At 59.0% G+C, this 114,929-nt stretch carries 101 protein-coding genes (1 of these 101 running past the window's edge); 75 read left to right on the top strand and 26 right to left on the bottom strand.

Going from position 1 to position 114,929, the window contains the following annotated elements:
- Both AC1Q9F_RS25930 and AC1Q9F_RS25925 read left to right on the top strand, forming a co-directional pair.
- A protein-coding gene (locus AC1Q9F_RS25930; protein ID WP_085683520.1) for a purine-cytosine permease family protein crosses the window boundary here: on the top strand, positions 1-792 show its 3' portion. It extends 675 nt beyond the left edge of the window; only the last 792 of its 1,467 coding nucleotides appear in the window; its start codon lies off the left edge, out of view; the stop codon is at positions 790-792.
- A complete protein-coding gene (locus tag AC1Q9F_RS25925; protein ID WP_492621234.1) occupies positions 785-1,714 on the top strand; it encodes a PfkB family carbohydrate kinase in 930 nt (309 codons plus the stop codon). Before AC1Q9F_RS25930 ends, AC1Q9F_RS25925 begins: the two co-directional genes overlap by 8 nt.
- On the opposite strand, the gene AC1Q9F_RS25920 is transcribed toward AC1Q9F_RS25925, so the two are convergent.
- From AC1Q9F_RS25920 to AC1Q9F_RS25910, 3 genes are all read right to left on the bottom strand, one after another.
- Positions 1,708-2,037: a hypothetical protein gene (locus tag AC1Q9F_RS25920; protein ID WP_492621233.1), complete on the bottom strand. Its 330-nt coding sequence runs from the start codon at positions 2,035-2,037 to the stop codon at positions 1,708-1,710. The two genes, AC1Q9F_RS25925 and AC1Q9F_RS25920, sit on opposite strands and share 7 nt — an antisense overlap.
- Before the next feature lie 82 nt (positions 2,038-2,119).
- Positions 2,120-3,316: an MFS transporter gene (locus AC1Q9F_RS25915; protein ID WP_492621232.1), complete on the bottom strand. Its 1,197-nt coding sequence runs from the start codon at positions 3,314-3,316 to the stop codon at positions 2,120-2,122.
- Positions 3,317-3,427: 111 nt separating this feature from the next.
- Positions 3,428-4,081 (bottom strand): HD domain-containing protein, encoded by a 654-nt coding sequence (locus AC1Q9F_RS25910; protein WP_492621231.1) that lies wholly within the window; start codon positions 4,079-4,081, stop codon positions 3,428-3,430.
- Between the two features lie 111 nt (positions 4,082-4,192).
- On the opposite strand from AC1Q9F_RS25910, the gene AC1Q9F_RS25905 reads away from it, so the two are divergent.
- The 10 genes from AC1Q9F_RS25905 to AC1Q9F_RS25860 all read left to right on the top strand — a co-directional run bounded on the left by AC1Q9F_RS25905 (position 4,193) and on the right by AC1Q9F_RS25860 (position 12,463).
- Entirely contained in the window at positions 4,193-4,672 is a 480-nt protein-coding gene (locus tag AC1Q9F_RS25905; protein WP_492621230.1) for a GNAT family N-acetyltransferase, read from the top strand.
- Positions 4,673-4,831: 159 nt separating this feature from the next.
- Complete coding sequence (locus AC1Q9F_RS25900; RefSeq protein ID WP_492621229.1) at positions 4,832-5,494, top strand: hypothetical protein; 663 nt, start codon at positions 4,832-4,834, stop codon at positions 5,492-5,494.
- Positions 5,491-5,985 carry a PAAR domain-containing protein gene (locus tag AC1Q9F_RS25895; RefSeq protein WP_289203581.1) on the top strand — a complete coding sequence of 165 codons (495 nt, stop codon included), beginning with the start codon at positions 5,491-5,493 and terminating at the stop codon, positions 5,983-5,985. The genes AC1Q9F_RS25900 and AC1Q9F_RS25895 overlap by 4 nt, the downstream gene beginning before the upstream one ends.
- Before the next feature lie 5 nt (positions 5,986-5,990).
- Positions 5,991-6,725, top strand: coding sequence for an alpha/beta hydrolase family protein (locus AC1Q9F_RS25890; protein WP_492621228.1), 735 nt, complete (start codon positions 5,991-5,993; stop codon positions 6,723-6,725).
- Positions 6,722-7,237 carry a hypothetical protein gene (locus tag AC1Q9F_RS25885; protein WP_492621227.1) on the top strand — a complete coding sequence of 172 codons (516 nt, stop codon included), beginning with the start codon at positions 6,722-6,724 and terminating at the stop codon, positions 7,235-7,237. Before AC1Q9F_RS25890 ends, AC1Q9F_RS25885 begins: the two co-directional genes overlap by 4 nt.
- Positions 7,238-7,365: 128 nt before the next feature.
- Positions 7,366-8,355 carry a 2-dehydro-3-deoxygalactonokinase gene (locus AC1Q9F_RS25880; RefSeq protein ID WP_492621226.1) on the top strand — a complete coding sequence of 330 codons (990 nt, stop codon included), beginning with the start codon at positions 7,366-7,368 and terminating at the stop codon, positions 8,353-8,355.
- Between the two features lie 19 nt (positions 8,356-8,374).
- Entirely contained in the window at positions 8,375-8,995 is a 621-nt protein-coding gene (locus AC1Q9F_RS25875) for a 2-dehydro-3-deoxy-6-phosphogalactonate aldolase (RefSeq protein WP_492621225.1), read from the top strand.
- Between the two features lie 48 nt (positions 8,996-9,043).
- Complete coding sequence (gene dgoD, locus AC1Q9F_RS25870) at positions 9,044-10,192, top strand: galactonate dehydratase (protein WP_007950849.1); 1,149 nt, start codon at positions 9,044-9,046, stop codon at positions 10,190-10,192.
- A gap of 96 nt (positions 10,193-10,288) precedes the next feature.
- Positions 10,289-11,599: an MFS transporter gene (locus AC1Q9F_RS25865; RefSeq protein ID WP_492621224.1), complete on the top strand. Its 1,311-nt coding sequence runs from the start codon at positions 10,289-10,291 to the stop codon at positions 11,597-11,599.
- A 60-nt stretch (positions 11,600-11,659) separates the two neighbouring features.
- A complete protein-coding gene (locus tag AC1Q9F_RS25860) occupies positions 11,660-12,463 on the top strand; it encodes an IclR family transcriptional regulator (RefSeq protein WP_007950852.1) in 804 nt (267 codons plus the stop codon).
- Positions 12,464-12,467: 4 nt separating this feature from the next.
- Here the strand turns inward: AC1Q9F_RS25860 and AC1Q9F_RS25855 are convergent, their stop codons facing one another.
- Complete coding sequence (locus AC1Q9F_RS25855; protein WP_249482810.1) at positions 12,468-13,520, bottom strand: NAD(P)-dependent alcohol dehydrogenase; 1,053 nt, start codon at positions 13,518-13,520, stop codon at positions 12,468-12,470.
- Between the two features lie 191 nt (positions 13,521-13,711).
- Between AC1Q9F_RS25855 and AC1Q9F_RS25850 the strand changes: the two genes are divergently transcribed.
- Positions 13,712-14,602, top strand: coding sequence for an AraC family transcriptional regulator (locus tag AC1Q9F_RS25850; protein ID WP_007950856.1), 891 nt, complete (start codon positions 13,712-13,714; stop codon positions 14,600-14,602).
- A gap of 66 nt (positions 14,603-14,668) precedes the next feature.
- On the opposite strand, the gene AC1Q9F_RS25845 is transcribed toward AC1Q9F_RS25850, so the two are convergent.
- On the bottom strand, positions 14,669-16,333 hold the full coding sequence (locus AC1Q9F_RS25845; RefSeq protein ID WP_007950858.1) for an electron transfer flavoprotein-ubiquinone oxidoreductase: 1,665 nt from the start codon (positions 16,331-16,333) through the stop codon (positions 14,669-14,671).
- Positions 16,334-16,858: 525 nt separating this feature from the next.
- Here AC1Q9F_RS25845 and AC1Q9F_RS25840 point away from each other — a divergent pair.
- The 10 genes from AC1Q9F_RS25840 to AC1Q9F_RS25795 all read left to right on the top strand — a co-directional run bounded on the left by AC1Q9F_RS25840 (position 16,859) and on the right by AC1Q9F_RS25795 (position 26,302).
- Positions 16,859-17,608, top strand: a complete 750-nt coding sequence (locus tag AC1Q9F_RS25840) for an electron transfer flavoprotein subunit beta/FixA family protein (protein ID WP_007950859.1) — start codon at positions 16,859-16,861, stop codon at positions 17,606-17,608.
- Between the two features lie 2 nt (positions 17,609-17,610).
- A complete protein-coding gene (locus AC1Q9F_RS25835; protein ID WP_007950863.1) occupies positions 17,611-18,540 on the top strand; it encodes an electron transfer flavoprotein subunit alpha/FixB family protein in 930 nt (309 codons plus the stop codon).
- 80 nt (positions 18,541-18,620) lie between these two features.
- A complete protein-coding gene (locus AC1Q9F_RS25830; RefSeq protein WP_492621223.1) occupies positions 18,621-19,457 on the top strand; it encodes a substrate-binding periplasmic protein in 837 nt (278 codons plus the stop codon).
- A gap of 9 nt (positions 19,458-19,466) precedes the next feature.
- Positions 19,467-19,823 carry a DUF4398 domain-containing protein gene (locus AC1Q9F_RS25825; RefSeq protein WP_170929392.1) on the top strand — a complete coding sequence of 119 codons (357 nt, stop codon included), beginning with the start codon at positions 19,467-19,469 and terminating at the stop codon, positions 19,821-19,823.
- Positions 19,820-20,632, top strand: coding sequence for an OmpA family protein (locus AC1Q9F_RS25820; protein ID WP_492621222.1), 813 nt, complete (start codon positions 19,820-19,822; stop codon positions 20,630-20,632). Before AC1Q9F_RS25825 ends, AC1Q9F_RS25820 begins: the two co-directional genes overlap by 4 nt.
- Before the next feature lie 201 nt (positions 20,633-20,833).
- A complete protein-coding gene (locus tag AC1Q9F_RS25815) occupies positions 20,834-22,273 on the top strand; it encodes an aminotransferase-like domain-containing protein (protein ID WP_207983615.1) in 1,440 nt (479 codons plus the stop codon).
- 74 nt (positions 22,274-22,347) lie between these two features.
- A complete protein-coding gene (locus tag AC1Q9F_RS25810) occupies positions 22,348-22,827 on the top strand; it encodes a translation initiation factor 2 (protein ID WP_207986248.1) in 480 nt (159 codons plus the stop codon).
- A gap of 167 nt (positions 22,828-22,994) precedes the next feature.
- Positions 22,995-23,249: a YkgJ family cysteine cluster protein gene (locus tag AC1Q9F_RS25805; protein WP_007950870.1), complete on the top strand. Its 255-nt coding sequence runs from the start codon at positions 22,995-22,997 to the stop codon at positions 23,247-23,249.
- Between the two features lie 41 nt (positions 23,250-23,290).
- Positions 23,291-23,896, top strand: coding sequence for an START domain-containing protein (locus tag AC1Q9F_RS25800; RefSeq protein WP_007950871.1), 606 nt, complete (start codon positions 23,291-23,293; stop codon positions 23,894-23,896).
- 312 nt (positions 23,897-24,208) lie between these two features.
- The gene (locus AC1Q9F_RS25795) at positions 24,209-26,302 is read left to right on the top strand and encodes an LTA synthase family protein (protein WP_179694131.1); all 2,094 of its coding nucleotides are present in this window, start codon (positions 24,209-24,211) and stop codon (positions 26,300-26,302) included.
- Between the two features lie 60 nt (positions 26,303-26,362).
- Here AC1Q9F_RS25795 and AC1Q9F_RS25790 read toward each other — a convergent pair whose 3' ends face one another.
- Positions 26,363-26,521: a DUF3309 family protein gene (locus AC1Q9F_RS25790; RefSeq protein ID WP_169432680.1), complete on the bottom strand. Its 159-nt coding sequence runs from the start codon at positions 26,519-26,521 to the stop codon at positions 26,363-26,365.
- 256 nt (positions 26,522-26,777) lie between these two features.
- Between AC1Q9F_RS25790 and AC1Q9F_RS25785 the strand changes: the two genes are divergently transcribed.
- The 3 genes from AC1Q9F_RS25785 (at position 26,778) to csrA (ending at position 28,314) form a co-directional block, all read left to right on the top strand.
- Entirely contained in the window at positions 26,778-27,593 is an 816-nt protein-coding gene (locus AC1Q9F_RS25785) for an SDR family oxidoreductase (RefSeq protein ID WP_273898529.1), read from the top strand.
- Between the two features lie 64 nt (positions 27,594-27,657).
- Positions 27,658-27,990, top strand: coding sequence for a YnfA family protein (locus AC1Q9F_RS25780; protein ID WP_007950874.1), 333 nt, complete (start codon positions 27,658-27,660; stop codon positions 27,988-27,990).
- Positions 27,991-28,128: 138 nt separating this feature from the next.
- On the top strand, positions 28,129-28,314 hold the full coding sequence (gene csrA / locus AC1Q9F_RS25775; RefSeq protein WP_007950875.1) for a carbon storage regulator CsrA: 186 nt from the start codon (positions 28,129-28,131) through the stop codon (positions 28,312-28,314).
- Between the two features lie 6 nt (positions 28,315-28,320).
- Here csrA and AC1Q9F_RS25770 read toward each other — a convergent pair whose 3' ends face one another.
- From AC1Q9F_RS25770 to AC1Q9F_RS25755, 4 genes are all read right to left on the bottom strand, one after another.
- Positions 28,321-28,548, bottom strand: a complete 228-nt coding sequence (locus AC1Q9F_RS25770) for a YheU family protein (protein WP_003172962.1) — start codon at positions 28,546-28,548, stop codon at positions 28,321-28,323.
- Between the two features lie 59 nt (positions 28,549-28,607).
- The gene (locus AC1Q9F_RS25765) at positions 28,608-29,798 is read right to left on the bottom strand and encodes an osmoprotectant NAGGN system M42 family peptidase (protein WP_007950879.1); all 1,191 of its coding nucleotides are present in this window, start codon (positions 29,796-29,798) and stop codon (positions 28,608-28,610) included.
- Between the two features lie 61 nt (positions 29,799-29,859).
- The gene (ngg, locus tag AC1Q9F_RS25760) at positions 29,860-31,605 is read right to left on the bottom strand and encodes an N-acetylglutaminylglutamine synthetase (RefSeq protein WP_179694135.1); all 1,746 of its coding nucleotides are present in this window, start codon (positions 31,603-31,605) and stop codon (positions 29,860-29,862) included.
- Positions 31,606-31,608: 3 nt separating this feature from the next.
- A complete protein-coding gene (locus AC1Q9F_RS25755; protein ID WP_492621221.1) occupies positions 31,609-33,381 on the bottom strand; it encodes an N-acetylglutaminylglutamine amidotransferase in 1,773 nt (590 codons plus the stop codon).
- Positions 33,382-33,676: 295 nt separating this feature from the next.
- Here AC1Q9F_RS25755 and AC1Q9F_RS25750 point away from each other — a divergent pair, with 295 nt between their 5' ends.
- Positions 33,677-38,509 (top strand): NEL-type E3 ubiquitin ligase domain-containing protein, encoded by a 4,833-nt coding sequence (locus AC1Q9F_RS25750; RefSeq protein ID WP_492621220.1) that lies wholly within the window; start codon positions 33,677-33,679, stop codon positions 38,507-38,509.
- Positions 38,510-38,521: 12 nt separating this feature from the next.
- On the opposite strand, the gene mnmC is transcribed toward AC1Q9F_RS25750, so the two are convergent.
- The gene (gene mnmC / locus AC1Q9F_RS25745; RefSeq protein ID WP_492621219.1) at positions 38,522-40,501 is read right to left on the bottom strand and encodes a bifunctional tRNA (5-methylaminomethyl-2-thiouridine)(34)-methyltransferase MnmC2/FAD-dependent 5-carboxymethylaminomethyl-2-thiouridine(34) oxidoreductase MnmC1; all 1,980 of its coding nucleotides are present in this window, start codon (positions 40,499-40,501) and stop codon (positions 38,522-38,524) included.
- A gap of 173 nt (positions 40,502-40,674) precedes the next feature.
- Here mnmC and pap point away from each other — a divergent pair, with 173 nt between their 5' ends.
- Positions 40,675-42,189, top strand: a complete 1,515-nt coding sequence (pap, locus tag AC1Q9F_RS25740; RefSeq protein ID WP_492621218.1) for a polyphosphate:AMP phosphotransferase — start codon at positions 40,675-40,677, stop codon at positions 42,187-42,189.
- Between the two features lie 102 nt (positions 42,190-42,291).
- On the top strand, positions 42,292-43,476 hold the full coding sequence (locus AC1Q9F_RS25735; RefSeq protein WP_064383416.1) for a thiolase family protein: 1,185 nt from the start codon (positions 42,292-42,294) through the stop codon (positions 43,474-43,476).
- Here AC1Q9F_RS25735 and AC1Q9F_RS25730 read toward each other — a convergent pair.
- Entirely contained in the window at positions 43,473-43,673 is a 201-nt protein-coding gene (locus AC1Q9F_RS25730) for a DUF6316 family protein (protein WP_492621217.1), read from the bottom strand. The two genes, AC1Q9F_RS25735 and AC1Q9F_RS25730, sit on opposite strands and share 4 nt — an antisense overlap.
- A 214-nt stretch (positions 43,674-43,887) precedes the next feature.
- Here AC1Q9F_RS25730 and AC1Q9F_RS25725 point away from each other — a divergent pair, with 214 nt between their 5' ends.
- The gene (locus AC1Q9F_RS25725) at positions 43,888-44,847 is read left to right on the top strand and encodes a DMT family transporter (protein WP_492621216.1); all 960 of its coding nucleotides are present in this window, start codon (positions 43,888-43,890) and stop codon (positions 44,845-44,847) included.
- Between the two features lie 122 nt (positions 44,848-44,969).
- Here the strand turns inward: AC1Q9F_RS25725 and AC1Q9F_RS25720 are convergent, their stop codons facing one another.
- Positions 44,970-46,364: a class II fumarate hydratase gene (locus AC1Q9F_RS25720; protein WP_074688044.1), complete on the bottom strand. Its 1,395-nt coding sequence runs from the start codon at positions 46,362-46,364 to the stop codon at positions 44,970-44,972.
- Positions 46,365-46,557: 193 nt separating this feature from the next.
- On the opposite strand from AC1Q9F_RS25720, the gene AC1Q9F_RS25715 reads away from it, so the two are divergent.
- The 5 genes from AC1Q9F_RS25715 to AC1Q9F_RS25695 all read left to right on the top strand — a co-directional run bounded on the left by AC1Q9F_RS25715 (position 46,558) and on the right by AC1Q9F_RS25695 (position 50,895).
- On the top strand, positions 46,558-47,076 hold the full coding sequence (locus AC1Q9F_RS25715) for a DUF2059 domain-containing protein (RefSeq protein ID WP_085607251.1): 519 nt from the start codon (positions 46,558-46,560) through the stop codon (positions 47,074-47,076).
- 12 nt (positions 47,077-47,088) lie between these two features.
- Entirely contained in the window at positions 47,089-47,388 is a 300-nt protein-coding gene (locus AC1Q9F_RS25710; RefSeq protein ID WP_007950896.1) for a BolA family protein, read from the top strand.
- 117 nt (positions 47,389-47,505) lie between these two features.
- Positions 47,506-48,447 carry an oxygen-dependent tRNA uridine(34) hydroxylase TrhO gene (trhO, locus tag AC1Q9F_RS25705; RefSeq protein WP_207983603.1) on the top strand — a complete coding sequence of 314 codons (942 nt, stop codon included), beginning with the start codon at positions 47,506-47,508 and terminating at the stop codon, positions 48,445-48,447.
- Between the two features lie 35 nt (positions 48,448-48,482).
- Positions 48,483-49,085 carry a DsbA family protein gene (locus tag AC1Q9F_RS25700; protein ID WP_170929396.1) on the top strand — a complete coding sequence of 201 codons (603 nt, stop codon included), beginning with the start codon at positions 48,483-48,485 and terminating at the stop codon, positions 49,083-49,085.
- Positions 49,078-50,895, top strand: a complete 1,818-nt coding sequence (locus tag AC1Q9F_RS25695) for an ABC transporter ATP-binding protein (RefSeq protein WP_273898513.1) — start codon at positions 49,078-49,080, stop codon at positions 50,893-50,895. Before AC1Q9F_RS25700 ends, AC1Q9F_RS25695 begins: the two co-directional genes overlap by 8 nt.
- Before the next feature lies 1 nt (position 50,896).
- Here AC1Q9F_RS25695 and AC1Q9F_RS25690 read toward each other — a convergent pair whose 3' ends face one another.
- A complete protein-coding gene (locus AC1Q9F_RS25690; protein ID WP_492621215.1) occupies positions 50,897-55,357 on the bottom strand; it encodes a hypothetical protein in 4,461 nt (1,486 codons plus the stop codon).
- Positions 55,358-55,590: 233 nt separating this feature from the next.
- Between AC1Q9F_RS25690 and AC1Q9F_RS25685 the strand changes: the two genes are divergently transcribed.
- Complete coding sequence (locus tag AC1Q9F_RS25685; RefSeq protein ID WP_492621214.1) at positions 55,591-58,053, top strand: EAL domain-containing protein; 2,463 nt, start codon at positions 55,591-55,593, stop codon at positions 58,051-58,053.
- 46 nt (positions 58,054-58,099) lie between these two features.
- A complete protein-coding gene (locus AC1Q9F_RS25680; protein ID WP_007950902.1) occupies positions 58,100-58,894 on the top strand; it encodes an iron-containing redox enzyme family protein in 795 nt (264 codons plus the stop codon).
- Between the two features lie 61 nt (positions 58,895-58,955).
- On the opposite strand, the gene AC1Q9F_RS25675 is transcribed toward AC1Q9F_RS25680, so the two are convergent.
- The 5 genes from AC1Q9F_RS25675 to AC1Q9F_RS25655 all read right to left on the bottom strand — a co-directional run bounded on the left by AC1Q9F_RS25675 (position 58,956) and on the right by AC1Q9F_RS25655 (position 63,832).
- Positions 58,956-59,882: a GGDEF domain-containing protein gene (locus AC1Q9F_RS25675; protein ID WP_007950903.1), complete on the bottom strand. Its 927-nt coding sequence runs from the start codon at positions 59,880-59,882 to the stop codon at positions 58,956-58,958.
- A 362-nt stretch (positions 59,883-60,244) separates the two neighbouring features.
- Entirely contained in the window at positions 60,245-60,985 is a 741-nt protein-coding gene (locus tag AC1Q9F_RS25670) for a YciK family oxidoreductase (protein ID WP_007950904.1), read from the bottom strand.
- An 80-nt stretch (positions 60,986-61,065) separates the two neighbouring features.
- On the bottom strand, positions 61,066-61,737 hold the full coding sequence (mupP, locus tag AC1Q9F_RS25665; protein WP_207983599.1) for an N-acetylmuramic acid 6-phosphate phosphatase MupP: 672 nt from the start codon (positions 61,735-61,737) through the stop codon (positions 61,066-61,068).
- 4 nt (positions 61,738-61,741) lie between these two features.
- Positions 61,742-62,440 carry a bifunctional 2-polyprenyl-6-hydroxyphenol methylase/3-demethylubiquinol 3-O-methyltransferase UbiG gene (ubiG, locus tag AC1Q9F_RS25660; protein ID WP_007950906.1) on the bottom strand — a complete coding sequence of 233 codons (699 nt, stop codon included), beginning with the start codon at positions 62,438-62,440 and terminating at the stop codon, positions 61,742-61,744.
- Between the two features lie 57 nt (positions 62,441-62,497).
- Positions 62,498-63,832, bottom strand: a complete 1,335-nt coding sequence (locus AC1Q9F_RS25655; RefSeq protein WP_207983598.1) for a TRZ/ATZ family hydrolase — start codon at positions 63,830-63,832, stop codon at positions 62,498-62,500.
- 108 nt (positions 63,833-63,940) lie between these two features.
- Here AC1Q9F_RS25655 and mtnA point away from each other — a divergent pair, with 108 nt between their 5' ends.
- The 26 genes from mtnA to fabF all read left to right on the top strand — a co-directional run bounded on the left by mtnA (position 63,941) and on the right by fabF (position 94,981).
- Entirely contained in the window at positions 63,941-65,017 is a 1,077-nt protein-coding gene (mtnA, locus tag AC1Q9F_RS25650; protein WP_007950910.1) for an S-methyl-5-thioribose-1-phosphate isomerase, read from the top strand.
- A gap of 424 nt (positions 65,018-65,441) precedes the next feature.
- The gene (gyrA, locus tag AC1Q9F_RS25645; protein WP_127799246.1) at positions 65,442-68,105 is read left to right on the top strand and encodes a DNA gyrase subunit A; all 2,664 of its coding nucleotides are present in this window, start codon (positions 65,442-65,444) and stop codon (positions 68,103-68,105) included.
- Positions 68,106-68,169: 64 nt separating this feature from the next.
- The gene (gene serC, locus AC1Q9F_RS25640; RefSeq protein ID WP_492621213.1) at positions 68,170-69,255 is read left to right on the top strand and encodes a 3-phosphoserine/phosphohydroxythreonine transaminase; all 1,086 of its coding nucleotides are present in this window, start codon (positions 68,170-68,172) and stop codon (positions 69,253-69,255) included.
- Complete coding sequence (gene pheA, locus AC1Q9F_RS25635) at positions 69,255-70,349, top strand: prephenate dehydratase (protein ID WP_007950913.1); 1,095 nt, start codon at positions 69,255-69,257, stop codon at positions 70,347-70,349. The genes serC and pheA overlap by 1 nt, the downstream gene beginning before the upstream one ends.
- A gap of 12 nt (positions 70,350-70,361) precedes the next feature.
- Positions 70,362-71,474, top strand: a complete 1,113-nt coding sequence (hisC, locus tag AC1Q9F_RS25630; protein WP_085730519.1) for a histidinol-phosphate transaminase — start codon at positions 70,362-70,364, stop codon at positions 71,472-71,474.
- Positions 71,475-71,502: 28 nt separating this feature from the next.
- Positions 71,503-73,710: a bifunctional prephenate dehydrogenase/3-phosphoshikimate 1-carboxyvinyltransferase gene (locus AC1Q9F_RS25625; RefSeq protein WP_492621259.1), complete on the top strand. Its 2,208-nt coding sequence runs from the start codon at positions 71,503-71,505 to the stop codon at positions 73,708-73,710.
- Positions 73,707-74,396: a (d)CMP kinase gene (cmk, locus tag AC1Q9F_RS25620; protein WP_085647507.1), complete on the top strand. Its 690-nt coding sequence runs from the start codon at positions 73,707-73,709 to the stop codon at positions 74,394-74,396. The genes AC1Q9F_RS25625 and cmk overlap by 4 nt, the downstream gene beginning before the upstream one ends.
- Positions 74,397-74,516: 120 nt before the next feature.
- A complete protein-coding gene (gene rpsA, locus AC1Q9F_RS25615; protein ID WP_007950918.1) occupies positions 74,517-76,202 on the top strand; it encodes a 30S ribosomal protein S1 in 1,686 nt (561 codons plus the stop codon).
- Positions 76,203-76,407: 205 nt separating this feature from the next.
- Positions 76,408-76,686 carry a hypothetical protein gene (locus AC1Q9F_RS25610; protein ID WP_492621212.1) on the top strand — a complete coding sequence of 93 codons (279 nt, stop codon included), beginning with the start codon at positions 76,408-76,410 and terminating at the stop codon, positions 76,684-76,686.
- 151 nt (positions 76,687-76,837) lie between these two features.
- On the top strand, positions 76,838-77,125 hold the full coding sequence (gene ihfB, locus AC1Q9F_RS25605; RefSeq protein ID WP_207983592.1) for an integration host factor subunit beta: 288 nt from the start codon (positions 76,838-76,840) through the stop codon (positions 77,123-77,125).
- 27 nt (positions 77,126-77,152) lie between these two features.
- Positions 77,153-77,386 (top strand): lipopolysaccharide assembly protein LapA domain-containing protein, encoded by a 234-nt coding sequence (locus tag AC1Q9F_RS25600; RefSeq protein WP_492621211.1) that lies wholly within the window; start codon positions 77,153-77,155, stop codon positions 77,384-77,386.
- Positions 77,387-77,603: 217 nt separating this feature from the next.
- Positions 77,604-78,680, top strand: coding sequence for a dTDP-glucose 4,6-dehydratase (gene rfbB, locus AC1Q9F_RS25595; protein ID WP_492621210.1), 1,077 nt, complete (start codon positions 77,604-77,606; stop codon positions 78,678-78,680).
- 303 nt (positions 78,681-78,983) lie between these two features.
- Positions 78,984-80,060 (top strand): LPS O-antigen chain length determinant protein WzzB, encoded by a 1,077-nt coding sequence (locus tag AC1Q9F_RS25590; RefSeq protein ID WP_492621209.1) that lies wholly within the window; start codon positions 78,984-78,986, stop codon positions 80,058-80,060.
- Between the two features lie 241 nt (positions 80,061-80,301).
- Positions 80,302-81,177 (top strand): glucose-1-phosphate thymidylyltransferase RfbA, encoded by an 876-nt coding sequence (gene rfbA / locus AC1Q9F_RS25585; protein WP_243459106.1) that lies wholly within the window; start codon positions 80,302-80,304, stop codon positions 81,175-81,177.
- 206 nt (positions 81,178-81,383) lie between these two features.
- Positions 81,384-82,529, top strand: coding sequence for a dTDP-4-amino-4,6-dideoxygalactose transaminase (rffA, locus tag AC1Q9F_RS25580; protein ID WP_207983588.1), 1,146 nt, complete (start codon positions 81,384-81,386; stop codon positions 82,527-82,529).
- Entirely contained in the window at positions 82,513-83,808 is a 1,296-nt protein-coding gene (locus AC1Q9F_RS25575; RefSeq protein WP_492621208.1) for an O-antigen translocase, read from the top strand. Before rffA ends, AC1Q9F_RS25575 begins: the two co-directional genes overlap by 17 nt.
- Positions 83,808-84,716 carry a glycosyltransferase gene (locus AC1Q9F_RS25570; protein WP_492621207.1) on the top strand — a complete coding sequence of 303 codons (909 nt, stop codon included), beginning with the start codon at positions 83,808-83,810 and terminating at the stop codon, positions 84,714-84,716. The genes AC1Q9F_RS25575 and AC1Q9F_RS25570 overlap by 1 nt, the downstream gene beginning before the upstream one ends.
- A gap of 39 nt (positions 84,717-84,755) precedes the next feature.
- Complete coding sequence (locus AC1Q9F_RS25565) at positions 84,756-85,832, top strand: EpsG family protein (protein ID WP_492621206.1); 1,077 nt, start codon at positions 84,756-84,758, stop codon at positions 85,830-85,832.
- A 10-nt stretch (positions 85,833-85,842) separates the two neighbouring features.
- On the top strand, positions 85,843-86,805 hold the full coding sequence (locus AC1Q9F_RS25560) for an NAD-dependent epimerase/dehydratase family protein (protein WP_492621205.1): 963 nt from the start codon (positions 85,843-85,845) through the stop codon (positions 86,803-86,805).
- Between the two features lie 145 nt (positions 86,806-86,950).
- The gene (locus tag AC1Q9F_RS25555; RefSeq protein ID WP_207983583.1) at positions 86,951-88,111 is read left to right on the top strand and encodes a glycosyltransferase family 4 protein; all 1,161 of its coding nucleotides are present in this window, start codon (positions 86,951-86,953) and stop codon (positions 88,109-88,111) included.
- Positions 88,108-89,094, top strand: coding sequence for a UDP-glucose 4-epimerase family protein (locus tag AC1Q9F_RS25550; RefSeq protein WP_492621204.1), 987 nt, complete (start codon positions 88,108-88,110; stop codon positions 89,092-89,094). Before AC1Q9F_RS25555 ends, AC1Q9F_RS25550 begins: the two co-directional genes overlap by 4 nt.
- On the top strand, positions 89,091-90,107 hold the full coding sequence (locus AC1Q9F_RS25545; protein ID WP_492621203.1) for an MraY family glycosyltransferase: 1,017 nt from the start codon (positions 89,091-89,093) through the stop codon (positions 90,105-90,107). Before AC1Q9F_RS25550 ends, AC1Q9F_RS25545 begins: the two co-directional genes overlap by 4 nt.
- Before the next feature lie 117 nt (positions 90,108-90,224).
- Positions 90,225-92,213 (top strand): polysaccharide biosynthesis protein, encoded by a 1,989-nt coding sequence (locus tag AC1Q9F_RS25540; protein ID WP_492621202.1) that lies wholly within the window; start codon positions 90,225-90,227, stop codon positions 92,211-92,213.
- Between the two features lie 113 nt (positions 92,214-92,326).
- Entirely contained in the window at positions 92,327-92,662 is a 336-nt protein-coding gene (locus AC1Q9F_RS25535; protein ID WP_492621201.1) for a ComEA family DNA-binding protein, read from the top strand.
- A gap of 217 nt (positions 92,663-92,879) precedes the next feature.
- Positions 92,880-93,674 (top strand): SDR family NAD(P)-dependent oxidoreductase, encoded by a 795-nt coding sequence (locus AC1Q9F_RS25530; protein ID WP_492621200.1) that lies wholly within the window; start codon positions 92,880-92,882, stop codon positions 93,672-93,674.
- Positions 93,675-93,706: 32 nt separating this feature from the next.
- A complete protein-coding gene (gene fabF / locus AC1Q9F_RS25525) occupies positions 93,707-94,981 on the top strand; it encodes a beta-ketoacyl-ACP synthase II (protein WP_492621199.1) in 1,275 nt (424 codons plus the stop codon).
- Here the strand turns inward: fabF and AC1Q9F_RS25520 are convergent.
- Complete coding sequence (locus AC1Q9F_RS25520) at positions 94,978-95,535, bottom strand: TetR/AcrR family transcriptional regulator (protein ID WP_492621198.1); 558 nt, start codon at positions 95,533-95,535, stop codon at positions 94,978-94,980. The two genes, fabF and AC1Q9F_RS25520, sit on opposite strands and share 4 nt — an antisense overlap.
- A 175-nt stretch (positions 95,536-95,710) precedes the next feature.
- On the opposite strand from AC1Q9F_RS25520, the gene AC1Q9F_RS25515 reads away from it, so the two are divergent.
- The gene (locus AC1Q9F_RS25515) at positions 95,711-96,562 is read left to right on the top strand and encodes an urea carboxylase-associated family protein (RefSeq protein WP_085607190.1); all 852 of its coding nucleotides are present in this window, start codon (positions 95,711-95,713) and stop codon (positions 96,560-96,562) included.
- Positions 96,563-96,607: 45 nt separating this feature from the next.
- Here the strand turns inward: AC1Q9F_RS25515 and AC1Q9F_RS25510 are convergent, their stop codons facing one another.
- Positions 96,608-96,775, bottom strand: coding sequence for a DUF2897 family protein (locus AC1Q9F_RS25510; RefSeq protein ID WP_007950938.1), 168 nt, complete (start codon positions 96,773-96,775; stop codon positions 96,608-96,610).
- Positions 96,776-96,894: 119 nt separating this feature from the next.
- The gene (eat, locus tag AC1Q9F_RS25505; RefSeq protein WP_492621197.1) at positions 96,895-98,259 is read right to left on the bottom strand and encodes an ethanolamine permease; all 1,365 of its coding nucleotides are present in this window, start codon (positions 98,257-98,259) and stop codon (positions 96,895-96,897) included.
- A 302-nt stretch (positions 98,260-98,561) separates the two neighbouring features.
- Here eat and kdpF point away from each other — a divergent pair, with 302 nt between their 5' ends.
- The 6 genes from kdpF to AC1Q9F_RS25475 are packed head-to-tail and all read left to right on the top strand — an operon-like array spanning position 98,562 to position 106,467.
- Entirely contained in the window at positions 98,562-98,651 is a 90-nt protein-coding gene (gene kdpF, locus AC1Q9F_RS25500; protein ID WP_007950940.1) for a K(+)-transporting ATPase subunit F, read from the top strand.
- Between the two features lie 8 nt (positions 98,652-98,659).
- On the top strand, positions 98,660-100,354 hold the full coding sequence (kdpA, locus tag AC1Q9F_RS25495; protein ID WP_039770510.1) for a potassium-transporting ATPase subunit KdpA: 1,695 nt from the start codon (positions 98,660-98,662) through the stop codon (positions 100,352-100,354).
- Between the two features lie 10 nt (positions 100,355-100,364).
- Positions 100,365-102,431 carry a potassium-transporting ATPase subunit KdpB gene (gene kdpB, locus AC1Q9F_RS25490; protein WP_007950942.1) on the top strand — a complete coding sequence of 689 codons (2,067 nt, stop codon included), beginning with the start codon at positions 100,365-100,367 and terminating at the stop codon, positions 102,429-102,431.
- 57 nt (positions 102,432-102,488) lie between these two features.
- Positions 102,489-103,034, top strand: coding sequence for a potassium-transporting ATPase subunit KdpC (kdpC, locus tag AC1Q9F_RS25485; RefSeq protein WP_134021228.1), 546 nt, complete (start codon positions 102,489-102,491; stop codon positions 103,032-103,034).
- Positions 103,035-103,068: 34 nt separating this feature from the next.
- On the top strand, positions 103,069-105,720 hold the full coding sequence (locus AC1Q9F_RS25480; protein ID WP_007950944.1) for a DUF4118 domain-containing protein: 2,652 nt from the start codon (positions 103,069-103,071) through the stop codon (positions 105,718-105,720).
- 48 nt (positions 105,721-105,768) lie between these two features.
- Entirely contained in the window at positions 105,769-106,467 is a 699-nt protein-coding gene (locus tag AC1Q9F_RS25475) for a response regulator (RefSeq protein WP_039770498.1), read from the top strand.
- Here the strand turns inward: AC1Q9F_RS25475 and AC1Q9F_RS25470 are convergent.
- Positions 106,464-107,501 carry a patatin-like phospholipase family protein gene (locus AC1Q9F_RS25470; RefSeq protein ID WP_085607182.1) on the bottom strand — a complete coding sequence of 346 codons (1,038 nt, stop codon included), beginning with the start codon at positions 107,499-107,501 and terminating at the stop codon, positions 106,464-106,466. The genes AC1Q9F_RS25475 and AC1Q9F_RS25470 overlap by 4 nt on opposite strands.
- Positions 107,502-107,718: 217 nt before the next feature.
- Here AC1Q9F_RS25470 and AC1Q9F_RS25465 point away from each other — a divergent pair, with 217 nt between their 5' ends.
- The 3 genes from AC1Q9F_RS25465 (at position 107,719) to AC1Q9F_RS25455 (ending at position 109,758) form a co-directional block, all read left to right on the top strand.
- A complete protein-coding gene (locus tag AC1Q9F_RS25465; RefSeq protein ID WP_007950948.1) occupies positions 107,719-107,997 on the top strand; it encodes a hypothetical protein in 279 nt (92 codons plus the stop codon).
- A 77-nt stretch (positions 107,998-108,074) separates the two neighbouring features.
- Complete coding sequence (locus tag AC1Q9F_RS25460) at positions 108,075-108,842, top strand: CHAD domain-containing protein (protein ID WP_492621196.1); 768 nt, start codon at positions 108,075-108,077, stop codon at positions 108,840-108,842.
- Between the two features lie 121 nt (positions 108,843-108,963).
- Positions 108,964-109,758, top strand: coding sequence for an acyl-CoA thioesterase (locus AC1Q9F_RS25455; protein ID WP_474731688.1), 795 nt, complete (start codon positions 108,964-108,966; stop codon positions 109,756-109,758).
- Position 109,759: 1 nt separating this feature from the next.
- Here AC1Q9F_RS25455 and AC1Q9F_RS25450 read toward each other — a convergent pair whose 3' ends face one another.
- From AC1Q9F_RS25450 to AC1Q9F_RS25440, 3 genes are all read right to left on the bottom strand, one after another.
- A complete protein-coding gene (locus tag AC1Q9F_RS25450) occupies positions 109,760-110,125 on the bottom strand; it encodes an Mpo1-like protein (protein ID WP_007950951.1) in 366 nt (121 codons plus the stop codon).
- Between the two features lie 120 nt (positions 110,126-110,245).
- Positions 110,246-111,727 carry a methyl-accepting chemotaxis protein gene (locus AC1Q9F_RS25445; RefSeq protein ID WP_346628510.1) on the bottom strand — a complete coding sequence of 494 codons (1,482 nt, stop codon included), beginning with the start codon at positions 111,725-111,727 and terminating at the stop codon, positions 110,246-110,248.
- A 108-nt stretch (positions 111,728-111,835) separates the two neighbouring features.
- Positions 111,836-112,642 carry a TatD family hydrolase gene (locus AC1Q9F_RS25440; RefSeq protein ID WP_492621195.1) on the bottom strand — a complete coding sequence of 269 codons (807 nt, stop codon included), beginning with the start codon at positions 112,640-112,642 and terminating at the stop codon, positions 111,836-111,838.
- A gap of 236 nt (positions 112,643-112,878) precedes the next feature.
- Here AC1Q9F_RS25440 and AC1Q9F_RS25435 point away from each other — a divergent pair, with 236 nt between their 5' ends.
- Together AC1Q9F_RS25435 and AC1Q9F_RS25430 are read left to right on the top strand one after the other, a co-directional pair.
- Positions 112,879-114,300, top strand: a complete 1,422-nt coding sequence (locus tag AC1Q9F_RS25435) for an MltF family protein (RefSeq protein ID WP_085607172.1) — start codon at positions 112,879-112,881, stop codon at positions 114,298-114,300.
- Positions 114,301-114,407: 107 nt separating this feature from the next.
- Entirely contained in the window at positions 114,408-114,842 is a 435-nt protein-coding gene (locus AC1Q9F_RS25430) for a DoxX family protein (RefSeq protein ID WP_007950955.1), read from the top strand.
- Positions 114,843-114,929: the final 87 nt, after the last annotated feature.

Below are 114,929 nucleotides of genomic sequence, written 5' to 3'. Positions count from 1 at the left end.
GCCGGCACCGGGATCGGCTGGGCGAATGCTGGCGCCGACATGTCGCGCTATCAGCATCGCAGCGTCAAAGCCGTGCGCCTGGTCGCTTCGGCAGCATTCGGCGCGGGGATTCCGCTGGTGCTACTGATCACCCTCGGCGGCCTTTTGTCGGTGGGCAACAACGACCTCGCTTCGGCGACTGACCCGATCGTGGCGATCCGCGACATGCTGCCGACCTGGATGGCCGTGCCGTACCTGATCACCGCGTTCGGCGGCCTGCTGCTGTCGAACAACCTGTCGGTGTACTCCGCCGGTCTGACCACGCTGACTCTCGGCCTGAAGGTCAAACGCGTTTACGCGGTAGTGGTCGATATCGTGGCGATCTTCGCCGGTTCGATCTACTTCATGCTGATTGCCGACAGTTTCTACGGCCCGTTCATCACCTTCATTTCCCTGCTGGCGGTGCCGATCACCGCGTGGGTCGGGATCTTCGTGGTCGACCTGATTCACCGTCACTACTACAGCCCCAAAGACCTGCTCGACGTCAGCCCGAGCAGCGCCTACTGGTACAGCGGTGGCATCGAGTGGCGCGCGTTCGGCGCGTGGGCGATCGCGATCGTGCTGGGCTTCAGTTTCACCACCATCGGCACCACAGCCGAGAACGTCTGGTTCAAGGGCTTCCTGTCCGATTCGTGGCTGGGCCACAACGGCCTCGGCTGGATCGTGACGTTCGTGGTCGCCGGCGGCATTTACTTCGTACTCGGCGGAGCGAGAGATCGCCGCGCTGCGCAATCCGAGAATGCTCATGCCTAAGATGTTGCACACCGGCCAGGTCATCATCGACCTGGTCATGGCCGTGGATGCACTGCCGCAGATCGGCGGCGACGTGCTGGCGCAATCCGCCAGTTTTGAAGCCGGCGGTGGCTTCAATGTGATGGCTGCCGCCGCGCGAAACGGCTTGCCGGTGGTCTATCTAGGCCGCCACGGTAACGGGCGTTTCGGCGATCTGGCGCGCCAGGCGATGAGCGCCGAAGGCATCCGCATCGGCATCGAACAGCCTGCAGAACGCGACACCGGCATCTGCGTGGCGCTGACCGATGCGTCGGCCGAGCGCAGCTTCATTTCCTACATCGGCGCCGAAGGTGAAGTTACGGCAGCGGAGTTGAGCAGCGTCGCCGCCGAGTCGGGGGACTACGTCTATGTCAGTGGCTACAGCCTGCTGCACAGTGGCAAGGCCCAGGCATTACTGGACTGGACGCTGGCGCTGCCGAAGGCGATCAACGTAGTGTTCGATCCGGGCCCGCTGGTGGAATCGCCGGACTCACCGATGATGCAGGCGTTGCTGCCGCGCATCGATATGTGGACCAGCAACAGTGTCGAGGCGCTGCGTTTCACTGACGCGACGGACATCGAAACCGCGCTGGACCGGTTGGCTATGCACCTTCCACAGGATGTGCTGATGGTCGTGCGCGACGGCCCGCAGGGTTGCTGGATTCATCAGCGCGGCGAGCGCCAACATGTGCCGGGTTTCAAGGTGCAGGCGGTGGACAGCAACGGTGCGGGCGATGCGCACGCCGGGGTGTTCGTCGCCGGGCTGGCGCTAGGACTGGTCGCTCACGAAGCCGCAAGGCGCGCCAACGCTGCCGCTGCATTGGCCGTCACCCGCTGGGGCCCGGCGACTTCACCGGGCACGGCCGAAGTCGATGCGCTGATCCGCGAATCTGCCACCTACTGACCGGCACCCTCGGAGCCCGAACCACCGGTAGTGGTTTTCGAGCCATTGCCGGAGCCGGAGTTATCCGGCGGAACCGGATTGCCGGAAGTGCCGCCCTGGCGTCCCGGATCGTTGCCCTGGGTGCGCGGGTCGGTGCCGGTGGCGGGCGGCAGGGCGTTCTCGACGCCCGAGCCGTCGGTGTTCATGCCGGGGGCACTCTGGATGGCCGGAGCTTTCGGGCGTTCGACCGGATCGGTGGGGCCGGTTCCGGTGGCCGTCGCAGCGAAGGCCACGGGAGAGAGCAGGGCGGCGAAAACGAGAGCAGTCAACCTTGACGAGATCATGGGGTTTCTCCAGTGATTGAAATCCTTACCTGATCTTGGGCCGCCCTCGCGTCGCATAGGTGCCGGATGAGCGACGAACGGTTCAGTTCGTCAGTGCGTTTTCTACCGTGATTCGCCGCCACAACAAGCGGCCGACGGTGATCGTCCAGTTCAACGCCGCCACCACCAGCACGGTCAGCAACAGCGTCGGCATGCCGTGCTCGACGATGATTTTCCCGGCCAGCAGCGGGAAGCCGAACACGCCGATGAAGTACGCCAGACTGAACAACAGCAACGCCTGCGATGTTGTGCCAGCCGGCGCTTCGTTGGCCGCCAATCCATTGATCACCGAGTAGGTGAGGCCGTAACCGACACCGAGCATCACCGCCGCCAGCAGATAGCTGAAACCGCTCTGCACGCCGAACGCGAACAGCAAGATCGAGCCGAGCATCAACCCCGACAACAGACACGACGCACGCAGCGGATCACGCTTGACCACATAGCCTGCGATCAACATCCGGCTGCTGATCGCAGCGCTCATGAAGCCCAGGAAGAACAGCGAATAGTCCAGCGCACGGGCGGCGGCATAGCTGGTCTGGAAACTCGACAGCCCGCCGAACACGCAGCCGCCGAGGCCGACCATGATGATCGGAAAAACCGCTCGGGAACTGAGCACCTGAGCAGTCGCCTGCCATGAGATTCGTGCGGCTGACGTTGCTTGTGTACTTTTCAGACGGGCGCCGAGACGCCAGAACAGCAGCACGCCTATCAGGCTCGCCGCAGCCGCCAGATAGAACGCCGACGTCACCGGCAACCCCAGCGCACTCGCCGCACGCCCGAGCAACGGGCCGCTGCCGATCCCTGTCATCATGCTGCCTGACAGCAGCGCAAAGTATTTCGCCCGCTGTGCCGGGCTCACCAGACTGGCGACAATGATCGGCCCCAGCGTGTAGAACACGCCCCAGCCCAGACCGAGCAGCAATCCGAAAAACAGCAGCCAGTGGCCGAAGCCCGGCGTCATCGCAAACCCCAGACTCGCCGCCACCAGCAACAGCCCGAACAGCGCAATCGAACGCGCCGCGCCCAGCCAGTCGGACAGGTGCCCGGACACCAGCACCGCAACGAAGGTGCTGAGCATCGCCGCACTGATCACGCTGCCGGCGTCGTGCTCGTTGCCGCCGCGAGAACCGATCAGCAGCGAAAGCAAAAACGTCGCGCCATAGGACAGCGACAACAGATAACTGGCGAGGCAGAACAGGCCGAACAGTTTGCCCGAGACCTGGGGTGTTGCTTGAGGCATGACGCGGTTCCTTGACCGGAAAAATTGAGCGTCACCTATCTAACACGTCATGCCTGCGCCTTAGGTCTGAGCTTGGTGATCTCAGGATCGTGAATGACCGGAGTAACGCCTTCAGACCACGCCGATCTCTTCCTTGAATTGCTCCATGAAACCCTTCAGGCGTTGATGACGGATTTGCGCCAGACGTTGGCCGGCAACGGTCTGGAAACCGTCAGCGAGGTGCAGCAGTTTGGTCTGGAAATGATCGAGGCAGAATCGCTTGTCGTCGTAGTCCCTTTCCCGAGCCTCGGGATCGTGCGGGTCGTACAGCGCGCTGCCCATGCGCCCGGCGATATAAAAGGTGCGGGCGACGCCGAGCATGCCGAGGGAGTCGAGGCGGTCGGCGTCCTGCATCAGTCGGGCTTCGAGGGTTAGCGGGGTTATGTTGGCGGAAAAACTGTGGGCTTCGATGGCGTGGATGACGGCGTCGATTCTGGCTTCGGGCCAGTTCAGGTTTGCCAGCACCTTTGAGGCTTTTTCCGCTGCCAGGCGTGATGCCTGTGAACGCAGCGGCGAGTTCTTTTCCACCGCGACGCAATCGTGCAGTAGCACTGCCGCGAGCAGCAGCTCAAGGTCGCCTCCTTCCTCGGCCTGTAAGGTGCGCGCGTTGTGCCACACCCGTTGCAGGTGCGACAGGTCATGGGCGCCGTCTTCCGACGGTTCCAGCGCATGGGGCAGCAGTTCGGCGGCGAGTTCCGCGAGGGGCGAGAAAGCGAAGTTGTTCATGGGCGTCCTTTCGAATGTTCGGCCGCGCTAGCCTAATCTGTGGATTGCCATGTGACGAGCGCCGCGCGCCGCCTTAGTATGGCGTTTTCCTTTTTCCGACAAGGCCCGTCCATGACGATCGACATCCGCCCGGCGACCCCCAGCGATGCTCCGCAAATCCTCGCGTTCATCACCGAATTGGCAGACTTCGAAAAGGCCCGTCACGAAGTCATCGCCAGCGTCGCCGACATCGAGCGCAGCCTGTTCAGCGAAGGCGCCACGGCCCACGGTCTGATCTGCCTGCGCGATGGCGTACCGATCGGTTTCGCGGTGTTCTTCTTCAGCTATTCGACCTGGCTGGGTAGCAACTGCCTGTACCTCGAAGATCTCTATATCACCCCGGAACAACGGGGCGGCGGCGCCGGCAAAACCCTGCTGCGCCACCTCGCGAAAATCGCCTGCGCCAACGATTGCGGCCGCTTCGAATGGAGCGTGCTGGACTGGAACACCCCGGCCATCGAATTCTACAAATCCCTCGGCGCCCAGCCGCAGGAAGAATGGGTGCGCTACCGCATGGATGGCAAGGTGTTGCGCGAGTTTGCCGAGGGCTGAACAAATAGTGGCAATCTGACTGCTGATTTGATTGTTCAAACCGCTCTAGTCCGGCATTCTACGCGCCATTTTTGCGCGCTCACGGACGACACCTGCAATGCCTCTGGCACTCTTTCTCCACGCCCGTGGAGCCATCGCTGCGTCAACGAGTGACCGGCGATGAGCGGACTACGGGCGTCGATCCGCCTGTACGGTCTGGTCAAAAAACTCGGTTCAAGCGATAACCCGAACCGTCAACCGGTGGACATCCTCTGCACCGTCAACCGCCTCGGTGGCACAGCCATCCGTGCGTTTGTCTCGCGCCTCGATGCCGAGCTGATGACGCGCAGTGCGGGCTTCGACGACTACCGGGTGATACCGCTGCGCACGTTCGATCCGAACGGATTCATCGATGCCCATCAAGGCTGGCTGACCCTGCACGTGTGCTGCGGTTTTGTCGCGCCCGCCGGGCAATCGATTTTCCACCAAGGCGTGCTGTCGCCGATGGGCTGGTATGTCTACTCGCAAACCGGCCGCTGGACAGCCGAGCGCTATCTTGAACTCGGCCCGCAAATGGCCGAGCTGCTGCAAACCACCTACGACCAGCATCGACTGACCGGCTACAACACCTGGCTCAACCAACTCGACGACGCCACAACTGCCGAGCTGAACTGGTTTGCCGACGAAGCCTGGCAACAACTGCAAACCCTCACACCCCCGAACAGCCGCGAGCATTGTCACGCGCTGTTTGATTCCGTCGACAACCGCTGGCGTTTCGCTGCGACCGACGTCGATCTCTATCAGCCTCACCCGGAACATCTGAAGCAAGGAGCTTTGAATTGAGTGGTAAACCCGCTGCACGCGTCACCGACCCAACCGCCTGCCCACTGCCTGGCCACGGCAACAACCCGATCGTCTCCGGTTCGCCGGACGTGTTCTTCGACGGACTCCCCGCTGCGCGCATGACCGATAAATCGGCATGCGGCAGCCCGATTACCGGCGGTGTTTCCGCCACGGTATTCATCAACGGCCTGAATGCCGCGATGCTCGACAGCACCGGCGGGCACGGCAATGTCGTGGTCGGTGGATCGGGGACGGTGATTATTGGACAGAGCGGGGGAGGGGCGGCGTTTAGTGGGTTGTTGCCGATGCCGGTGCACTTCAATGATCGGATGCAGGTGATCAATGAAGCCACGGGAGAGCCTATCCCCGATCATCCTTATGCGATTCAGCGAGGGGATGGACGCATTGAGCATGGCATCACCGACGAGCGAGGCTTCACCCATATGGTCAGCTCCCATTTACCCGAAAAAATCAAACTGTTTGTAGAGTGACCGAAATGGAAGTGGAAAATCCTGCGCTGAAAGATTGCAAAACCGAAGTTGCTGGTCATGATTTGACCTGCAAGACGGATCAAACTGTCAAACAAGCTGCGGTTAAAGTAAGAAAAGTAGCGGTGTTTTTTATCGGTGGTGCTGGGGATAAGGAGGAGTACTATCAAAATGAGCCTCCTCATCATAATGTGGTTAATGCACTGAATCTTCTACTGGATAGTCTTAGTCCTGAGCAGAAGCTGGAGGTTAATCTTCCTTATGTAAGCTATAAGGATGTTCGTGGTGAGAAAGATATTCAGAAATATGTAATTCGTCCGTTAAAGGGTGATAAGTCGGTTTATATTGTCATCGTTGGTCATAGTCTGGGTGGGTGGAATGGAGCCCATTTGACTTCGATTCTTAAAGAGCGCGGTTATACTGTGAAAATATTGGTGACGCTTGATCCTGTGGGCGGCGGTACAGGTGTCTGGATGGTGTCAGATATATACTTCACGACACCGAAGCCTGCAGCAGATTATTGGATAAATATATTGGCATCCCCCAAGTCCACGGATGATTCGGATACCGTTGCCAGCATTGGGGAACGTTGGATTATGACCTCTGGTCCGGACATTAATGAAGCGATCGATGCCAACCACTACAAGGCGAGAACGATGTTCGGCACAAAACTTCAAGGTGGCAAATCGGCGTGTGACATTGTTTATGAACGGTTGACCAAATATCTGGAGGCTACGAAGTGAAGCAATGTATTGTCGTGTTGATGTTCTTGTTGTGCTGTTCTTGCGCTAAGAGGCCGGTTCTCCCCGTCATTGATTTGGATTACATTTCCGTCAGTGGCAGGGATGATCGCTCAACTCTGAATATAAAGTTTGCTTCGAAAACGGATGTGTTGAATTTTTTTCAGAATGCGACGGGTGAAAGCCAGTTGGGTGAAGCTTTATATTGTTCTCTGGACAGGCGTGTTGAGTTTGAGGATTTTGATCGGTTGACTCAGTATCTGGTTGGTAATCTCGTCGAGGTCGAAAGTTCTGAACACGGTATGGATCATGTTTACGTATCTAAGTTGTCCGCTTTGAAAAAAGAGGATGAAGGAGTGTCAAACGTTTTTATGTTACCAGGTGAGTTACTGACGGCACTGAATGAACGAGATACCGTCTCTTGCAGAGTATTCACTTCGGCTTACTCATCCGGAGGGCATTATTCGAAGCCAATGCTGATTCCGGCAAACGACCTTGTGCGTGCCATTCAATAGGTACGTGATCAGTACAAAGCTGATTGGCAAGTCCCAAAATATGGGATGCAAAATTACATATTGAGATTTAACGCCTGAGAGGTCTATAGTCCAGCTCACTCACTGCCAATAACAAAACAGGTGAAGCGATGCTGGCGCAATTGATCGCGCTCGATTGGGGGACGACCTCACTACGTGCTTACAAACTCGGGGCGGGCGGGCAGGTGCTGGCGCAGCGGTCGCTGTCGTTCGGGATTATGCAGTTGCCGAAGACGCCGCGGGTCATCAACGGTCGTGAATGCGCCGACGGTTTTGAGCTGGCGTTCGACGAGGCGTGCGGCGACTGGCTCGACGCGCAACCCGGCTTGCCGGTGATAGCCTGTGGCATGGTCGGCAGCGCCCAGGGCTGGCGCGAAGCGTCCTACCGCGATACGCCGGCCAACGTGGCCGATCTCGGAAAATCCCTGCAAACCGTTCGCAGTCTTCGCGGTGTCGATGTGCACATCGTGCCGGGTGTGATTCAGCGCTCGACGCTGCCGAACGTGATGCGCGGCGAGGAAACCCAGGTCCTCGGCGTCCTGCAGAATCTGCCGGTCGAGGCGGGCAATGATCTGCTGATCGGCCTGCCGGGCAGTCATTCGAAATGGGTGGAAGTGGCCGACGGCTGCATCACCCGTTTCGACACCTTCATGACCGGCGAAGTGTTCGCCGTGCTCAGCGAACACAGCATTCTCGGCCGTACCCAACAGCACAGCGCGACGTTCGACGCCGAGGCATTCGATCGCGGTGTGCAGGTGGCGTTGTCGGCAGAGGGCGAGATCGGCGTGCTGTCGACCCTGTTCAGCGCCCGCAGCCTGGGCCTGACCGGTGAACTCGGCGCTACCGCGCAACCGGACTATCTGTCCGGCCTGCTGATCGGCCACGAGCTGACAGCATTGGCCGCCGTGCAACGACGCCGGCGCAACAGCACACATCTTCCTTCGATCATCCTCATCGGCAACGCGCAATTGTGCGCCCGCTACAGCCGGGCCCTCGACGCCTGCGGTTTTGTCCGGGTGACGCTGGCCGAGCAAGCCACCGAGCGTGGTCTGTGGCAACTGGCGCTCGCCGCCGGACTGATCGATTCCTCATCCCGTTAACCCTGACTGGAGGCCTGACATGCTCAAGCAAGCACTGGCGCAAAACGGTCTGATCGCGATCCTGCGCGGCCTGCATCCGCAGGAAGCCGCCGCTGTCGGAGAAGTCCTGTATGCGGCCGGATTTCGCGTCATCGAAGTACCGCTCAATTCCCCTGCACCGTACGAAAGCATTCGCATCCTGCGTAAGACTCTGCCCGCCGATTGCCTGATCGGTGCCGGCACGGTGCTGACGCCGGAACAGGTGGAGTTGGTGAAGGAAGCCGGCGGCCAGGTCATCGTCATGCCCCACAGCGATGCCAAGGTGTTGCGGGCAGCGAAAGCGGCCGGGCTGTATCTGTCGCCGGGCGTTGCCACACCGACCGAAGCCTTTGCGGCACTGGAGGAGGGCGCGGATATTCTCAAGCTGTTCCCTGCCGAGCAGATGGGCCCTGCGGTGGTGAAAGCCTGGCTGGCGGTGTTGCCGGTCGGGACGATTCTGGCGCCGGTCGGCGGCATCACGCCGGACAACATGCAGGCGTTCATCGACGCTGGCGTCAAAGGCTTCGGCCTCGGGTCCGGGCTGTTCAAGCCGGGCATGACGACTGAGCAAGTGGCGGCCAATGCCAGGGCCTACGTGGCGGCCTGGAAAGCCCTTCGCTAAGACTTTTCCGGCGCTGCGTGCGCTGCATCTAACAAGAGAGACAAGCAGATGAAAATCACCAAACTCACCACCTTCATCGTCCCGCCGCGCTGGTGCTTCCTCAAGGTCGAAACCGACGAGGGCGTGACCGGTTGGGGCGAGCCCGTGGTCGAGGGCCGTGCCCACACGGTTGCTGCAGCGGTTGAGGAATTGTCCGACTACCTGATCGGCAAAGACCCACGCAATATCGAAGACATCTGGACTGTGCTGTATCGCGGCGGCTTCTACCGGGGCGGCGCGATCCACATGAGCGCACTGGCCGGCATCGACCAGGCGTTGTGGGACATCAAGGGCAAGGCGCTGGGCGTGTCGGTCAGCGATCTGCTCGGCGGTCAGGTGCGGGACAAGATCCGTGTGTATTCGTGGATCGGCGGCGACCGTCCGGCAGACACCGCGCGTGCTGCGAAAGAGGCGGTAGGCCGTGGTTTCACTGCGGTGAAAATGAATGGCACCGAAGAGCTGCAATTTCTCGATACCTTCGAAAAGGTTGATCTGGCACTGGCCAACGTTGCCGCCGTGCGTGATGCGGTGGGGCCGAACGTCGGCATCGGTGTCGACTTCCATGGCCGGGTGCACAAACCCATGGCCAAGGTGCTGATGAAGGAACTCGACCCGTACAAACTGATGTTCATCGAAGAGCCGGTGCTCAGTGAAAACTACGAAGCGCTGAAAGAACTGGCGCCGCTGACCAGCACCCCGATCGCTCTCGGCGAGCGGCTGTTTTCGCGCTGGGACTTTAAACGGGTATTGAGCGAAGGTTACGTCGACATCATCCAGCCGGACGCCTCCCACGCCGGCGGCATCACCGAAACCCGCAAAATCGCCAACATGGCTGAAGCCTACGACGTGGCGCTGGCGCTGCATTGCCCGCTGGGGCCGATTGCGCTGGCGGCGTGTCTGCAACTGGACGCCGCTTGTTACAACGCGTTTATCCAGGAGCAGAGCCTGGGCATCCATTACAACGAGAGCAATGACCTGCTCGATTATGTGAAGGATCCGCGGGTGTTCGACTACGACAAAGGCTTCGTGAAAATCCCCAACGGCCCGGGCCTGGGCATCGAGATCAACGAGGAATACGTGATCGAACGCGCGGCGGTCGGCCACCGCTGGCGCAACCCGATCTGGCGTCATGCCGATGGCAGTTTTGCCGAGTGGTGAGTCGCTGACTTTCTGCCGCATCCAGTAAGTCAGATCTCCAGGGAGCGGAGATCTGCATACCCTCGACCTCAATAAACATAAGAAGAGGCGCTCTCCATGCAACCGCAAACCCTCACCGGGCAAGCGACATTAGTCACGCCCAGCCGCAAGCGATTTTTCATCATGGTGTTGCTGTTCATCACCGTGGTCATCAACTACCTCGACCGCAGCAACCTGTCGATTGCCGCCCCGGCACTGACAACGGATCTGGGCATCGACCCGGTGCACGTCGGGCTGATCTTTTCCGCCTTCGGCTGGACCTACGCCGCCATGCAGATCCCCGGCGGCTGGCTGGTGGATCGGGTGCCGCCGCGCATCCTTTATAGCGTCGCGCTGCTGTTGTGGTCACTGGCCACGGTGATGCTCGGTTTCGCCGCCAGTTTCATCGCACTGTTCGTGCTGCGTATGGCGGTCGGTGCGCTGGAAGCGCCGGCGTATCCGATCAACAGCCGTGTAGTGACGACCTGGTTCCCCGAGCGTGAACGGGCCACGGCCATCGGCTTCTATACCTCCGGGCAGTTTGTCGGGCTGGCGTTCCTGACCCCGGTGCTGGCGTGGCTGCAACATGAATTTGGCTGGCACATGGTGTTTGTCGCGACTGGCGCGGTGGGCATCGTGTGGGCGGCGATCTGGTACGCGGTGTATCGCGAGCCGCGTGATTTCAAAGGCGCCAACGAAGCGGAAATCAATCTGATCCGTGAGGGCGGCGGGCTGGTGGATATCGCGGCCGAAACCGCCAAGGTGAAGGCGAAATTCAGCTGGACCGATCTCGGCATCGTCCTGAGCAAACGCAAGTTGTGGGGGATCTACCTCGGCCAGTTCTGCCTCAATTCGACGCTGTGGTTTTTCCTGACGTGGTTCCCGACCTACCTGGTGAAATACCGCGGCATGGATTTCATCAAGTCCGGTCTGCTGGCATCGCTGCCTTTTCTCGCCGCGTTCATCGGCGTGTTGTGCTCCGGGTTCTTTTCCGACTTCCTGATCCGTCGTGGCTGCACCGTCGGGTTTGCGCGCAAGTTGCCGATCATTGGCGGGCTGCTGATTTCCACCTCGATCATCGGCGCCAACTTCGTCGAGTCGACGCCGTTGGTGATTGCCTTCCTGGCGCTGGCGTTTTTCGGCAACGGGCTGGCGTCGATCACCTGGTCGCTGGTCTCGACACTGGCGCCGGCGCGGTTACTGGGCTTGACCGGCGGGGTGTTCAACTTCATCGGCAACCTGTCGGCGATTGCCACGCCGATTGTCATCGGCTTCCTGGCCAGTGGCGATTCGTTCGCTCCGGCGATCACCTACATCGCGGTTCTGGCATTGATCGGTGCTTTGTCCTACGTGCTGCTGGTGGGCAAGGTCGAGCGCATCGAGTTGTAGTCGTCCCTGTCGGGCGACCATAATGCCGCCCGTTCCCTCGCTCAACGCTAAAGGCTGGATATGCAGGAAGACGCCCCAAAAACCGCCAAGGACGCCGCGCCGACCGGCACCCAGACCCTGCTTCGCGGGTTGGGTGTGGTGCAAGCCGTCGCCAGTGGCGCCCGCGATCTCAAAGAGATTGCCCGCCTGATCGGCACCACGCGCAGCACCACCCATCGTCTGGCCAGTTGTCTGGTGGACGAGCGCTATCTGCGCGTCGTGCCGCAAGTCGGTTATCTGCTGGGGCCGAAGCTGATCGAACTGGGTTTTCAGGCGCGCGAAGAGTTGCCGCTGGTGACCTTGGCGGGGCCGTATCTGGACGAGTTGTCGGCGCTGACCGGCGACACCGTTCACCTGGGAATTCGTGAAGGCGACGAGGTGCTGTACCTGTTGAAGAATCCGGGGCGCAACGGCCCGGAAATGCGCTCGCGGGTCGGCCATCGCATGCCGCTGGCGCGGACAGGGATCGGCAAGGCCTTGATGCTGGATGACGCGCCGCAGGATTGGCAGCGTCTGTACGACATCAGCCTGCCGGCGGGTGGGAAAAGTCAGTTCTGGCCACAGCATCCGCAGCAGTCATGGGAGCAGCTGGAGCAGCGGATGACCGAGTACGTGGCCGGCGGCTACGCGTTCGACCTGGAAGACAACGAACCGTCGATCCGCTGCGTGGCGGCGCCGATCCGCGACGCGAGCAAGCGCATCGTCGCGGCCATCAGCATCGCCAGCACCGTGCCGTACATGCCGCTGGAAAAAATGGCCGAGCTGATTCCCCTGATCAAAGGGGTCACGGCCCGGCTCTCGGCGGAGCTTGGCTTGAAGGTCTGAGGTATCAGAGCTTCAGAGTCGCCATGTCGATCACGAAGCGATACTTCACATCCCCGGCGATCATGCGGGCATAGGCTTCATTGATCTGGCGGATGTCGAGCATTTCGATGTCGCAGCTGATGTTGTGCTCGGCGCAGAAATCCAGCACTTCCTGGGTTTCGGCGACGCCACCGATCAGCGAGCCGGCCAGTACGCGACGACCCAGCACCAGTTTCGCGGCGTGGACCGGCGGATCGATCGGTTCGATCAGACCCACCAGAATGTGCACGCCGTCGAAGCGCAGGGTGTCGAGGTACGGGTTGAGATCGTGCTGCACCGGAATGGTATCCAGTAGGAAGTCGAAACGACCGGCTGCGGCTTTCATCTGTTCTTCGTCGGTGGAGACGATCACGTGATCGGCGCCCTGACGACGACCTTCCTCGGCCTTGCTCGCCGAACGAGTAAACAGCGTCACCTCAGCGCCCATGGCCTTGGCGAATTTGATGCCCATGTGACCGAGGCCGCCCATGCCGAGAATCCCGACCTTGTCGCCAGCCTTCACGCCGTAATGCTTGAGCGGCGAGTAGGTGGTGATGCCGGCGCAGAGAATCGGTGCGGCGGCCGCCAGATCCAGCTTCTCGGGGATGCGCACCACGAAGTGCTCGCTGACCACGATGCTGTCCGAGTAACCGCCCATGGTGTTGCTGCCGTCGACCCGGTCGGGTGTGGCATAGGTCATGGTCGGGCCTTCGAGGCAGTATTGCTCAAGGTTCGACTGGCAGGCTTCGCAGGTGCGGCAGGAATCGACCATGCAGCCGACACCGACCAGATCGCCTACTTTGTGTTTGGTGACGTTCGCACCGATAGCGGTGACTTTTCCGACGATCTCGTGGCCGGGCATCAACGGGTAAACGGCAATGCCCCATTCGTTGCGCGCCTGGTGGATGTCGGAGTGGCAGACGCCGCAGTAAAGGATGTCGATGGCGACGTCGTCGGCGCGAGGGCTGCGGCGTTCGAATTTCATCGGGGCGAGGGGCGTGGTGGCCGTTTGAGCGGCATAGCCGATGGCGGTGTACATGTGAAACCTCGCAAAAGCAGTGACAAGTGAGGCGGCGCATTCTGGGCGCCGTCCGGTCGTCCGGCCATGGCGATTCCTCCGGGTGTCATGCCTAATCCTCCGGCATGCGGGGTTGATCGGTCGCATTGGCAAAAGGATCTGCGATGATGCTTTCATCCCTTTTTCCGTGATTTTTTCTGAAGAGCCACCCGATGCAATTGACCCGTCACCTTGATGCCAACGCCACCCTGGTTTCGCTGATCGAACCGCTGGCGCTGCGCGATGGTTACAGCCAGACCGGGCTGCCGGGCGTGCAGGTGTTGCGCGCCAGTTGCGACGTCGCCCGTGGCCCGCACATTTATGAACCGAGCCTGATGATCATCGCTCAGGGCAGCAAACTGGCGTATCTGGGGCCGCGCACCATGGAGTACGGCGCCGGGCACTACCTGATCCAGGCGTTGCCGGTGCCGTTCGAGTGCGAGACCTATGCGTTGCCGGACGCGCCGTTGCTCGGCGTGTCGGTGGCGATCGACCGGGTGCTGCTCGGTGAACTGGTGCTGGCCATGGGGCTGGCGCCGGGGCGGCATATCCCGGCGCAGACACCGGAGTCGATGACTTCGGTGGTGCTCGACGATGACATGCGCGGTTGTGTCGAACGCCTGCTGCGCTGTCTGCACGATCCGCTGGAATGCCAGATTCTCGGACCGGCGCGGGTGCGCGAGTTATTGTTCGTGGCGTTGCGCGGACCTCAGGCTGATGTGTTGCGAGCATTGGTAGAGCAGCAGGGGCAGTTCGCGCGGGTGGCGGCTTCGATCAGTCATTTGCACTCGCACTACACCGAACCGTTGAACGTCGAGACATTGGCCAGTTGCGCGAACATGAGCGTGTCGACCTTTCATGAGCATTTCAAACGCAGCACGTTGCTGTCGCCGGTGCAGTATCTGAAGCGTTTACGTTTGTTGAAGGCGCAGACGTTGTTGATCGCCGAGGGGCTGGGAGTGGCGCAGGTGGCGCATCGGGTGGGGTATCAGAGCACGTCGCAGTTCAGTCGCGAGTACAAACGTTATTTCGAGCGCAGTCCGGGGGATGAGCGCGCGGCTTGATTCCCGACAAATCGCGGGCAACAAAAAGGCCCCCGTTTCGGGAGCCTTGATGTTCAGCGGGTGGACTTACATGTTCGGGTAGGTTGGGCCGCCGGCGCCTTCCGGCGTCACCCAGGTGATGTTCTGCGAAGGGTCCTTGATGTCACAGGTCTTGCAGTGCACGCAGTTCTGGGCGTTGATCTGGAAACGCTTCTCGCCGTCTTCCTTGGTGATCACTTCATACACGCCGGCCGGGCAGTAGCGCTGTGCCGGCTCGTCGTACAGCGGCAGGTTCTTGCTCAGCGGGATGGTCGGGTCGGTCAGTTTCAGGTGGCACGGCTGTTCTTCTTCATGGTTGGTACCGGAGATGAACACCGAGCTCAGCTTGTCGAAGCTGATCTTGCCGTCGGGTTTCGGGTAGTCGATCTTCTTGCAGTCGGCCGCGAGTTTGAGGCAGGCGTAGTCCGGCTTGGTGTCGTGCAGGGTGAACGGCAGTTTGCCGCCGAAGATGTTCTGGTCCAGCCAGTTGAAACCGCCGCCGACGATGGCGCCGAACTTGTGGATCGCCGGGCCGAAGTTGCGGCTGGCGAACAGTTCTTCGTAGAGCCAGCTCTTCTTGAACGCGTCGACGTAGGTGGTCAGCTCTTCGGTGCCGTCCTTTTCAGCGAACAGCGCGTCGGCCACGGATTCAGCGGCGAGCATGCCGGACTTCATCGCGGTGTGGCTGCCTTTGATCTTGGCGAAGTTCAGGGTGCCGAGATCGCAACCGATCAGCGCGCCGCCCTTGAAGACCATTTTCGGCAGCGAGTTCAGGCCGCCTTTGCAGATTGCACGTGCGCCGTAGCTGATGCGCTTGCCGCCTTCCAGATACTGCTTCAGTACCGGGTGATGCTTGAGGCGCTGGAATTCGTCGAACGGCGACAGGTAGGTGTTGCTGTAGGACAGATCGACGATCAGGCCGACTACAACCTGGTTATTTTCCAGGTGATAAAGGAAAGAACCGCCGGTGTTCTCGGTGCCCATGATGTCCATCGGCCAACCGGCGGTGTGCACCACCAGGCCTGGCTGGTGTTTGGCCGGGTCGATTTCCCAGATTTCTTTCAGGCCGATACCGTAGTGCTGGGCGTCGGCGTCGCTGTCGAGGTTGTAGCGCTTGATCAGTTGCTTGCCGATGTGGCCACGGCAGCCTTCGGCGAACAGCGTGTATTTGCCACGCAATTCCATGCCCGGGGTGTACAGGCCTTCTTTCGGATGACCTTCGCGGTCGACGCCGAGGTCGCCGGTGATGATCCCGCGCACCACGCCGTTTTCGTCGATCAGCGCTTCCTGAGCGGCGAAGCCCGGGTAGATTTCCACGCCCAGGTTTTCGGCCTGCTGAGCGAGCCAGCGGCACAGGTTGCCGAGGGAGATAATGTAGTTGCCTTCGTTGTGCATGGTCTTGGGCACAAAGAAGTCAGGAATTTTTTGCGCGCTTTCGGCGTTTTTCAGCACGAAAATGTCATCGCGGGTGACAGGCGTGTTCAGCGGAGCGCCGAGTTCTTTCCAGTCCGGGAACAGTTCGTTCAGGGCCCGTGGTTCGAATACGGCACCGGACAGGATGTGTGCGCCGACTTCGGAGCCTTTTTCGACCACGCAGACGCTGATTTCCTTACCGGCTTCGGCGGCCTTCTGCTTCAGACGGCAGGCGGCGGACAGGCCAGCGGGGCCGGCACCGACGATGACCACGTCGAATTCCATGTATTCGCGTTCCACAGGCTATCTCCTACTCAAGGCTCAACAGTTTTTTTTCTAATTTGGAGGTTCGGTGTCGTATCCGTTATTGCCTTTACGTTAACGTCAAGGCTAATAATGGGCAAACCACCTTTCTCTCTAGGCGGCGCATTATATCTACACCACTCTTAGCGTCCAATACAAACGTTTGTTTGAATCGGCTCCAGCCCAGAGAAATCAAAGAAGCGCGGCTTATGTCAGGGCATTTTGGCGTATTGACCAGAATGGGCGTTCCGGTCAAGATACGGGCGGTTTTGCGTTCGCCGTAGGCTGAATGGTGGTTTCAAGAGCACCTCTAAAGACAGGGCGTAGGCGGTAACCGGTGATGCGCAGCGCAGGTTCGGCGCGCAGTTTACACACCGCGAAGCGGCATGACTCGTCGGTCACGACTGACGAACGGTCATCGCGCTCAGCCGGCGTTTTTAGAGGTGCCCTTGTGCCCGATGAGCATCAACCGCCAGGTTCGCCTAGGCGACTTTCTTTTCACCGGAGAGTAACGAGGAATCCATGAAGGTTCTTGTAGCTGTCAAACGCGTTGTGGATTACAACGTCAAGGTTCGCGTCAAGGCGGACAATTCCGGCGTAGACCTCGCCAACGTCAAGATGTCGATGAACCCGTTCTGCGAAATCGCAGTGGAAGAAGCCGTACGCCTGAAAGAAAAAGGCGTTGCGACTGAAATCGTCGTCGTCTCCATCGGCCCGTCCACCGCTCAGGAACAGCTGCGTACCGCACTGGCTCTGGGTGCCGACCGCGCCATCCTCGTCGAATCCGCTGAAGACCTGACTTCCCTGGCCGTGGCCAAGCTGCTCAAGGCCGTGGTCGACAAGGAACAGCCTCAGCTGGTGATCCTGGGCAAACAGGCCATCGACAGCGACAACAACCAGACCGGCCAGATGCTTGCTGCACTGAGCGGCTACGGTCAGGGCACTTTCGCCTCGAAAGTCGAAGTCTCCGGCGACAGCGTTGCCGTGACCCGCGAAATCGACGGCGGCGCGCAGACCGTTTCCCTGAAACTGCCAGCGATCGTCACCACCGACCTGCGTTTGAACGAGCCGCGCTACGCGTCCCTGCCAAACATCATGAAAGCCAAGAAGAAGCCTCTCGAGACGCTGACTCCGGACGCTTTGGGCGTTTCCACCGCCTCCACCAACAAGACCCTGAAAGTCGAAGCGCCGGCTGCACGCAGCGCGGGCATCAAGGTCAAGTCGGTGGCTGAACTGGTCGAGAAACTGAAAAACGAAGCGAAGGTAATCTGATCATGACTATCTTGGTAATCGCCGAACACGACAACAAGGTGCTGGCTCCGGCCACCCTGAACACCGTGGCTGCCGCTGCCAAAATCGGCGGCGACATCCACGTTCTGGTTGCAGGCCAGGGCGCTGGCGCCGTGGCTGAAGCCGCCGCGAAGATCGCTGGCGTGAGCAAAGTCCTGAACGCTGACAATGCTGCCTACGCGCATCAGCTGCCGGAAAACGTTGCTCCTCTGGTAGCAGAACTGGGCGCTGGTTACAGCCACATCCTGGCTGCCGCCACTTCCAACGGTAAAAACATCCTGCCACGCGTTGCCGCCCAGCTGGACGTTGACCAGATCTCCGAGATCATCTCGGTAGAAAGCGCTGACACCTTCAAGCGTCCGATCTACGCCGGTAACGCCATCGCTACCGTGCAATCGACCGCTGCGATCAAAGTGATCACCGTGCGTGCCACCGGTTTCGACCCGGTTGCCGCTGAAGGCGGTTCGGCTGCCGTTGAATCGGTTGCCGCTGCTCACAACGCCGGCACTTCCAGCTTCGTCAGCGAAGAACTGGCCAAGTCCGATCGTCCTGAGCTGACCGCTGCCAAGATCGTCGTTTCCGGCGGCCGCGGCATGCAGAACGGCGACAACTTCAAACACCTGTACGCCCTGGCCGACAAGCTGGGCGCTGCTGTTGGTGCTTCCCGCGCCGCGGTCGACGCAGGTTTCGTACCGAACGACATGCAGGTCGGTCAGACCGGCAAAATCGTTGCACCTCAGCTGTACATCGCCGTCGGTATCTCCGGCGCGATCCAGCACCTGGCCGGCATGAAAGACTCCAAAGTGATCGTTGCGATCAACAAGGACGAAGAAGCGCCGATCTTCCAGGTGGCCGATTACGGCCTGGTGGCGGATCTGTTCGAAGCCGTACCTGAGCTGGAGAAGCTGGTCTAATCCGGCAGCTTCACTTATAAAGAGCCCGACCTTTTGGTCGGGCTTTTTTTTGTCTCGGATTTGAGTGGGAGCGTTTCGCCATGGATCTGCATCGTCGGTTGGACTGCTCGTGGTTGCTGGGGCTGGCATTGTTGCCGGGCCTGTCGGTGGCGGCGGGCAAGTGCGAACGGCTGGTCGTCACCGGCAGCCCGGATGCACCGCCGTACCTCTGGCAGGATCCGCAGAACCCCAAACAACTGATCGGTGCCAGCGCCGACCTGTTGCAACAGGTGGCGAAAGAACTGGGGATCAAAGTCGATCTGTTGTACGCCGGCAAGCGTTCCCAGGCCCTCGACGAAGTGCGCAGCGGGCGAATGGACATGCTGGCCGACGCGCCGCTGACCTTCAACGAGCTGGAAAACCTCGACTACATTCACCCGCCGTTGCTGGAAAACGATTACCTGGTGTGGATGCGCAAGGGCTCGACCCTGGTCTACACCGAAGCCAAGGACCTGCACGGGCATACCGGCGGCTTGTCGGAAAAGTCTCGAATGACCCCGGCATTCGGTACTTTCGCCGAGCAGCAATTGACCCTGACCCGTACGGCAAACCTGACCCAGGCGTTTCAGAAACTTCTGCTGGGCGAGGTGGAATATGTACTCGCCGGTCGCTACTCGGGCATGGCGGCCGCGCAGGCACTGGGCATGGCCAATGATCTGCTGGCTTTTGAACAACCCATCGACCGGCCCGGTCTGTTCCTCGCGGTTTCGCACAACTCGGCCTGCAACGATCCGTGGTTGCGCGGACAGCTGGCCAAAAAGATGACAGAATTGCCCGCGTCCGGCCTGACGGAAGCCGCGCTGCAACGCAACATCGAGCGCTGGAAGGCGCAGCAGCAACAGCCGCCGCAACAACCTGTCAGCGCCCCAAAACAGTAGGGATTCTTAGTGAGTAATCGACTTCTTTTCGCGGCCATGGCCGTTCTGGCCCTGGCCGGTTGCGCCAGCGATCCGGCACCCAACGAACAAATGCGCCTGACAGAGCAGGCCCTGGAGCAAGCCAAAGCCGTGGGCGCCACCGCTGAAGACGTGCCGGAAATGAAACTGGCAGAAGACAAGTTCAACCGGGCCAAAGGCAGCATGGCGGGTGAGTCCTACAAGAATGCGCGGATGCGATTCGAACAGGCTGAACTCGACGCACGTCTGGCGGAAGCCAAAGTGCTGACCCAGAAGAGCGAAGAGCAAGTGAACGTGCTCAATACCCGCATCGTCCGACTGCGCAAGCAACTGGGGGATGCCCAATGAGCCTGAAGTCCAACGCCCTCGGCGCTCTGATCCTCGCCAGTTGCGCCAGCCTCTACGGCTGCGCCGGTCAGCACAGCGAATCCGCATTGCAGCAGGCCAGCACCGACTTCCAGAAGGTCAAGGAAGATTCCAACGTGCTGCGTATCGCGCCGAAAGACGTGATCCGCGCCGGTGAGTCCCTGGCTCGTGCCGATCGTCTGTCGACGTACTGGGGCAGTGGCTCGGACGTGGTGCATTACGCCTACCTGAGTCAGCGCTACAGCGAAATCGCCCGTGAGCACACTAACCAGGTACTCAACGAAGAGCGTGCAGCGAAGCTGGAACTTGAGCGCCAGCGCCTGCAGCTGGCCCTGCGCGAGTCCAAACTGCTGAGCGTGCAACAGCAGGGCAAATGGCTGGAAGAACAGATCGTTGCGCTGGCCACCACCCAGACCGATCGTGGTCTGGTGATGACCTTGGGTGACGTACTGTTCGATACCGGTGAAGCCGAACTGAAAAATTCGGCCAACCGCGTGGTGCTGAAGATCGTGCAGTTCCTGCAACTCAACCCGAAACGCATCGTGCGCATCGAGGGGTACACCGACAGCACCGGCGGCAAGCAGGAAAACCTCAAGCTGTCCCGCGATCGCGCGCAGTCGGTAGCGGACGTGCTGACGGACCTGGGCATCGACGAAAAACGCATTCAGGTCGAAGGCTACGGCGACGAATACCCGGTGGACGCCAACGCTTCCGAGCGCGGGCGTGCGCAGAACCGTCGGGTGGAAATCGTGTTCTCCGACGAAAAAGGCCAGCTCGGCGCCGCCCGCTGAGGGTGGCGTTACTGGAAAGCCCGGGCTGTCATGCAGCACCGGGCTTTTTTACGTCTGTCGATTACCTCACAAAGCAGTACAGATTTAACCGACACAGCACTGTATGGTTGACTAATATGGCAACTGTCCCAGTACACTTCCAAACTGTTCCGGTATTGTTTCACACAAGAATAAAACGCCCGTGAAATCGAGTGCTGCGTCATGACCAATCTCTTGCTCTACCAACGTATTGCTCAACAGCTGGCCGAAGATATCCGCCGTGGCGTCTATCAACCGGGCGAGCGCGTGCCTTCGGTGCGCAAGATGAGTTCGCAGCTCAACGTCAGCCATGCCACCGTGTTGCAGGCTTACGCAAACCTCGAGGATCAGGGCCTGATCCGCGCGCGGCCGCAGTCCGGTTACTACGTACACCAGACTCCCGCACTGACGGCGCCCACGCCGGACATTGCCCGGGTCGAGCGGCCCGGCCTGGTCACCCGCAGCAGCATTATTCAGCAAGTATTGGTCGAATCCCGTCGTGAAGGCGTGTTCCCACTGGGTGCGGCGGTGCCGAGCGTCGATTACCTGCCGGTGCGCGCCCTGCATCAGCAGCTGGCCAAGGTCACCCGCTTTCACAGCCCACGGGCATTCAGTTACATGTTCAGCCCCGGTTTCGAGCCGTTGCGCCGGCAGGTGGCGATTCGTATGCGCGATGCAGGCGTGGTGGTCGACCCTTCGGAAGTGGTGATCACCCACGGCTGTGTCGATGCGTTGCAGATGTCCTTGCGAGTGCTGACCCGCCCCGGCGACCTGATCGCCGCCGAATCACCCACCTATTACGGTTTGCTGCAACTGGCGGATCTGCTGGGCCTGAAAGTCATCGAGATCCCCAGCGATCCCGCCACCGGCATGAGCCTCGAAGCCCTGCAACTGGCGGCCAACCAATGGTCGATCAAGGCGCTGGTACTGACCACTCGCCTGAGTAATCCACTCGGCGGCACCATGCCCGAAGAGCGGCAGAAACAACTGCTGAGACTGGCCTCGGACTTCGACATCCAGATCGTCGAAGACGACATCTATGGCGAGTTGATGTTCGAACAGGGTCGCACCAAGTCGCTCAAGGCCTACGACCGGCTCGACCGGGTGATCTACTGCTCGAGTTTTTCCAAGACGTTATCGCCCGGTGTGCGCATCGGCTGGATGATCGCCGGCAAGTACCAGCAGGAAATCCAGCGCTTGCAGACCTTCAGCACTCATTCGGCGTGCAGCGTCACGCAAATGGCCATCGCGGCGTACCTGGAAAATGGTGGCTATGACCGGCATTTACGGTACATCCGCCAGGAATACCGAAAAAATCTCAGCGCGTTTCAGCTAGCGGTTCAGCAGTACTTTCCCGAAGGCACACAGATGACCCGGCCCACCGGCGGATTCATTCTGTGGGTCAGTCTGCCGGGGCGGGTCAACACCCAGGAATTGCACGTGCGGGCGCTGCAACAGGGCATCAGCATTGCGCCGGGCCTGATCTTCAGCAATACCGAACAGTTCAACCACTGTATCCGGTTGAACTGCGGCATCCCTTGGAATCGCGAGGCGGAACGGGCGCTGATGACCCTCGGAATGCTGGCAACACAGCTCTGCCAGGAGATGACCGGCGGATTTTGAAACAATGGCGGAGCTTGTCATGTGACGTCCAACAGGCGAGCATATGGCCCTCTGCCGTTAGCTTCGTTGGGTTCATGAAAGCGAAATTTTCTGCCGTCTGGGTTGTGCTCTGCCTGCTGATGATGGGTCATGTGCCTGGCGCCATGGCGGCCGCGGCTCAGGAAAAGACGCCGGCTACTGCCACCGCGAAAAAAACGGCCACGGCCAAGAAAACCGTTCCAGCGAAAAAAACACCGCAGAAAAAGGCTGCTCCCGCCAAGAAGCGTGCGCCGGTTGCCTCCAAGTCGAAGTCGGCAAAAGAAGTGGTGAAGACGCCGTTGCCGTCCGCGAAGCTCGATTTGAGCCTGCCCAAAGATATGGTTCAGGAACTGAAGCCACCCGGCTCCGTGACGCTGCCCAAGCGCGAACCAATCCTGCCGCAGATGTTCGGCGACAAAAACACCGGATTTCAGCTCAACGGCCGTTTGCTCAGCAACGAAATGCAGTTGCAGCTGCGTAACGAAGAACGGCGTGACGTTGAGGGCGCAGCGCTGGATTTCGAGTTCAAGCAATAAATTTCATCTCATGGGTGACCCGCTAACCAGACGCTTTGTCGGAGACTGGTCAGTCACTTTCGTTTCTGCGTAAAAACCCCGGTTCAGGGAATTTAAAACAGCCGTTTAAGCGGTTACCCTGTTCCGCGTCCCTTTAACACATTGCCCGCTGCGAGGAACGCGTCGTCATGAAATGCCGTGAAGGCTGTGGCGCCTGCTGCATTGCCCCTTCCATCAGTTCGCCGATTCCAGGCATGCCCGATGGCAAACCTGCCGGTGAACGCTGCGTTCAGTTGTCGGTCGATAACCTGTGCAACATTTTCGGTCGACCGGAACGTCCGGCGGTCTGTTCAGGATTCAAGGCCGATCCCGAAGTCTGCGGCAGCAGCCAGGAAGACGCGATCAGACTGCTCGGCTGGTGGGAGCAGATGACGGCGGCGTGATGTGTCAAACGAACGGAACTTCAACAATAAGGAATAAGACTATGGGTTCGCTGCATCGTATCGCTGTGTTGTGTGGTTTGACCGCCGTGCTGGCCACCTCGGCCGCCCAGGCTGAAGACTGGAAAGTCGCCAAGAACGAGGACGGCATCAAGGTCTCCCTGAGCGAAGTGCCGGGTTCGGACTACAAGTCTTATCAGGGCGTGACCGTGATGAAGACCACCATCGCCAAACTGCGCGCCTTGCAGGAAGACGTCTCCGGTGCCTGCGCGTGGATTCACGAGTGCAAGACCCAGAAACTGCTCAAGCACGAAGGCGATCAGAGCTGGACCTACACCCAATTCAACACGCCATGGCCGGTGACTCCGCGCGATTCGATCCTGCACGTCACCACTGTTGAAGGCGCCGATGGCAGCCTGACCCGTAATCTCGAAGGCGTGCCGAAGTACCTGCCTGAAGAAAAAGGCTTTGTGCGGGTCGCGCAGGTCAAAGGCTTCTGGAAGTTCGTACCAAAGGGTGATCAGGTTGAAGTGACCTATCAGGTTCACACCGAGCCAGGCGGCAGCGTGCCGTCGATGATTGCCAACAAGTTTGTGGTCGACGCACCGTTCAACACCCTGAAAGCCTTGAAAGAACGCGCCGAGAAGTAACTGTCGCGTTCATCTATAAACGCCCCGAAGAACTCGGGGCGTTTTGTTTTCAGGTTTATTGTGTTTCCAGATATGCGTTGGACGAAATTTTCACAAAGTCTCCAAGACAATTCGCCCGCGCTGTTTACACCTGTCACGGTGCGCTGTGCCTTGAATGAAAGCGTCCGGCAACGGGCACTAATCAATGGCAATGCCGCCGGTGATCGTGCAACATTTGCGCTCCGCGCAAGCCCCGGGGCCTGGAATGGCCAACAGAGGGCAGGGCGCAGCTGAATTTTTGCAACTTCAACTTCCAATGGGTCCTAAAACGACATGGCAAACCCGGACGCCCTGAGTCAGCAGCGATCATCCAGTCGCCTGCTGCAACCGACCGTCAAATCGCATCTGGCCTACACGCTCCTGTGCGCGCTGGTCATGATGGTGATGTTTTCCGTGCTGCGCCTCGCGCTGCTGGTCTACAACCGCGAGATGATCCTCGACACCCCGGCCTCGACCTTCCTCGAAGCCTTCGCCAACGGCCTGCGCTTCGATATTCGCCTGGTGGTGTATCTGTGCATTCCGCTGGTGCTGGCGCTGTTCAGTGCCCGGGCCATGGCGGCGCGCGGGTTCTTCCGTCTGTGGCTGACCGTCGCGTCGAGCATCGCGCTGTTCCTCGGCCTGATGGAGATGGACTTCTATCGCGAGTTCCACCAGCGCCTCAACGGCCTGGTGTTCCAGTACGTGAAGGAAGACCCGAAAACTGTGATGAGCATGCTCTGGTACGGTTTCCCGGTGGTGCGCTATCTGCTGGCGTGGGCCGTGGGCACGCTGATCCTGACCTTGGCGTTCAAGGGCGCCGACCGTCTGACCCGTCCGCGTGGCCCGTTCAGCGGTGGCAACGTCGGCACCCGTCAAGTGGCGCCATGGTATGCGCGTCTGGCGGTGTTCGTGGTTTGCCTGCTGATCTGCGTGGTCGCCGCTCGCGGCACCCTGCGCCAAGGCCCGCCGCTGCGCTGGGGTGACGTGTACACCACCGATTCCAACTTCGCCAACCAGCTCGGCCTCAACGGCACGCTGTCGCTGATCGCGGCGGCCAAGGACCGGATGGGCGAGGATCGCGACAACATCTGGAAAGCCACGCTGCCGCAGGATCAGGCGCAGAAAGTGGTTCGCGAGATGCTGGTGATGCCGGACGACAAACTGGTGGATGCCGATATTGCCGCCGTGCGTCGTGAATACACGCCGCCTGCCGACAAGACCCTGCCGATCAAGAACGTCGTCGTGATCCTGATGGAAAGCATGGCCGGTCACTCGGTTGGTGCTCTGGGCGCGCCGGGCAACATCACGCCGTACCTCGACAAGCTGTCGAAGGAAGGCCTGCTGTTCGACCGTTTCTTCTCCAACGGCACCCACACCCACCAGGGCATGTTCGCCACCATGGCGTGCTTCCCGAACCTGCCGGGTTTCGAATACCTGATGCAGACTCCGGAAGGCAGCCACAAACTGTCCGGCCTGCCGCAGTTGCTCAGCGCTCGTGACTATGACGACGTGTACGTCTACAACGGCGACTTTGCCTGGGATAACCAGTCTGGTTTCTTCAGTAACCAGGGCATGACCAACTTCGTCGGCCGTAACGACTTCGTGAACCCGGTGTTCTCCGATCCGACCTGGGGCGTGTCCGACCAGGACATGTTCGACCGTGGTCTGGTGGAGCTCAAGGCGCGGGAAAACGGCAAACCGTTCTACGCGCTGCTGCAGACCCTGTCCAACCACACGCCGTACGCCTTGCCGACGCCGTTGCCGGTCGAGCGTGTCACTGACCGTGGCACGCTCAACGAGCACCTGACCGCGATGCGTTATGCGGACTGGGCGCTGGGCCAGTTCTTCGAGAAGGCCCGCAAGGAGCCGTACTTCAAGGAAACCCTGTTCGTCATCGTCGGCGACCACGGTTTCGGCAACGAGCGTCAGATCACCGAAATGGACCTGGGCCGCTTCAACGTACCAATGCTGATGATCGCACCGGGCATCCAGGAAAAATTCGGTACCCGTGACCACACCGTGGGCACCCAGATCGACATCGTGCCGACCATCATGGGTCGCCTCGGTGGCGAAGTGCGCCATCAGTGCTGGGGCCGCGATCTGCTGAACCTGCCGCAGGGTGACACCGGTTTCGGTGTGATCAAGCCGTCGGGCAGCGAGCAGACCACCGCCATCGTCACCGCCGACCAGATCCTGGTGCTGCCGAAAGAGAAGGAAATGGCGCCGAAGATCTACCAGTACCAACTGGGCGCGAATCCTTCTGCTGAAATCATCCCGGACGCGCCGCGCACTGCCGAGCTGAAACTCAAGCTCGAAGCGTTCCTGCAAACCGCCACCAAGAGCCTGATGGATAACACCGCCGGTGTGATTAACGGCAAGCCGGACTGATCATTCGGTGCAATAAAAAAGAGGCCCTTGAAGGGCCTCTTTTTTTTGTCGGTCAAACAGTCATATCCGACCGAGTAACAACAGCACCAACAGTACTACCAGCACCACACCGATAATGCCCGAAGGGCCATAACCCCAACTTCTGGAGTGCGGGAAGACCGGCAGACCACCGATCAGCAACAGGATCAGGATAATGATTAGAATTGTGCCCATGTCTATTTCCTTGTTGATAGTGTCTGTGAAGTCTTGGTGTTCAAGGGCGGCTGGAAGTTGAACTAAATCCAGACGGCTTACAAATTCCGACTGGTGCGCATGAAAGAAAATTCAATGTTTTTTTAAGGTATTTGGCTCGCGTGCTTATTTCGTTTGCTGTCGCGGTTTGCCCTCGCCATTCAGCAATCTGATGGAGCGTGGGTCGCTGCGGATCCTTCGCTACACTCCGCGCATCTTCCCCGGAACAACAAGGCTGTCTGCTATGCAAAATCGCATGATGATCACTGGCGCGGGCTCAGGCCTGGGTCGCGAAATCGCGCTGCGCTGGGCGCGTGAAGGCTGGCAACTGGCCTTGTCCGACGTCAGCGAGCCCGGCTTGCAAGAGACCTTGAAACTGGTTCGCGAGGCCGGCGGCGACGGCTTCATCCAGCGCTGCGACGTACGCGATTACAGCCAGCTCACCGCATTTGCCCAGGCCTGCGAAGTGAAACTTGGCGGCATCGACATTATCGTCAACAACGCCGGTGTGGCCTCGGGTGGTTTCTTCAGCGAGCTGTCGCTGGAGGACTGGGACTGGCAGATCGCGATCAACCTGATGGGTGTGGTCAAGGGCTGCAAGGCGTTCCTGCCGCTGCTGGAACAGAGCAAGGGTAAGATCATCAACATCGCCTCTATGGCCGCGCTGATGCAGGGCCCTGCGATGAGCAACTACAACGTTGCCAAGGCTGGAGTGGTGGCGCTTTCAGAAAGCCTGCTGATCGAACTGGCCCAACAGGAAGTCGGGGTTCATGTGGTGTGCCCGTCGTTCTTCCAGACCAATCTGCTGGATTCTTTCCGTGGCCCGACGCCGGCGATGAAAGCCCAGGTCGGCAAGTTGCTGGAAAGTTCGCCCATCACCGCCAGCGATATTGCCGACTACATCTACCAGCAAGTCGCAGCCGGCGAGTTCATGATCCTGCCCCACGAACAAGGGCGCATGGCCTGGGCGCTCAAACAGAAGAATCCGCAATTGCTGTACAACGAAATGACCGCGATGGCTGAAAAGATGCGCGCCAAGGCCAAGCAGAACAACGGCTGAACTTGCCCGGGGTTCGTCGCATCGTTAGGGTGGCCGCAACAGTCACCCTGACGAGATGTCTTGCATGCTCAATTACCTGTGGTTTTTCCTCGCCGCGCTGTTCGAAATCGCCGGCTGTTTCGCGTTCTGGATGTGGCTGCGCCAGGGCAAGAGTGCCTTGTGGGTGATCCCGGCGTTGATCAGCCTGACCCTGTTTGCGCTGTTGTTGACGCGCGTCGAAGCGACCTACGCCGGTCGCGCCTACGCCGCTTACGGTGGCATCTACATCATTGCTTCGATTGGCTGGCTGGCGGTGGTTGAGCGCATCCGCCCGCTGGGTTCGGACTGGATCGGGGTTGCGCTGTGTGTGATCGGGGCGAGTGTGATCCTGTTCGGACCACGGTTTTCCGCAAGCTGAATCTTGCAGCCCTGAAGGAAACGTCTGAAGGCTTGCGCGCCATGACGCGTAGGGAATGACTGAATTGCCCGGCGTGCATTGTAGGGCGGTCGAAACCCGCGCATCTTCAAGGCTCGCAAACCTTGAAGGACACCCCCCATGCTTGTACTCAGCCGTGTTGTCGGTGAACTGATTTCCATCGGCGACAACATCACTCTGCGCGTTCTGGCGGTCAACGGCTCCAGCGTGCGGTTCGGCGTCGAAGCGCCGGAGCAGGTCGGCGTGCATCGCGCCGAGGTCTACGAACGGATCCAGCGCAAACAGGCCAGCGGCAAGGGCCGCTGACCGTTTTCAGTCGAACAGGTGCTTGGGCACGTCGTGCTTGAGCATCAACTGGCATTGCTCGCTTTCCGGATCGAAGACAATCAGCGCCTGGCCTTTGGTCAGCGCCTGGCGAACCCGCAGCACGCGGGTTTCCAGCGGCGTGTCGTCACCGTTGTCGGTACCGTCGCGGGTGACGAAATCCTCGATCAGGCGGGTGAGGGTGTCGACTTCAAGCGCGTCGTGGGGAATCAGCATGGGCACCTCGGCTAAATCAATGTCGGGATGCTACGGCGAATGATCGCCGAGGGCCAGACTCAACTGTCCGAGCGTTGCCCCACCAGGCTGTCCACCGACGGCACACGGGTGTCGCTCTCCATCTGCGTTTCGTGTTCGATCTGATGACTGAAGCGGTCCAGTGATCCTGTGGCCGGTTGCGCGTCGCTGGCGAACACCGGCGGACTCAGAATGTACGCCCCGAGCAAGCGACTGAGCGCGGCCAGACTGTCGATGTGGGTGCGTTCGTAGCCGTGGGTTGCGTCGCAGCCGAAGGCGAGCAGGGCGGTGCGGATGTCGTGACCGGCGGTGACCGCCGAGTGGGCGTCGCTGAAGTAATAGCGGAACAGGTCGCGGCGCACCGGCAGTTCGTGCTCGCCGGCCAGACGCAACAGGTGCCGCGACAGGTGATAGTCGTACGGCCCGCCGGAATCCTGCATCGCCACGCTCACCGCGTGTTCGCTGGAGTGCTGGCCCGGCGCGACCGGGGCGATGTCGATGCCGACGAATTCGCTGACGTCCCACGGCAGTGCCGCCGCCGCGCCGCTGCCGGTTTCCTCGGTGATGGTGAACAGCGGATGGCAGTCGATCATCAACTCCTGGCCGCTGTCGACGATTGCTTTCAGAGCGGCCAGCAGCGCGGCGACGCCGGCCTTGTCATCCAAGTGGCGGGCGCTGATATGGCCGCTTTCGGTGAACTCCGGCAGCGGATCGAACGCCACCACATCGCCGACGCTGATGCCCAGCGAATCGCAATCGGCACGGGTCGCGCAGTAGGCGTCCAGACGCAGCTCGACGTGATCCCAGCTGATCGGCATCTCGTCCACGGCCGTATTGAAGGCATGCCCGGACGCCATCAGCGGCAACACACTGCCGCGAATTACACCGTTGTCGGTGAACAGGCTGACGCGGCTGCCCTCGGCAAATCGGCTCGACCAGCAGCCCACCGGCGCCAGGGTCAGACGCCCGTTATCTTTCACCGCGCGTACGGCGGCGCCGATGGTGTCCAGGTGCGCCGACACTGCGCGGTCGGGGCTGTTTTTCTTGCCCTTGAGGGTGGCGCGGATCGTGCCGCGACGGGTCATTTCGAAGGGAATGCCAAGTTCCTCCAGACGCTCGGCGACGTAGCGCACGATGGTGTCGGTGAACCCGGTAGGGCTGGGAATGGCGAGCATTTCCAGCAGGACTTTCTGCAGGTAGTTCAGATCCGGTTCGGGAATTTGGGTGGTCATGGAAACTCCTGTTGCGGGGCGTCATTCGCGCGTTGAACGCGGGAATGACGCTGAAGAGAGATCAAACGGCCGGCTGACTGTGCGGAAACAACAGATCGACAAACCGCTCGGCCGTCGGTTGCGGCTCATGGTTGGCAAGACCCGCCCGCTCGTTGGCTTCGATGAACACGTACGCCGGTTGATCCGCCGCCGGCACCATCAGGTCAAGGCCGACCATCGGGATCTCCAGCGCCCGGGCCGCGCGCACGGCGGCCTCGGCCAGGGTCGGGTGCAGAATCGCCGTAACGTCTTCCAGTGTGCCGCCGGTGTGCAGGTTCGCCGTGCGCCGCACGAACAGATGCTCGCCGGCCGGCAGGATGCTGCTGTAGTCGTAACCGGCCGCGTGCAAGGTGCGTTGGGTTTCGTGGTCCAGCGGGATTTTGCTTTCGCCACTGGTAGCCGCTTGCCGGCGCCGGCTCTGGGCTTCGATCAGCGCGCCGATGGAATGATGACCGTCGCCGACCACTTCCGCCGGCCGGCGGATTGCAGCGGCCACCACCTCGAAACCGATCACCAGAATCCGCAGGTCGAAGCCTTCATGGAAGCTTTCGAGCAGCACGCGAGTGTCGAATTGCCTGGCCGCTTCGATGGCCTGCTGCACGTCCTCGATGGTTTGCAGATCCACCGCCACGCCCTGGCCCTGTTCGCCATCCAGCGGTTTGACGACTACTCGCTGGTACTCGTCGAGGAAGGCCAAATTGTCGTCCGCATTCCCCGCCAACTGTTGTGACGGCACATTCAACCCGGCAGCTTTCAGCACGTTGTGGGTCAGGCTCTTGTCCTGGCACAGGTTCATACTGATGGCGCTGGTCAGGTCGCTCAGGGATTCGCGGCAACGCACCCGGCGCCCGCCATGACTGAGGGTGAACAGCCCGGCATCGGCGTCATCCACCTGCACGTCGATGCCGCGCCGATGAGCTTCCTCGACGATGATCCGCGCATAAGGGTTGAACTGCGCCTCCGGCCCCGGGCCGAGAAACAGCGGCTGATTGATGCCGTTCTTGCGCTTGATGGCGAACGTCGGCAGGTTGCGAAAGCCGAGTTTGGCGTAGAGGTTTTTCGCCAGGCGGTTATCGTGCAACACCGACAGATCGAGGTAGCTCAGACCCCGGCTCATGAAGTGCTCGATCAGATGGCGCACCAGCACTTCGCCGACACCGGGACGCGAGCACTGTGGATCGACCGCCAGGCACCACAGGCTGCTGCCGTTTTCCGGGTCGTTGTAAGCCTTCTGGTGATTGAGGCCCATGACGCTGCCGATCACCGCGCCACTGTCGTCGTCTTCCGCCAGCCAGTACACCGGGCCGCCTTGATGGTGCGGGGTGAGCAGGGTGGCATCGATCGGCAACATGCCGCGCGCTTGATACAGCTGATTGATCGCCTGCCAGTCCGCGTCACTTTGCGCACGGCGGATTCGGAAGCCACGAAACACACGGGTCGCCTGACGATAATCGCTGAACCACAAGCGCAGAGTGTCGGACGGATCGAGAAACAGTTGAGTCGGTTCCAGCCCGAGAATCTGCTGCGGCGCGGCGACGTACAAGGCAATGTCACGCTCGCCCGTCTGCTCGTTGAGCAGCTCCCGCGCAAGGCTGGCCGGATCGGGAAAAGTGTGGCCGATCAGTAACCGGCCCCAGCCGCAATGCACCGCAATCGGCTCGGCGGCCGGCTCGCTGCCGTCCTCGGCCAGACGCGCCTGCAAGCGCTCGTAAGACGGTGTCTGACCGCGCAGCAGCCGTTGGCTGTAAGCCGTGGCGTGAGGTTTCATCGATCAGATTCCTTGTTCGCTGAGCCACAGGTTCAGGGCCGCCAGTTGCCACAGCTTGGAGCCGCGCAGCGGGGTCAACTGGCCTTGTGGATCGGTCAGCAGTTTGTCGAGCATGGCGGGGTTGAACAGGCCGCGATCCTGACTCGGATCGAGCAGCAGTTCGCGCACCCAGTTCAGGGTATCGCCCTGCAAATGCTTGAGACCCGGCACCGGGAAGTAACCTTTCTTGCGGTCGATCACTTCGCTCGGGATGACCAGTCGCGCGGCTTCTTTCAACACCTGTTTGCCGCCGTCCGGCAGTTTGAATTTGCCGGGAACACGGGCCGACAATTCCACCAGTCGATAGTCGAGAAACGGCGTGCGCGCTTCCAGGCCCCAGGCCATGGTCATGTTGTCGACGCGTTTGACCGGGTCGTCTACCAGCATCACCGTGCTGTCCAGGCGCAGGGCCTTGTCGACCGCCGCATCGGCGCCGGGCTGTGCGAAATGTTCCTTCACGAAGTCGCCGGCGGCGTCATTCGCTGTCAGCCATTTCGGCTGCACCGTGGCGGCGTAATCGTCGTAGCTGCGGTCGAAAAACGCTTCGCGATAGGCCGCATACGGATCGGCCGCGCCGTCGACTTGCGGATACCAGTGATAACCGGCGAACAGCTCGTCGGCGCCCTGACCGCTCTGCACCACCTTGCAATGCTTGGCCACTTCGCGGGACAGCAGATAGAAGGCGATGCAGTCATGGCTGACCATCGGCTCGCTCATGGCGCGGAACGCGGCGGGCAGTTGTTCGATGATCTCTTTTTCGTCGATGCGCAGTTGATGGTGCTGGGTGCCGTAGTGCTTGGCGATCAGGTCGGAATACTGAAACTCGTCACCACGTTCGCCGCCGGCGTCCTGAAAGCCGATGGAAAAGGTCGACAGGTTTTCCACACCGACTTCGCGCAGCAGACCGACCAGCATGCTCGAATCGACGCCGCCGGAAAGCAGCACGCCGACATCCACCGCCGCCCGTTGGCGGATCGCCACGGCTTCGCGGGTGCTGTCGAGCACGCGGTCGCGCCAGTCTTCGAGAGTCAGGTTTTTCTCGTCGTCGTGTGGGCCGTAGGGCAGGGTCCACCAGGTTTTCTGCTCGGTGGTGCCGTCCGCTTCAATGCGCATCCAGCTCGCTGGCGGCAGTTTTTCGATGCCCGCCAGCAAGGTGCGCGGCGCAGGCACCACGGCGTGGAAATTCAGGTAATGGTTGAGCGCCACCGGATCGAGGATCGAGTTGATGTCACCGCCCTTGAGCAGCGCCGGCAGGGCCGAGGCAAAACGCAGGCGCTGGCCGGTGCGCGACAGATACAGCGGCTTCACACCGAGACGGTCGCGGGCAATGAACAGACGCTGGGCATCGCGCTCCCAGATCGCGAAGGCGAACATGCCGTTGAGTTTCGGCAGCAGCGCTTCGCCCCAGGCGTGATAACCCTTGAGCAGCACTTCGGTGTCGCCGCCGGAGTAGAACGCGTAACCGAGCGCTTCAAGTTCGGTACGCAGTTCCGGGAAGTTGTAGATCGCGCCGTTGAAGGCCAGGGACAAGCCCAATTGACTGTCGATCATCGGCTGCGCCGAGCCGTCCGACAGGTCCATGATTTTCAGGCGACGATGGCCCAGGGCAATCGGCCCTTGGGCATGGAAACCCCACGCATCAGGGCCGCGAGGGGCCAGGTGATGGGTGATTCGCTCGATGGCTGCAAGGTCTGCAGGTTGTTGATCAAAACGTAACTCGCCAGCTAATCCGCACATAAAGTCCTTACCGGTTTTCCGTTGGGGAGGGTGTCGCTGCACCGCGCCGAAATGGCCGGTACTCAGAAACTGACCCGGCTCGGATGTGGGAGTTTTAGAACGATCAGTTATAAGCATGTTGGTCTGACCGGTGGCCCATTAACAGCCTGGGTGAAGGGGGAGGTAGTAGATAAGTATTCGAAACATACGGATTGCTGGTTGTTTCCCTGCCGGAACGGGCAGTTATTCGTGTTTTTTATTCGGCGGCGGGATCGATAGGGTGAAGGGACTCAACAGCAATAAAGGAATATTGCCCATGTCCACTACCCCCACGTCGATCACACCGGTCGCCCTTACGGAAAAACAGAAACTGAGCTTTTTACTGGAAGCCACTGGCGATCTGGACACCGCCACGGCGTTGCAGAAAAACTTCCCCTCCGTGCTGCTCAAAACCAGTGCCGACACATTGGCGGCACTGGACAAGACCGCCCGTGACCTGCACGTCACCCAGGCCCGGGTCGAGAAAGATCTGAGCCAGTTGCAATCACTCAAGAGCTTTTGCATCGCCCAGCTGAATTGCGCCCTGACCAAGCGCTGGACGGCGGTGTTCGATGTCGAGAAAGACCATCTGGAGTTGCCGGGAAGCTATTGCGGTTGCGAGGCGGTGACCCCGCCAGGAGGCTCAGAGAAGGTCATTCCGCCCGCTACCCCGACGCTGCTGGAAGCGGCGATGCAGAATTTCACCGAAGACGAGGCGCAAGCCGATCATTTTCCCGAAGGCAGTGCAGTGCGTATTGCCAGCCAACCTGATGGTGTTCCCGGCCTTACCCCGGCGGCGTTCGCCGCGCTCTGTCGGGAGCTGGATCTGGGGCAGCAGTACCAGACGCATTTTCAACAGGTGTTTGGAGTCAAGGAGGTTGATGGCAGCAAGGTCGCCACCGGTCCGATGGTTCGCAATATCACCGTGATGAAAAAGCAGATGCTGCAACTTGATCTGCACCTTGCGCGGATGAAGGAACATGTTTCCGAGGAGGGTTTTCAGACCGTTCAGCGTTTGATTGATGCCGGTGGCGTCGTCGATGCCCAAAGCCTTCAGTTCAAAGGGCGGCCGCTGATCATGCAGGGCATTGAAGCGCTCGACAGTTGCCTGTGGGGTGTCGTGGTGTTCTCCGAAAAATCGGTAGAGCTGGACCCCGATCAATGGTGCCTGGTCTACATGCCCGGCGAACCCGACCAGCCGTTGTACGAATACACCAGCTTCACGGCATTCGTCGCGTACCTGGAATTCAAACTGGGGATGGGCAGTTACAAGAGTTATTTCACCCAGTGCATTGGCGAGGTCGACAAGGTCGACTTTTTCAAGACGTTTGCCGACACCGACAGCCTGGGGCACCTCAAACAACTGGAAGTGACCGGTGCGTTGTTCGACTTCATGCTCAAGAGCCATGTCGGCAAGTTGCAACTCGATGCCCGTGCGCTTGCCGTACCGACGGCCGATGTCGATGAGGAGGCGCGCAAGAAACGGTTGATCGAATATCTGGAGCTCGGCATGACGATCGCCAACGTGGCGGGGTTCGTCGTCCCGGTCCTGGGGCAATTGATGATGGGCGTCGCCATTGGACAAATGCTCGCGGAGGTATACGAAGGAGTCGAGGACTGGAATCGGGGGGATCGTCAGGAAGCCTTTTCACACTTGCTCAGTGTCGCGGAAAACCTCGCGCTGATGGCCGCTGTGGGCGCCGGGATCAAGGTCCTGAAGTCACTGGCGATCAAGACCGTTCAAAAACACCCGGATTTCTTTCAGCCGTTCACCGCCATTCTCGATCGCAGTGGCCAGACCCGATTGTGGAAGCCGCAACTGAAAGCCTACGAACAACCGTTACCGGCAAGGGAGGGAGTCGAACCCGACGCAACAGGCTTGTATCAGGTCGATGGCAAGCGCTTCGCTCGCATCGACGATAGAACCTACGCCGTGGCGCTGGATCCGGTTTCGAAGACCTGGCGCATTCAACACCCTGTCCGTGCACAGGCTTATGCGCCAATCCTCAAGGCCAGTCGGCACGGAGGCTGGCGTCATGCCTCGGAGTCGAGTGCACAGTGGTCCGGGGCCTATACCCTTAAACGCATCGATCCTCGGCTGGCGCGCTTCGAAGACAGTCGCCTGGAGATGATGCGGCGCCTGACCGACACTCGATTTGATGAGCTGCTACGCCTGAGCGATGACAGCTTGCCAATAACGCCTCGCTTGCGGGACATGATCGACCGGTTCGGTCTGGAACGCAGAATGGGTGACTTCGTTGCCGCCATGGAGCGCGGCGAAGCGGCCGATGCGCGACACGTCCAGGAGCAGTTGCAGACGCTGCCAAGGCTTTCCGGCTGGCCGCAGGATCGCTATATCGAGGTGGTGGATGAAAACGGAAAAATCACCGAGACCTTTCCTCCCGGCTCGATTGAAGATGACACCCTGAGCGTCATTGTCAGCAAGGCCCAACTGGAAAAGGGCGAGTTGCTGCAGACCGTCATCGACGGCTTGTATTCCAGGGAGGTGGAGGCTCTGGTCGGTTCGAACGTTGCGCCGACCGACCAAGGGGTGAAGCTGGCAAAGGTCATCGGCGCGGCCGTCAAGGCGGATCGTCGTTCAACCTTCGACCATCTCTATCGGCGCTACGACCAGACGCTGGACAGCGAGGTGCTCAAGACCAGAACGGCCTATCCCGAGGTGCCGACGCGTTACGCACAGGAACTGATCCGTCAGGCTTCGAGTGTCGAACGCGCGCTTTTGCGCACCACCGGACGAGTGCCCATGGGCATTGCGCAACGGTTGGGCGAGGCCACGAGCCATGTTCGCCTGGATCGGGCGCTGACAGGGTTCTACCTGGTTGAAGTCGCCAATGCCGATACCGAAAAACTGGCCATCGGCCTGTTGCCGCAACTCGACGGTTGGGATCCGCAGCTTTACCTGGAGTTGCGGGCCCGGTCCCTCAAGGGAGACCTGCTTCAGACCCTTGGCAAGAAGCCGCTCACTGGCGCAAATTCGCTGACGCTGGTCAGGCTCGACGGCAGCTATGAGGCGTTCGACAGCCAGGCTCGATCAATCGGCAAAACGCAGGGACCGGACAGCCTCTATCAGGCGATTCTCAAAGGTCTCTCTCCTCGCCAGGCCAAGGCGATCGGGCTGGCAGCGGCCAAGCCCGAAGACGGCTGGCGCTTGCGTAGTCGCTTACTCGATAGTGCTCTGGATGAACGCGAGGGCTGTAACCGCTTGTTGAACGGCGAGCAATTTGCGCCACCGGTGCCCGAATCCTCTTGCGTGCTTGCCGACCCACCCGCCGGGACCTCGAATCATCCACAACGTCTGTTGCGCAAGGTGAAAAAACTCTACCCGCTGTTTTCCGACACACAGGCCCGGGAGTTTCTTGATCAGTTGGGCAGCGATCACCTGACGCGTGCACTTCGGGTCAGGCAATTGCAGGATGACCTGGAGCGCCTGCGCGCGGCACTCGATACCTGGATGGACGATGCCGTGGCCATCAGGGCGCAGGGCGGCGTGCTGAGCGAGGTGCGTGAGTGCCGGCATCTTGTCGCATACGAAATCGAAGACAGTTTCCGCCGGCTGGTTTTTCTGCCCGACGAGCTCTACCGCCCGGTGTATGGGTTGAAACTCGATGGCATGCGGTTCGGCAAGCTGCCGATCCTGCCACCGGGGCTCAGCTTCGACCACGTCCGGCACCTGTCTTTGCAAAACATGCACCTGGACAACGATGTCGCTTATTTCCTCAAGGCTTTCAAGAATCTCGAGACCCTCGAGATCGGGCGCAACCGACTAACACAGTTGCCCGAGATGGTCTCCCTGATGCCGAACCTCAGACGTTTGGGGCTGGGGCAAAACCGGATTCAGTTGACCGAACAGGCCCTGGTGAAACTTTCGCGGATGCGCGGTTTGCAGAGTCTGGATCTCAGTGAAAACCCTCTGGGGGCCACGGTTGATGTCAGCGGGATGTTTGAGCTGACTGATCTCAGCGTACGCAATACCCGAACCACTGAGTTGCCCAAGGGCTTGCAGCGTCTGCCGTCTCTGGACCGGGTAGACCTGCGCGACAACGAGATTCGTGACCTGCCGCAGTGGCTGTTTGAAACACCGCGGCGCTTCAGCGAAACGATCAATCTGCGCAACAACCCGATTTCCGCTCTCAGCGGTACTCATCTGGAGAACTACCGCAAGAAAGTCGGTGTCGGCATGGGGTATCTGGAAAACGATATCGCGCGACTCGACGAGCATCAGGCGCGTTCGATCTGGCTGACCGAAACCGGGGGAACCGTCGGTTCCAGACGCCAGCAGACATGGAACGCCATCAACGACGATCCGATGGCTGAAGGCCTGTTCCATTTGCTGGCGGAGCTGGGCAACACCGCTGACTCCGAATACGTGCGCGAGGATATGTCCAGACGCGTCTGGTCGGTTCTGGAGGCAACGCGGGCAGATGCCGAACTGCGCGAGCAGATCTTCGATCTGGCAGCCAACCCGATCAACTGCACCGATAACGCCGCGCTGAACTTCAGCCATCTGGAGGTCGCAGTCCACGTGCGCAGGGTGTTGCGGGTATCCGGAGGGCGACAGGTTCCAGCACCAGTCCTGATGAAGCTGGCCCGAAGCTTGTTCCGGCTTGAACAAATCGATTTGATCGCGACGGAGCACGCCCGGGACCAGGGATCATCCGATCCTCTGGAAGTGAACCTCGCCTATCGCACGGGGCTGGCGCGAGCGTTCGACTTGCCCGGGCAGCCTTCGCACATGCGTTACGGTGAGCTCGCGGAGGTCACCGGCGATGATTTGGTAGCGGCTATTCGTCGAGTCCAGACGGCTGAACTGTCTTCCACCTGGGTGGATTTTCTGGTTCGTCAGCCGTTCTGGAGCGATTACGTGAAAAACAGCTTTGCGCAACAGTTCGACAAGGCCCGGGAGCCTCATCAAACGGAGATTGAGGCGTTGTTCGACAAGGCTGAGGAGCTCAGCTCTGCCGACTACCTGAGTGAAATGAACCTCTGTGCCAGCCGGTTGAAGCAGACCGAAGATGCCTTGTTGCATCGGTTGACCTTGCAGGTGACAGAACTGATCGAGCGGGGGACTTGCATTTCGCCCGGTGACTGATTGTGTTCAGGTTCACTTGCCGCGAATCAACTGGCGCAGGGCAAAGCGGTTGGGATGGCAGGCCTCGGCCACGGCTCTGGGCAGCGGCAGCGGTTCGTTGTCCAGCCACGCGGCCAGCAACTCGCCAGACAATGGCGCAGTGATCAACCCGCGCGAACCGTGACCACTGTTGACGTACAGGCCGTCCAGCCATGGGCAGGGAATGTCCGGCACTTGCCGGGCATCCTTGCTCAAGGCGCGATACGCCTCGGTAAAGGCTTCGCGATCGGCGAGCGGGCCGACAATCGGCAGGTAATCGGGGCTGGTGCAACGGAAGGCGGCGCGACCTTCAAGGCTGTCGGCGTCGAGTTCGCTGATGTGCAGGCGCGCGACCAGATCCGTGGAGATCTCTTCGAGCATCGCCAGATTGCCCAGGTGTTCGGCGGCGGTCGGGGTCAGGTCGTCGCTGTTGAAATCGAAACTGGCGCCGAGGGTGTGCTCGCCCGAGCGTGCCGGTGCGACGTAACCTTCGGCGCATACGACGGTGGCCAGCGCCTGGCTTTGTGCTGTTTGCGTCAGTCGGGTGATCTGCCCGCGAATGCGCTTGAGGGGCAGGTCGGCGCTCTGGGCAAAACGCTTGATTTCGGCTGCACCGGCCAGCACCACGACGGGCGCAGTTGCGATCAATCGTTCACCGTCGAAGGCCTGCCACTGACCGTCGATTTTGCGCAGCTCAACGGCTTCCTGATGGGTGAGCAGCGTGACGCCCGCTTGTGCGGATTGCGCCTGACACAACGCCGGCGGATGCACCCAGCCGCACTCGGGATAATACAAACCGCCGTGGGCCAGACCGATCCCGGCACGGGCCTGCGCTTCGGGTTGATCGAGCCAATGCAAAAGGTCTTCGGGAAACGCGGCCGCCAGTTGCGCCTGACGCTCGCGTTCCTTTTCATTGAACGCCAGTTGCAGCACGCCGCAGTCGTCCCAGTCGGTGCCGCGTTGCAGGGTTTCCAGCAGACGTCGGGTGTAGCCGAAACCGCTGACGATCAACTGCGACAGTGCGGTGCCGTGGGCGGACAGTTTCAGGTACAGCACGCCTTGGGGATTGCCCGACGCTTCTTGGGCCACCGAGCCATGTCGCTCCAGCAGACTGACCTGCCAGCCCCGCGCCGCGAGGCTGGCAGCGGTGGCGCAACCGGCCAGACCGGCACCTATCACCAGGGCGCGACGCTCACCGCTAAGCGGAGTCGGGCGGGCAAACCACGGTTTGTCCGCTGCGGGCAACGGAACATCTTGCGGCCAGCCGAGAAATTCGCCGCGCAGGATCTCCCACTTGTGACCGATGCCCGGCGTGCGCTTCATCTTGAAGCCGGCGGCATTCAGCAGGCGCCGAACCCAACCGGTGCTGGTGAACGTGCTGATAGTCGAGCCGGGCGCCGCCAATCTCGCCAGTTCGGCGAACAGTTCGGCAGTCCACATCTCCGGATTTTTCGCCGGGGCGAAACCGTCGAGAAACCACGCGTCGATCTGGCCGTCCAGTTGCGGCAACTGCTCCAGCGCGTCGCCAATCAACAGCGTCAGGGTCACGCGACCGTTGTCCAGAACAATACGCTGGAATCCTTGATGAATTGCCACGTAATGCTTGAGCAACTGATCCGAGAATTGCTTCAGATCGGGCCACAACGCCAGCGCCCGTTGCAGGTCGGCAGGGCTCAACGGAAACTTTTCGACGCTGACAAAATGCAGCCGCGCACCGGCCACCGCATGCTGTTCGAACAACTGCCAGGCGCAAAGAAAATTCAGCCCGGTGCCGAAGCCGGTTTCACCGATCACCAGTCGCCCACCCGCCGGCAGCGCGGCGAAGCGCTCGGCCAGACGGTTCTGTTCGAGGAACACGTAGCGGGTTTCATCCAGCCCCGACTGGTCGGAAAAATACACATCGTCGAACACTCGCGAACGCGGGCGTCCCTGGTCATCCCAGTCGAGTTGGGCGTGGGGCATTACAGGTTTCATGGCAGGCTCGGCAACGACAAGGCGGCCATTCTAGCCGATCACGCAGGCGGCGCTTGATCCATGGCAAGCCTTGCCGACGATCACTCAAGGACAATCCGCCGCCGACTGGAATTTCTGTGCCGCGTCAGAGCCCAATCCGCTAGTCTTGCTGAATCCTGGAAGGAGCCGTCCCTATGTTCGAATCCGCTGAAATCGGTCACGCCATCGACAAAGACACCTACGAAGCCGCCGTGCCCGCCCTGCGTGAAGCGTTGCTTGAAGCCCAGTTCGAGTTGCAGCAGCAGAAGCGTTTCCCGGTGATCATCTTGATCAACGGCATCGAAGGCGCCGGCAAGGGCGAGACGGTGAAGTTGCTCAACGAATGGATGGATCCGCGCCTGATTGAGGTGCGCACCTTCGATCAGCAGACCGATGAAGAGTTGGCGCGACCACCGGCCTGGCGCTACTGGCGGATGCTGCCAGCCAAGGGGCGGATGGGGATTTTCTTCGGCAACTGGTACAGCCAGATGCTGCAGGGCCGGGTGCACGGCCTGTTCAAGGATCCGCGACTGGATCAGGCGATTGCCGGCGCTGAGCGCATGGAAAAGATGTTTTGTGATGAAGGCGCGCTGATCTTCAAGTTCTGGTTCCACTTGTCCAAGAAACAGATGAAAGCGCGGCTCAAGGCCCTGGCCGATGACCCGCTGCACAGTTGGCGCATCAGTCCGCTGGACTGGCAGCAATCGCAGACTTACGACAAGTTCGTCAAATACGGCGAGCGCGTGTTGCGCCGTACCAGCCGCGATTACGCGCCATGGCATGTCATCGAGGGTGTCGACCCGCACTACCGCAGCCTGACGGTCGGCAAGATTCTGCTTGAAGGCCTGCAAAACGCGCTGAAGCGTCCCGATGTGCATCCGCAGGCTGTCAGTGCCCAGCCACTGGGGACGTCGGTGGATCAGTTGAACCTGCTCGACAGCCTCAACCTGAATCAGCGTCTGGAAAAGAAAGACTACGAAGAACAACTAATCACCGAACAGGCGCGGCTGTCCGGCCTGATGCGCGACAAGCGCATGCGCCGGCATGCGCTGGTGGCGGTGTTCGAAGGTAACGATGCGGCGGGCAAGGGCGGTTCTATTCGCCGGGTGGCGGCGGCGCTCGATCCGCGCCAATACAGCATCGTGCCGATTGCCGCGCCGACCGAAGAGGAGCGCGCGCAGCCGTATCTGTGGCGGTTCTGGCGGCACATTCCGGCGCGAGGAAAATTCACCGTGTTCGACCGCTCCTGGTACGGCCGAGTGCTGGTGGAGCGGGTCGAAGGCTTCTGCAGCACCGCCGACTGGATGCGCGCCTACGGCGAAATCAACGACTTCGAAGAGCAACTCGCCGACGCTGGCGTGATCGTGGTCAAGTTCTGGCTGGCCATCGACAAGGACACGCAGATGGAGCGCTTTCAGGAGCGCGAAGAAATCCCGTTCAAGCGTTTCAAGATCACCGAAGACGACTGGCGCAACCGTGACAAGTGGGACGCCTACCGCGCCGCCGTGGGCGACATGGTCGACCGCACCAGCACCGAAATCGCGCCGTGGACCCTGGTCGAGGCCAATGACAAGCGCTGGGCCCGGGTCAAGGTGCTGCGCACGATCAACCGGGCACTGGAAGAGGCTTTCGAGAAGTCCGACAAGCGAGCCAAAAAGCACAAAGACTGAACCGATGGGCCCGCATACGCGAGGTGAATGATTGTCGCCGTCGGCGATTGGGTGGACTTATGCTCGGTCCACTCTCAACCGACTGCAACAATGAGGTATGCCATGCGTGAAGTGGTGATCGTCGACAGCGTACGGACCGGCCTGGCCAAGTCCTTTCGCGGCAAGTTCAACCAGACCCGTCCCGATGACATGGCGGCCCATTGCGTCAATGCGTTGCTCTCGCGCAACGACATCGACCCGGCCAGCGTCGAGGACTGCATCGTCGGCGCCGGTTCCAACGAAGGCGCCCAGGGCTACAACATCGGCCGCAACGTGGCGGTGCTTTCGCAATTGGGCACCGGCACGGCGGGCATGACCCTCAACCGTTTCTGTTCGTCAGGCTTGCAAGCGATTGCGATTGCCGCCAACCAGATCGCGTCGGGTTGCAGCGACATCATTGTCGCCGGCGGCGTCGAGTCGATCAGCCTGACCCTGAAAAGCGTCAACACCGATCACCTGATCAACCCGTTGCTCAAGCAGCAGACCCCCGGCATCTACTACACGATGGGCCAGACCGCCGAAGTGGTGGCGCGCCGTTATGGCGTCAGCCGCGAGGCGCAGGATCGCTACTCGCTGCAAAGTCAGATCCGTACCGCTCAGGCGCAGGCTGCCGGTCTGTTCAACGATGAAATCGTGCCGATGGCGGTGAAGTATCGCGTTGAAGACAAGAACAGTGGTGAAGTGCAGATCCTCGACGGCATCGTCGATCGCGACGACTGCAACCGCCCGGACACCACCTATGAAAGCCTCGCCGGATTGAAACCGGTGTTCGCCGAGGACGGTTCGGTGACCGCCGGCAACTCGTCGCAGTTGTCCGATGGCGCCTCGATGACGCTGGTGATGAGCCTGGAAAAAGCCCTGCAACTGGGGCTGAAACCGAAGGCGTTTTTCCGTGGGTTCACCGTGGCCGGTTGCGAGCCGGACGAAATGGGCATCGGCCCGGTGTTCTCGGTGCCGAAACTGCTCAAGGCCAAAGGCCTGCAGGTGGCGGATATCGATCTGTGGGAATTGAACGAAGCGTTCGCCTCGCAGTGCCTGTACGCCCGTGATCGTCTGGAAATCGACAACGAGAAGTACAACGTCAACGGCGGCTCGATTTCCATCGGTCACCCGTTCGGCATGACCGGGTCACGGCAGGTCGGGCATCTGGTGCGCGAGTTGCAGCGGCGCAATCTGCGTTACGGGATCGTGACCATGTGCGTGGGCGGCGGGATGGGCGCGACCGGGTTGTTCGAGGCGGTGCGCTAGACCGGCCTGCCAGAATCCATCAATTGCATCCGCGCGATGTACGCGCGGATTTCCTGCTCGGCTTTCTCGGGGCTTTCGAACGGCCCTTCGAGGGTGTTTTCCCGGGTGCTGAAATACAGTTCGCCGTTGACCCGGCACACGCGGTCGCTGCGAAAGTGCGTGGCGGGGGCGGTGTCCTGGGCGCGCATGGCTAACATGACGGGTCTCCTTGGTGAGTGATGTCCCGGGCTGGATCCAATCAGCTTATGCCTGAACCACTTACCTTGCCCGGGCAGCCGATCAACGGCCCATCGTCAATTTTCTGCTGCGACCTGCACAGTTTCATTTGCGGCTGGAGCGTAACTGTCCCTGTGTCGGGCAGGGTCTGTGCGCCTAGAATGAGCGCTCCTGTCTCTGGCGCTTGGGGTTCACATGCACGTTTCATCGGGTCGTTGGGTGTACGGCATGTTCCTGGCGTTGTTGACGGCGTTTCTGTGGGGAATTCTGCCGATCAAGCTCAAGCAGGTGCTGGTGGTGATGGACCCGGTCACGGTGACCTGGTTTCGCCTGCTGGTGTCCGGTGGCTGTCTGTTCATTTATCTGGCGGCGACCAAGCGGTTGCCGAGTCGCAAGGTGCTCGGGCCGAAGGGCGGCTGGCTGGTGCTGATGGCGGTGCTCGGGCTGGTGGGCAACTACGTGCTGTACCTGATGGGCCTGAACCTGCTCAGCCCCGGCACCGCGCAACTGGTGGTGCAGATGGGGCCGATCATGTTGCTGATCGCCAGTCTGTTCGTGTTCAAGGAACGCTTCAGTATCGGTCAGGGCATTGGTCTGGCGGTGCTGTTGATCGGGTTCGCGCTGTTCTTCAATCAGCGTCTGGCGGAATTGCTCACGTCTTTGTCTGATTACACCGCTGGCGTGTTGTTGGTGCTGCTGGCGTCGACGGTCTGGACGTTCTATGCGTTGGGGCAGAAGCAACTGCTGACAGTGTGGAATTCGTTGCAGGTGATGATGGTGATCTATCTGTTCTGCGCCATGTTGCTGACGCCTTGGGTGCATCCGCTCGAAGCACTGTCGCTGAGCCCGTTGCAGGGCTGGCTGCTGCTGGCGTGCTGCATGAACACCCTGATCGCCTACGGCGCATTTGCCGAGGCGCTGGCGCATTGGGAGGCTTCGCGGGTCAGCGCGACACTGGCAATCACGCCGTTGGTGACGTTCGGTGCGGTGGCGGTGGCTGCGGGGGTGTGGCCGGAATATGTGCATGCCGAGCAAATCAATCTGCTGGGGTATGGCGGGGCGGTGCTGGTGGTGCTGGGGTCGGCGCTGGTGGCGCTGGGGCCTTCGCTGATTGCCGGGCTCAAGGCCCGGCGGATGCGCATAGCAGCAGGTTAACCGAGTCATCGTTCTTCGCGAGCAAGCCCGCTCCCACTTTTAACCGCATTCCTCATATGGGATTGCGGTCAAATGTTGGAGCGGGCTTGCTCGCGAAGACTGACTTACAGATGCTGATGATCTCAGCCCTTGGCCCCTGCCTCGATCATGTTCTCCGGCCGCACCCAGGCATCGAACTCTTCATCGGTCAGATAGCCCAGCTCCAGCGCCGCTTCGCGCAAGGTCTTGCCTTCGCTGTAGGCCTTCTTGGCGATTTCCGCCGACTTGTCGTAGCCGATGTGCGGGTTCAGCGCCGTCACCAGCATCAGGCCGCGTTCCAGATGTTTCGCCATAACTTCGGCATCCGGTTCCAGCCCGGCGATGCAGTGCTGCTGGAAGTTGCTGCAGCCATCGGCCAGCAGGCGGATCGATTGCAGCAGGTTGTGGATGATCACCGGTTTGAACACGTTCAGTTGCAGGTGGCCCTGGCTGGCGGCAAAACCGATCGCCACGTCGTTGCCCAGCACTTGGCAAGCGAGCATCGACAGCGCCTCGCACTGGGTCGGGTTGACCTTGCCGGGCATGATCGAACTGCCTGGCTCGTTGGCCGGCAGGCGCACTTCGGCAAAACCGGCACGCGGACCGGAACCCAGCAGACGCAGATCGTTGGCGATTTTCATCAGCGCCACAGCGAGGGTTTTCAGGGCGCCGGACAGCGTGGTCAGCGGCTCATGGCCGGCGAGGGCGGCGAATTTGTTCGGTGCGGTGACGAACGGCAGACCGGACAACGCCGCCAGTTCAGCGGCAATCGCTTCGCCAAAGCCATGGGGCGAGTTGAGCCCGGTGCCGACAGCGGTGCCGCCCTGTGCCAGCTCGCAGACCGCCGGCAACGCTGCGCGGATCGCCCGTTCGGCGTAATCCAGCTGCGCTATGAAACCGGAGATCTCCTGGCCGAAGGTGATCGGCGTGGCGTCCATCATGTGGGTGCGGCCGGTCTTCACCAGTTTCATGTGCCGCGCCGACAGTTCAGCCAGACCGCCCGACAGCTCGGCGATGGCCGGCAGCAGTTGGCCTTGCACCGCTTGCGCGGTGGCGATGCTCATCGCAGTGGGGAAGCAGTCGTTGGAGCTCTGCGAGCGGTTGACGTGATCGTTGGGGTGCACCGGCGTCTTGCCGCCGCGCGGGTTGCCGGCCAGTTCGTTGGCGCGGCCGGCAATCACTTCGTTGGCGTTCATGTTGCTTTGGGTGCCGCTGCCGGTCTGCCAGACCACCAGCGGGAATTGGTCGTCATGCTGGCCGTCGAGCACTTCGTCGGCGGCCTGTTCGATCAGGCGGGCGATGTCGGCGGGCAGGTCGCCGTTGCGGTCGTTGACCCGGGCCGCGGCTTTCTTGATCAGGGCCAGGGCGTGCAGTACCGGCAAGGGCATGCGTTCCTGGCCGATGGCGAAGTTGATCAGCGAGCGTTGCGTCTGAGCGCCCCAGTAAGCGTCGTCCGGGACCTCGATCTGGCCCAGGCTGTCGGTTTCGATACGGCTCATCGTGCACACTCCTGTTGGTCTGTTTGCGCAGTTTAGGCCGGTGCCGGCCCGGGTGGTTCCCTTCGGCCGATTGTTGACCGGCAAATCCCCGCCAATCAAGCGCGGCAAGGCCCGGGGGTTGAGCCGCAGCGTTATTCAGGCGCAGAATGGTCGCCCTTGGGGTTTTACCTCGCCTAGCTGAAAAGGAAACTCGATGACTCGTCTTCGTGCCATCTGCACCGCGGTTGCCCTGGTTTGCGCCAGCGGCCAGGTGCTTGCCGATACCGCCAGCCACAACGCCAGTGCCGAAGCTTTCCTGACCCTGGCACACGCTGACAAGCTGGGCACTCCGGTGTACATGCAGGTTCAGCAGATGTTCGCCCAGCGTTTTGAACAGACCAAGGCGCCGGAATCCAAGAAAGCCGTTCTGGATACCTACCAGGCCAAGGCCAACGCCGCTCTGGACCAAGCCATTGGCTGGAACAAGCTGAAACCGGACATGGTCAAGCTCTACACCACCAATTTCAGCGAATCCGAGCTCAAAGACCTGGTCGCGTTCTACCAGTCGCCACTGGGCAAGAAAGTCCTGGAAAAAATGCCGCAGCTGACCCAGCAATCGGCCCAGATGACCCAGGCCAAACTGGAAAGCGCCGTACCGGTGGTCAACAAGCTGCTGGACGACATGACCAACGAGCTGGCTCCGAAAGGCGCGGCTCCGGCCAAGAAGAAGTAAGCGGAGTTCGTGATGACCATGCAACAACGCATCGAATCGACGCTGGCGCTGCTTCAGCCTGAGCATCTGCAAGTGCTGGACGAAAGCCACATGCACAGTCGCGGGTTGCAGACCCACTTCAAGGCAGTGGTGGTCAGTGCGCAGTTCGAAGGCCTGAACCGGGTCAAGCGCCACCAGAAAGTCTACGGCACGCTCGGCGAGCTGATGGGCGAGTTCCATGCGTTGGCGCTGCACACCTACACCCCGCAGGAATGGGCAGAGACAGGCGTCGCTCCGGCGTCGCCGACCTGTGCCGGCGGCAGCAAGCATTGAGCCTTGCAGCAATGAACTGAGGTTTTTTGCTAGAATCCGCAACGCGCCGCTCACCCGGCGCGTTTTTTTTCGCATCCGGTTCACCCTTTACGAGGGTAGCCACCTGGAGAAATACCCATGACACAACCGATTGTCGTGGCGGCACTGTACAAGTTCGTCACCCTCGAAGATTACGTCAACCTGCGCGAGCCTCTGCTGCAAGCGATGGTCGACAACGGCATCAAAGGCACCCTGCTGATCGCCGAAGAAGGCATCAACGGCACGGTTTCCGGCAGCCGTGAAGGCATCGACGGCCTGCTGGCCTGGCTGCGCAACGATCCGCGCATGGTCGATATCGACCACAAGGAATCGTACTGCGACGAGCAGCCGTTCTACCGCACCAAGGTCAAGCTCAAGAAAGAGATCGTGACCCTGGGCGTCGAAGGCGTCGACCCGAACAAGAAGGTCGGCACCTACGTCGAACCGCAGGACTGGAACGCGCTGATCAGCGACCCGGAAGTGCTGCTGATCGACACCCGCAACGATTACGAAGTCTCGATCGGCACCTTCGAAGGCGCCATCGATCCGAAAACCACCAGTTTTCGCGAATTCCCCGACTACATCAAAGAACACTTCGACCCGGCCGTGCACAAGAAGGTCGCGATGTTCTGCACCGGCGGCATTCGCTGCGAAAAAGCCTCGAGCTACATGCTCGGCGAAGGCTTCGAAGAGGTTTACCACCTCAAGGGCGGCATCCTGAAGTACCTCGAAGAGGTGCCGCAGGAAGAGACCAAATGGCAGGGCGACTGCTTCGTCTTCGACAACCGCGTCACCGTGCGTCATGACCTGAGCGAAGGCGACTACGATCAGTGCCATGCCTGCCGCACCCCGGTCAGCGTTGAAGATCGCGCTTCCGAGCATTACGTGGCCGGCATCAGTTGCCCGCACTGCTGGAACTCCCTGAGCGAGAAGACCCGCCGCAGTGCGATCGACCGCCAGAAGCAGATCGAACTGGCAAAAGCGCGCAACATGCCGCACCCGATCGGCTACAACTATAAGCAAGCATCCACCGAGGCTTAATCATGTCTGCACGCCTGCTCTATGTGATGGATCCGATGTGTTCGTGGTGCTGGGGATTTGCCCCGGTGGCCAAGGCATTGGTGGAGCAGGCGCAGGCAGCCGGGGTGGAACTGCACCTGGTGGTCGGCGGGTTGCGCACCGGGAGCGGTGCGGCGCTGGAACCGACTACCCGGCGCTACATTCTCGAACACTGGCAGGCGGTCACCGAGGCGACCGGCCAGCCGTTCAAGCTGGAAGGCGCGTTGCCGGACGGTTTTGTCTACGACACCGAGCCTGCCTGCCGGGCCATCGTCACCGCGCGCAGCCTGGCGCCGGATTGCGCGTGGAAACTGGTCGGGTTGATCCAGCACGCGTTCTACGCTGAAGGTCGCGATGTCACTCAGGCCAGCGTTCTGGTGGAACTGGCAGAGCAGGCCGGCGTCCCGCGCATCGAATTTGCTGCCCTGTTCGATCATGCCGATCAACACAAGGCGACCCAGGCCGATTTCAGTTGGGTGCAGGATCTGGGCATCGCCGGATTCCCGACCCTGCTCGCCGAGCGCAACGGCCAACTGGCGTTGCTGACCAACGGTTACCAGCCGCTCAGTGAACTGTCGCCGCTGCTCGGGCGATGGCTGGAGCGCGCGGCCTGTGTCTGACCCTGCCGATGACACGCCAGCCGTCAAGCGTGTCGACCGGCTGAGCTGGGCTGAAGTCCGGCGACTGGCACTTCATCACAAAAAATCCCTGTGGATCGCCAACGGCGTGGCCGTACTGGCGACGCTGTGCAGCGTGCCGATTCCGCTGCTGTTGCCGTTGCTGGTGGACGAAGTCCTGCTCGGCCACGGCGATGCCGCGCTGAAAGTCATGAACCATGTGCTGCCCTCGATGTGGCAGCAAGCGGCGGGCTACATCGGCCTGATGCTGGTGGTGACGCTGACCCTGCGTTGCAGTGCCCTGTGTTTTGGCGTGTTGCAGGCACGGTTGTTTGCGCGACTGGCCAAGGACATCGTTTATCGCATTCGCGTGCGTTTGATTGAACGACTCAAACGGATCTCCCTCGGCGAATACGAAAGCCTGGGCAGCGGCACCGTTACCACGCACCTGGTCACCGACCTCGACACCCTCGACAAGTTTGTCGGCGAAACCCTCAGCCGTTTTCTGGTGGCGATGCTGACGCTGGTCGGCACCGCCAGCATCCTGATGTGGATGCACTGGAAACTGGCGCTGCTGATCCTGCTATTCAACCCGCTGGTGATCTACGCCACCGTGCAGTTGGGCAAGCGGGTCAAGCACCTGAAGAAACTGGAGAACGACAGCACCTCGCGCTTCACCCAGGCGCTGAGCGAAACCCTCGATGCGATCCAGGAAGTGCGTGCCGGCAACCGGCAGGGTTTCTTCCTCGGAAGACTCGGTCTGCGGGCTCAGGAAGTGCGCAACTACGCGGTCAACTCGCAGTGGAAGACCGATGCGTCCAACCGCGCCAGTGGTTTGCTGTTCCAGTTCGGTATCGACATTTTCCGCGCAGCGGCGATGCTCACGGTGCTGTTCTCCGACCTGTCGATCGGCCAGATGCTCGCGGTGTTCAGCTACCTGTGGTTCATGATCGGCCCGGTGGAACAACTGCTGAATCTGCAATACGCCTATTACGCCGCGGGCGGTGCGCTGTCGCGGATCAACGAACTGCTGGCCCGTGCCGACGAGCCGCAATATCCCGGCGGCGTCGACCCGTTCAAGGGCCGCGATACGGTCGGGATTCAGGTGCAGGGTCTGAGCTTCGGTTACGGCGACGAACTGGTGCTGGATCAGTTGAACCTGTCCATCGCGCCGGGCGAGAAAGTGGCGATTGTCGGCGCCAGTGGCGGCGGAAAAAGCACACTCGTGCAATTGCTGCTGGGCCTATACACGCCGCTGGCCGGCACGATCCGTTTTGGCGGATCGACCCAGCAGGAAATCGGCCTGGAAACGGTTCGGGAAAACGTCGCGGTGGTGCTGCAACATCCGGCGCTGTTCAACGACACCGTGCGTGCCAACCTGACCATGGGCCGTACCCGCAGTGACGAAGCCTGCTGGCAGGCACTGGAAATCGCCCAGCTCGAACCGACCATCCGCGCCTTGCCGGACGGCCTGGACAGCATCGTCGGCCGCTCCGGCGTGCGCCTGTCCGGCGGCCAGCGCCAACGGCTGGCCATCGCCCGGATGATCCTCGCCGAACCCAAAGTGGTGATCCTCGACGAGGCGACCTCAGCCCTCGACGCCGCCACCGAATACAACCTGCACCAGGCCATGGCGCGCTTCCTCAATGGTCGCACCACGCTGATCATTGCTCACCGCTTGTCGGCGGTGAAGCAGGCAGACCGGGTGCTGGTGTTCGACGGCGGGCAAGTGGCCGAGGATGGCGACCACCAGCAACTGATTGCCGATGGTGGGTTGTACGCCAAGCTGTATGGGCATTTGCAGCGGTTGTAGGTCATGACCACAGGACGTTGAGATCTTGCGTCCCGTCGTGACCGAATGCCTTCATGATGACTGCGCAGGACTCACACGGACGCATGGTGGTGGCAATATTGACCGATACGATCGACTGCCTGTCGGGGTAGATCCGATTGATGGTACTGATCAATTTGCTTTCGCTGTCAAGCGATGTGGGCATGCCAGGCAGTGTCAGTGGCGTTCTGGGTATGGCCAACAGATTGTCCTGGTCATCCAGCAGTAATGATGTGGTCGGGCGTGAAACTCGCCAATCGACATTGATGTAGGTGGTGTCGCCCCTGCGAACCCGATCCGTACCGGAGTTATTCCTGAATAGTGGTAGCTTTTTAGTCACTTTCTGTCCACCCGAAACGCTGACATAGACCTCCCGCGCCCCATCGGTTTTTTTGACTTCTGCATAAGCGATATTTCGGGGATTGGCTCTGCGCAATGATCGGTCTAACGACGTATTGAGCTTTTGCATGGTGGTGTTGATACGGAAAACGCTGTTCACGCTCTGATCGATCACTGTTCTTTCGAACAGCGTATCGAAAATTTCGGCAGTCCTTTGTTTCAATGTATCCGATGCCTCGCGGCTACGAGACCAGGTCGTTGAGCCTTCTGGTAGGCGAGTCACAATCATTCGGGTCGCGTTATCAAACATCAGAGCCTCTCCCGGGCTGGTATCGACCTTCAGCCATTTCATGTTGGCAGGCGGATTGGCGGTGGTGCCGAGAGGGATGGCGATCCGCTCCATGGTTTTCATCGCGCGCTCTACTGCTTCTTTACCGTGAATGGCCACCATGTTGTTGGCAGTCATGGATCCCTCAAAAACGCGTATCAGCTCGCTGCCCAAGGTGCCGTCGGCTTGCTCGAGCGGCTTGAGCTGTTTCATGAAATAGGTCTGGTGTGGGGTCAGTTGTTCTCCCACCGCTATCGTTGCGTGATAACCCTTGTTGGAATTGGGGCGGGCGAAAAGGTGGATTGTTTTCTCATCGATACCTGGAACCAGGATGGCCCCGACCCGGTGGAGTTCGTTGCATCCTTCATAGGCCCCTTGAATCTCGATGCGGGTATAGATGCCCTTGCGAAATTGCAGGTTGGCGAGGATCTGTTTGGGGATGGGGGTTCTGGTGGGGAAGCCCAGTTGAGTCATTGACCCTTTCCAGGGTTTGGCGGCGCCGCCAAGGACGCGATATAGCTGGCCGTCGCGTACAAAGAACTCACCTGATTGACCGGCCTGAGCCTTGGGAACGCATATCCTCTCGCCGAACCAGGCAGCGTAGCCTTTTTCTTCATCAAACGACCCGAGTGCGGGTGTTTCAAGATGGGGACCGCGGTCTACGAATTCGTTGATACATACCATGTCCCCAGGTGAACGCTTGACGCGACAGGGATTGCGTTTCAGACGGCTGCCGTCGTCAATCATTTCGATACGACGCACGACGTCTCCATCGGCTCGATATGGCACGTCGTTCATGTAAATCGCTGTACGGCCATCCACTTCGGGCACTTCGCGAACTTTGGTGTTGTCGGCAATTTTGATGTGAAGATGTTGATCGGTCGTATCAACAGAGCGGTAGAAAGAACGGCCCACTGACGATCGGTAGAGCTTGTTCAGCATAGGGGGGCCGTAGGCTTTGTTAGTAATCGGTTCAATCATTCGATAGTCAGGTAGTTGCGCGCTGGCAACCTGGCGAGCCGGTATGTCATTCACGCCTCGTGTGGAGATCAGGTCATCTGAATCGGCAAGGGGTCTGAAGCGACCGGGATCTTTGACCTGTGGCAACCCTTTCAGGAAGTCGTATTGGCCTGATCTTCCAGCCAGTCGATCGATTTGCCTGGCGGCAGCCTTCAGTGCGAATCGGTTCATGACATAAAGTCCATGCACCAGTCCTTTCGCCAGGGTGGGCAAGCCACCCAGCGGATTGAGATTCTGAAGCGTTGCAGTCAGCAGCTTTCTGGATAGGGTATTGAAGCGTGGAAGTGCCTGTCGGAAGCCGAGGTTAAGAGCCGGGGATACCAGTTTTGCTGAACCGGAAACGAATTTGCCAAGCGGCATGGCAAACGAAACCGAGTCAATGAATATCCCGAATGCTGCGGAGATATTTTTGTTCGGATTCTCTGAGTTCAGATCATCGAGGTTGCCGTAGAACGGCACGAATTTGCCGATTTTTTCTAAAAGTGTGTGGCGTCGTTGCTCGGTCTTCTCCAGCTCGGTCTGTCCTTGGGCACTGGCATGAAGTTTGTCCTCATCCTGATAGAAGAAGGTGTTTGCAATAAACGTGGCCACTGCTGAAGCACGATTGGAAGAAATGTAGGGGGGATCACCTATTGGCGTTTCAGGTCTGAACGCATCCCCCAGTTGTTCGATGATGGCTTTGCAGGTTGTATCGCCTTTCGGTGGCTGGCCCTTTTCGTAGGCATCCCAATCGAATGGCACGTCCTGGCCGCGAAGCACTTTTACCTTATGTGTGCCACGCAATCCCCGCCATTCTTCGGTCTCTTCACGGCCGTTGAGCAGGCTCATGGTCAAGTCTGTGCGCTTGTGAATGACGCCTGCGCGTGGGAGACATTCATACCAGGAGGACTGATTTTTGTGGTTCAGCTTCAGGATAAATCCAAACCTCAGCCGTAAATGCAGGGTCAGGGCGGTGGTTTCCTGATCGAGCTCCAGGCCTGTGGTTGACTGTCGTAGTGTGTAGATTTTTGTCTCACCGTATTCGATCGCTTGACGATCATCGTGGGGAAGGCGGGAGAACAGGCTGGTCAGCAAGGTTCGATAAGCCGCTTTGGTGGTCGCCAGCCAGGCTTTGTATTCTGATTCGAACAGCGTGTTGACGTCGGGCAGCTTTCTGTTCTTTACGCGTTCGCGGATCCAGTCGGCTGCTGTGTCGATGCTGCCATCGGATTTGATGGCGAGGGTTGTACTCATGTAGTCGCCATTGTGCCGTACCAGGCGCCAACGGAGATTCTTGTGCCCTTTCCACATGTAGACGTCTCGAAACGAATAACTTCGTTCCTTCAGGCTGCGTACTCCGCGGTCATAATCGGGCCCGTGATCCCTGACCAGTTTGTAAGCCGATGTGGTGAATACGTTCGGACCAAAAGCCTTGTCGATTTCCCGATTCGCGATTTCCTTTCTTTCCGGGGAAGGTTCATCCAGCTGAATCAACGCTGCCTTGAGGTCCTCATTATGTTTATCGAGCTCTTCCAGGGCGCGCTGCTGCGTTGCTTCGCTATAGATGTTGTATTTGTCCTCCAGCACGAGGCCATTGGCGATCGCCCAATCCACCGCGGGAGGAATCCTGCACCAGGCGATGAGCTCCAGCTCCTCTTCGGTCGCAGTCAAGGTTTCTTCCAGAGGAAAGTCCACCAATTGCTGGAAGGTCATGCGCGGCAATCGCTCAGGCTCGAAAGCCTCGACAAGATTGAGGCCATGAACGAAATTTACCCAAACGACAGAACTTCGGTAGTGGACATCTGGAGGAACATCGTCCCTTTGAAAATCGAGGGGAAATTCACATCTGTACAGGCAGGCCAGCAGGATTGCCTCGGTTGACGAAGAGGCCCGTTCAGTCTGTAGAAGATGAGCCTGGAACTCGCTCCAGATTGACTGGTAACTTTTTCCGTAATTGGATCGACGACGCCACGGGTATCCGGCGATATCCTGCTCTGAATCACCATCCCGTCGCCCCCATGATCGTACGGCTCTGCTCAATAGTTTGTTACGCACAAGCGGCGACGATGGCTCTGCGTTTTTTGCACCGTACCAGCCCAGCTTTTCCAGAAGCATCTGTGCCAGTCGGGTGGCATCGGCCGACTGGAAAATTTTCTCCAGATAGGCGTTTGGCGTCTGGTCGACTTGTGTGGTGGTGATGTCGGGAGAAAGGTTTTTTACCAGATAGCGAATCAGTGACGTTTCCGCAGGCGGGAGGAATTGACCAATGACCTCATGTATTTTAGTGGTCGTCAGGCGAGCAAGAAGGACATCCAGGGGTTCTTTCGACGGTCCCCTGCGTTTGGCATTCAATAACTCAAGCTCTGTATCGTTCGGTTGGCAAGCCAGAGAGTCGATGTCAACGCCGGTGTCCAGCTGCAATGCATGGCGGGCGCGTTTTTCTTCCAGGGCATGCAGGGTGGCTTGATGTTCGGTCGGGTTGGCACAGTTCCACGGAGTGAGGCCGTAGAACAAGGCCATTCTGGCGAGACTCACGTGGCCGTCCGGGCGCAATACCTCCCCCGGTGTCTGGAGGGCTGACCGTTTTTTGATGTGCAGATCCAAAGGTGAAAAGGGTTGTGGCTTGATGTAGCTGGCGTTCAGCGCCGAGATGCTCGCAGGCTGCTCTTGCAGCTTCTCAAGCAGCCTGTTGTATTCTTCCAGTAACGCTTGATACCGGGTTGCCTCGCCGGGGAGGGTGTCAGATGAATCGCTGGCGGCTGTCGCAGGGAGTGGCATGATGAGTTGTCCTTTTGGGCGATGACTTCGTGCGTTGTCTTTCTTCCGGTCGCGCATGCGCAGAAGACCGATTGGAAGTAGATCGTTTCCAGTAGGGCTGGCAGTGGTGCATATGTATTGCGGCATTAAAGTGAGCAATTACATACCCCTTGCCTAGACCCCGATCCGCACCTAGTCTCGTGGTAGCGATTTCGTCCGGAAGACGAGCGGGCAGTGCTCACGCAAGGAATCCAATGAAGCAAAAGCGGACTCTCGGAACGCCACGGTTGCTGGGCATCGTCTGGCCATTTATCGCCGTCGTGTTGTTTCAAGCCTTGCTGGGGGGCGTCAGTCTTTACGTCCTGTCGGCCGTTCGCGGCTACGTCGCGGGTGAAAGCCTTTGGTCCAAGGGCCAGAAAGACGCGATCTATTACCTCAACCTCTACGCGGACAGCCGTGACGAGGCGATTTACCTCAAATACCAGAACGCCATTGCCGTGCCTCAGGGCGGCCATCAATTGCGTCTGGCACTGGACAAGCAACCGCCGGATCTGCAAGCGGCGCGTGAGGGCATTCTCAAGGGTGGCAACCACCCCGACGATGTCTCCAGCCTGATCTGGCTGTACCTGAATTTTCGTCACTTCAGCTATCTGGAAACCGCCATCGACCGCTGGACGCTGGGCGACGCCTATCTGGTGGAGCTCGACGGCGTGGCGCAGGAGATGCATCAACGCATCACCGCCAATGCCGCCACCGAGGCCGATATCCGCCGCTGGAAAGACCGGATCTTTGCGATCAATGACGGCGTGACCCCGGCCGCCAAGGCGTTCAGCGATGCCTTGGGTGAAGGCTCGCGGATGATCCTGCGCCTGCTGCTGTTCACCAACCTCGCCACTGCGCTGGGCCTGATCGTGCTGGCGCTGCTGCGCACCCGCAAACTGCTCAAGCAGCGGCATGCCTTCGCCGAAGCGCTGCAACTGGAAAAGGATCGCGCGCATGTCACGCTGCATTCGATTGGCGACGGAGTGATCACCACCGATGTGAGCGGGGCGATCGACTACATGAACCCGGCGGCCGAGGCGTTGACTCACTGGAAGGCCGAGCAGGCTGCCGGTCTGCCGCTGGCGGCGTTGTTCAACTTGCTGGATGACAACGCCCAGACCGAAGGGCTGACCCTGATCGAGCACATTCTCAGCGGCCAGCTCACCGGCGGCAGCGAGCACTCGAAGCTGATCCAGCGACTGGACGGCAGCACCGTGTCGGTGACCCTGGTCGGCGCGCCGATCCGCAATGCCGGCAAGGTCAGCGGCACGGTGCTGGTGCTGCATGACATGACCCAGGAGCGGCAATACATCGCCAATCTGTCGTGGCAGGCCACCCACGATGCGCTGACCGGCCTGGCCAACCGCCGCGAGTTCGAATATCGCCTCGAACAGGCCCTGCATAACCTGACGCGGCAGGCCGGGCGGCATGCGCTGATGTTCCTCGATCTCGATCAGTTCAAACTGGTCAACGACACCTGCGGGCATGCGGCCGGCGATGAGTTGCTGCGTCATATCTGCGCGTTGCTGCAATCGGGCTTGCGTGAGGGCGACACCCTGGCGCGGCTGGGCGGCGACGAGTTCGGCATCCTGCTGGAGAACTGCGCGCCGGAGGCGGCCGAGAAGATCGCCGAGAGCCTGCGTCAGACCGTGCAAAATCTGCATTTCGTATGGAAGGGGCGACCATTCCTGACCACCGTCAGCATTGGTCTGGTGCACATTGCACAGAACCCGACCACCCTCGAAGCCTCGCTGCGGGCCGCCGACATGGCCTGCTACATGGCCAAGGAAAAGGGCCGCAACCGGGTGCAGGTCTATCACGCCGACGATTCCGAGTTGTCCCTGCGTTTTGGCGAGATGGCCTGGGTGCAACGCCTGCACATGGCCCTGGAGGAAAACCGCTTCTGCCTCTACGCCCAGGAAATCGCCCCGTTGGGTTCGGTTGCCGGTGGCACCCGCGGGCACATAGAAATCCTGTTGCGCCTGCACGATGAGGCAGGCCGGATGATCCTGCCGGACAGTTTCATACCGGCGGCGGAACGTTACGGTTTGATGACGTCGCTGGATCGCTGGGTTGTGCAGAATGTATTTAAGGTAATTGCCCAATGTATTAACGAAGAGTGCGAAGGCCCTCTGGCAATGTGTGCGATTAATCTTTCAGGCATTACTATCGGAGATGACGCGTTTTTGCACTTTCTACGTGAGCAGTTTGATAACTACGGCGTACCGCCTGAAATGATTTGTTTTGAAATTACAGAAACCAGCGCCATTGCAAATCTCGGGAGTGCAATCAGATTTATTAATGAACTCAAAGGCTTGGGTTGTTATTTCTCGCTGGATGACTTTTGTGCCGGAATGTCTTCATTCGCTTATCTGAAACATTTGCCTGTAGACTTCCTGAAGATCGACGGGAGTTTCGTAAAGGATATGCTGGACGACCCGATTAACCGTGCAATGGTCGAAGTGATCAATCACATCGGGCATGTCATGGGTAAGCAGACAATTGCCGAGTTTGTCGAAACAGCGCAGATCGAGCAGGCATTGCTTGAAATCGGCGTGGATTACGCTCAGGGTTATGTTGTGGAGCGTCCGCAGTTGTTTACCTGTGACAGTTTGCAAAGTCGGCCCGCCAGACCGCAGCCGTTGTTATTCAAGGCGCCTGGCACGTTCCGTTGAAATCTCTTGCCGATCCTTACAATCACAAATCAAAAGGAGCCGAACAGTGATCGACACATTCAACAGAACCGGACCACTCATGGAAGCTGCAAGTTATCCCGCCTGGGCGCAACAGTTGATCCAGGATTGCAGCGAGAGCAAACGCCGGGTTGTCGAACATGAACTTTATCTGCGCATGCGTGATAACAAGCTCAGCGCCAAAACCATGCGCCAGTACCTGATCGGGGGCTGGCCCGTCGTTGAGCAATTCGCGTTGTACATGGCGCAGAACCTCACCAAGACCAAATTCGCCCGTCATCCGGGTGAAGACATGGCGCGGCGCTGGTTGATGCGCAACATTCGCGTCGAACTCAATCATGCCGATTACTGGCTGCACTGGAGCCGGGCCCATGGGGTGAGCCTGGAAGACCTGCAAGCGCAGCAAGTACCACCGGAGTTGCATGCCCTGAGCCACTGGTGCTGGCACACCAGTTCGGCGGATTCACTGATCGTGGCCATCGCGGCCACCAACTACGCCATCGAAGGCGCGACCGGGGAGTGGTCGGCGCTGGTGTGTTCGACGGGTGTCTATGCCGCGGCCTTCCCTGAAGAGGATCGCAAGCGGGCCATGAAGTGGCTGAAGATGCACGCCCAGTACGATGATGCCCATCCGTGGGAGGCGCTGGAGATCATCTGCACCCTGGCCGGGTTGAACCCGAGCAAAGCCCTGCAGGCTGAGCTGCGACAGGCGATCTGCAAGAGCTACGACTACATGTACCTGTTTCTCGAGCGCTGCATGCAGCTCGAACTGTCGGAGCGGGTGTTAGTCGGGCGTGAACGTCGGGCGCTGGTCGAGAGCTGATTTCGGCAACATCCATAAAAAACGGGAGCCTCGGCTCCCGTTTTTTGTTGGCGGCGAATAATCAGCCCGCCATGGTCAGGCGATTGCGGCCCTCGCGCTTGGCGACATACAGCGCGCTGTCGGCGCGGCGCAGCAGGCTGTCGGCGGATTCGCCCGGCAGCAGGGTCGAGCAGCCGAGGCTCACGGTCAGTTCGATCAATTGGTTATTGGCGTAGTAATCCTGGGCCTGCGCTGCCTGACGCAGGCGCTCGCCGACCATGGCGGCCGCATCGCGACCGGTGTTGGACAGCAGGATCAGAAACTCTTCCCCGCCATAACGGAACACCATGTCGACGTTGCGCAACTGGCCCTTGATCGATGCCGCCACGGCTTTGAGCACGTCGTCGCCGGCGCTGTGACCATGGAGGTCGTTGACCTGTTTGAAATGATCGATGTCCAGCATCAGCAACGACAGCGGTTGCAGGTGCCGGCGTGACATCTCGATTTCTCGCAGCAGCGTCTGCTCCATGGCAATGCGGTTGCCGGCGCCGGTCAGTGGATCACGCAGGGCGCTTTGTGTGGCGGCGCGGTACAGCAGCGCATTGCGCATTGGATACAGCAGGGCCGACAGCAGCGATTCGAGATTGCCCAGTTCCTGTTCGCTGAAGCGCTGGTTGCGGCGGAACACCAGCTCACCCATGTGCTCGCCTTCGTGGCTGAGGCTGTAGCTGGCCGAATGGTGGCCGCGGGCACCGAACTCCAGCCGCAGGTCGCTGCCGTTGTGAACGTAGGTCAAGGCGTCCAGCGGCACGAGGCGCTGAACTTCGCGGAAAAACAGACCGAGGATGCGTTGAGGTTCAAGGCTGGTTTGCAGTTGCAGGCTCATTTGCTGGCGCAATTGCGCCAGGCTGACAGGTCGCGCCAGGAGAGGCGGCTGCTGACCAAAGCCCAGGCGTTGCAATTTGGCACTGTCGAAGTCAATTGCAGTGGTCTGGGAGGGTGATTTCATATGGCGTGAGCCCCTAAGCAGTAAGTCTGTCTTACAGGCTGGGTGAGAGCGGCTATGGGCTGCGCGTCATACTGATCCATCAGTCCCGTAGGACATTTGGCGTAAGTTTAGTCTGCCCGATGACGATTAGTCAGCTATCGAATCAGGCCTTGCCCGACTGCCTTCACTCGGCGTGCTTTGAGGAAATGTAGAGCGAAAGTCGTGCCACACGGTTCATATTTTTTGAAAACCGTTGTGAATCAATAGTTTGAGATTTCTACCCAGAAAAGAGCGGTGGTTATTTGACTGAATCGGGCGTGCTCAAAGCGGCAATTGCATGCCGCGACGGTATTCCGCCACGGCAACAAATGCGACGTATGGCATTACTGGGCGTTGAAGGCCTGGCCATTGATACCGGTGCTGTCGGGGCCCATCAGGTACAGATAGACCGGCATGATCTCTTCCGGTGTAGGGTTGTTCAGAGGGTTTTCACCCGGATATGCCTGGGCGCGCATGCTGGTGCGGGTGGCGCCCGGGTTGATGCTGTTGGAGCGCACCGGGGCGACGTTTTCGACTTCGTCGGCCAGGGTTTGCATCAGGCCTTCAGTGGCGAACTTGGACACGCCGTAGGCGCCCCAATAGGCGCGGCCCTTGCGCCCAACGCTGCTGGAGGTGAACACCACCGAGGCGTCCTGCGACAGTTTGAGCAGCGGCAGCAGGGTGCTGGTCAGCATGAACATCGCGTTGACGTTGACCTGCATGACGCGCATGAAGTTTTCACCGGACAACTGCTCGATCGGCGTGCGCGGGCCGATGATCGAGGCGTTGTGCAGCAGGCCGTCGAGGTGGCCGAACTCGGTCTCGATCATCGCCGCCAGCTCATCGTATTGATGGGGCAGGGCGGTTTCGAGGTTGAACGGGATCACTGCCGGTTGTGGATGACCGGCCGCTTCGATCTCGTCGTAGACCTGGGTCAGGTTGGCTTCGGTCTTGCCCAGCAGCAACACGGTCGCGCCGTGGGCGGCGTAGGTCTTGGCGGCAGCCGCACCGATGCCGCGACCGGCACCGGTGACCAGAATGACCCGATCCTTGAGCAATTCGGGGCGAGCGGAGTAATCAAACATAAGAAACCTCTAATCCATTAACTTCTGATCGTTCCCGCGTCCTGCGCGGGAATGCAGCGATGGTCGCTTTGCAGCACCACTCAGCAACTGCACAGCGCGTTGTCGAGCACCTTGCGCAACTCCAGCGGATGATCCACCACCACGTCCGCGCCCCAGTGCCGAGGGTTGTCGTCCGGGTGAATGTAGCCATAGGTCACGGCAGCGGTTTTGGTGCCTGCGTCACGGCCCGATTCGATATCGCGCAGATCATCGCCGATAAACAGAACGGCCGACGGATCCAGATCAAGCATCTTGCAGGCAAGGGTCAGCATCTCGGGATCCGGCTTGCTGTTCTTCACGTGATCCGGGCAGATCAGCAGGGCCGAGCGCTCGGCCAGCCCCAGTTGCTGCATGATCGGCTCGGCGAAGCGCAGCGGCTTGTTGGTGACCACGCCCCAGACCAGATTGGCTTTCTCGATGTCGGCCAGCAATTCGCCCATGCCGTCGAACAGCTTGCTGTGCACGGCGCAACCGACGAGGTAGCGCTCAAGGAACTCCAGACGCAATTCCTCGAAGCCCGGCGACTCCGGATCCATCGAGAACGTCACCGCGACCATGGCCTTGGCGCCGCCGGAGATTTCATCGCGGATGTGTTTGTCGTTCATCGGCGGCAAGCCACGATCCGCGCGCATCGCCTGGCAGATGGCGATGAAGTCCGGCGCGGTGTCGAGCAGAGTGCCGTCCATGTCGAAAAGGACTGCTCTGATGGCCATCGGCTTACTCCTCGCGCAGGGTCTGGATCATGTAGTTGACGTCAACGTCTGCCGCCAGCTTGTAGTGCTTGGTCAGCGGGTTGTAGGTCAGGCCGATGATGTCCTTGACGGTGAGGCCGGCCATGCGGCTCCAGGCGCCCAGCTCGGACGGGCGGATAAATTTCTTGAAGTCGTGAGTGCCGCGCGGCAGCAGCTTCATGATGTATTCGGCGCCGACGATGGCGAACAGGTACGCCTTCGGGTTGCGGTTGATGGTGGAGAAGAACACCTGGCCGCCGGGCTTGACCATGCGGAAGCAGGCGCGGATCACCGAGGACGGGTCTGGTACGTGCTCGAGCATTTCCAGGCAGGTGACGACGTCGAACTGCTCGGGCATTTCTTCGGCCAGGGCTTCGGCGGTGATCTGCCGGTATTCGACGTTCACGCCGGATTCCAGTTGATGCAGTTGCGCGACCGCCAGTGGCGCTTCGCCCATGTCGATGCCGGTCACGGTCGCGCCGCGCTGGGCCATGGCTTCGCTGAGGATGCCGCCGCCGCAGCCGACGTCGAGGACCTTCTTGCCGGCCAGATTGACGCGTTCGTCAATCCAGTTGACCCGCAGCGGGTTGATGTCGTGCAGCGGTTTGAACTCGCTTTCGCGGTCCCACCAGCGATGGGCCAGGGCTTCGAATTTGGCGATTTCGGCGTGGTCGACGTTGCTCATGATTCAATCCTCTAAAACTTGAAAAAGGCTGTAGCCCCGGAGTTTGCTCCGGGGTGTTTACGATTCGGTGTGGCCGCTGATGCGTCGGCCCCAGGCCCGGGCGGTTTCGCCGAGCTGTTGTTCGTCCAGTCGGGTCAGGTGGCGGTCATCGAGCAACTGCTTGCCGGCAACCCACAGGTGTTTTACGCAGTCCCGGCCGGTGGCGTATATAAGTTGCGAGACCGGGTCATAGACCGGTTGTTGCGCCAGGCCAGACAGGTCGAAGGCGACGATGTCGGCCGCCTTGCCGAGTTCCAGCGAGCCGGTCTCGGCTTCGATCCCCAAGGCTCGCGCGCCGTTCAGCGTGGCCATACGCAACGCCCGGTGTGCGTCCAGTGCGGTGGCCGAGCCGGCGACGGCTTTGGCCAGCAGGGCGGCGGTGCGGGTTTCGCCTAGCAGGTCGAGGTCATTGTTGCTCGCCGCGCCATCGGTGCCGACCGCGACATTGACCCCGGCCTGCCACAGGCGCTCCACCGGACAGAAGCCGCTGGCCAGTTTCAGGTTCGACTCCGGGCAATGGATTACGCTGGTGTTGCTTTCTACCAGCAACGCCAGGTCGTCATCGCTGATCTGGGTCATGTGCACGGCCTGGAAGCGCGGACCGAGCAGGCCGAGGCGGCCGAGGCGGGCCAGCGGGCGTTCGCCGCGCTGTTCGACCGCTTGCTGCACTTCGAACGCGGTTTCGTGGACGTGCATGTGGATCGAGGCGTCCAGCTCTTCGGCGATCACGCGGATTTTTTCCAGGTTCTCGTCGCCCACGGTGTAGGGTGCATGAGGGCCGAAGGTGATCTTGATGCGCTCGTGATGCTTCAGGTCGCCGAACAGTTCGACGCCCTGACGAATGGCTTCATCGGCGCTGGCGGCACCCGGAATCGGGAAGTCGAGGATCGGAATCGCGATCTGTGCGCGGATTCCGCTGTTGTGCACGCGCTCGCTGGCAACCTTCGGGAAGAAGTACATGTCCGAGAAACAGGTGATGCCACCTTTTATTTGCTCGGCGATGGCCAGATCGGTGCCGTCACGCACAAAATCTTCATCGACCCATTTGCCCTCGGCCGGCCAGATGTGGTTTTCCAGCCAGGTCATCAGCGGCAGATCGTCGGCCAGGCCACGGAAAAGCGTCATCGCGGCGTGGCCGTGGGCGTTGATCAGGCCGGGGCTGAGAAGAACGTCCGGCAGTTCGCGGACTTCGGCGGCGTTACACTTCAGCGCTTCGGCACGCGGGCCGATAAACACGATGCGACCGTCGCGGATGCCCAGGCCATGCTCCTTGAGCACCACGCCTGCGGGTTCGACGGGTACCAGCCAGGTCGGCAGCAATAATAAGTCGAGCGCAATGGCAGGTTTCGGCATCGAGGGTCGGTTCCAGTGCTTTTGTAAAGGATGGCGAAGTATACCCGAGCGTCTTCGCGGGGGGATCGCTATAATCGGCGGCTTTTGTTCATGAGTGCGGGGTGAGGGATGCGCGATCGACTGTTGGCTGCGGAGAAAGTAAAGGCCATCGATTGGCGTGATGGCGCGCTCCACCTGCTGGATCAGCGCGTTTTGCCGTTCGAGGAAAACTGGATCGCCTACACCAGCGCCGCCGGCGTGGCCGAAGCGATTCGTTCGATGGTGGTGCGCGGTGCGCCGGCCATCGGTATCAGTGCCGCCTACGGCATCGTGCTGGCGGCCCGTGCCCGGATTGCCGAAGGTGGCGACTGGTATGCGTCGCTGGAAGAGGATTTCATGCTGCTGGCCGATTCCCGGCCGACCGCGGTGAACCTGTTCTGGGCGTTGAACCGCATGCACGACCGGCTGGACCGTTTGAAGGAAAACGCCGATCCGCTGGCGGCGCTGGAAGCCGAAGCCATCGCCATCCATGAAAGCGATCGCGAAGCTAACCTGACCATGGCCCAGCTCGGTGTCGACCTGATCCGCAAGCATCAGGGCAATGCCCAGGCGATTCTGACGCACTGCAACACCGGTGCCCTGGCCACCGGCGGATTCGGTACGGCGCTCGGAGTGATTCGCGCTGCGTTCATCGAAGGCATGGTCGAGCGCGTCTACGCCGACGAAACCCGGCCGTGGCTGCAAGGCTCGCGCCTGACCGCGTGGGAACTGGCCAACGAAGGCATTCCGGTGACCCTGAACGCTGACTCCGCCGCCGCGCACATCATGAAAACCAAAGGCGTGACCTGGGTTATCGTCGGCGCCGACCGGATCACCGCCAACGGCGACGTGGCGAACAAGATCGGCACCTATCAACTGGCGGTCAACGCCATGCACCACGGCGTGCGTTTCATGGTGGTGGCGCCGAGTTCGACCATCGACATGAATCTGGCCAGCGGTGATGACATCCCGATCGAAGAGCGCGACGGCGCCGAATTGCTGGAAGTTGGCGGCAAGCGCGTCGGGGCCGACGTTGAAGCGTTCAACCCTGTGTTTGATGTGACCCCGGCGGACCTGATCGATGCGATCGTCACCGAGAAAGGCATCGTCGAGCGCCCGGATACCGCGAAAATGGCGCAGTTGATGTGCCGCAAGCGCCTGCATTAAGAGTGTTCAGCGCCCGCTGAATTGCCATCGCCAGCAGGCGGACTTCCACAGGTTTTGTGCCCGCCACTGATCCTGTGGGAGCTGGTTTGCCAGCGATGGGGCCTTGAAAGTCAATAAACATCCGCAATTTCGCCCCGAAATTTGCATTCAGGGAAGCTCTGAGCCTCTCTCGTCCCCGTTAAGCCTGTCATCGGTCATCTAACTATGCTCCATGCGCATCTGGGGGATAGGTGCGTGGCGGCTCTTGTGATAACATCCGGCGTTTTCCGAGGCAGTCCCACGGGGTTGTCTTCACTGCGCAAATCCAGGGTCAACTTGTCGATTTGTCGTAAGTCGGCGCATGGCACTCGGCCTGCATCGACGAGCTTCGTGCGTCCCCTATGGATATGGCGAAGTTTCACCAGAAAAAGGAATCAGGCTTCTCATGGGCGAACTGGCCAAAGAAATCCTCCCGGTCAATATCGAAGACGAGCTGAAACAGTCCTATCTCGACTACGCGATGAGCGTGATCGTCGGCCGTGCACTGCCGGATGCGCGCGATGGCTTGAAGCCCGTGCACCGTCGCGTGCTGTTCGCGATGAGCGAGCTGGGCAACGACTTCAACAAGCCGTACAAGAAATCTGCCCGTGTCGTCGGTGACGTGATCGGTAAGTATCACCCGCACGGTGATACCGCGGTGTACGACACCATCGTCCGCATGGCGCAGCCTTTCTCCCTGCGTTACCTGCTGGTCGACGGCCAGGGCAACTTCGGTTCGGTGGATGGCGACAACGCCGCGGCCATGCGATACACCGAAGTGCGCATGACCAAGCTGGCGCACGAGCTGCTGGCCGACCTGCACAAGGAAACCGTGGACTGGGTGCCGAACTATGACGGCACCGAACTGATCCCGGCGGTCATGCCGACCCGCGTTCCGAACCTGCTGGTCAACGGTTCCAGCGGTATCGCCGTGGGCATGGCGACCAACATTCCGCCGCACAACCTCGGTGAAGTCATCGACGGTTGCCTGGCCCTCATCGACAACCCCGAGCTGACCGTCGATGAGCTGATGCAATACATTCCCGGTCCGGACTTCCCGACTGCCGCGATCATCAACGGTCGCGCCGGCATCATCGAAGCCTACCGCACCGGCCGTGGCCGCATTTACATGCGCGCCCGCTCGATCATCGAAGACATCGACAAGGTCGGTGGCCGTCAGCAGATCGTCATCACCGAACTCCCTTACCAGCTGAACAAGGCGCGTCTGATCGAGAAGATCGCCGAGCTGGTAAAAGAGAAGAAACTCGAAGGCATCACCGAACTGCGCGACGAGTCCGACAAGGACGGTATGCGCGTCGTGATCGAACTGCGTCGCGGCGAAGTGCCTGAGGTGATCCTCAACAACCTCTACGCCCAGACCCAACTGCAATCGGTATTCGGCATCAACATCGTTGCGCTGATCGACGGTCGTCCGCGGATCCTGAACCTCAAGGACCTGCTGGAAGCCTTCGTCCGTCACCGTCGCGAAGTGGTGACCCGCCGTACCGTGTTCGAACTGCGCAAGGCCCGCGAGCGTGGTCACATCCTCGAAGGTCAGGCCGTTGCCCTGTCGAACATCGACCCGGTGATCGCCCTGATCAAGGCTTCGCCGACGCCGTCGGAGGCCAAGGAAGCGCTGGTCAGCACGCCGTGGGAATCCTCGGCTGTGGTGGCGATGGTCGAGCGTGCCGGCGCCGATTCGTGCCGTCCGGAAAACCTCGATCCGCAATACGGTCTGCGCGACGGCAAATACTTCCTGTCGCCAGAGCAGGCGCAAGCCATTCTGGAACTGCGTCTGCACCGTCTGACCGGTCTGGAACACGAAAAACTGCTGGCCGAGTATCAAGAGATCCTCAACCAGATCGGCGAGCTGATCCGCATCCTCAACAGCGCCGTACGCCTGATGGAAGTGATCCGCGAAGAACTGGAAGTGATCCGCGCCGAATACGGCGACGTGCGCCGCACCGAAATTCTCGATGCCCGTCTTGACCTGACCCTGGGCGACATGATCCCGGAAGAAGAGCGCGTCGTGACCATCTCCCACGGCGGTTATGCCAAGACCCAGCCGCTGGCTGCGTACCAGGCCCAGCGTCGTGGCGGTAAAGGCAAATCGGCTACCGGCGTGAAGGATGAGGACTACATCGCTCACCTGCTGGTCGCCAACAGCCACACCACGCTGCTGCTGTTCTCCAGCAAGGGCAAGGTGTACTGGCTGAAAACCTACGAAATCCCTGAAGCGTCCCGTGCCGCCCGTGGTCGTCCGCTGGTCAACCTGCTGCCGCTGGATGATGGTGAATACATCACCACCATGCTGCCGGTCGAGGAATACACTGAAGGTCACTACATCTTCATGGCCACCGCCAACGGCACCGTGAAGAAGACCCCGCTGGAATCCTTCAGCCGTCAGCGCAGCGTCGGTCTGATCGCGCTGGAGCTGGACGAAGGCGACGTGCTGATCTCCGCGGCCATCACCGATGGCGAGCGTGAAGTAATGCTGTTCTCCGACGGCGGCAAGGTAACCCGCTTCAAGGAATCCGACGTTCGTGCCATGGGCCGTACCGCCCGTGGTGTGCGCGGCATGCGTCTGCCGGAAGGGCAGAAGCTGATTTCGATGCTGATCCCGGAAGAAGGCAGCCAGATCCTCACCGCTTCCGAGCGTGGCTACGGCAAGCGCACCGCGATCACCGAGTTCCCTGAGTACAAGCGTGGCGGCCAGGGCGTGATCGCCATGGTCAGCAACGAGCGTAACGGCCGTCTGGTCGGTGCGGTTCAGGTGCTCGACGGTGAGGAGATCATGCTGATTTCCGACCAGGGCACGCTGGTGCGTACCCGTGTCGACGAAGTCTCCAGCCTGGGTCGTAACACCCAGGGCGTGACCCTGATCAAACTGGCCAAGGATGAAACCCTGGTTGGTCTGGAGCGGGTTCAGGAGCCGTCGGAAGTCGAGGGTGAAGAGTTTGAAGGTGAAGAAGGTGTCGAGCTGGAAGAAGGCGTGATCGGCGCCGAACCGGACGATGCGGTCGACAACCTGCAGGCGGACGCCGCAGACGAAGAAGAGTCGCAAGACTAACCAAATCGTAGCAGGGCAGAGTGTTTGCTCTGTCCGCTACCGTGATTGCATAGCGAGAGTGGATGTGAGCAAACGAGCCTATAACTTCTGCGCAGGTCCCGCTGCGCTGCCTGAAGCTGTCCTGTTGCGTGCCCAGTCCGAGATGCTCGACTGGCACGGCAAGGGTCTGTCGGTCATGGAAATGAGCCATCGCAGTGATGACTACGTGGCCATCGCCGAGAAGGCCGAACAAGACCTGCGCGACCTGCTGTCCATCCCCTCCAATTACAAAGTGCTGTTCCTGCAGGGCGGTGCGAGCCAACAGTTCGCCGAGATTCCGCTGAACCTGCTGCCCGAGAACGGCACTGCCGACTATGTCGAAACCGGCATCTGGTCGAAGAAAGCCATCGAGGAAGCGCGTCGCTTCGGCAACATCAACGTTGCTGCCAGCGCCAGGCCTTATGACTATCTGGCCATCCCTGGCCAGAACGAGTGGAAGCTGACCCCGGGTGCGGCCTATCTGCACTATGCGTCCAACGAAACCATCGGCGGCCTGCAGTTCGACTGGGTTCCCGAGGCTGGTGACGTTCCGCTGGTGGTCGACATGTCCTCCGATATCCTCTCGCGTCCGATCGATGTGTCGCAGTACGGCCTGATCTACGCCGGCGCGCAGAAGAACATCGGCCCGAGCGGTCTGGTCGTGGTGATCGTCCGTGAAGACCTGCTGGGCCGTGCCCGCAGTTCGTGCCCGACCATGCTCGACTACAAGATCTCCGCCGATAACGGCTCGATGTACAACACCCCGGCCACCTATTCCTGGTACCTCTCGGGCCTGGTTTTCGAGTGGCTGAAGGAGCAGGGCGGCGTCGCCGCGATGGAGCAGCGCAACAAGGCGAAGAAAGATCGTCTGTACGGCTTTATCGACAACAGCGACTTCTATACCAACCCGATCAGCGTCAACGCCCGCTCGTGGATGAACGTGCCGTTCCGTCTGGCTGACGAGCGTCTGGACAAGGCGTTCCTGGCGGGCGCCGACGCCCGTGGCCTGCTCAACCTCAAGGGTCATCGCTCGGTTGGCGGCATGCGTGCCTCGATCTACAACGCCCTGGGTCTGGACGCCGTTGAAGCGCTGGTTGGCTACATGGCTGAATTCGAGAAGGAGCATTCCTGATGTCCGAGCAGGAGCTCAAGGCGCTGCGCGTTCGCATCGATAATCTGGATGAGAAGATCCTCCAGCTGATCAGCGATCGCGCGCGCTGCGCCGAAGAAGTTGCCCGGGTCAAGATGGCCAGCCTGGCCGAAGGCGAGCAGCCGGTGTTCTACCGTCCCGAGCGTGAGGCGCAGGTCCTCAAGCGCGTGATGGAGCGCAACAAGGGGCCACTGGGCAACGAAGAGATGGCGCGCTTGTTCCGCGAAATCATGTCTTCGTGCCTGGCTCTCGAGAACCCGCTGAAAGTGGCTTATCTCGGTCCGGAAGGCACTTTCACCCAGGCGGCGGCCATGAAGCACTTTGGCCACGCGGTGATCAGCAAGCCGATGGCGGCGATCGACGAAGTGTTCCGTGAAGTGGCGGCCGGTGCGGTGAATTTCGGTGTGGTGCCGGTGGAGAACTCCACCGAAGGCGCGGTCAACCACACCCTCGACAGCTTCCTCGAACATGACATGGTGATCTGCGGCGAAGTCGAGTTGCGGATTCACCATCATCTGTTGGTCGGTGAAAACACCAAGACCGACAGCATCAGCCGCATCTATTCCCACGCCCAGTCGCTGGCCCAGTGCCGCAAGTGGCTGGATGCCCATTACCCGAATGTCGAGCGGGTGGCGGTGTCCAGCAACGCCGAAGCGGCCAAGCGGGTCAAGGGCGAGTGGAACTCGGCGGCGATCGCCGGCGACATGGCGGCCGGGCTGTACGGCCTGACCCGTCTGGCCGAGAAGATCGAGGATCGTCCGGACAACTCCACGCGCTTCCTGATGATCGGTAACCAGGAAGTGCCGCCGACCGGTGACGACAAGACTTCGATCATCGTGTCCATGAGCAACAAGCCCGGCGCGCTCCACGAGCTGCTGGTGCCGTTCCATGACAACGGGATCGACCTGACCCGGATCGAAACCCGTCCGTCGCGCAGCGGCAAATGGACCTACGTGTTCTTCATCGACTTCGTCGGTCATCACCGTGATCCGCTGATCAAAGGTGTACTGGAAAAGATCAGTCAGGAAGCAGTAGCACTCAAGGTGCTGGGTTCCTACCCGAAAGCAGTTCTTTAAGGGGTGGTAGCAATGAGTGGCAACTTCCTCGCTCTGGCACAGCCGGGCGTGCAACAACTTTCGCCATACGTGCCGGGCAAGCCCGTGGACGAACTGGCCCGTGAGCTGGACCTGGATCCGGCAAGCATCGTCAAACTGGCGAGCAACGAAAACCCGTTGGGCGCCAGTCCGAAAGCGCTGGCCGCGATCCGCGAAGCGCTGGACGAGCTGACCCGCTATCCGGACGGCAACGGTTTTGCCCTGAAATCCCTGCTGGCCGAGCAATGCCGTGTCGAGCTGAACCAGGTGACCCTGGGCAACGGCTCCAACGATATTCTCGAGCTGGTGGCGCGTGCCTATCTGGCGCCGGGCCTGAATGCAGTGTTCAGCGAGCACGCGTTCGCGGTCTACCCGATCGCGACCCAGGCGGTCGGCGCTCAGGCCAAGGTCGTTCCGGCCAAGGATTGGGGGCATGACCTGCCAGCCATGCTGGCTGCCATCGACGCCAACACCCGCGTCGTGTTCATCGCCAACCCGAACAATCCGACCGGCACCTGGTTCGGCGCCGAAGCCCTGGACGAGTTCCTGCAGGATGTGCCGGAGCATGTGCTGGTGGTGCTGGACGAGGCCTACATCGAATACGCCGAAGGCAGCGATCTGCCGGATGGTCTGGATTTCCTCGCGGCTTATCCGAACCTTCTGGTCTCGCGCACCTTCTCCAAGGCCTACGGTCTGGCTGCGCTGCGCGTTGGTTACGGCTTGTCCACTCCGGTGGTGGCGGACGTGCTGAACCGTGTACGCCAGCCGTTCAACGTCAACAGCCTGGCTTTGGCCGCAGCCTGTGCAGCATTGAAGGACGAGGAGTATCTGGCGCAAAGCCGTCAGCTCAACGAATCCGGCATGCAACAGCTGGAAGCGGGTTTTCGCGAGCTTGGCCTGAGCTGGATTCCGTCCAAGGGCAACTTCATCTGCGTCGACCTCGCTCAGGTGGCGGCCCCGGTGTTTCAGGGCCTGCTGCGCGAAGGCGTGATCGTGCGTCCGGTGGCCAACTACGGCATGCCGAACCATCTGCGGGTGACCATCGGTCTGCCGGCGGAAAACAGCCGCTTCCTCGAAGCGCTGCGCAAGGTTCTGGCTCGTGGGTGATGTCACTGCGCTGCAATCTGCTGCACCTATGATCGGGCGCCTGGTGGTGGTCGGTCTGGGATTGATCGGTGGTTCGTTTGCCAAAGGCTTGCGTGAAAGCGGCGTGTGCCGCGAAGTGGTCGGGGTCGATCTCGACCCGCAATCGCGCAAGCTGGCGGTCGAGTTGGGCGTGGTGGATCGCTGCGAAGATGACCTGGCGGCGGCTTGCCAGGGCGCGGACGTGATCCAGCTGGCAGTGCCGATCCTGGCCATGGAAAAAGTGCTGGCCCGTCTGGCCAGCATGGATCTGGGTCAGGCGATCCTCACGGATGTCGGCAGCGCCAAGGGCAACGTGGTGCGTGCGGCGACCGAAGCATTCGGCGGCATGCCGGCGCGATTCGTGCCGGGCCATCCGATTGCCGGTTCCGAGCAGAGCGGGGTGGAAGCCTCCAACTCGGAGCTGTTCCGTCGTCATAAAGTGATTCTGACCCCGCTGGAGCAGACCGATCCGGCTGCGTTGGCAGTGGTTGATCGCTTGTGGCGCGAGCTGGGCGCCGACGTCGAGCACATGCAGGTCGAGCGTCACGATGAAGTGCTGGCCGCGACCAGTCATCTGCCGCACCTGCTGGCCTTCGGTCTGGTCGATTCGCTGGCCAAGCGCAATGAAAACCTTGAGATCTTCCGTTACGCTGCGGGCGGTTTCCGTGATTTCACAAGAATCGCCGGAAGCGACCCGGTCATGTGGCATGACATCTTTCTCGCCAACCGCGAGGCTGTCCTGCGCACACTCGATACATTTCGCAGCGACCTCGACGCCTTGCGCGACGCGGTCGATGCAGGGGATGGGCACCAATTGTTGGGCGTCTTCACGCGCGCCCGGGTTGCCCGCGAGCATTTCAGTAAAATCCTGGCCCGCAGGGCCTATGTGGACGCTATGAATTCCAACGATCTGATTTTCCTGGCTCAACCTGGTGGCCGCCTGTCCGGCCGGATTCGCGTACCGGGTGACAAATCGATTTCCCACCGTTCGATCATGCTCGGTTCCCTGGCTGAGGGCGTTACCGAAGTCGAAGGCTTCCTAGAGGGCGAAGACGCCCTGGCGACCTTGCAGGCGTTCCGTGACATGGGCGTGGTCATCGAAGGCCCGCATCACGGCCGCGTGACCATCCACGGTGTCGGCCTGCACGGTCTGAAGCCTGCGCCGGGCCCGATCTATCTGGGCAACTCCGGCACTTCGATGCGCCTGCTGTCCGGCCTGCTGGCCGCGCAGGATTTCGACAGCACCCTGACCGGTGATGCTTCGCTATCCAAGCGTCCGATGAACCGCGTCGCCAACCCGCTGCGGGAAATGGGCGCCGTGATCGAAACCGCTGCCGAAGGTCGTCCACCGATGACCATTCGTGGCGGTCACAAGCTCAAAGGCCTGACCTACACCATGCCGATGGCCAGTGCCCAGGTTAAGTCCTGCCTGTTGCTGGCCGGTCTGTACGCCGAAGGCAAGACCACCGTCACCGAGCCAGCCCCGACTCGCGATCACACTGAGCGCATGCTGCGCGGCTTCGGCTATCCGGTGAGCGTTGACGGCGCGACGGCGTCCGTCGAATCCGGCGGCAAGCTGGCTGCGACCCACATCGAAGTGCCGGGCGACATCTCGTCGTCGGCGTTTTTCCTGGTGGCGGCGTCGATCGCCGAAGGTTCGGAGCTGGTGCTCGAACACGTCGGCATTAACCCGACCCGTACCGGCGTGATCGACATCCTGCGCCTGATGGGCGCAGACATCACTCTGGAAAACCAGCGTGAAGTGGGCGGCGAACCGGTTGCCGACCTGCGCGTGCGAGCGGCTAAACTCAAGGGTATCGAGATTCCGGAAGCGCTGGTTCCACTGGCTATCGACGAGTTCCCGGTGCTGTTCGTGGCCGCGGCCTGTGCCGAAGGGCGCACGGTGCTGACCGGCGCCGAAGAGCTGCGCGTCAAGGAATCGGATCGTATCCAGGTCATGGCGGACGGTCTGCTGGCGCTGGGCGTCAAGTGCGAACCGACCCCGGACGGCATTATCATCGACGGCGGCCAGATCGGCGGCGGCGAAGTGCATGGTCATGGCGATCACCGTATCGCAATGGCTTTCAGCGTGGCCTCGCTGCGCGCCACGGCACCGATCCGCATCCATGACTGCGCCAACGTCGCGACATCGTTCCCGAACTTCCTGGCGCTGTGCGCGCAGGTCGGCATTCGTGTGGCGCAAGAGGCTCAGTCGTGAACAATATTGCTCCGGTCATCACCATCGATGGGCCAAGCGGCTCGGGCAAAGGCACCGTAGCCGGGATTCTGGCCAAGCGTCTGGGCTGGAACCTGCTGGATTCCGGTGCGCTGTATCGCCTTTTGGCTTTTGCTGCGCACAACCATGGTGTCGACCTGACCAATGAAGAGCTGCTGAAGAAGCTGGCCGCTCATCTGGATGTGCAGTTCATCGCGGCGACCGACGGTCAGCTGCAACGCATCATTCTGGAAGGGGATGAGGTCAGCGATGTCATCCGCACTGAAAGCGTCGGTTCCGGCGCTTCTCAGGTGGCTGCATTGCCGGCCGTGCGCGAGGCGCTGCTGCAGCGCCAGCGCGCTTTCCAGGAATCGCCGGGCCTGGTGGCCGATGGTCGCGACATGGGCACGGTAGTTTTTCCGAATGCGCCCCTGAAGATTTTCCTGACCGCCAGCGCCGAGGAGAGGGCGCGCCGTCGATATTTGCAGTTGAAGGGCAAAGTCGAGGGTGTTAGTCTGTCGAGTCTGCTAGATGAGATCCGTGCGCGCGACGAGCGTGATACCCAGCGAGCGGTGGCCCCGCTCAAGCCGGCGGCTGACGCCATACAGCTGGATTCCACGGAGTTGTCCATCGATCAGGTGCTTGAACGCATCATGAGTGAGATCGCCATTCGCGATATCGCCGGGTGACCAGGAAGGCCGCAGGGGACCAGTCATAGTCCTGCGGTGGCTTCCTTTAAATGAAACTGACCCGCATCGTCTGGGATGTGGAGACGGGCGTATTTTTCGCCCTAATCAACAGGAATTAAAATGAGCGAAAGCTTTGCGGAACTCTTTGAAGAAAGCCTAAAGACCCTGAACCTTCAGGCAGGCTCCATCATCACCGGTGTTATCGTTGATATCGATTACCAAGCTCGCTGGGTAACCGTTCACGCTGGCCTGAAGTCCGAAGCACTGATCCCTCTGGAGCAGTTCTACAACGACGCTGGCGAACTGAACATCAACGTCGGTGACGAAGTTCACGTTGCTCTGGACTCGGTTGAAGACGGTTTCGGTGAAACCAAGCTGTCCCGTGAAAAAGCCAAGCGCGCTGAATGCTGGATCGTTCTGGAAGCAGCCTTCGCAGCTGAGGAAGTGGTCAAGGGCGTTATCAACGGTAAGGTTAAAGGCGGCTTCACTGTCGACGTTAACGGCATCCGTGCGTTCCTGCCAGGTTCCCTGGTTGACGTCCGTCCAGTGCGCGACACCACGCACCTGGAAGGCAAAGAGCTGGAATTCAAGGTCATCAAGCTGGACCAGAAGCGCAACAACGTTGTCGTTTCCCGTCGCAGCGTCCTGGAAGCCGAGAACTCCGCCGAGCGTGAAGCTCTGCTGGAATCCCTGCAGGAAGGCCAGCAAGTCAAAGGTATCGTCAAAAACCTCACCGATTACGGCGCATTCGTCGATCTGGGTGGCGTGGACGGCCTGCTGCACATCACCGACATGGCGTGGAAGCGTATCAAGCACCCTTCCGAAATCGTCAATGTTGGCGACGAGATCGACGTCAAGGTTCTGAAATACGATCGCGAGCGCAATCGTGTTTCCCTGGGCCTGAAGCAACTGGGCGAAGATCCGTGGGTTGCTATCAAAGCCCGTTACCCAGAAAGCACTCGCGTTACCGCTCGTGTAACCAACCTGACCGACTACGGCTGCTTCGCTGAGCTGGAAGAAGGCGTTGAAGGTCTGGTACACGTTTCGGAAATGGACTGGACCAACAAGAACATCCATCCTTCGAAAGTCGTACAAGTCGGCGACGAAGTGGAAGTCATGGTTCTGGACATCGACGAAGAGCGTCGTCGTATCTCCCTGGGCATCAAGCAGTGCAAGTCGAACCCATGGGAAGACTTCTCTGGCCAGTTCAACAAGGGCGACAAGATCTCCGGCACCATCAAGTCGATCACCGATTTCGGTATCTTCATTGGTCTGGACGGCGGCATCGACGGTCTGGTTCACCTGTCCGACATCTCCTGGAACGAAGTGGGCGAAGAAGCCGTACGTCGTTTCAAGAAGGGCGACGAGCTGGACACCGTTATCCTGTCGGTTGACCCGGAGCGTGAGCGTATCTCCCTGGGTATCAAGCAACTGGAAAGCGATCCGTTCTCCGAGTACGTCTCGGTTAACGACAAAGGCGCAATCGTTACTGGCACCGTGAAAGAAGTTGACGCCAAAGGCGCCATCATCGTTCTGGCCGACGACATCGAAGCGACTCTGAAAGCCTCCGAAATCAGCCGTGACCGCGTTGAAGACGCGCGCAACGTTCTGAAGGAAGGCCAGCAAGTAGAAGCCAAGATCATCAGCGTTGATCGTAAGAGCCGCGTAATTCAGCTGTCGATCAAATCCAAAGACGATGCTGAAGAGAAAGAAGCCATCCAGAGCCTGAAAGCAGCTCCGGAAGGTGAAGCAGCTGACACCACTATGGCGGCACTGCTGCGTCAAGCAATGGCCAAACAGAACTGAGTTCTGTCTGATCATTAAAAAAAGGGCGACTTCGGTCGCCCTTTTTTGTGCCTGCGATTTGGTGGGTATCGCTCTCTGGTTGTTCGGGTGAAACCATTCCCTTTGCCGGGCGGTCTGTTTCTTTAATCGGATCAATCGTCTATTCGCGTCTAGGCTTAGTCTGAAGATCGCAGTAGTCGGGCAGATGCCTGGCATAAGGAAGTGAATGAACAAGTTTATAGTTCTGGTGTGCGTGCTGGTGCTGGCAGGCTGTACTACCAGTGCCAAGACCCACGCGGTGCGCGGAGTCAGTGGTATCGAGGTTGACTGCTCTGGCTTGGGTTCGGGCTGGGAGAGGTGTCAGAAGCGCGCTGCCAAGGAATGCAAAGGGGCGGGTTATAAGGTGATCACGCGTTCCGATGACGCCCGGGATGAAGATGAGTTTCCCTTCGGCTTCAATCCGGCTGGCTACGTCACCCGAACCATGCTGGTGATTTGTCGGTGAGTGAACGATCACGGGCTTGCGGTCCGATGCCCTGAAAACGGGCGTTTCGGGGAGCGGAAAGATATGTCAAGCCCTGGGCTGTTCAAAATCTTCCGGGCGTGCTAAAACCTTTCAAGCGCTGATCTAGCTGCTTGAAAAAGAAGGGAAAAATATGACGAAGTCGGAGTTGATCGAACGAATTGTCACCCATCAGGGGCTGCTCTCATCCAAAGATGTGGAGCTGGCCATCAAGACCATGCTTGAGCAAATGTCCCAGTGTCTGGCCACGGGTGATCGGATCGAGATCCGTGGTTTTGGCAGCTTCTCGCTGCACTATCGTGCGCCGCGAGTCGGTCGCAATCCGAAGACCGGCCAATCCGTCAGTCTTGACGGGAAATTCGTTCCGCATTTCAAACCGGGCAAGGAGTTGCGTGATCGGGTGAACGAGGACGAGGATTGATCGTCGCCTCATTTCAAGGAGTCGTTGATGCGTAACTTCAAGCGCGTGCTTTTGGGTTTTTCCACTCTTTTGCTGATGCTGGCGATCCTCGCCTTTGTTCTCGAAAATCAGCAATCAGTATCATTGATATTTCTCGGCTGGGCTGGACCCCAGTTGCCGGTATCGGTGGTAACGGTTCTGGCATTGCTGGCTGGCATGTTGATCGGTCCGGTGTTGAGCTGGTTACGGGGATGGTCGTCCCGAGCATCGCGCAAACGTTAACCGGCAGTGTTTCCATCGAATTTGCATTCCCGGTTGTTTATATCCATTAGTAAAACGTTCATTAAGCTGTAAAATGCTGCCCTTGTTCGATAGTGGCCTTGTCCCACTTCGCTCTGGATTGACTCTGATAAGAGCCGCATCATTTGGGCTCCTGAATTCATGGATCACGACAATGCACGTCTGAGGTGTTGTCTGCAGCTCAAGGGTAAGGTATAGCGTGAAAATTCTTGTCACCGGCGGCGCCGGGTTCATTGGCTCCGCAGTCATTCGTCACATCATCTCCAATACGACCGATGAAGTCGTTAATGTCGATAAGCTGACATATGCCGGTAACCTTGAGTCACTGGCTGAGGTCAGTCAGAACCCACGCTATGCGTTCGAGCGTGTTGATATCTGTGATCGTGCCAATATCGACCGCGCTCTAAGTGAGCATCAGCCTGACGCTATCATGCACCTGGCAGCCGAGTCGCACGTCGACCGTTCGATTTCTGGTCCGTCAGAGTTCATCCAGACCAATATCATCGGAACTTACACGCTGCTGGAAGCGGCCCGCCACTATTGGGCCCAGCTCGATGACGCGCGCAAAGGCACTTTTCGCTTCCATCACATTTCCACCGACGAAGTGTATGGTGATCTGGACGGTCCTGAAGATCTGTTCACGGAAACCACCCCGTATCAACCAAGCTCGCCTTATTCGGCCAGCAAGGCCAGTTCCGATCATCTGGTGCGTGCCTGGGCGCGCACCTATGGTCTTCCGACACTGGTTACCAACTGTTCCAACAATTACGGCCCATGCCACTTCCCGGAGAAACTGATCCCGCTGATCATTCTCAATGCGCTGGAAGGAAAACCTCTGCCGGTCTATGGTAAAGGCGACCAAGTTCGCGATTGGCTGTATGTCGAGGATCATGCCCGCGCACTTTACAAGGTTGTGACCGAAGGCAGCATCGGTGAGACCTACAACATCGGTGGACATAACGAAAAACAGAACATCGAAGTGGTCCATGTTCTCTGTGCTCTTCTCGATGAACTACGTCCGGATTCCCCCCACCGGCCACATGCAGGTTTGATCACTTACGTGCAAGACCGCCCTGGTCACGATCAGCGTTACGCGATCGATGCGAGCAAGATTCAGCGCGAACTGGGATGGGTACCGGAGGAGACTTTCGAAACCGGTATCCGCAAGACCGTAGAGTGGTATCTGAACAATGCTGAGTGGGTAGAGCACGTTAAAAGCGGCAGCTATCAGCAGTGGATTGATCAGAACTATTCAGATCGCTCTCCCAAAGCATGAAGATCCTGCTTCTTGGGAAAAATGGCCAAATCGGCTGGGAGTTGCAGCGCGCTCTCGTTTCCTCGTATAGGGACCAAGAAGTTACGGGGCTGTTTTTTCATGCATCTACCTTCCTGGCAATCTGATCTGTATCGAGTGTTTGGAGAGATTCTTGGAAATGAGATCGGTGCCAATACAAAAATGATTTTTATAAATTTGAGTGGTTACAGGAATGAATTGCGCTACTAACGAGAGTTGCGGTTTTCAAATTTGATTTGAATTAATCCGAAGTGATTTGAATTCTGTAGTTAAGATATAAAAGTCATGAAATTTTCTATTCAAGGGCATCAGGATATGCAAATCAATTCCGGAAACGAAGTTGCTAATGAAGGACTCGATATTTATTCCTTCATCGTTACAATTTGGCGCCAGAAAGTCGTGATTTTATGTTTTGCTGTGCTGGCAGTCGCCATGGCAGCCGCCTATGCATTTATTGTGCAGCCAGTTTATGAGGCGAGGTCCTTTATAACGCCGCCAACGCAGAACGACATTCAGAGCTTGAACACAGGTCGTGCCGCGCTCCAGATCCCGCTCCTGACCGTCAAGGATGTCTATTCGGTTTTTTTGAAAAACCTGCAAGCCGAATCCTTGCGTCGCGAGTTCTTTGATAATACTTACTTGCCTGCCCAGGGGCAGAAAGATGATCCTAGAGGCAAGCTTTATGAAAAGCTGAATAGGGATCTTCTGATCGTTCAGGTAGGTAAGGAGGATCGGTTTAAGTTTATGATCCAGGACACGGACGTGCAGCGCGCGAAGACGTGGGCAGATCAATACATTGCCCGGGCACAGGAACTATCCTTGCAAGAAATTAATAAGAACCTTGCAAGTGAGTTTGATGTGGCTTCACTGGATTTTAAACAGAAAATAAGAGTGCTTCGAGACGAAGGTGCGAAAGACAGAGAAGATTCGCTAGCAAAACTTCGTGAGGCACTGATCGTTGCCAAAGCCATTGGTCTGGAAAAGCCGCCTATCGTGAGCGGGAATTCAAACAAGTCATTAAACATCGCAGGTAGCATGGATGGCGAACTTACTTACATGCGAGGGACCAAGGCTCTTGAAGCCGAGATAGAGAATCTGCAAGCGAGAAGTTCCGATGATCCGTTCATCAATAAGCTGCGTGGGTTCGAGGCAAATTACAATTTCTACAAGCAGTTGTCTGAGCAGTTTCGGAAGGTTAATACATTCCGGATGGACGGAGGTATTGAGGTTTCCGGAGAGCCGGTAAAGCCAAAAACTGCCATGATCATTCTTGGCGGATTGATTGTCGGCATCATGCTGGGAATTGTTGTCGCACTGTTGCGTAATGCGCTTCTGGTCAATAGAAAAAATTTGGCAAGCTAGGGACCTGATCTCGAGCAATAGATGACCTCTATCACCCATTTGTGGTTGGTTTTTTTTATTTATTGCTCATCAGGTTAAACGAGCTTTCCGGGTCGGTGGAAACCGATCAAGAAACCTGTTAATGACATGCTTCACATCTGCTTCCGGCCATCCTCATTGAAACAAATGTACAATTGTGGCCGATGAGATGATTAATGTACCAATGTTAGTAAAAGCCTAGGATCAGGCGAGAGGGTTGAAAATGAAAGGCATCATTCTGGCGGGCGGTTCAGGAACACGTTTGTATCCGCTGACAAAAGGCGTATCCAAGCAGCTGCTTCCGATCTACGACAAGCCGATGATTTTTTATCCGCTTTCGGTGTTAATGCTCGCCGGTATTCGCGAAATCCTTATCATTACCACTCCAGATGATCTCTCCGGTTTCCAGCGCTTGCTGGCTGACGGCGCTCAATATGGTGTGAATCTGAGTTATGCAGTCCAACCAAGTCCCGATGGCTTGGCGCAGGCATTTCTTATCGGCGAAGAGTTCATCGGCGACGACGCTGTATGTCTGGTTCTTGGCGATAATATTTTCTATGGTCAAGGCTTTACTCCAATGCTTCAAGACGCCGCTAGCCGCAAGAGTGGCGCAACCGTCTTCGGCTATCAGGTGAAAGACCCGGAGCGATTTGGTGTGGTGCAATTTGACGATAGTCGAAAAGCGATCTCCATTGAAGAAAAGCCCTTGAAGCCGAAGTCCAGTTTCGCAGTAACAGGGCTGTATTTCTATGATAACGATGTTATTGAAATCGCTAAAAAAGTAAAACCATCGGAGCGAGGCGAGTTGGAGATCACCTCGATCAACCAGGCATATCTGGATCGTGGTGATTTGCAGGTCGAGCTTCTTGGTCGAGGCTTTGCGTGGTTGGATACGGGAACTCACGAAAGCTTGCTGGAAGCTTCTCATTTTGTCGAAACCATTGAAAAGCGTCAGGGTTTTAAAATCGCCTGCTTGGAAGAAATCGCGTTTAAAAACGGATGGTTAGGCACTTCTGAGCTTTACAAAACAGCAAACGAGCTGAAGAAAAATAACTACGGGGAATACCTGCTCAGTCTCATCAAAGAACATGATGAATAGTGACTTTTCGGGTGTTGATGCTTTCTGCCGGGAGCAATAATCATGCCCAGGGTAATTATTAGAAAAGGCTGCTCTGTAAGTGCGATGGCCCTGCTTACCAAAAGTACCGAGTCTTGGGGTATTTACGCAAGCATACCGGCCGTTAGGGTGGAAGAGCGCAATCGGGATCTTTTGGATCTGAAACAACAGTTTTTGGATGAATCAAAATGACAGTACCATTCAACAAGCCGCCGTACACCGGTAACGAAGACCAGCATGTCATCACTGCAATGCGAAGCGGCAAAATGTCGGGTGACGGTGATTTCACACTTCGTTGCCAGGCATGGTTCGAGTCGCAATTGGGTTGCAAGAAAGCGCTGTTGACACCCTCCTGCACTCAGGCTCTTGAGATGGCGGCGTTGTTGATCGATATACAGCCAGGTGATGAAGTCATCATGCCTAGCTATACATTTGTCAGCACCGCGAACGCTTTTGTCTTGCGCGGGGCAAAGATTGTCTTTGTTGATATCCGTGCTGATACCATGAATATTGATGAGTCGCTAATCGAAGATGCGATTACCGACAAGACGAAAGCAATTGTTCCGGTTCATTACGCTGGCGTAGCGTGCGAGATGGACACAATCATGTCCATTGCTAAACGGCATAACCTTTTCGTGATTGAAGATGCTGCCCAAGGGATGATGTCGACTTACAAAGGAAGAGCTTTGGGAACGATAGGCCACATGGCGGCCTACAGCTTTCATGAAACAAAAAACTACACCAGTGGTGGCGAAGGTGGCTTACTTCTGATCAATGATGAACAGTTTGTCGTCAGAGCCGAAATTATCCGGGAGAAAGGCACTAATCGGAGTCTTTTCTTTCGTGGAATGATTGATAAATATACTTGGGTCGATGTTGGTAGCAGTTATCTGCCTGGCGAACTTCAAGCCGCCTATCTGTTTGGACAGCTGGAAAAAGCTGATCAAATCAATCAAGCTCGCCAAGAAGTTTGGGGTTACTACAAAAAGTCCCTGCAAGAACTTTGTGATAGTCGCCATGTAGAACTTCCTTCTATTCCTGAAGACTGTGTGATTAACGCGCACATGTTCTATATCAAAGTAAAAGACATTAACGTGCGTACGGAAGTGCTAGCGACGTTAAGGAATCAAGGCATCGGCGCCGTATTCCATTATATTCCACTGCATTCTGCACCGGCTGGAGTGCGCTTGGGGCGTTTTCACGGAAAAGACGTTCATACCACAGTAGAGAGTGAGCGCCTGATCCGCCTGCCGATCTGGTTCGGCATGCAACGCTCAGAGATGGAACAGGTTGTTGCTGCGGTCATTGGTGCAGTTAATGCCGCAAATCAGTAAAGAAAAAGTCGTCTTGTCTGATAAAAAGCGAGCGCTCTTGAGCGCCGCTTTGACCACTGCTGCACAGGTTTCCAAAATTGGAGTGGGATTCGCTTTTATAAAGCTAGTCGCTGTTTATCTTGGCGCTGAGGGCATGGGGCAGTTGGGGCACTTTATGAGTGCTGTAACTATTCTTTCACTCCTCGCCGGGGGCGGAATTGTAAATGGGTTGATAAAATATATAGCCCAATATAAGAAGCAACCGAAGAATTTGCTGAAAACGATTGCAGTCTCGAAGGCTTATTCTTTGATTTTTTGCACGCTCGTTGCGGTACTTGGATGCGGCTTTTCAAGTTCTTTATCGGAGTATATCTTTAAAACTCCTGAATACTTCTGGATTGTTATTTTTCTATCCGTTGCCCAGTTCGGATTTGCTTTTACAAATCTGGTCACTGGAGTTGCCAATGGTTTGAGAGATACAAAAACCTACGCAATCATTCAGATCGTGGGAAATTTGATTGTGCTGCCCGTCAGCTGGTTTTTAATCAGACATTTCAGTTTTGTCGGTGCAGCTGTATCGATGGTGCTGTTTTTTTCTTTTTATGCACTGCCAGCATTGTACTTTTACCGAAAGTCCATTTTTTACAAGCTGGTCTGCGGTTTCAGATATGAGTCTGAAGGATTCAAAAGATTAATGGCCTTTACCTTGATGGCCACCGTGGGAGCCATCAGCGTTCCATTGATAGAAATTATTATTCGTGAACAAATCATTGAACATGTAGGTTTTGTTGCGGCAGGGATCTGGCAGGCATCGATAAAACTATCCAGTGCTTATATGGGGTTTTTTACCATATTTTTAGCCGTCTATTTCATGCCGATGGTCTCTGAGAAAGCCAGAGTAGAGCAGATTACCCCCTTGGTCATCAAGTTTATGAAGCTTGTAATGGCTATTTTTGTATTGGGTGCTTCTCTATTCTACCTTTTACGACAATATCTGATTCCTTTACTGCTATCTAACGAGTTTTTCGAGCTTGAAAGCTTGATTAAATATCAGTTGTTGGGTGATTTTTTTCGCGTTACGACGTATGTAATAAGTTTTGTCATCGTGGCCAAGGCTGCCCTGCGCATTTATCTGATCAGCGAACTTACGCAAGGTTTGATATTTTGTGGGGTAAGTCTTCTGTTGTTAAACAGCGGCCTGGGTGTCAAGGGCGTATTTTTTGCTAATTTGATAATGAATATCTTGTATTTCCTGGTGTCCGCCATTGGATTCATGATTTACAGAAGGAGGAGCGTCTGATGTTGTCCGGGAGCGTTGTAGTATCCTGTTATAATCAAGAACACTACATTGTGGAGTGCCTGGATAGCATACTTTCGCAAGAAATTGATTTTGATTGCGAAATTATCGTTTCGGACGACTGCTCGACCGATCGTACTCCGGAGTTACTCAGGGCCTACGCTGAAAGCCATCCAGGTCGCATCAAGCTCCTGCTGAGGGATAAAAACGTGGGTGCGGCGCTGAACTACCATGGTGTCCACAAGATGGCAGGAGGGGATATTGTCTATCACTTTGATGGTGATGACATTATGTTGCCTGGTAAGTTACAACAGCAGTATGAGGTTTTCAGAGACAACGCTGACGTCAATGTCGTATTTCATAAGGCCATTTATTTTTCCGATGACAACTCCTATTCTTCGGAAACTCAGTATCCAGCACCTGGCGCCGAGAATATTTCCTTTATTTCTCTTGAACAAATGGCGCGTTGGGGGGCTATTGCGGTTCACAGTTCCTATGCTTACCGAAAGAAATCTCGTAAGGCAGTCATCGAGCGAGAATTCATGGAGTGGTTTTTTGTCATTGACTCTCTGACTCCAGAGGGGCGCGCGGCCTATATCAATCAGCCGTTGGTTAAGTACAGGTGCAATCCCTCCGCTGGTTCCTATTTGTCGACAACAGCAGGGAAGATCAAGTCGTATTCCATATTTTTGAATGATTTATATCTTTATTTTCGTACCGAGCCGCGGTTAAGGACCGATCTCTACTCAAATTTTCTGGTCACTTTTCTGGCGATGGCCAGGTCTACGCGTAAGTGCACATTTAAAAGTTTCATGTTTTTGATAACTAACTTTCGTTACTTTCGGATTTCCAAGTTTCTTGACGCTGCCCGCGTTCGGCAACGTGTGGGTCCAGCAAGTAAAGTTCGTTGATGAGTAAGCGTTGTATTTCAAGAACGATTGAGGCTTAGGATGTCGAATTTTGATCTATACGGGGTGCTGCTTTATACAGTAAGTGCTTTCTTATTTTTTGTTGCTACCGTAAGGGCAGTACTGCCTGATCGTCGAGTGACAGATGTTTATCGCACCGCAGAGGTCTTTTTGGTTTTTCTTGCAATTGCCATAGCCTCTTTCGATATTTCTTGGCGACCATATGATATGGAGGGCGATACAGCCGTTTATATCGATTTTTTTAATGCCATGAACGCTGGGCAAGATAACCCCTTCGAGACTTTCGAGCCAGGGTTTGTTGGTTTGGTACGTTTGTTCGGTTATTTTTCAATTGGCTATCAGAGCCTTTTTTATGTAATTACGTTCTCGTTTTTGTGGTCGTATTACCTATTGATCAGAGCTGTGATGGGGCGCGACTCTGCATGGGTCCTTTATGTTTTTGGTGTCATTATTTTTTATCCATTTTTCATTTCCTTGACGGCAAATATTATTCGGCAAGGTTTCGCGCTGTCGTTTATTAATATTGCGTTGGTTTGTGGAGTGAAAAATTATTGGAAGAGAGGGGCGCTGTTTACTTTGATAGCGACCTTGTTTCATAAGTCGTCGATTGTCTATTTCCCATTTTTTGCGTTACGACGATTGATCTTTAAAGCCGGTGTTGGCGGCGTCGTCGCATTATTGTTTGCCGTGTCGCTGGCCTCCTATTTTAGTTTTTTCAAATTGTTAGTGGATGCGTTGTTTGATTTGCTGTCCGGTTACGGGCTTGTTGTCAACTACAGTGATGCAGACAACATTGATTACTTGACCGGATTCCGCTGGGACTTTTGGGTGTTCTCTTCCTTGGCAATAGTCTTTCTGGTGGTTCTGAAAGTTATTGGTGGCGAGTTGAATAAACGTGAGACCTATCTATTTTATGTGGGGGCTTTTCTCGCGATTTTACATATTGCAATGTTTGATGTGGCCTATAATGACCGGTTTGGTATTTACGCCTGGATTTTTTATCCGATCGAGATGGCGTATGTGATTCGGGCAGTGGCGGCGAATATAGCTAACGGTAAGCGCCGCAAAAAAATCCAGGACGAAGTTGCAGCTGTTTAGAGGTGGGAATATGTTGGTATTGTTGACAGGCGCCAAGGGATTTATCGGGACGCAGTTGCTTGCTCGTCTTTGCGACAGTGGGCACAGCGTCAGGGTAATTACACGTTCTACCTTTGAAACTGATTTTGAGAACGTGGAAGTCGTTCATGCTGATTTGACAAGACCAGATACCAATTATGATTCTCTGCTAGCCGGCTGTAGTGTCGTCTTGAATTGTGCGGGCGAAATTCACAATGAAAATCTCATGCGTGCGCTTCACGTTGAGGCCACGGGTCGTTTGATACAGGCGGCCAATCGTGTCGCATGTGAAGAACAGCCTATTCATTTTGTCCAGCTGAGCAGTGTGGGAGCCTATGGGCCTGCCAAGGGTGTCTCCCGTGTTGTGACTGAGCAAACGGCGGTCAATCCGCAGGGTACTTATGAAGTAACCAAAACGGAAGGCGACGCATTGGTGCTGGAGAGTAGAAATAACGATTATTTCAGCTACTCCATTTTGAGGCCTTCCAATGTGTTTGGCCCGAGTATGACGAATAATTCGCTTCGGCAGTTGGGACGAATTGTTGGAAAGGGAGTATTTGTCTATATCGGTAGCGCCAAAAAAGATGCAATTGCGACCTATATCCACGTCGAAGATGTTGTCAGTGCTTTGATGCTATGTGGATTTGACTCCAGAGCCAAGGGACAGGTATTCAATCTGTCCAATGATTGTGCGTTGTCAGACCTGATCGACGGAATGGCCGACGCTCTGCAAGTCAATAGACCCAAGAGAAGCGTACCTGAAGCGCCCTTGCGTTTTTTCATTGAGATTGCCAAGCGCTTTATCCGTTTGCAAATTACGCAAGGAAGAATCGACGCGCTCGTCGCTCGGACGACTTATCCGTCTACCAAGCTGCATGACGTATTGGGCTTTACACCGCGACGGCAAGTGCCTGTTGCGATTAGCGAATTATTTACCGGCAACCCGTCAGTCTGATCAATGGCTTATCAATTGTTTTATCAATTTGTTTGCCTCAGGATTTCAGTAATGTATCCGGAGCGCTTGTGAGCCACAGGCTAGAGGATTCTGCCGGTTTCGCGCGAGCCAAGGTCGCCGCCAACGTTTGAAAGGGAGATTTGCATTGCGAACTGATGTATTAAAAATTGCTCGGGTTTCGACTGTCCCGTTCTTTGTGGTCACGCAGCTCAGAGCTCAAATCGAAGCGTTGAGTGCTTCGGGTATGGCCGTGACGGTAATCGCCAGTCGGGACGAAATGAGCGATGAGTTGGCAGAGCATAAAGACTTTACTTACATTCCCGTGAATATCGAACGCGAAATAAATCCGGTTAAGGATTTAATAAGTCTGATCACGCTGGTGCAGAATTTCAAAAAAAACAAATTTGATATTGTTCACTCGACGACACCCAAAGCCGGGTTGCTATGTGCAATAGCGGGGCTTTTCTCCGGTACCAAAGTTCGATTGCATACCTTTACCGGACAGCCATGGGTCACCATGAGTGGTGTCAAAAGGTCGATTCTAAAGTTTTGCGATAAAGTGATCGGATTACTGAATACTCATTGCTACGCTGACAGTGTTAGCCAAAAGGATTTTCTGGTTTCAAGCGGAATAATAAAAGCTGATAAAATTTCGGTGATTGGCGCAGGATCCCTTGCCGGCATTGATCTAGGTCGATTTGATGCCGCTCGTTACTCATCGCAGGCACTGTCAACCCTGCGTGCCGAGTTGGATATTCCGGAGTCGGGCAAGGTTCTGCTTTTTGTCGGAAGAATCACGCCGGATAAAGGTATCCGTGAACTGGTCACTGCTTTCAGCAACATAGTTCATCAGGATGAGAATGTGTTCCTGGTGCTGGTGGGGCCGTTTGAATCGGTGGGCGAAACCATCGTCAAGCAAGTCGAAGATCCGAAGGTCAATAAAAACATAAAAATCGTCGGTTATTCCGATGAACCAGAAAAATATATGGCCTTGGCTGATCTCTTGTGCCTACCAAGTTATCGGGAAGGATTCGGTACTGTTGTTATTGAAGCGGCAGCGATGGGCGCGCCAACTATAGGTACAGATATTTACGGTTTATCAGATGCAATAGTGAACGGCGTTACCGGAGTACTGGTTCCCCCAAAAGACTCTGCGGCACTGGAAACGGCCATTTTATCTACCTTAAATAACATGGAATCAATTTCCGAGATGGGGATTGCCGCTCAGCGTCGTGCGCTCAACGAGTTTGGTGCGCAAAGATGTTCTGATCTATTGATCAATGAATACAGGAGGTTCTTCAATTGATTATTGACACAAATCCCCATTCTCAGCGAGTCGTAGTCACCGGTGCCAGCGGATTTGTCGGATCATCGGTGGTGGACGCTTTGGCCGCCGATCAACGTTACACACCCGTTTCCGTCGTGCGCTCGACAACGCAAACCAAAAAAGTCCACCTGGACTCTTTCATCATTTCGGATTTGACTTCTTCTACCGACTGGAGCGCTGGCCTCAAGGACGCGTCTATCGTTGTACATGCTGCTGCGCGGGTGCATGTCATGAAGGAGGTCGCGGCCGACGCTTTAGCCGAGTTTCGCAAGGTCAATGTGGAGGGAACCGTTAACCTTGCCCGTCAAGCAGCGCAAGCAGGGATCAAGCGTTTCATCTTTATCAGTTCCATCAAGGTGAATGGCGAGAGTACGACTATCGGACATCCCTACACCGCCGACGACGCTCCCGCGCCTTCTGATCCTTATGGCGTTTCCAAAAAAGAGGCAGAGGAAGCGTTGCGTCAGGTTTCTTTGGAAACAGGGATGGAAGTTGTCATAATTCGTCCAACCTTGATCTATGGTCCTGGGGTCAAGGCTAACTTTAGAAACATGATGGGATGGCTTGAAAAAGGTATTCCGTTGCCTTTCGGCGCAATTCATAATAAGCGCAGTCTGGTCTCTCTCGAAAATCTTGTTAGTTTGATTCTGGTTTGCCTTGAGCATCCCGAAGCTGCCGGTGAGACATTTTTGGTCAGCGATGGAATCGATCTTTCTACCACTGAATTATTGGAAAAAACTGCAAAGGCTTTAAAGGTCAAGAGCAGATTGATTCCGATCCCGGAGCGATTTCTGACATTTTGTGCCGTTGCCCTCGGGCGACGGGCGCTGTCGCAGCGGTTGTGTGGATCATTGCAGGTTGATATCGGAAAAACACGTCGTTTACTGGAGTGGAATCCTCCTGTTTCGGTAGAAGACGCTTTGGATAGAACAGCAAAAGAATTTTTGGAATGTCGTAAATGATGAGCTTATGTTGGATTTTGCCGCTGGCGTTGATAGGGGCGCTTGCAGGAACTGCAGTTTTGCGCCGATACGCGCTCACCAATAGTCTCATTGATATCCCCAACGCGCGGAGTTCGCATGTGCTCCCGACACCGCGGGGTGGTGGCGTCGCCATCGTCATTTCATTCATCTTGAGTGCAATTCTGCTTGCCTTGACAGGTCAGATTGAATGGTCGTTGATGTGGGCAATTGTTGGTCCGGGGGGAGCGATTGCCGTTATCGGTTTTCTCGATGATCACGGTCATATCCCTGCCAGATGGCGACTGTTGGGCCACTTCTCCGCAGCTATTGTCAGTATGTTGCTGTTGGGTGGATTAGCGCCGGTAAACTTTTTCGGCATATCGCTGGAGTTGGGTTGGGCAGGCTATGTATTCGGATGTTTTTATTTGGTCTGGTTGTTGAATCTCTATAACTTCATGGACGGAATTGACGGTCTGGCAAGTCTTGAGGCGATTTTTGTCTGTCTCGGCGGTGCGCTGCTTTATGTTGTATGCGGGCAAGCCAGCTTCGTCTGGGGACCGATAGCGCTTGCTTTGGCAGTCACAGGATTCCTTTATTGGAATTTCCCACCCGCGCGTATTTTCATGGGCGATGCCGGAAGTGGTTTTCTAGGGATAATACTGGGCTCTCTTTCTTTACAGGCAGCGTGGGTTAATCCGGCACTACTGTGGGGATGGGTGATCCTCCTGGGTGTCTTTATCGTTGACGCGACCTGCACGCTCATGGTCAGGCTGATCCGGGGAGACAAGGTGTACGAAGCCCATCGGAGCCATGCTTATCAATATGCAAGTCGTCAATTCGGTGGGCATTTACCCATTACTCTGGCTGTCGTCGGGATTAATGTGGTCTGGTTGTTGCCCATTGCAACCCTGGTTGCAATGGGGTCCCTTGACGGTGTCCTGGGCGTACTGATCGCTTACGTACCGTTGGTCGGTCTGGCTTTGAAATTCAAGGCCGGTCAGCGTGAGAAATGATTGATTTTTACCCCCGCAAATCCGCGATTTGCGAGGGTGAGAATCCATTGAAGTTATTTGAGATAAACCGGTGAGGGCTATATTCTTCTCGCCTGCTTTTTTGAAAAGGATATTGAAATGCTTCGCCAATGGCTACTCCAACTTCCTAGGCGGCAAAAAAGGCTGATGCAAGTCGCAATGGATGTGATACTGGTCTGGGCCGCGCTTTGGTTGGCTTTTGTTGTTCGCCTGGGGGTTGATGAGTCCATAAATCCTCTCCGGGATCATGCATGGCTATTTTTGTGTGCACCCGTGGTTGCGATCCCGTTGTTCATTCGTTTCGGTCTGTACCGTGCAGTGTTGCGATACTTCGGCAATGACGCGATGATCGAAATCGTGAAAGCCGTCAGCCTGTCCTCGCTTATCCTTGGCCTGGTTGTCTACTGGTACAGCAATCATCAGAACGTCGTGCCGCGCTCGATCATATTCAACTATTGGTGGCTAAGCCTGCTGATGATTGGTGGGCTGCGACTTGCGATACGTCAGTACTTCCTTGGCGATTGGCTAACCGCGGCTCAACACGTTCCTTTTGCTAATCGGGATAACGGTTTGCCGAAAGTAGCCGTGTACGGTGCCGGGGCTGCAGGTAATCAACTGGTGGCGGCGTTGCGCATGGGGCGCGCCATGCGTCCGGTCGCGTTTATTGATGATGACAGCAGCATTGCGGACCGGGTTATTTCCGGATTGCATGTCTACAAGCCCAAACATATTCAGCAAATGATTGATGCGACCGGGGCGCAGGAAATTCTGTTGGCCATTCCGTCGGCGAATCGGGGACGCCGTCGTGAAATTCTTGGCTACCTTGAGGATTTTCCACTGCATGTGCGCAGTGTTCCCGGGTTCATGGATCTGGCTAGCGGTCGTGTAAAGGTTGACGATATTCAGGAAGTGGATATTGCCGATTTGCTGGGGCGCGACGCCGTGCCTGCTCAAGGTGATCTGCTTGAACACTGTATCCAGGCGAAAGTGGTGTTGGTGACAGGTGCGGGTGGCTCGATCGGCTCTGAACTGTGCCGGCAGATTCTCTCCCTCAAACCCACTACGCTTTTACTTTTCGAACACAGTGAATTCAACCTTTACAGCATCATGTCCGAGCTGGAACAGCGCGTCGTGCGCGAATCCTTGCCGGTGACGTTGCTGCCACTCCTGGGGTCGGTGCGAAACCAGGAAAAGCTGCTGGATATCATGAAAACCTGGCGTGTCGATACCGTCTATCACGCTGCAGCGTATAAACACGTACCGATGGTCGAGCACAATATCGCTGAAGGCGTTCTGAATAACGTCATTGGTACGCTGCACACCGCTCAAGCTGCATTGCAGGCCAATGTTGCCAACTTCGTTCTCATTTCGACGGACAAGGCAGTCAGGCCGACCAATGTCATGGGAAGCACAAAGCGTCTGGCTGAAATGACGCTCCAGGCATTGAGTCGTGAACTGGCGCCGGTGATGTTCGGTGATACCTCGAACGTATCGCGAGTCAATAAAACCCGTTTCACCATGGTGCGTTTCGGTAACGTTCTGGGATCGTCTGGTTCGGTGATTCCGCTTTTTCACAAGCAGATTCAACTCGGTGGCCCGCTGACGGTGACGCATCCGAAAATCACGCGCTATTTCATGACCATCCCTGAGGCCGCTCAACTGGTTATTCAGGCTGGTTCCATGGGGCAAGGTGGTGACGTTTTCGTTCTTGATATGGGGGCGCCGGTAAAAATCGTCGAACTGGCCGAAAAGATGATTCACCTGTCGGGTCTCAGTGTGCGTTCCGAGAAAAATCCGCATGGTGATATTTCCATTGAGTTCACCGGGCTGCGTCCTGGCGAAAAGCTATATGAAGAATTGCTGATTGGCGACAACGTTTCGGCGACGCCGCATCCGATGATCATGACGGCCAATGAAGATTATTTGTCGTGGGATGTGCTGACGGCGCGATTGCTCGAATTGCTGGCAGCAGTGGAAAAAGACGATTACTCGAAGGTTCGTCAACTCTTGCGTGAAACCGTCAGTGGTTACAAACCGGATGGTGAGATTGTTGACTGGATCTACCAGCAACGCCGTCTGGAACCCTGATTGTTTCACATCTCGTAACGAACGCATTTTTGACATGCGCCAGGGATGACCTAGGTTTGGAGAGCAGCTACGGAAAAGCTGCTTTCCCAACTTGATCTCATGGAGCGTCACCTATGCGTACCGGCTTTTTCTACTCCCTGGTATTTGCCCTTCTCACCAGCACCTCGATCGCCGTGATTGCTGCGCCAGCAGTAGCTCCGAAAGTGGATGGAACACCGCTGGTCATTGACGTCAATGCCACGTCGAAAAACTTGAAAGTCGATCTCAACAATGCCGATGCAGCCACCTTGCAAAAGGAACTGGCAGGAGTGGGCGAGGCCAAGGCGAAAGCGATTGTTGCTTATCGTGAAACAAACGGGCCGTTTGCATCCGTGGATGAATTGCTGGAAGTGAAGGGGATCGGCAAGGCGATCCTGGATCGCAATCGCGACAAACTGGAAGTGAACTAAGCTGATTGTTCAACGCCAAGGGGCCGGTCATTGACCGGCCCTTTTTGCTTCCAGCTTCTTTGAAACGTTGCAGAAGGGCGACAGCCTTTCCGTCGGAAAATAGAAAATTACGGCTATCATATTGCGTTGAGATTATGCCTATAATAATTTCAGTCGCCACTGAAGCCCTCTGCTTTTCAGCGGTCGCTCATTCCTCACGCATTCCAGGAGTATCGTCATGAATTCCCCGAAATCCCAAGGCACGGCGCTGGTCACTGGCGCTTCTTCCGGCATCGGTGCGGTGTACGCCGAGCGATTGGCAGCACGTGGTTTTGACTTGTTGCTGGTGGCGCGCGATCAGGAGCGCCTGGAGTCCGCGGCCAGCAAACTGCGAGAGGCACATGGCGTTCAGGTCGAAGTCCTGAAGGCCGATCTGACGCAAAAGGAAGAAGTGCTCAAGCTTGAGCAGCGCCTGCGCAGCGACTCCAGCATCAGCCTGCTGGTCAACAATGCGGGGGTGGCAGTCAATGGCTTGCTGGCTAACGCCGATCCTGAGGTGCTGGAGCAACTGATTCAGTTGAACGTCACAACCCTGACCCGGCTGGCAGCCGCAGCAGCCTCGGCGTTCACCCGCGCCGGGCGTGGCACGATCATCAACATTGCGTCGGTGGTCGCCTTGTTCCCCGAGCGTTTCAACGCCACCTACAGCGCCAGCAAGGCTTACGTGCTGAGCCTGACTCAATCGCTCAATACCGAACTCGAAGGCACCGGGGTCAAGGTACAAGCGGTATTGCCCGGTGTGACCCGCACCGAAATCTGGGAACGCTCCGGTTTTGATGCCAGCGGCATTCCGGCGGAAATGGTCATGGAGGCGGGCGAGATGGTCGATGCCGCGCTGTCCGGTCTGGATCAGGGCGAGCTCGTCACGATTCCTTCGCTGCCCGATGCGGGCGAGTGGCAAGCCTTCGTTGCCGCCCGTCATGTGATGGCGCCCAATCTGTCCCACAGTTCAGCGGCCAGCCGTTACAAGTAAAAGTCCTTTGAGTCTCGAGAGGTCAACCCGATATGGATCAGCGTCGAGTAGTTGTCACGGGTATGGGCCTGGTATCGCCCTTGGGAAGCGGCGTCGAAGTCGTCTGGCAGCGCTTGTTGGCCGGGCGTTCGGGATTGCGAAACCTGCCGGAAGCAGTCATTGCCGATCTGCCGACCCGGGTCGGCGGCGTGGTGCCGACGATCGAGGAGGACGCCGAAGCGGGTTTTGATCCGGATCGCGCCACGCCACCCAAAGAACAGAAGAAAATGGACCGTTTCATTCTGTTCGCGATGGAGGCTGCGCGGCAGGCGCTTGAACAGGCCGGCTGGCACCCGACCGAATCCCACGCTCAGGAACGCACCGCGACCATCATCGGCTCCGGTGTCGGCGGCTTCGGGGCGATCGCCGATGCGGTGCGCACCACAGACAGCCGTGGCCCGCGACGCTTGTCGCCGTTCACCATTCCATCGTTTCTGGTCAACCTTGCGGCGGGGCATGTTTCGATCCAGCACGGTCTCAAGGGCCCGCTCGGCGCGCCGGTCACCGCGTGTGCCGCCGGCGTGCAGGCGATTGGTGACGCCGCTCGGCTGATTCGTGCCGGTGAGGCCGACATCGCGGTGTGCGGCGGTGCCGAGGCGTCTATCGATCGAGTCAGCCTCGCCGGCTTTGCGGCGGCGCGGGCCTTGTCCAGCGGCTACAACGACACACCTGAGCGCGCTTCACGCCCGTTCGACAGCGGCAGGGACGGTTTCGTAATGGGCGAGGGCGCCGGGCTGCTGGTGATCGAGTCGCTAGAACACGCACTGGCCCGTGGCGCGCAGCCGTTGGTCGAACTGGTCGGCTACGGCACCAGCGCTGACGCCTATCACCTGACCGCCGGGCCGGAGGACGGCAGTGGCGCTCGGCGGGCGATGACTCTGGCGCTGGCCCAGGCCGGTATCACGCCGGATCAGGTGCAGCATCTGAATGCGCATGCGACTTCGACGCCAGTGGGCGACCTCGGTGAACTGGCGGCAATCAAGTCGGTGTTTGGCGCGCAAAATTCAATCGCCGTGACCTCGACCAAATCTGCGACGGGGCATCTTCTCGGTGCGGCGGGAGGTCTGGAAGCGATCTTCACGTTGTTGGCGATCCGCGACCAGATCGTTCCGCCAACCCTCAACCTGGAAAATCCCGATCTGGCGAGCGAAGGCGTAGATATCGTCCACGGTCAGGCGCGGTCGATGCCGATCGAGTATGCGTTGTCCAACGGGTTCGGTTTCGGTGGAGTCAATGCCAGCGTGCTGTTCAAGCGCTGGCAGGTCTAGTCTTCCGAGCGTTTGAGGTGCTCGCGGGTGACTTCGAGGATCTGCTGCGCAAATTCAGGATCCGCGACACTGCGTGACAGCAGGAGCGCCCCGGCCAGCGTCGCCATGATGACAATGCTGCGCTCGGTGGCGTTCTCGCCTTCAAGGGTGCCTTCGATCTGGTCCAGGCGAGCCTTGAGCACTTCATCGCTGGTCGGGCTCGGCTGGCCGCGCAAGCCCAGCTCCGATGAAATGGTCAACAGCGGGCAGCCTTCATGCGGCGTGGTCTGATGCCACTCGGACAGGTAGGTGTCGATGAAGGCTTCCAGCGGTTTTTCCTGGGCGAAGAGTTCGGCACACAGCCCCGCGACCTGGTCACCTGCGGCCTGCAGGGCTTTCTCTACCAGATCGTCCTTCGATTTGAAATGCGAATAAAAGCCGCCATGGGTCAGGCCCAGCGCCTTCATCAATGGTTGCAGACCAGTCGCACCAATGCCGTCCTTGCGAAACCGCTCGGACGCTTCCTTGATGATGCGCTGATGGGTCTGGGCTTTATGATCTTGCGAGTAACGCATTTAAACTCTCCGCAACAAGATCGACATCTTAACCAATGCAAATTGAATGGTGACTGTACTTCTACTTCTAAAAAAACGGCCGGTGACTCCGACATGTTCGTAACAGCCATCAACGGTTGGCACGGATAGTGGTTGCAGCTTGCAAAGTTGCCATCACTTGAGGAGCAGGAGAATCATGTACAAAGACTACCCGGCCGCCTATCAGGTCAGCAAAGGCTCGGCGTTACAGGTCAATACACCTTTCTACGAACGGATTCGCGACCGCAAGGACGGGCGCACGCTGATCGAACAATTCGAAGTGCCGATCCGCACCGGGCGTGCCTGGCATGTTCCGGCAGGACATGTGTTTCGTGTCACCACACCGGTCGGGCCCCAGGTGGGCGATTTCAATGTGTGGAACGCACACGATCCGCGTGAACGGATGTGGGCGGCACGCACCCGTCAACTGCAGGGCGCGCATGTCAGCACTCATGACCGTCTCTGGTCGAACCTGCCTTTCCTGCGACCTCTGGTGACCATCACCGATGACAGCCTGGCCGACTATGGCATCGACGAGCACGGCGGGCGCCTGCACGATTTGCTTGGCACGCGCTGCGATCCCTATGTGAACAAAATGCTCACCGGCGAGGATTTTCATCATCACTGCCATTCCAACCTGACCCGCGCCGTGTTGCCCCATGGCCTGACCGAGTTCGATGTGCATGACGTGCTGAACATCTTCCAGTGCACCGGCCTGAATCACGATGACCTGTATTTCATGAAGGCCTGCCCGGCGCAGAAGGGCGATTACCTGGAGTTCTTCGCCGAAATCGACTTGCTGTGCGCGCTGTCGACCTGTCCGGGTGGTGACTTGTCTTTGGCGATGTGGGGGCCGGATGCGCAGGATCCGCTGACCGTGTGCCGCCCGCTCGGGGTGGAAATCTATCGTCTGGACGATGCGTTGCTCGAAGGCTGGAGCCAGCCGGAACGTGCGGCGTACAAAGGCCTGCATGGCTTGCACATTGCCAAGGCCGAGTGGGAAAAGTAATCGCCACAAAAAACAAACCCCGCCGATTGAGGCGGGGTTTTTCGTTCAGCGGTCCTGCGCGTCCTTGATGTCCGCTTCGGCATTGCGTTCAGCGACGCGCTTGCGTTGTTCATCGGTCAGTTCGACCTTGTTGGCGGTGTCACGCAACATCATCAGACCGCCGACGATCGAGCCGATTGCAACGACCAGAATCAACCAGGCATACCAGGGCATAACGGCTCTCCTTAAAGGCAGGTCGACGGGCGAGGGTTTCGCCATGCAACGCTGCATACCACTTTGAGCGAAGTGCATTCGCAGTGGTTCCATTCTAGGCCGGTTATGCCCGTCGCGGTTTACAGGCCGGTGAGCATCGCGTCCGCCGGGGCGTTGGCGCGCAATTGGCCGGTCAACAGGAAGTAGCCGAAACCGACCGCCATGAAACCGAGGAAGATCAGCCCGATCAGCGCATTGAACCAGGCCATCGCCACCAGGCACACCACGGCCAGCACCAGTGCAATCAGCGGAATCAGCGGATAGCACGGCGCGCGGAAGGTGCGCTCCAGATTCGGTTCTGATTTACGCAGTTTGAACAGGCTGAGCATGCTCATGATGTACATCACGATCGCCCCGAACACCGCCATGGTGATCATCGCGGCGGTGAGGGTCATGCCGCCGAGGTTGATCAGGCCGTCGCTGTAGATCGCCGCGATGCCGATCACGCCGCCGGCGATGATGGCGCGGTGCGGGGTCTGGAAGCGCGACAGCTTTGCCAGCGAGGCGGGCAGGTAACCGGCGCGGGCGAGGGCGAAGAACTGCCGCGAGTAGCCAAGAATGATCCCGTGGAAACTCGCTACCAGCCCGAACAGACCGATCCAGACCAGCATGTGCAGCCAACCGGAATCGTCGCCCACCACGGTTTTCATCGCTTGAGGCAGCGGATCGTTGATGTTCGACAGGGTGCGCCAGTCACCGACACCGCCGGCGAAAAACATCACGCCTATGGCCAGCAACACCAAGGTCAGAATGCCGCTGATGTAGGCCTTGGGAATCGTGCGTTTCGGGTCCTTGGCTTCTTCCGCGGCCATGGCCGCGCCTTCGATGGCGAGGAGGAACCAGATCGCGAACGGAATTGCCGCGAACATCCCGGCAATCGCCGGTGCACCGAAGATGTCCGAGCCGGCCCAGCCATTGAGCGCGAAGTTGCTGAAGCTGAAGGCTGGCGCGACCACACCCATGAACACCAACAGCTCTGCGACGGCCAGGACACAGACGATCAACTCGAAGGTCGCGGCCAGTTTCACGCCAAGAATATTCAGACTCATGAACACGATGTACGCACCGACCGCCGCGTGTTTCGGATCGAGGGCCGGAAACTGCACGTTCAGGTACGCGCCAATCGCCAAGGCAATCGCCGGCGGGGCGAAGACGAATTCGATCAGCGTTGCCAGTCCGGCGATCAATCCGCCTTTTTCACCGAAGGCGCGGCGACTGTAGGCAAACGGCCCGCCCGCGTGGGGGATCGCCGTGGTCAGTTCGGTGAAGCTGAAGATGAAACAGGTGTACATGGTCGCGACCATGAACGAGGTCACCAGAAAGCCCAGTGTTCCCGCGACGCCCCAGCCGTAACTCCAGCCGAAATACTCCCCGGAAATCACCAGCCCCACCGCAATGCCCCACAGGTGCAACGTGCCCAGCGTGGGTTTGAGTTGTGTGTTCATGCGTTTGCTCCCTGAACGGTTTGGAAAGCTCGGGGAAGGGCATGTGCAGTGGGCGTGCCATTTTGTATTGGCGGGTCGTAATGCGCTGAAAGCTGTCGTATCGGGGATGTTCGCGGCTTGATGGCTTCTTTTTTGTGCGCCAGTCAGGTGCGCCGCCCGCCGGATGCCGTCGTAAAGAAGGCATAAACCCACTCTTTACGCTTTCTTTATGCCTCGCGCGCACCCTCGGTCTCGTTCCTTTACAGCCTCCTTTCCGACAATGCCTCCACACGCGGCAATACGCCGTAACACGGAGATCTTCCATGAGCGTTCTGGACGGGGTGTCACTGCTGTTGGCAGTGGGGCTGTTCATTTATCTGTTGGTTGCGCTGTTGCGCGCGGATCGGACTTAGGAGCGGCTATGCACAGTTATGACTATTGGCTGATCCTCGCATTCTTCGCGGTGGTCTTGCTGCCGGCGCCGTTCCTCGGGCGCTTCTACTACAAGGTGATGGAGGGCCAGCGCACCTGGCTGACGCCGATTCTTGGCCCGGTCGAACGTGGCTGCTATCGCATTGCCGGCGTTAACCCACAGGACGAACAGAGCTGGCAGAAGTACACGCTGGCGCTGCTGGCGTTCAACCTCGCCGGTTTCCTGCTGCTGTTCGCGATCCTCCTGTTTCAGGATCACCTGCCGCTGAACCCGCAAAACCTGCCGGGCCAGGAGTGGACCCTCGCGTTCAACACCGCCGTCAGTTTCATGACCAACACCAACTGGCAGGCCTACAGCGGCGAAGCGTCGCTCAGCTACCTGAGCCAGATGGTCGGCCTCACCGTGCAGAACTTCGTCAGCGCCGCCACCGGCCTCGCCGTGCTGGTCGCGCTGTGCCGTGGCATCGGGCGCAAATCCACCAAGACCCTCGGCAACTTCTGGGTCGACATGACCCGCGCCACCCTCTACGGCCTGCTGCCGCTGTGCCTGCTGCTGGCGCTGTATCTGGTGTGGCAGGGCGTGCCGCAGACCTTCGCGCAATACGTGAATGCTGTGACGATGCAGGGCGTTGATCAAGTGATCCCGCTCGGCCCGGCCGCCAGCCAGATTGCGATCAAGCAACTGGGCACCAACGGCGGTGGTTTCTTCGGCGTCAACTCGGCGCATCCGTTCGAGAACCCGACCGCGTGGAGCAACCTGTTCGAAGTCGCGTCGATCATTCTGATCCCGGTGGCGCTCGTGTTCACCTTCGGCCACTACGTGAAGGATCTGCGTCAGAGCCGCGCCATCATCGGCTGCATGCTCGCGCTGTTCATCATTGGCGGTGCCACTTCGCTGTGGGCCGAGTATCAGCCTAACCCTGCCTTGAACAACGTCGCCGTCGAACAAACCGCGCCGCTGGAAGGCAAGGAAGCGCGCTTTGGCACCACCGCCACCGTGCTCTGGTCGGTGACCACCACCGCCGCGTCGAACGGTTCGGTCAACGGCATGCATGACAGCCTCAACCCGCTCAGCGGCATGGTCGCGCTGGTCAACATGATGGTCGGCGAAGTGATCTTCGGCGGCGTCGGCGCGGGGCTTTACGGCATGTTGCTTAACGTGCTGATCGCGGTGTTCCTTGCCGGCCTGATGATCGGCCGCACCCCGGAATATCTCGGCAAAAAACTCCAGGCCCGCGAAGTGCAGCTGCTGGTGGTGACCCTGCTGGTGATGCCGGTCGGCGTGCTGGTGCTCGGCGCGATTGCCGCGAGCCTGCCGGGCCCGGTGGCGGCGGTGAGCAACCCCGGCCCGCACGGTTTCAGCCAATTGCTCTACGCCTACACCTCGGCCAGCGCGAACAACGGCTCGGCGTTCGGCGGCTTCGGCGCCAACACCGCGTTCCACAACCTGATGCTCGGCCTTGGCATGTTGATCGGTCGCTTCGGTTACATCCTCCCGGTACTGGCTTTGGCCGGCAGCCTGGCGATGAAGAAAACCGCACCGATCGGCCAGAACAGCTTCCCGACCCACGGCCCGCTGTTCGTGACCCTGTTGACCGTGACCATTTTGCTGGTGGGCGGCCTGACCTTCTTGCCGACCCTGGCGCTCGGCCCGATTGCCGAACACCTGAGCATGGGCTTCTAAGGAATCCATCATGAATATGCATGTTCCAGCTTCAAAACCAGCGGCAGCTGCCAAGTCGGCAGAGGCACCCAAAACCGCGATCAGCGCCCTGTGGCGTCCGGCGCTGGTGCAAGCGTTCGTCAAGCTCGATCCGCGACAGTTGCAGCGCTCGCCGGTGATGCTGGTGGTCGAACTGACGGCGATCCTGACGACCGTGCTGTGCTTCATTCCCGACAGCAGTGTGCCGACTTTCGTTGCCGCACAAATCGCCCTGTGGTTGTGGTTCACCGTGCTGTTCGCCAACTTCGCCGAAGCGCTCGCCGAAGGTCGCGGCAAGGCCCGCGCCGACAGCCTCAAGGCTGGCAGCGAAGGCCTCAGCGCCCGCCGCAAACTGGCCAACGGCAGCTTCCAGGTCGTACCGGCCACCAGCCTGCGCAAGGGCGATGTGGTGCGCGTCGAAGCCGGGGAAATGATCCCCGGTGACGGCGAAGTCATCGAAGGCATCGCGGCCGTTAACGAAGCGGCGATTACCGGTGAATCGGCGCCGGTGATCCGCGAGTCCGGCGGCGACCGTTCCGCCGTCACCGGCAACACGCGGCTGGTGTCCGACTGGCTGCTGGTGAAGATCACCGCCAACCCCGGTGAATCGACCCTCGACCGGATGATCGCGCTGGTCGAAGGCGCCAAACGCCAGAAGACCCCGAACGAAGTGGCGCTGGATATCCTGCTGATCGGCCTGACCCTGATCTTCCTGCTGGTGGTCGTGACCCTGCAGCCGTTCGCCCACTTCGCCAACGGCAGCCTGCCGCTGGTGTTTCTGGTGGCGTTATTGGTCACGCTGATTCCGACCACCATCGGCGGCCTGCTGTCGGCGATCGGTATCGCCGGGATGGATCGTCTGGTGCGCCTGAACGTGATAGCCAAGTCCGGTCGTGCGGTGGAAGCGGCGGGTGATGTGCACGTGTTGCTGCTGGACAAGACCGGCACCATCACTTTCGGTAACCGTCGTTGCAGCGCGGTATATGCCGCGCCGGGCGTGAATGCCCGTGAGCTGGCCGAAGGTGCGCTGTTCGCCTCGCTGGCTGATGAAACTGCCGAAGGCAAGTCCATCGTCGAGTACCTGCGCGGCACCAATCCGCAGCCGGAACCTTCGCCGGAAACCCTGACCGCCGTACCGTTCAGTGCGGAGACCCGCTTGTCCGGTGTCGACTATCAGGGCCGTGTATTCCGCAAGGGCGCGGTGGATTCGCTGCTGGCCTTCCTCGGTCAACAGCGCAAGGATCTGGCCCCGGCGCTGTCCCGTGAAATCGACAAGATCGCCCAGAGCGGCGGCACCCCGTTGCTGGTCTGCGCCGACGGCAAACTGCTCGGCGCGATCCATCTGAAAGACGTGGTCAAGCCGGGCATCCGCGAGCGTTTCGCCGAGCTGCGCAAGCTGGGGATTCGCACGGTGATGGTCACCGGCGACAACCCGCTGACCGCTGCCGCGATCGCCGCTGAAGCAGGCGTCGATGACGTACTGGCTGAAGCCACACCTGAGAAGAAACTGGCGCGCATCCGTCACGAGCAGAACGACGGTCGTCTGGTCGCGATGTGCGGCGACGGCGCCAACGATGCTCCGGCACTGGCCCAGGCTGACGTCGGCATGGCGATGAATGACGGCACACAAGCCGCGCGCGAAGCGGCCAACATGGTCGACCTCGACAGCGACCCGACCAAGCTGCTGGACGTGGTGCAGATCGGCAAGGAATTGCTGGTGACTCGCGGCGCGCTGACGACCTTTTCCATCGCCAACGACGTGGCCAAGTACTTCGCGATCCTGCCGGCGCTGTTTGCCGCGATCTACCCGCAACTCGGCGTGCTGAACATCATGCATTTGAGCAGCCCCCAGAGCGCGATCCTGTCGGCGATCGTCTTTAACGCTTTGATCATCGTCGTGCTGATTCCGCTGGCCTTGCGCGGCGTGCGGGTGCAGGCGGCGAGTGCGGCGGCGCTGTTGCGACGCAACCTGCTGATCTACGGCCTGGGCGGGATTCTGGTGCCGTTCGTGGGGATCAAGGCGATCGACATGCTGTTGACGGCGTTGCATCTGGTTTGAACCTGAACAGCGGTGTGCCGGGCACACCGCTTCAAGCATGAATTCGAGGATTTCGAAATGTCCACAATGTTACGTCCGGCCTTGAGCCTGCTGGTGCTGATGACCCTGGTCACCGGCGTTGCCTATCCACTGGTCGTTACGGGCGTCGCGCAGGTCGCCTTCCCCGAGCAGGCCAACGGCAGTCTGGTGCGCGATGCCGAGGGCAAGGTGCGCGGCTCATCCCTGATCGCTCAGGATTTTGTCGGTGATGCCTGGTTCCATCCGCGTCCATCGGCCGGTGCCTTTGCCACCGTGTCGAGCAGCGCGAGCAACCTGTCGCCGAGCAACCCGGCGCTGGCCACTCGGGTGATCGATGACGCCAACAAGCTGCAAGTTCCCGGTCAGGGCCCGGTGCCGCTGGCGCTGGTGACTACCTCCGGCAGCGGTCTCGATCCGCACTTGCCACCGGCCGCGATTGCCTATCAACTGGCGCGTGTTGCGGCCGCGCGCAATCTGCCGGTGGCGACCTTGCAGCAACTGCTCGACGCGCACATCGAACAGCCGCTGGTGGGCCCGCCAGTGGTGAATGTGCTTGCGCTGAACATGGCGCTGGAAAAGCTGTAAATCGCGATGACATCAGGAAGAGAGAGCTTCAAGCATGAGTGACTCCGGCCGCGCCGACGCGCTGTTAGCAGACTTGCCCCGCGACGGACGCGGCCGGCTCAAGGTTTTCCTCGGCGCAGCGCCAGGCGTGGGCAAGACCTACGCGATGTTGCAGGCGGCTCACAGCCAGTTGCGCCAAGGCGTGAAAGTCATCGCCGGGGTGGTCGAAACCCATGGCCGCGCCGAAACCGAAGCGCTGCTAGGCGGTCTGCCGCAATTGCCGTTGGTGCGCTCGGAATATCGCGGCGTGACGCTCGAAGAAATGGACCTCGACGGCCTGCTCGCCGCCAAGCCGAAGCTTGTGCTGGTGGATGAACTCGCCCATAGCAACGCCCCCGGCAGTCGCCACGCGAAACGCTGGCAGGACATTCAGGAATTGCTCGCCGCCGGCATCGACGTGTACACCACGGTCAACGTCCAGCATCTGGAAAGTCTTAACGATCAGGTGCGCGGCATCACCGGTGTGCAAGTGCGCGAAACCCTGCCGGACTGGGTGTTGCAGGAAGCCTACGAACTGCTGCTGATCGATCTGCCGCCCCGCGAACTGCTTGAGCGGTTGCGCGAAGGCAAGGTCTACGTGCCGGAGCAGGCGCGGGCCGCAATCGATGCATTTTTCACCCAGACCAACCTCACCGCGCTGCGCGAACTGGCAATGCAGACCGCTGCCGCGCAGGTCGATAACGATCTCGCTCAGGGCTATCGCCAACTCGGTCAGGCCGCGCCGGCGGTGCGCGGTCGTTTGCTGGTCGGGGTCGACGGCGATGCCCAGGCCGAACGGTTGGTGCGCCACGCCAGTCGGGTCGCCCAGCGTCGGCATTTGCCGTGGAGTCTGGTGCACGTCGACAACGGCAGCGTGCGTGACGAGCAATCGCGCCTGCGCCTGCAAAGCGCCCAGCAACTGGCCGAACGCCTCGGCGGCGAAGTGGTGTTGCTGCGGGCCGGCGAAGTGGCGAAAACCCTGATTCAGCATGCGGCTGAACGGCGGGCGAGTCTGGTGCTTGTGGGCCAGTCGCGACCGCGTCTGCGCAGGCGTCTGTTCGGTGGCGGGCTGGCGGCGCGTTTGCTGCGTCAGGCCCATGGTCTGGAAATCAACGTGCTGGACAGTGATCAGGAACAGCATCAACCGCGCCCGCGTGTAGCGCCGACGCTGGTGTGGTTCGACTATGCGCTGGCGCTGGTCGCCACGCTGTTGGCCAGTGCGCTGGCCTGGGCGGTGTCCAGCGTGCTGCCGTTGCCGAACATCTCGCTGGTGTTTCTTGCGGCGGTGCTGCTGGTGGCAGTGCGCAGCAGTCTCGGCCCGGCGCTGGCCTGTGCTGCGTTGTCGTTTCTGACCTACGACTTTTTGTTCATCCCGCCGAATTTCTCCTTCAGCATCCAGCGCGAAGAAGACGTGCTGACCTTGCTGTTCTTCCTGCTGATGGCGGCGCTCACCGGCAATCTCGCGGCGCGTCAGCGGCGGCAATTGCAGGCACTGCGCGATACCCAGGAAGAGACCACCGAACTGCTCGACCTGTCGCGCAAACTCACCGCCGCAACAGATCGCCAGGCCGTGGTCAGCGCCGCCGCGCAGCACCTCAATGGCTGGAGCGATCTGCAACTGTGTCTGCTCAATCGCGACGGCCAGGGCGGCTGGAAAGTCGAGACCGGCGGGCCATTGCAGTTCACTGAGTCCGAGCGCGCTGCTGCCGACTGGGCATGGCAACACGATCAACCGGCGGGCATGGGCACCGGCACCTTGCCGTTCGGGCGCTGGTGGTGGTGGCCGCTGTCGGTGGAGGACGGACCGCTGGCATTGCTCGGTGTGTGCGCCAAAGAGGGCCAGACTTTGAGCGGCCAACGTCGTCGTTTGCTGACCGCGTTGAGTCAGCCTCTGGCCCAGGCACTGGCCCGGGCGCAACTGGCCGATGACCTGGAAGCCGCGCGTCTGCATGGCGAAACCGAGCAACTGCGCAGCGCCTTGCTGGCCTCGGTGTCCCACGATTTGCGCACGCCGCTGACCTCGATGCGCGGCAGCATCGACAGCCTGCTGGCGCTCGGCGAAGCGATCCCGCTGGAGGATCGCCGCGAGCTGCTCGAAGGCACTCGCGATGAAGCCGAACGTCTCGACCGCTACATCCAGAACCTGCTGGACATGACTCGCCTCGGCCACGGCGCCCTGAAGCTGGCGCGGGACTGGGTGTCGCCGGCGGACATCGTCGGCAGTGCGCTCAATCGTCTGCGGGCGGTGTTGTCGTCATTGCAGGTCGCGACCGATGTGCCAGCCGAATTGCCGCTGTTGTTCGTGCATGCCGCGCTGATCGAGCAGGCGCTGGTCAACGTGCTGGAAAACGCCGCCCGATTCTCGCCATCCCACGGCCGTCTGCAACTGCGCGCCGGGGCGGATGACAGCGAAGTGTTTTTCTCGGTCAGCGACGAAGGGCCGGGGATTCCGGTCGATGAGCGGGCGAAGATTTTCGACATGTTCTACACCGCCGCCCGGGGGGATCGGGGCGGGCAGGGCACCGGCCTCGGGCTGGCGATCTGTCAGGGCATGGTCGGCGCCCATGGCGGGCGGATCAGTGTCGGCGACGGCATCGACGGACGCGGCACCTGCATCACCCTGCACCTGCCGTTGCAGACGCAACCGGGGATGGACGGTGAAGCCTGATCCGCGCTGAGCTACTCTCTTGCCACTCTTTTGTGTTGATGTGAATTCATGAGCCAGACCGCGACCATTTTGGTCATCGATGACGAACCGCAGATCCGCAAGTTCCTGCGTATCAGCCTCGCTTCCCAGGGCTACAAAGTGCTGGAGGCCGGCACTGGCGCCGAGGGCCTGGCCCAGGCGGCGCTGAACAAACCCGATCTGCTGGTGCTCGACCTCGGCCTGCCGGACATGGACGGCCAGCAAGTGTTGCGCGAGTTTCGCGAGTGGGCCACTGCGCCTGTGCTGGTGCTGTCGGTGCGCGCCAGCGAAGGGCAGAAGGTCCAGGCGCTGGATGGCGGCGCCAATGACTACGTGACCAAGCCGTTCGGCATTCAGGAATTTCTCGCCCGGGTACGCGCATTGTTGCGTCAGGCCCCGGCCGGAGAAGCGCAGCAGGCCGCGTTGAATTTCGGCCCGTTGACCGTGGACCTGGCGTATCGCCGGGTGCTGCTCGACGGCGTCGAAGTCGCCCTGACCCGCAAGGAATACGCCGTGCTGGCGCAACTGGCGCGGCATCCGGGGCGGGTGATCACTCAGCAGCAATTGCTCAAGGACATCTGGGGGCCGACCCACACCGAGGACAGCCACTACCTGCGGATCGTGGTCGGGCATCTGCGTCAGAAACTCGCGGACGATCCGACCCGGCCACGATTCATCGTGACCGAGGCGGGCGTCGGTTATCGCCTGTTGAGCGAGAGCAGCCTTTAGTTCTGTTCGCTCTCGTAGCGATCCAGCGTATCCCGGGCAATTTCGCGACCCAGCGCGATCAGTTCGGGCGCCTTGTAGAACTCGAAGAACCGGCACACCCGCTTCGGCACGTTGATCAGGATGTCCGGCGGATAGCCAGCGATCTTGTACTGCGCCAGCGAGGTCTGCATGACCTCGAAACTCTGGTTGATCAGGTCGAGCAGTGACGCCGGCCCGACGTTATCGATGATGAACGAACCGGTGGCGGATTTCGGTGCGCCGTCGCGCTCAGGGGCGGCGGCCGGTTGCTGGGTCTCCGGCTCGGCGCCTTCGACCCAAGGATTGATGTCCGCCGCTTCGGCACGCAGCGCTTCCTGTTCCAGCATCAACAATTGCTCGGCCTGTTTGCGGCGGAACGGCATCTTCGAGCCCAACGAATTGATCAGGCTGTCGAAGCGCGTGCGGAACGCGGCGGGGCGCTGGATCACCGGCAGTTTGTAGTGGCGCTGGTTGGTCGAGTTGAGATTGACCGCGATGATCAGATCGCAATGGCTCGACACCACCGGCACGATCGGCAACGGGTTGAGAATGCCGCCGTCCACCAGCATCCGGTTGCCTTGCATCACCGGGGTGAACAGGCTGGGAATCGCCGCCGAGGCGCGCATCGCCTGATGCAGGCAGCCTTCCTGGAACCAGATTTCCTGCTGGTTGGTGAGGTCGGCGGCCACCGCCGTATAGGGGATGCGCAGGTCTTCGATGTTGATCTCGCCGACGATCTTGCGGATCTGGCCGAAGACTTTTTCACCACGGATCGCACCGAGGCGGAAGCTGACGTCCACCAGACGCAGCACGTCGAGATAATCCAGGCTTTCGATCCAGTTGCGATACTCGTCGAGCTTGCCGGCGGCGTAGATTCCGCCGACCACGGCCCCCATTGAACAGCCGGCAATACAACTGATGTCATAGCCCCGTCGTTCGATCTCTTCAATGACCCCGATATGGGCATAGCCCCGGGCGCCACCGGAGCCCAGCACCAGTGCAACACGCTTTTTCATCCGACTTCCTCCCGGCAAGGTTCCACAATGCACCCATCGAGGGCCGGGCGACAATCGCCGGGGTCGTTCGGGGCAGCGATGGCGTCGTTTTTTCGATACTTCATGACCCGTCGGCGTTATCTTTTGCAGTGCGGTGCAATTGCGGGACACAAGGCACTTTTTCGCTGCCGTACCGTCTTACCTGCACGACTGTTGACCTATCTTTGAGGTGTGAGTGATGAAAGCCTGGATCTGTGTGCCGTTGATGGCGCTGGCATTGGCCGGTTGCGCCGGCAAGACCGCTTATCGCGACAGCTGCGGCAGCCAGCTCGACGCGGCGTGGCATGAGCTGGATCTGGCGAAAGCCGAAGGGTTTGCCGGCACCGTCAGCTATTCCAAGGCGCTGTCGTTGTTGACGGCGGCCAAGACCCAGCAGCAATTCGAAGGGTTCGAAGGCTGTACCAAGAAAGCCGAAAAAGCGCGGTTCTACATTCGCGAATCCCGCGCCGGGCGCTAAGCTGCTGACGTGGCGCAAGGGCAGGTCACTTGCGCAGGTGCACACTCATGCAGCGCCATTGAATTCAGGAGCAAGTAATGTCTGCGTTGGTCGATCGGTTGGTGGCTCATGTCTTGAGCCTGGAAGTCAGGCTGCTGGCCTGTCAGGCACGTTTGACCGCCCGGACTGATCCTGAGGCGCTGCATGATTTGCGCACCACTGTGCGGCGTTTGCGCAGCCTGCTGCGACCGTTGCGCGGCTTGCCCGGTGTCGAGCAGCTGGAAGATGCGGCGGCTGCGGTGGGGCAACTGACCACGCCATGGCGCGACCGCGAGGTGCTGGCGGCCTGGCTGATCAAACATGATCAGCCTGAAGCTGCGCAACGCCGAATGGCGCAGATGGCCGAGGCTTACCCGACGCTGGCGGCTAGCGCGGAAGTAGCGTCGCTGTTGATGATCCTCGACGCCTTTCCGCGTTTTCTGCGCGCGTCCGAGCGCCAGGGATTGCTCAAGCGTCTGGACAAGCGCATCGAAAAACGTCTGGGCAAACAATGGAAAAACCTCGACGTGGCGCTGCACGATCCGGCCCACGATCGTCATCGCCTGCGCCTGTTGATCAAGCGCGTGCGTTACGGCATCGAAGCCTATCCCGAACTCGATCGCCTGCCGAAACCCGCGTTGTCCCGTCTGAAATCCGCACAAGGCGCCCTCGGTGACTGGCACGATTGCTGGCAATGGCTGGCCCGCGCCGCGCAGGAGCCGGATCTGCAACCCTGCGTCGCCACCTGGCAGGCGACCATGATCCAGGCCGAAATCAAGGCCGACCGGGTGCTGGAAAAACTCAGCACAGCCTGCTTCAAGTCCTGAAACCCGCTGGCGCGCAGCACCGCTGTCTTATCTGTCAGTCTCTTTGACCGGAATGGACGCTGCGCCGCTCTGCCGCGCTGGTTAAGATCCGGTCATTCCCTTTTTCGTGTCCGAGGTTCCCATGCGCTTTTGCGATCTGATCGATGCTGTCCGTCGTCAACCGGAGGTCACGATTCCGGCGGAGTGGGGCCAGGGCCGGGCGAGTTTTGGCGGGTTGGTGGCCGCGCTGCAATTTGAAGTGATGCGCACCAAGGTTCCAACCGATCGGCCGGTGCGTTCGCTGGCGATCACCTTTGTCGGCCCGGTCGAGCCCGAAGTGCCGGTGAGCTTTGAAGTCGAGGTACTGCGCGAAGGCAAGGCGGTCAGCCAGGTGCTGGGGCGCGCCGTGCAGAACGGTCAGGTGGTGACGATGGTGCAAGGCAGCTTCGGGGCCTCGCGGCCGTCGGAGGTGGCGGTTGAAGCCTATCCGGCACCGGAGATGAAGCACTGGGACGACTGCCAGGAACTGCCGTATATCAAGGGCGTAACCCCCGAGTTCATGCGCCATCTGGCGATGCGCTGGAGTGTCGGCGGCATGCCGTTCACCGGCACTCAATCGCGGCTGATGGGCGGCTGGGTGCGTTTGCGTGGGGATGTGAAAGAGGAGCCGGTCAACGAGGCGCACCTGCTGGCGCTGGTCGATGCCTGGCCGCCCGCGCTGTTGCCGTATCTGAAAAAACCGGCACCGGGCAGCACGCTGACCTGGACCATCGAATTCGTTCAGCCGTTACGGGATTTGAGCACTCTGGATTTTTGCCAATACCTGGCGGACATCGAGTATGCGGCTGACGGTTACGGCCATGTCGCCGCCAAGCTGTGGAGCGCGAAGGGTGAACTGATTGCCATGAGTCGGCAGACGGTGACGATCTTCGCCTGACTCAATGGCGGCGATGGCGTTCACGCCAGGCGCGGAACCAGCCTCCACTGAGGAAGAACCGCGGAAACGTCAGGAACTGCTCGACCAGCAGACGCGAGACGGCGTCCTTGCGATCACTGAACGGCTCGGAGGCTTGCGCCTCCAGGCTGTGACCGTGACGCTGCAGACCCAGCGCCGCGATGATGCCGATCACGCCGATCGCCACGCTGGCCAGACTCAGGCTGAACACACCCGAGACGATCAACAGAAACGCGACGATGAACAGCGGCACGGCAATCAGGTGCAGCACCAGATTGGTCGGGTGCTGATGGTTGTTCGGGTACGCGCGCCATTGCCACGCGGGAAGGTTGGGGTGACGTTTGCCCATGTTGCTGCTCCTCGATCCATGTTTGGTACATGGTTGAAGAATAGGCCCGGGCAGCGAGGGCGGCGAATCAAGGTTGGCTATTGAACTGATAGGAACAATGGCCATTCTTGATGTTGCCCCCTAGAGCTTCAACTGACCGATCGCCTTGTTCAGTTCCCCGGCCAGCGTCGCCAACTCATTACTGGTGGTCGCCGAATCCACGGTTTGCTGCACGGTGTTTTCGGTCACGTCGCGAATGCTCACCACCGCGCGGTTCATCTCCTCTGCAACCTGGCTTTGCTGTTCCGCCGCCACCGCAATCTGCGTGTTGCTCTCGCGCATCTGCGCTACCGCCCCGGTGATTTCCGCCAGCGCTTCGCCGGCCTCTTGCGCCTGCTGCACGCAGTCGTCAGCCTTGTACGAACTCTCCTGCATGAAGTCGACCGCATCGCGGGTGCCGGCCTGCAACGCCGACACCATGGTGGTGATTTCATCGGTAGAGGTCTGCACGCGTTTGGCGAGGTTGCGCACCTCGTCGGCGACCACCGCGAACCCGCGGCCCATTTCCCCGGCACGCGCCGCTTCGATGGCGGCGTTGAGCGCGAGCAGATTGGTCTGTTCGGCGATGCTGTGGATCACGCTGACCACGCCGTTGATCTTCTGGCTGTCCTCGGCCAGACGCTGAATCATCTCGGCAGTCTGCTGCACGCCGCTGGACAGGCCGGCAATCGAAGTCTGCACCCGGCTCACCACTTGCTGGCCGCTGCCAGCCAGGCCGTCGGCGGTCTGCGACAGGTCGCGAGTGGCGCCGGCGTGCTGGGCGATGTGGTAGACGGTGGCAGTCATTTCGTTGATCGCCGTGGCGGCCTGATCGGTTTCGCTCTGCTGGCCGAGCATGCCGTGACGCACTTCGTTCATGCTCGACGCCAGTCGCGCGGCACCGACGTCGAGTTGCCGGGCGGTGTTGGCCACGGTGGTCACCACTCGCTGGTAACCGGCCTGCATCGCGTTGAACGCGTTGGCCATCTGACCGACTTCATCCTTGCAGGCCAGCGGCACCCGGGCGGCGAGGTCGCCGGTTTTCTCCACGTGCAGCATCACGTCCTTGAGGGTGTTGAGCTGACTGAGCAGAAAACGGATCAGCAATTGTGAGGCGCCAAGCATCGCCAGCATCAGGATGAACACCGCCACCGCGTAGTTGGCGAAACGCTCGCTGAACACCTGGCTGAGGCTGGGGGCGTAGGCGATCACGGCGACCTGCTGGCCATCGGCACGGCTGAAGACCTCGGCGCCGAGCAGCGGGTTTTCACCGAACAACGGCAAGTGACTGATCTCGATCCAGCCGCTGCTGTCGGTGATCTCCAGCAGCGGTTGATCGTTGAGGCGCGGCGCTTCGCCGCGTTTGAAAGTCAGTACCTGATCGGATTTGGGCAGCGCCTGTCCGGCCGGCCAGGCCTTGAGCAACTGCGCCTGGGCCTGGGCCGAGGTTTGCGCGGCGTGGCTGCGGGCCTGTTGTTCGAGCTGCACGGCGTACAGCACCAGCAACAGAGTGGTGACAAAGGCGACCGCATTGACCGCCCAGAATTTGTATTTCAGCGAGATATTGCTAAGCCAGGCACCCATGGAGGTCTTCTCTGATAGCGGAAACAGTTTTGGCAAGGTGCCATTATTGTGCCGCTACGCAGGTGTCCGGATCTTGATGTGCATCAACAAGTGTTGCATTGGCCTCGGCTAGGGCAGGGTAGGTAAACCGTAGAACGCCCGGGCGCAGGCGGTGGTGTGGGCCGCCAGGTCTTCTTCAGTTTCGCCTCGATGCAGCGCCACTTCACGCAGCACTTCGGTCAGATACGCCGGCTCGTTGTGCCCGTTCTTCGGTTTTGGTCGCAATGTGCGTGGCAGCAGATACGGCGCATCGCTTTCCAGCATCAGTCGGCCGCGTTTGATCTCCTTCACCAGCGGATGCAAATGGGTGCCGCGACGCTCGTCGCAGATCCAGCCGGTGATGCCGATGTGCAGGTCCAGATCGAGGTAGCTGAACAGCGCTTTCTGCTCGCCGGTGAAGCAATGCACCACGGCGGCGGGCAATCGGTCGCGGAAGTCACGGAGGATTTCCAGCAGGCGCTGGCTCGCATCGCGCTCGTGCAGGAACACCGGCAATTGCAGTTCGGCAGCCAGCGCCAGATGTTCTTCGAGGACTTTTTCCTGCTGCGGGCGCGGCGAGAAATCACGGTTGAAATCCAGCCCGCATTCGCCCACTGCTACCACGTTCGATTCCTGCAACAGACTGCGCAGACGCCGCGCGCTGTCGGCGTTCCAGTCGCTGGCCGAATGCGGGTGAATGCCGGCGGTGGCAAACAGTCGCTGGCCGTCCGGATCCAGTTGCTGGCACAGCTCCAGCGCCTGTTCGCTGCCTTCGACGCTGGTGCCGGTCAGCACCAGTTGGCAGACCCCGGCAGCGTAGGCGCGGTCGAGCACGGCCTGGTGTTTGTCGGCGAAACTGGGGTTGGTCAGGTTGACGCCGATATCGATGAGTTGCATGGTGCTACCTCGGGCCGAAGGCCGGAAAGCATATCAGAGCTGTAGATTTATAAGAAAAGCCAAGAACTACAACGGCTTATGGCTGTCTGTTGAGGCCGCGAAGCAACACGGGTTGGCAGAGTTGCCATCACTGTGCCAGTCTCTCGCACTTTATCAGCGCTCCAGGCGCTCTGTTTTCGTCGGTGTTTTGCGACCGCTCAGCGGTAAAAACGCCTCGTATTCTTTCCGGAGAGTGGATGGTTCGTCCCTCGGTTTTGCTCCTGCTGTGTGGTTCGTTGCTGCTGCCGATGACGGCGGTTGCGCGGCTGCCCGGACCGCTGCAAGCCGTGCCGGCCGCCAAGGTCCGCGACCTGACCGAAATCCGCAGCAGCCGCGTGTTGCGGGTGCTGGTCAATCAGAGCCGCAACAGCTCCGGCGAAGTCCAGGGCCAGGCCATCGGCATCGAATACCACCGCCTGCGCGCCTTCGAGCAATACCTCAATGGCCACGCTCGCGACGGCCAGGAAATTACCCTCAAGATCATCCCCAAAGCCAAGGATCAATTGCTCGGTGCGTTGCAACGCGGCGAAGGCGATCTTGTTGCGCCGGGTGAACTGCTCGAGCTGCAACCGGGCCACGCGGTCGCCAGTAGCGAGCCGATTGCCAGCAACGTGCCGCTGGTGCTGGTCGGCATCAAGGGTGAAAAGCGCTACACCAAGGTCGAGCAACTGGCCGGCAAAACCCTGGCGCTGCCCACCGGCAGTGCGGCGGGGGAGGCGGTCAGTCAGCTCAACCAGAAGCTGGCGCTGCACAAACTGGCGCCGATCAAGATCGAATGGGTCGATCCGACGCTGGCGGTCGAGGATGTGCTGGAGATGGTTCAGGGTGGGATCTTCCACCTGACCATCGTCGAGCAACCAATTGCCGAGCGGTGGGGCAAGATCCTGCCCAAGCTGCGTTTCGACCGTCAGGTGATGATCAGCGAACCGGGCGAGGAATACTGGTTCGTGCGCCGTGATGCCTCGATGTTGCGGGCCAGCATCGACCGCTTCCTGACCGGCTACAAAAAACCGTCGAACGAAGATGCGGCGTTCCTGCGGATCTACCGCCGTCTGTATCAAGTGCACTATCCGCTGGCGAAGGCTGATCGCCAGCGCCTGGAAAAACTGCGCCCGACCCTGCAGAAGCACGCCGAAGCGCAAAACATGGACTGGCTCAACCTGGCGGCGCTGGCGTTCAAGGAGTCGGCACTGCAGCCCAACGCGCGCAGCGGCAGCGGCCCGACTGGGCTGATGCAGATCACGCCGTCCGCTGCGCAGCGGGTCGGCGTCAACAATATCCAGAATCTCGATGCGAATGTGCAGGCCGGGGCCAAGTACCTGGCGATGATCCGCCGCAAGTTCTTCAATAGCCCCAAGCTCAACGAACGCGAGCGCATGGCGTTCACTCTGGCGGCGTACAACATCGGCCCGGAGCGGGTGCAAGGCATGCGTGCCGAAGCGCGGCGTCGCGGCCTGAATCCCAACCAGTGGTTCTTCCAGGTCGAGCGCATTGCCATGGAGCAGGTGGGAATGGGGGCCGTCAGCTATGTTAATAGCGTGAACAAGTATTACTTGGCGTTCGACCGGGAGCGGGAGTCGTTGGAGCCCCGGGGGCAGAAAGTGGTCTCACGCAAATGATCTAATAAATTGATTGTTATGGCGGAATATTTGCGCTTTTAACATGAAATTAACTGATTAATATAGCGGCCAACCAACAAGCACTTCTGACAACAAGGAAACGCAACATGAGCTCTCTGATCAACAAGGTTCTGTTCACCCGCGCCGGCTACGGTCTGACCATTCTGCGCATTGCCGTCGGCGTGATCTTCGCCGCCCACGGCTCGCAGAAACTCTTCGGCCTGTTCGGTGGCTACGGCCTGGCGGGCACTGCGCAATACATGGAAAGCATCGGCCTGACCCCGGGTTACCTGATGGCCACCCTGGCGGGAGGCACCGAGTTCTTCGCCGGTCTGGCGCTGATCATCGGCCTGCTGGTTCGCCCGGCGGCACTGGGTCTGACCTTCCTGTCGCTGGTGGCGATCTTCACCGTGCACATCAGCAACGGTCTGTTCATGGCCAACAACGGTTACGAGTTCGCTCTGGCCCTGCTCGGTGGCAGCCTCGCGGTGCTGATCGAAGGCGCCGGCAAGCTCTCGGTGGATCGCGCCATCGCCGGTTGACCGCTCTGGCTGTCTAGTCCTGAAATAGGTTTACACCTGTTTCACCCTAACGCCCGATGCACCGCATCGGGCGTTTTGTATTTTAAG

This window comes from Pseudomonas sp. GW823-FHT04A03 (assembly GCF_058796615.1).
This window is presented reverse-complemented; position numbering and strand designations above follow the sequence as displayed.

Bases quoted from the DNA above. Each gene is read 5' to 3' on its own strand.
- AC1Q9F_RS25560 (WP_492621205.1), top strand. From the start codon at position 85,843: ATGTTGGTATTGTTGACAGGCGCCAAGGGATTTATCGGGACGCAGTTG.
- AC1Q9F_RS25610 (WP_492621212.1), top strand. From the start codon at position 76,408: ATGAACAAGTTTATAGTTCTGGTGTGCGTGCTGGTGCTGGCAGGCTGT.
- AC1Q9F_RS25915 (WP_492621232.1), bottom strand. From the start codon at position 3,316: ATGCCTCAAGCAACACCCCAGGTCTCGGGCAAACTGTTCGGCCTGTTC.
- gyrA (WP_127799246.1), top strand. From the start codon at position 65,442: ATGGGCGAACTGGCCAAAGAAATCCTCCCGGTCAATATCGAAGACGAG.
- dgoD (WP_007950849.1), top strand. From the start codon at position 9,044: ATGAAAATCACCAAACTCACCACCTTCATCGTCCCGCCGCGCTGGTGC.
- AC1Q9F_RS25755 (WP_492621221.1), bottom strand. From the start codon at position 33,381: ATGTGCGGATTAGCTGGCGAGTTACGTTTTGATCAACAACCTGCAGAC.
- AC1Q9F_RS25780 (WP_007950874.1), top strand. From the start codon at position 27,658: ATGCTCAATTACCTGTGGTTTTTCCTCGCCGCGCTGTTCGAAATCGCC.
- AC1Q9F_RS25860 (WP_007950852.1), top strand. From the start codon at position 11,660: ATGCAGGAAGACGCCCCAAAAACCGCCAAGGACGCCGCGCCGACCGGC.
- pheA (WP_007950913.1), top strand. From the start codon at position 69,255: ATGTCCGAGCAGGAGCTCAAGGCGCTGCGCGTTCGCATCGATAATCTG.
- AC1Q9F_RS25725 (WP_492621216.1), top strand. From the start codon at position 43,888: ATGCACGTTTCATCGGGTCGTTGGGTGTACGGCATGTTCCTGGCGTTG.
- AC1Q9F_RS25815 (WP_207983615.1), top strand. From the start codon at position 20,834: ATGACCAATCTCTTGCTCTACCAACGTATTGCTCAACAGCTGGCCGAA.
- AC1Q9F_RS25455 (WP_474731688.1), top strand. From the start codon at position 108,964: ATGCGCTTTTGCGATCTGATCGATGCTGTCCGTCGTCAACCGGAGGTC.
- mupP (WP_207983599.1), bottom strand. From the start codon at position 61,737: ATGGCCATCAGAGCAGTCCTTTTCGACATGGACGGCACTCTGCTCGAC.
- mtnA (WP_007950910.1), top strand. From the start codon at position 63,941: ATGCGCGATCGACTGTTGGCTGCGGAGAAAGTAAAGGCCATCGATTGG.
- AC1Q9F_RS25530 (WP_492621200.1), top strand. From the start codon at position 92,880: ATGAATTCCCCGAAATCCCAAGGCACGGCGCTGGTCACTGGCGCTTCT.
- AC1Q9F_RS25460 (WP_492621196.1), top strand. From the start codon at position 108,075: ATGTCTGCGTTGGTCGATCGGTTGGTGGCTCATGTCTTGAGCCTGGAA.
- eat (WP_492621197.1), bottom strand. From the start codon at position 98,259: ATGAACACACAACTCAAACCCACGCTGGGCACGTTGCACCTGTGGGGC.
- AC1Q9F_RS25820 (WP_492621222.1), top strand. From the start codon at position 19,820: ATGAGCCTGAAGTCCAACGCCCTCGGCGCTCTGATCCTCGCCAGTTGC.
- AC1Q9F_RS25835 (WP_007950863.1), top strand. From the start codon at position 17,611: ATGACTATCTTGGTAATCGCCGAACACGACAACAAGGTGCTGGCTCCG.
- AC1Q9F_RS25855 (WP_249482810.1), bottom strand. From the start codon at position 13,520: ATGTACACCGCCATCGGCTATGCCGCTCAAACGGCCACCACGCCCCTC.
- AC1Q9F_RS25865 (WP_492621224.1), top strand. From the start codon at position 10,289: ATGCAACCGCAAACCCTCACCGGGCAAGCGACATTAGTCACGCCCAGC.
- AC1Q9F_RS25450 (WP_007950951.1), bottom strand. From the start codon at position 110,125: ATGGGCAAACGTCACCCCAACCTTCCCGCGTGGCAATGGCGCGCGTAC.
- kdpA (WP_039770510.1), top strand. From the start codon at position 98,660: ATGCACAGTTATGACTATTGGCTGATCCTCGCATTCTTCGCGGTGGTC.
- AC1Q9F_RS25890 (WP_492621228.1), top strand. From the start codon at position 5,991: ATGGAAGTGGAAAATCCTGCGCTGAAAGATTGCAAAACCGAAGTTGCT.
- pap (WP_492621218.1), top strand. From the start codon at position 40,675: ATGTTCGAATCCGCTGAAATCGGTCACGCCATCGACAAAGACACCTAC.
- AC1Q9F_RS25545 (WP_492621203.1), top strand. From the start codon at position 89,091: ATGATGAGCTTATGTTGGATTTTGCCGCTGGCGTTGATAGGGGCGCTT.
- AC1Q9F_RS25600 (WP_492621211.1), top strand. From the start codon at position 77,153: ATGCGTAACTTCAAGCGCGTGCTTTTGGGTTTTTCCACTCTTTTGCTG.
- hisC (WP_085730519.1), top strand. From the start codon at position 70,362: ATGAGTGGCAACTTCCTCGCTCTGGCACAGCCGGGCGTGCAACAACTT.
- AC1Q9F_RS25540 (WP_492621202.1), top strand. From the start codon at position 90,225: ATGCTTCGCCAATGGCTACTCCAACTTCCTAGGCGGCAAAAAAGGCTG.
- trhO (WP_207983603.1), top strand. From the start codon at position 47,506: ATGACACAACCGATTGTCGTGGCGGCACTGTACAAGTTCGTCACCCTC.
- ihfB (WP_207983592.1), top strand. From the start codon at position 76,838: ATGACGAAGTCGGAGTTGATCGAACGAATTGTCACCCATCAGGGGCTG.
- AC1Q9F_RS25925 (WP_492621234.1), top strand. From the start codon at position 785: ATGCCTAAGATGTTGCACACCGGCCAGGTCATCATCGACCTGGTCATG.
- AC1Q9F_RS25800 (WP_007950871.1), top strand. From the start codon at position 23,291: ATGGGTTCGCTGCATCGTATCGCTGTGTTGTGTGGTTTGACCGCCGTG.
- AC1Q9F_RS25765 (WP_007950879.1), bottom strand. From the start codon at position 29,798: ATGACCACCCAAATTCCCGAACCGGATCTGAACTACCTGCAGAAAGTC.
- AC1Q9F_RS25715 (WP_085607251.1), top strand. From the start codon at position 46,558: ATGACTCGTCTTCGTGCCATCTGCACCGCGGTTGCCCTGGTTTGCGCC.
- AC1Q9F_RS25710 (WP_007950896.1), top strand. From the start codon at position 47,089: ATGACCATGCAACAACGCATCGAATCGACGCTGGCGCTGCTTCAGCCT.
- AC1Q9F_RS25770 (WP_003172962.1), bottom strand. From the start codon at position 28,548: ATGCTGATTCCCCACGACGCGCTTGAAGTCGACACCCTCACCCGCCTG.
- AC1Q9F_RS25905 (WP_492621230.1), top strand. From the start codon at position 4,193: ATGACGATCGACATCCGCCCGGCGACCCCCAGCGATGCTCCGCAAATC.
- AC1Q9F_RS25900 (WP_492621229.1), top strand. From the start codon at position 4,832: ATGAGCGGACTACGGGCGTCGATCCGCCTGTACGGTCTGGTCAAAAAA.
- mnmC (WP_492621219.1), bottom strand. From the start codon at position 40,501: ATGAAACCTGTAATGCCCCACGCCCAACTCGACTGGGATGACCAGGGA.
- kdpB (WP_007950942.1), top strand. From the start codon at position 100,365: ATGAATATGCATGTTCCAGCTTCAAAACCAGCGGCAGCTGCCAAGTCG.
- ubiG (WP_007950906.1), bottom strand. From the start codon at position 62,440: ATGAGCAACGTCGACCACGCCGAAATCGCCAAATTCGAAGCCCTGGCC.
- kdpF (WP_007950940.1), top strand. From the start codon at position 98,562: ATGAGCGTTCTGGACGGGGTGTCACTGCTGTTGGCAGTGGGGCTGTTC.
- rpsA (WP_007950918.1), top strand. From the start codon at position 74,517: ATGAGCGAAAGCTTTGCGGAACTCTTTGAAGAAAGCCTAAAGACCCTG.
- AC1Q9F_RS25625 (WP_492621259.1), top strand. From the start codon at position 71,503: ATGATCGGGCGCCTGGTGGTGGTCGGTCTGGGATTGATCGGTGGTTCG.
- AC1Q9F_RS25590 (WP_492621209.1), top strand. From the start codon at position 78,984: ATGAAATTTTCTATTCAAGGGCATCAGGATATGCAAATCAATTCCGGA.
- AC1Q9F_RS25690 (WP_492621215.1), bottom strand. From the start codon at position 55,357: ATGCCACTCCCTGCGACAGCCGCCAGCGATTCATCTGACACCCTCCCC.
- AC1Q9F_RS25795 (WP_179694131.1), top strand. From the start codon at position 24,209: ATGGCAAACCCGGACGCCCTGAGTCAGCAGCGATCATCCAGTCGCCTG.
- AC1Q9F_RS25470 (WP_085607182.1), bottom strand. From the start codon at position 107,501: ATGAAAAAGCGTGTTGCACTGGTGCTGGGCTCCGGTGGCGCCCGGGGC.
- AC1Q9F_RS25575 (WP_492621208.1), top strand. From the start codon at position 82,513: ATGCCGCAAATCAGTAAAGAAAAAGTCGTCTTGTCTGATAAAAAGCGA.
- AC1Q9F_RS25730 (WP_492621217.1), bottom strand. From the start codon at position 43,673: ATGTTAGCCATGCGCGCCCAGGACACCGCCCCCGCCACGCACTTTCGC.
- AC1Q9F_RS25880 (WP_492621226.1), top strand. From the start codon at position 7,366: ATGCTGGCGCAATTGATCGCGCTCGATTGGGGGACGACCTCACTACGT.
- AC1Q9F_RS25920 (WP_492621233.1), bottom strand. From the start codon at position 2,037: ATGATCTCGTCAAGGTTGACTGCTCTCGTTTTCGCCGCCCTGCTCTCT.
- fabF (WP_492621199.1), top strand. From the start codon at position 93,707: ATGGATCAGCGTCGAGTAGTTGTCACGGGTATGGGCCTGGTATCGCCC.
- AC1Q9F_RS25535 (WP_492621201.1), top strand. From the start codon at position 92,327: ATGCGTACCGGCTTTTTCTACTCCCTGGTATTTGCCCTTCTCACCAGC.
- AC1Q9F_RS25700 (WP_170929396.1), top strand. From the start codon at position 48,483: ATGTGTTCGTGGTGCTGGGGATTTGCCCCGGTGGCCAAGGCATTGGTG.
- AC1Q9F_RS25735 (WP_064383416.1), top strand. From the start codon at position 42,292: ATGCGTGAAGTGGTGATCGTCGACAGCGTACGGACCGGCCTGGCCAAG.
- AC1Q9F_RS25520 (WP_492621198.1), bottom strand. From the start codon at position 95,535: ATGCGTTACTCGCAAGATCATAAAGCCCAGACCCATCAGCGCATCATC.
- rffA (WP_207983588.1), top strand. From the start codon at position 81,384: ATGACAGTACCATTCAACAAGCCGCCGTACACCGGTAACGAAGACCAG.
- AC1Q9F_RS25830 (WP_492621223.1), top strand. From the start codon at position 18,621: ATGGATCTGCATCGTCGGTTGGACTGCTCGTGGTTGCTGGGGCTGGCA.
- ngg (WP_179694135.1), bottom strand. From the start codon at position 31,605: ATGAAACCTCACGCCACGGCTTACAGCCAACGGCTGCTGCGCGGTCAG.
- AC1Q9F_RS25670 (WP_007950904.1), bottom strand. From the start codon at position 60,985: ATGTTTGATTACTCCGCTCGCCCCGAATTGCTCAAGGATCGGGTCATT.
- AC1Q9F_RS25440 (WP_492621195.1), bottom strand. From the start codon at position 112,642: ATGCAACTCATCGATATCGGCGTCAACCTGACCAACCCCAGTTTCGCC.
- csrA (WP_007950875.1), top strand. From the start codon at position 28,129: ATGCTTGTACTCAGCCGTGTTGTCGGTGAACTGATTTCCATCGGCGAC.
- AC1Q9F_RS25910 (WP_492621231.1), bottom strand. From the start codon at position 4,081: ATGAACAACTTCGCTTTCTCGCCCCTCGCGGAACTCGCCGCCGAACTG.
- AC1Q9F_RS25475 (WP_039770498.1), top strand. From the start codon at position 105,769: ATGAGCCAGACCGCGACCATTTTGGTCATCGATGACGAACCGCAGATC.
- AC1Q9F_RS25840 (WP_007950859.1), top strand. From the start codon at position 16,859: ATGAAGGTTCTTGTAGCTGTCAAACGCGTTGTGGATTACAACGTCAAG.
- AC1Q9F_RS25720 (WP_074688044.1), bottom strand. From the start codon at position 46,364: ATGAGCCGTATCGAAACCGACAGCCTGGGCCAGATCGAGGTCCCGGAC.
- AC1Q9F_RS25850 (WP_007950856.1), top strand. From the start codon at position 13,712: ATGCAATTGACCCGTCACCTTGATGCCAACGCCACCCTGGTTTCGCTG.
- AC1Q9F_RS25805 (WP_007950870.1), top strand. From the start codon at position 22,995: ATGAAATGCCGTGAAGGCTGTGGCGCCTGCTGCATTGCCCCTTCCATC.
- AC1Q9F_RS25480 (WP_007950944.1), top strand. From the start codon at position 103,069: ATGAGTGACTCCGGCCGCGCCGACGCGCTGTTAGCAGACTTGCCCCGC.
- AC1Q9F_RS25510 (WP_007950938.1), bottom strand. From the start codon at position 96,775: ATGCCCTGGTATGCCTGGTTGATTCTGGTCGTTGCAATCGGCTCGATC.
- AC1Q9F_RS25445 (WP_346628510.1), bottom strand. From the start codon at position 111,727: ATGGGTGCCTGGCTTAGCAATATCTCGCTGAAATACAAATTCTGGGCG.
- rfbA (WP_243459106.1), top strand. From the start codon at position 80,302: ATGAAAGGCATCATTCTGGCGGGCGGTTCAGGAACACGTTTGTATCCG.
- AC1Q9F_RS25750 (WP_492621220.1), top strand. From the start codon at position 33,677: ATGTCCACTACCCCCACGTCGATCACACCGGTCGCCCTTACGGAAAAA.
- AC1Q9F_RS25655 (WP_207983598.1), bottom strand. From the start codon at position 63,832: ATGCCGAAACCTGCCATTGCGCTCGACTTATTATTGCTGCCGACCTGG.
- AC1Q9F_RS25465 (WP_007950948.1), top strand. From the start codon at position 107,719: ATGAAAGCCTGGATCTGTGTGCCGTTGATGGCGCTGGCATTGGCCGGT.
- AC1Q9F_RS25430 (WP_007950955.1), top strand. From the start codon at position 114,408: ATGAGCTCTCTGATCAACAAGGTTCTGTTCACCCGCGCCGGCTACGGT.
- AC1Q9F_RS25875 (WP_492621225.1), top strand. From the start codon at position 8,375: ATGCTCAAGCAAGCACTGGCGCAAAACGGTCTGATCGCGATCCTGCGC.
- kdpC (WP_134021228.1), top strand. From the start codon at position 102,489: ATGTCCACAATGTTACGTCCGGCCTTGAGCCTGCTGGTGCTGATGACC.
- AC1Q9F_RS25515 (WP_085607190.1), top strand. From the start codon at position 95,711: ATGTACAAAGACTACCCGGCCGCCTATCAGGTCAGCAAAGGCTCGGCG.
- AC1Q9F_RS25685 (WP_492621214.1), top strand. From the start codon at position 55,591: ATGAAGCAAAAGCGGACTCTCGGAACGCCACGGTTGCTGGGCATCGTC.
- AC1Q9F_RS25785 (WP_273898529.1), top strand. From the start codon at position 26,778: ATGCAAAATCGCATGATGATCACTGGCGCGGGCTCAGGCCTGGGTCGC.
- AC1Q9F_RS25435 (WP_085607172.1), top strand. From the start codon at position 112,879: ATGGTTCGTCCCTCGGTTTTGCTCCTGCTGTGTGGTTCGTTGCTGCTG.
- AC1Q9F_RS25570 (WP_492621207.1), top strand. From the start codon at position 83,808: ATGTTGTCCGGGAGCGTTGTAGTATCCTGTTATAATCAAGAACACTAC.
- AC1Q9F_RS25810 (WP_207986248.1), top strand. From the start codon at position 22,348: ATGAAAGCGAAATTTTCTGCCGTCTGGGTTGTGCTCTGCCTGCTGATG.
- AC1Q9F_RS25565 (WP_492621206.1), top strand. From the start codon at position 84,756: ATGTCGAATTTTGATCTATACGGGGTGCTGCTTTATACAGTAAGTGCT.
- AC1Q9F_RS25675 (WP_007950903.1), bottom strand. From the start codon at position 59,882: ATGAAATCACCCTCCCAGACCACTGCAATTGACTTCGACAGTGCCAAA.